The 85,156-nt window shown below is 39.3% G+C and carries 76 protein-coding genes; 41 read left to right on the top strand and 35 right to left on the bottom strand.

Translation table 11 applies throughout. From position 1 onward, the window contains the following. Positions 1–219 precede the first annotated feature (219 nt). On the top strand, positions 220–1,059 hold the full coding sequence (locus R3X28_RS16745) for a type II CAAX endopeptidase family protein (RefSeq protein WP_317665872.1): 840 nt from the start codon (positions 220–222) through the stop codon (positions 1,057–1,059). A 210-nt stretch (positions 1,060–1,269) separates the two neighbouring features. Here R3X28_RS16745 and R3X28_RS16740 read toward each other — a convergent pair whose 3' ends face one another. Then, the gene (locus tag R3X28_RS16740) at positions 1,270–2,694 is read right to left on the bottom strand and encodes an L-serine ammonia-lyase (protein ID WP_317665874.1); all 1,425 of its coding nucleotides are present in this window, start codon (positions 2,692–2,694) and stop codon (positions 1,270–1,272) included. Positions 2,695–3,126: 432 nt separating this feature from the next. On the opposite strand from R3X28_RS16740, the gene dnaK reads away from it, so the two are divergent. Further along, complete coding sequence (gene dnaK, locus R3X28_RS16735) at positions 3,127–5,037, top strand: molecular chaperone DnaK (protein ID WP_317665870.1); 1,911 nt, start codon at positions 3,127–3,129, stop codon at positions 5,035–5,037. Between the two features lie 114 nt (positions 5,038–5,151). Here dnaK and R3X28_RS16730 read toward each other — a convergent pair whose 3' ends face one another. Beyond that, positions 5,152–6,054, bottom strand: a complete 903-nt coding sequence (locus R3X28_RS16730) for a metallophosphoesterase (RefSeq protein ID WP_317665868.1) — start codon at positions 6,052–6,054, stop codon at positions 5,152–5,154. 159 nt (positions 6,055–6,213) lie between these two features. Here R3X28_RS16730 and R3X28_RS16725 point away from each other — a divergent pair, with 159 nt between their 5' ends. Beyond that, positions 6,214–7,161: a hypothetical protein gene (locus tag R3X28_RS16725; RefSeq protein ID WP_317665867.1), complete on the top strand. Its 948-nt coding sequence runs from the start codon at positions 6,214–6,216 to the stop codon at positions 7,159–7,161. Here R3X28_RS16725 and R3X28_RS16720 read toward each other — a convergent pair whose 3' ends face one another. From R3X28_RS16720 to R3X28_RS16705, 4 genes are read right to left on the bottom strand one after another with little or no spacing between them, the layout of a single operon-like run. Further along, positions 7,162–7,554: a VOC family protein gene (locus R3X28_RS16720; protein ID WP_154366622.1), complete on the bottom strand. Its 393-nt coding sequence runs from the start codon at positions 7,552–7,554 to the stop codon at positions 7,162–7,164. A 14-nt stretch (positions 7,555–7,568) separates the two neighbouring features. Continuing rightward, the gene (locus R3X28_RS16715) at positions 7,569–8,129 is read right to left on the bottom strand and encodes a GNAT family N-acetyltransferase (RefSeq protein ID WP_317665865.1); all 561 of its coding nucleotides are present in this window, start codon (positions 8,127–8,129) and stop codon (positions 7,569–7,571) included. Positions 8,130–8,141: 12 nt separating this feature from the next. Next, on the bottom strand, positions 8,142–8,708 hold the full coding sequence (locus R3X28_RS16710) for a GNAT family N-acetyltransferase (protein WP_317665863.1): 567 nt from the start codon (positions 8,706–8,708) through the stop codon (positions 8,142–8,144). Between the two features lies 1 nt (position 8,709). Further along, positions 8,710–9,354, bottom strand: coding sequence for an esterase (locus R3X28_RS16705; RefSeq protein WP_317665861.1), 645 nt, complete (start codon positions 9,352–9,354; stop codon positions 8,710–8,712). 66 nt (positions 9,355–9,420) lie between these two features. Between R3X28_RS16705 and R3X28_RS16700 the strand changes: the two genes are divergently transcribed. The 10 genes from R3X28_RS16700 (at position 9,421) to R3X28_RS16655 (ending at position 19,942) form a co-directional block, all read left to right on the top strand. After that, positions 9,421–9,843, top strand: a complete 423-nt coding sequence (locus R3X28_RS16700; protein WP_154366629.1) for a PaaI family thioesterase — start codon at positions 9,421–9,423, stop codon at positions 9,841–9,843. Position 9,844: 1 nt separating this feature from the next. After that, the gene (locus R3X28_RS16695) at positions 9,845–10,951 is read left to right on the top strand and encodes a chorismate-binding protein (RefSeq protein WP_317665858.1); all 1,107 of its coding nucleotides are present in this window, start codon (positions 9,845–9,847) and stop codon (positions 10,949–10,951) included. Positions 10,952–11,005: 54 nt separating this feature from the next. After that, the gene (gene menD / locus R3X28_RS16690) at positions 11,006–12,778 is read left to right on the top strand and encodes a 2-succinyl-5-enolpyruvyl-6-hydroxy-3-cyclohexene-1-carboxylic-acid synthase (RefSeq protein WP_317665856.1); all 1,773 of its coding nucleotides are present in this window, start codon (positions 11,006–11,008) and stop codon (positions 12,776–12,778) included. 14 nt (positions 12,779–12,792) lie between these two features. After that, positions 12,793–13,131, top strand: coding sequence for a DUF2853 family protein (locus R3X28_RS16685; protein WP_154366635.1), 339 nt, complete (start codon positions 12,793–12,795; stop codon positions 13,129–13,131). Between the two features lie 86 nt (positions 13,132–13,217). Beyond that, entirely contained in the window at positions 13,218–14,054 is an 837-nt protein-coding gene (locus R3X28_RS16680; RefSeq protein ID WP_282056086.1) for a S1 RNA-binding domain-containing protein, read from the top strand. Positions 14,055–14,244: 190 nt separating this feature from the next. After that, a complete protein-coding gene (locus R3X28_RS16675; RefSeq protein ID WP_154366639.1) occupies positions 14,245–14,844 on the top strand; it encodes an SPOR domain-containing protein in 600 nt (199 codons plus the stop codon). 1 nt (position 14,845) lies between these two features. After that, the gene (gene menA, locus R3X28_RS16670; protein ID WP_317665851.1) at positions 14,846–15,763 is read left to right on the top strand and encodes a 1,4-dihydroxy-2-naphthoate octaprenyltransferase; all 918 of its coding nucleotides are present in this window, start codon (positions 14,846–14,848) and stop codon (positions 15,761–15,763) included. Between the two features lie 23 nt (positions 15,764–15,786). Further along, entirely contained in the window at positions 15,787–16,542 is a 756-nt protein-coding gene (locus R3X28_RS16665) for a LytR/AlgR family response regulator transcription factor (protein WP_154366643.1), read from the top strand. Positions 16,543–17,257: 715 nt separating this feature from the next. Next, complete coding sequence (locus R3X28_RS16660; RefSeq protein WP_154366645.1) at positions 17,258–19,225, top strand: sensor histidine kinase; 1,968 nt, start codon at positions 17,258–17,260, stop codon at positions 19,223–19,225. 36 nt (positions 19,226–19,261) lie between these two features. Further along, positions 19,262–19,942, top strand: a complete 681-nt coding sequence (locus R3X28_RS16655) for a metal-dependent hydrolase (protein WP_317665848.1) — start codon at positions 19,262–19,264, stop codon at positions 19,940–19,942. Here R3X28_RS16655 and R3X28_RS16650 read toward each other — a convergent pair. Next, positions 19,935–20,729, bottom strand: coding sequence for an SDR family oxidoreductase (locus R3X28_RS16650; protein WP_317665846.1), 795 nt, complete (start codon positions 20,727–20,729; stop codon positions 19,935–19,937). The two genes, R3X28_RS16655 and R3X28_RS16650, sit on opposite strands and share 8 nt — an antisense overlap. 47 nt (positions 20,730–20,776) lie before the next feature. Here R3X28_RS16650 and R3X28_RS16645 point away from each other — a divergent pair, with 47 nt between their 5' ends. Genes R3X28_RS16645 through R3X28_RS16630 form a run of 4 tightly spaced genes read left to right on the top strand, consistent with a single transcriptional unit; the run spans position 20,777 to position 25,207 of the window. Then, positions 20,777–21,829, top strand: a complete 1,053-nt coding sequence (locus R3X28_RS16645; RefSeq protein ID WP_317665845.1) for an o-succinylbenzoate synthase — start codon at positions 20,777–20,779, stop codon at positions 21,827–21,829. Next, complete coding sequence (locus tag R3X28_RS16640) at positions 21,820–22,755, top strand: CPBP family intramembrane glutamic endopeptidase (RefSeq protein WP_317665844.1); 936 nt, start codon at positions 21,820–21,822, stop codon at positions 22,753–22,755. The genes R3X28_RS16645 and R3X28_RS16640 overlap by 10 nt, the downstream gene beginning before the upstream one ends. Beyond that, positions 22,748–23,809 (top strand): AMP-binding protein, encoded by a 1,062-nt coding sequence (locus R3X28_RS16635; RefSeq protein WP_317665842.1) that lies wholly within the window; start codon positions 22,748–22,750, stop codon positions 23,807–23,809. Before R3X28_RS16640 ends, R3X28_RS16635 begins: the two co-directional genes overlap by 8 nt. A gap of 51 nt (positions 23,810–23,860) precedes the next feature. Beyond that, the gene (locus R3X28_RS16630; RefSeq protein ID WP_317665841.1) at positions 23,861–25,207 is read left to right on the top strand and encodes a M24 family metallopeptidase; all 1,347 of its coding nucleotides are present in this window, start codon (positions 23,861–23,863) and stop codon (positions 25,205–25,207) included. Here R3X28_RS16630 and R3X28_RS16625 read toward each other — a convergent pair. Then, complete coding sequence (locus R3X28_RS16625; protein ID WP_317665840.1) at positions 25,204–26,832, bottom strand: acyl-CoA carboxylase subunit beta; 1,629 nt, start codon at positions 26,830–26,832, stop codon at positions 25,204–25,206. The genes R3X28_RS16630 and R3X28_RS16625 overlap by 4 nt on opposite strands. A gap of 78 nt (positions 26,833–26,910) precedes the next feature. Here R3X28_RS16625 and R3X28_RS16620 point away from each other — a divergent pair, with 78 nt between their 5' ends. From R3X28_RS16620 to ettA, 3 genes are all read left to right on the top strand, one after another. Then, positions 26,911–27,894 carry a Gfo/Idh/MocA family oxidoreductase gene (locus tag R3X28_RS16620; protein ID WP_317665839.1) on the top strand — a complete coding sequence of 328 codons (984 nt, stop codon included), beginning with the start codon at positions 26,911–26,913 and terminating at the stop codon, positions 27,892–27,894. 73 nt (positions 27,895–27,967) lie between these two features. Continuing rightward, entirely contained in the window at positions 27,968–28,150 is a 183-nt protein-coding gene (locus R3X28_RS16615) for a CAL67264 family membrane protein (RefSeq protein WP_154366663.1), read from the top strand. Positions 28,151–28,187: 37 nt separating this feature from the next. After that, positions 28,188–29,879, top strand: a complete 1,692-nt coding sequence (gene ettA, locus R3X28_RS16610; protein WP_154366665.1) for an energy-dependent translational throttle protein EttA — start codon at positions 28,188–28,190, stop codon at positions 29,877–29,879. 58 nt (positions 29,880–29,937) lie between these two features. Here ettA and R3X28_RS16605 read toward each other — a convergent pair whose 3' ends face one another. The 4 genes from R3X28_RS16605 to R3X28_RS16590 all read right to left on the bottom strand — a co-directional run bounded on the left by R3X28_RS16605 (position 29,938) and on the right by R3X28_RS16590 (position 34,081). After that, complete coding sequence (locus R3X28_RS16605) at positions 29,938–31,323, bottom strand: pitrilysin family protein (RefSeq protein ID WP_317665834.1); 1,386 nt, start codon at positions 31,321–31,323, stop codon at positions 29,938–29,940. Further along, positions 31,320–32,720 (bottom strand): pitrilysin family protein, encoded by a 1,401-nt coding sequence (locus tag R3X28_RS16600; protein ID WP_317665832.1) that lies wholly within the window; start codon positions 32,718–32,720, stop codon positions 31,320–31,322. Before R3X28_RS16600 ends, R3X28_RS16605 begins: the two co-directional genes overlap by 4 nt. 61 nt (positions 32,721–32,781) lie before the next feature. After that, on the bottom strand, positions 32,782–33,606 hold the full coding sequence (locus R3X28_RS16595; protein WP_317665830.1) for an MBL fold metallo-hydrolase: 825 nt from the start codon (positions 33,604–33,606) through the stop codon (positions 32,782–32,784). A gap of 10 nt (positions 33,607–33,616) precedes the next feature. Then, on the bottom strand, positions 33,617–34,081 hold the full coding sequence (locus R3X28_RS16590; protein ID WP_317665828.1) for a GNAT family N-acetyltransferase: 465 nt from the start codon (positions 34,079–34,081) through the stop codon (positions 33,617–33,619). A 168-nt stretch (positions 34,082–34,249) separates the two neighbouring features. Between R3X28_RS16590 and R3X28_RS16585 the strand changes: the two genes are divergently transcribed. Beyond that, positions 34,250–35,137 (top strand): hypothetical protein, encoded by an 888-nt coding sequence (locus R3X28_RS16585; RefSeq protein ID WP_154366675.1) that lies wholly within the window; start codon positions 34,250–34,252, stop codon positions 35,135–35,137. A 76-nt stretch (positions 35,138–35,213) separates the two neighbouring features. On the opposite strand, the gene fumC is transcribed toward R3X28_RS16585, so the two are convergent. Continuing rightward, entirely contained in the window at positions 35,214–36,611 is a 1,398-nt protein-coding gene (gene fumC, locus R3X28_RS16580) for a class II fumarate hydratase (protein WP_154366677.1), read from the bottom strand. Positions 36,612–36,768: 157 nt separating this feature from the next. Here fumC and R3X28_RS16575 point away from each other — a divergent pair, with 157 nt between their 5' ends. Then, positions 36,769–36,945, top strand: a complete 177-nt coding sequence (locus R3X28_RS16575) for a hypothetical protein (RefSeq protein WP_179955092.1) — start codon at positions 36,769–36,771, stop codon at positions 36,943–36,945. A 49-nt stretch (positions 36,946–36,994) separates the two neighbouring features. Here R3X28_RS16575 and R3X28_RS16570 read toward each other — a convergent pair whose 3' ends face one another. The 8 genes from R3X28_RS16570 to R3X28_RS16535 all read right to left on the bottom strand — a co-directional run bounded on the left by R3X28_RS16570 (position 36,995) and on the right by R3X28_RS16535 (position 45,658). Continuing rightward, on the bottom strand, positions 36,995–39,508 hold the full coding sequence (locus R3X28_RS16570) for a TonB-dependent receptor domain-containing protein (RefSeq protein ID WP_317665826.1): 2,514 nt from the start codon (positions 39,506–39,508) through the stop codon (positions 36,995–36,997). A 13-nt stretch (positions 39,509–39,521) separates the two neighbouring features. Then, positions 39,522–40,034 carry a hypothetical protein gene (locus tag R3X28_RS16565; protein ID WP_154366682.1) on the bottom strand — a complete coding sequence of 171 codons (513 nt, stop codon included), beginning with the start codon at positions 40,032–40,034 and terminating at the stop codon, positions 39,522–39,524. Positions 40,035–40,178: 144 nt separating this feature from the next. After that, positions 40,179–40,526, bottom strand: a complete 348-nt coding sequence (gene arsC / locus R3X28_RS16560) for an arsenate reductase (glutaredoxin) (protein ID WP_154366684.1) — start codon at positions 40,524–40,526, stop codon at positions 40,179–40,181. Positions 40,527–40,545: 19 nt separating this feature from the next. Further along, complete coding sequence (locus R3X28_RS16555) at positions 40,546–41,163, bottom strand: HAD family phosphatase (protein ID WP_317665824.1); 618 nt, start codon at positions 41,161–41,163, stop codon at positions 40,546–40,548. A 17-nt stretch (positions 41,164–41,180) separates the two neighbouring features. Continuing rightward, positions 41,181–42,279, bottom strand: a protein-coding gene (gene prfB / locus R3X28_RS16550; protein ID WP_154366688.1) for a peptide chain release factor 2 whose coding sequence is annotated in 2 segments (ribosomal slippage) — positions 41,181–42,215 and positions 42,217–42,279 — 1,098 coding nt in all. Because the reading frame shifts where the segments join, the coding sequence is not laid out codon by codon here. A 64-nt stretch (positions 42,280–42,343) separates the two neighbouring features. Continuing rightward, entirely contained in the window at positions 42,344–43,201 is an 858-nt protein-coding gene (locus R3X28_RS16545; RefSeq protein ID WP_317665821.1) for a transglutaminase family protein, read from the bottom strand. A gap of 42 nt (positions 43,202–43,243) precedes the next feature. Next, complete coding sequence (locus R3X28_RS16540) at positions 43,244–44,191, bottom strand: alpha-E domain-containing protein (protein ID WP_154366691.1); 948 nt, start codon at positions 44,189–44,191, stop codon at positions 43,244–43,246. A 3-nt stretch (positions 44,192–44,194) separates the two neighbouring features. Beyond that, positions 44,195–45,658 carry a circularly permuted type 2 ATP-grasp protein gene (locus R3X28_RS16535; RefSeq protein ID WP_282056068.1) on the bottom strand — a complete coding sequence of 488 codons (1,464 nt, stop codon included), beginning with the start codon at positions 45,656–45,658 and terminating at the stop codon, positions 44,195–44,197. A 194-nt stretch (positions 45,659–45,852) separates the two neighbouring features. Here R3X28_RS16535 and R3X28_RS16530 point away from each other — a divergent pair, with 194 nt between their 5' ends. Both R3X28_RS16530 and R3X28_RS16525 read left to right on the top strand, forming a co-directional pair. Continuing rightward, positions 45,853–48,270, top strand: a complete 2,418-nt coding sequence (locus R3X28_RS16530) for a zinc-dependent metalloprotease (protein ID WP_317665818.1) — start codon at positions 45,853–45,855, stop codon at positions 48,268–48,270. Between the two features lie 35 nt (positions 48,271–48,305). Continuing rightward, complete coding sequence (locus tag R3X28_RS16525) at positions 48,306–49,328, top strand: GntG family PLP-dependent aldolase (protein WP_317665816.1); 1,023 nt, start codon at positions 48,306–48,308, stop codon at positions 49,326–49,328. A gap of 3 nt (positions 49,329–49,331) precedes the next feature. Here R3X28_RS16525 and R3X28_RS16520 read toward each other — a convergent pair whose 3' ends face one another. Continuing rightward, positions 49,332–49,646: a YegP family protein gene (locus tag R3X28_RS16520; RefSeq protein ID WP_154366698.1), complete on the bottom strand. Its 315-nt coding sequence runs from the start codon at positions 49,644–49,646 to the stop codon at positions 49,332–49,334. A 227-nt stretch (positions 49,647–49,873) separates the two neighbouring features. Here R3X28_RS16520 and R3X28_RS16515 point away from each other — a divergent pair, with 227 nt between their 5' ends. Continuing rightward, positions 49,874–50,974 carry an OmpA family protein gene (locus R3X28_RS16515; RefSeq protein ID WP_317665814.1) on the top strand — a complete coding sequence of 367 codons (1,101 nt, stop codon included), beginning with the start codon at positions 49,874–49,876 and terminating at the stop codon, positions 50,972–50,974. A 337-nt stretch (positions 50,975–51,311) separates the two neighbouring features. Here R3X28_RS16515 and R3X28_RS16510 read toward each other — a convergent pair whose 3' ends face one another. Together R3X28_RS16510 and R3X28_RS16505 are read right to left on the bottom strand one after the other, a co-directional pair. After that, positions 51,312–51,764, bottom strand: a complete 453-nt coding sequence (locus tag R3X28_RS16510) for a thioredoxin family protein (RefSeq protein ID WP_317665812.1) — start codon at positions 51,762–51,764, stop codon at positions 51,312–51,314. 41 nt (positions 51,765–51,805) lie between these two features. After that, the gene (locus tag R3X28_RS16505; protein ID WP_317665810.1) at positions 51,806–52,132 is read right to left on the bottom strand and encodes a YbaB/EbfC family nucleoid-associated protein; all 327 of its coding nucleotides are present in this window, start codon (positions 52,130–52,132) and stop codon (positions 51,806–51,808) included. 142 nt (positions 52,133–52,274) lie between these two features. Between R3X28_RS16505 and R3X28_RS16500 the strand changes: the two genes are divergently transcribed. The 3 genes from R3X28_RS16500 to R3X28_RS16490 all read left to right on the top strand — a co-directional run bounded on the left by R3X28_RS16500 (position 52,275) and on the right by R3X28_RS16490 (position 56,842). After that, on the top strand, positions 52,275–54,335 hold the full coding sequence (locus tag R3X28_RS16500) for a S9 family peptidase (RefSeq protein WP_317665808.1): 2,061 nt from the start codon (positions 52,275–52,277) through the stop codon (positions 54,333–54,335). A 79-nt stretch (positions 54,336–54,414) separates the two neighbouring features. Further along, a complete protein-coding gene (locus R3X28_RS16495) occupies positions 54,415–55,458 on the top strand; it encodes a cysteine synthase family protein (RefSeq protein WP_317665806.1) in 1,044 nt (347 codons plus the stop codon). Positions 55,459–55,582: 124 nt separating this feature from the next. Next, complete coding sequence (locus tag R3X28_RS16490) at positions 55,583–56,842, top strand: aminotransferase class I/II-fold pyridoxal phosphate-dependent enzyme (RefSeq protein ID WP_154366709.1); 1,260 nt, start codon at positions 55,583–55,585, stop codon at positions 56,840–56,842. 60 nt (positions 56,843–56,902) lie between these two features. On the opposite strand, the gene R3X28_RS16485 is transcribed toward R3X28_RS16490, so the two are convergent. Next, positions 56,903–58,021: a GTP cyclohydrolase gene (locus R3X28_RS16485; RefSeq protein ID WP_154366711.1), complete on the bottom strand. Its 1,119-nt coding sequence runs from the start codon at positions 58,019–58,021 to the stop codon at positions 56,903–56,905. A 104-nt stretch (positions 58,022–58,125) separates the two neighbouring features. After that, positions 58,126–59,184 (bottom strand): transporter, encoded by a 1,059-nt coding sequence (locus tag R3X28_RS16480; RefSeq protein WP_317665803.1) that lies wholly within the window; start codon positions 59,182–59,184, stop codon positions 58,126–58,128. Between the two features lie 87 nt (positions 59,185–59,271). On the opposite strand from R3X28_RS16480, the gene R3X28_RS16475 reads away from it, so the two are divergent. The 4 genes from R3X28_RS16475 to R3X28_RS16460 are packed head-to-tail and all read left to right on the top strand — an operon-like array spanning position 59,272 to position 64,733. Continuing rightward, complete coding sequence (locus R3X28_RS16475) at positions 59,272–59,535, top strand: DUF4834 family protein (protein ID WP_154366714.1); 264 nt, start codon at positions 59,272–59,274, stop codon at positions 59,533–59,535. Positions 59,536–59,569: 34 nt separating this feature from the next. Next, positions 59,570–62,011, top strand: a complete 2,442-nt coding sequence (locus tag R3X28_RS16470) for a YfhO family protein (RefSeq protein ID WP_317665800.1) — start codon at positions 59,570–59,572, stop codon at positions 62,009–62,011. After that, a complete protein-coding gene (locus tag R3X28_RS16465) occupies positions 62,008–63,279 on the top strand; it encodes a glycosyltransferase (RefSeq protein WP_317665798.1) in 1,272 nt (423 codons plus the stop codon). Before R3X28_RS16470 ends, R3X28_RS16465 begins: the two co-directional genes overlap by 4 nt. Next, entirely contained in the window at positions 63,279–64,733 is a 1,455-nt protein-coding gene (locus R3X28_RS16460) for a lipopolysaccharide biosynthesis protein (protein WP_317665796.1), read from the top strand. The genes R3X28_RS16465 and R3X28_RS16460 overlap by 1 nt, the downstream gene beginning before the upstream one ends. A 119-nt stretch (positions 64,734–64,852) precedes the next feature. On the opposite strand, the gene R3X28_RS16455 is transcribed toward R3X28_RS16460, so the two are convergent. After that, entirely contained in the window at positions 64,853–66,073 is a 1,221-nt protein-coding gene (locus R3X28_RS16455; protein ID WP_317665794.1) for a hypothetical protein, read from the bottom strand. A 232-nt stretch (positions 66,074–66,305) separates the two neighbouring features. Further along, positions 66,306–69,089 carry an excinuclease ABC subunit UvrA gene (gene uvrA, locus R3X28_RS16450; protein WP_317665792.1) on the bottom strand — a complete coding sequence of 928 codons (2,784 nt, stop codon included), beginning with the start codon at positions 69,087–69,089 and terminating at the stop codon, positions 66,306–66,308. Between the two features lie 383 nt (positions 69,090–69,472). On the opposite strand from uvrA, the gene R3X28_RS16445 reads away from it, so the two are divergent. The 3 genes from R3X28_RS16445 (at position 69,473) to R3X28_RS16435 (ending at position 71,270) form a co-directional block, all read left to right on the top strand. After that, positions 69,473–70,054, top strand: coding sequence for a sigma-70 family RNA polymerase sigma factor (locus R3X28_RS16445; RefSeq protein WP_317665790.1), 582 nt, complete (start codon positions 69,473–69,475; stop codon positions 70,052–70,054). 115 nt (positions 70,055–70,169) lie between these two features. Then, positions 70,170–70,313, top strand: a complete 144-nt coding sequence (locus tag R3X28_RS16440) for a hypothetical protein (protein WP_179955095.1) — start codon at positions 70,170–70,172, stop codon at positions 70,311–70,313. A 372-nt stretch (positions 70,314–70,685) separates the two neighbouring features. Then, on the top strand, positions 70,686–71,270 hold the full coding sequence (locus R3X28_RS16435; protein WP_154366728.1) for a sigma-70 family RNA polymerase sigma factor: 585 nt from the start codon (positions 70,686–70,688) through the stop codon (positions 71,268–71,270). Between the two features lie 225 nt (positions 71,271–71,495). Here R3X28_RS16435 and R3X28_RS16430 read toward each other — a convergent pair whose 3' ends face one another. Beyond that, positions 71,496–72,161: an endonuclease III gene (locus R3X28_RS16430; protein WP_317665787.1), complete on the bottom strand. Its 666-nt coding sequence runs from the start codon at positions 72,159–72,161 to the stop codon at positions 71,496–71,498. Between the two features lie 53 nt (positions 72,162–72,214). Between R3X28_RS16430 and bcp the strand changes: the two genes are divergently transcribed. Next, positions 72,215–72,667 (top strand): thioredoxin-dependent thiol peroxidase, encoded by a 453-nt coding sequence (bcp, locus tag R3X28_RS16425; RefSeq protein WP_282056045.1) that lies wholly within the window; start codon positions 72,215–72,217, stop codon positions 72,665–72,667. Positions 72,668–72,742: 75 nt separating this feature from the next. Here bcp and R3X28_RS16420 read toward each other — a convergent pair whose 3' ends face one another. Continuing rightward, positions 72,743–74,194 (bottom strand): TonB-dependent receptor, encoded by a 1,452-nt coding sequence (locus tag R3X28_RS16420; RefSeq protein WP_154366734.1) that lies wholly within the window; start codon positions 74,192–74,194, stop codon positions 72,743–72,745. Positions 74,195–74,283: 89 nt separating this feature from the next. Here R3X28_RS16420 and R3X28_RS16415 point away from each other — a divergent pair, with 89 nt between their 5' ends. Next, positions 74,284–75,048 carry an MBL fold metallo-hydrolase gene (locus tag R3X28_RS16415; protein ID WP_154366736.1) on the top strand — a complete coding sequence of 255 codons (765 nt, stop codon included), beginning with the start codon at positions 74,284–74,286 and terminating at the stop codon, positions 75,046–75,048. Positions 75,049–75,058: 10 nt separating this feature from the next. Further along, complete coding sequence (locus tag R3X28_RS16410; protein WP_154366738.1) at positions 75,059–75,553, top strand: hydrolase; 495 nt, start codon at positions 75,059–75,061, stop codon at positions 75,551–75,553. On the opposite strand, the gene R3X28_RS16405 is transcribed toward R3X28_RS16410, so the two are convergent. The 5 genes from R3X28_RS16405 to R3X28_RS16385 form a co-directional block, all read right to left on the bottom strand. After that, positions 75,550–76,209 (bottom strand): alpha/beta hydrolase, encoded by a 660-nt coding sequence (locus R3X28_RS16405; protein WP_154366740.1) that lies wholly within the window; start codon positions 76,207–76,209, stop codon positions 75,550–75,552. The two genes, R3X28_RS16410 and R3X28_RS16405, sit on opposite strands and share 4 nt — an antisense overlap. 1 nt (position 76,210) lies before the next feature. Further along, complete coding sequence (locus R3X28_RS16400; protein ID WP_154366741.1) at positions 76,211–76,552, bottom strand: hypothetical protein; 342 nt, start codon at positions 76,550–76,552, stop codon at positions 76,211–76,213. Positions 76,553–76,573: 21 nt separating this feature from the next. Further along, complete coding sequence (locus R3X28_RS16395; RefSeq protein WP_317665780.1) at positions 76,574–77,830, bottom strand: dihydroorotase; 1,257 nt, start codon at positions 77,828–77,830, stop codon at positions 76,574–76,576. 31 nt (positions 77,831–77,861) lie between these two features. Beyond that, complete coding sequence (locus tag R3X28_RS16390; RefSeq protein ID WP_317665778.1) at positions 77,862–79,781, bottom strand: BatA domain-containing protein; 1,920 nt, start codon at positions 79,779–79,781, stop codon at positions 77,862–77,864. Between the two features lie 66 nt (positions 79,782–79,847). Beyond that, positions 79,848–80,855: a glycosyltransferase family 2 protein gene (locus tag R3X28_RS16385; RefSeq protein WP_317665776.1), complete on the bottom strand. Its 1,008-nt coding sequence runs from the start codon at positions 80,853–80,855 to the stop codon at positions 79,848–79,850. A 219-nt stretch (positions 80,856–81,074) separates the two neighbouring features. Between R3X28_RS16385 and R3X28_RS16380 the strand changes: the two genes are divergently transcribed. The 3 genes from R3X28_RS16380 (at position 81,075) to R3X28_RS16370 (ending at position 84,500) form a co-directional block, all read left to right on the top strand. Then, complete coding sequence (locus R3X28_RS16380; RefSeq protein WP_317665774.1) at positions 81,075–83,093, top strand: LruC domain-containing protein; 2,019 nt, start codon at positions 81,075–81,077, stop codon at positions 83,091–83,093. 186 nt (positions 83,094–83,279) lie between these two features. Beyond that, complete coding sequence (locus R3X28_RS16375; protein ID WP_154366751.1) at positions 83,280–83,507, top strand: hypothetical protein; 228 nt, start codon at positions 83,280–83,282, stop codon at positions 83,505–83,507. A 156-nt stretch (positions 83,508–83,663) separates the two neighbouring features. Further along, the gene (locus R3X28_RS16370) at positions 83,664–84,500 is read left to right on the top strand and encodes a sialate O-acetylesterase (protein WP_317665772.1); all 837 of its coding nucleotides are present in this window, start codon (positions 83,664–83,666) and stop codon (positions 84,498–84,500) included. Positions 84,501–85,156: the final 656 nt, after the last annotated feature.

Raw genomic sequence — 85,156 nt, 5'->3', positions numbered from 1 at the left:
CTACATCATCACATAAATATGTGCATGTTTTTATTTGCACCACCAATTTACACATTTTTCACTTAGACCTGTCATTATAGGGGATAACAATTTTTATGGTATTATTCATTTTGTATATCAATTAAGTAAAGCGTTGTTGTTAGGCGCAATGTAACAAAACTACGAGCTCTTCGTCTTCCTTTAATAAACCAATCAGAAGTTCAAATACAAGAAAATTTAATGGAACGAAAAAAAACTTGGAATACAATCTTTATTTTCCTCGCTATTGTTACAATTTTAAGCTCGTTATTTCATTATGCGATAGTTAATTTATATCCATCACGAATATATATTGGAGGACTAATGTGGTGTCCTGCCATAGCTACATTAATTACGTTAAAACTAATAAAACGCCCTATTTCTTCACTAAATTGGAATTGGGGAAATTGGAAATATATTCGACTTTCTTATTTTATTCCTGCTTTATATGGCTTAATCACTTATATACTAATTTGGGTTTTTGGCTTTGGAAGTTTGACAAATGGCGAAGCAATAACAGATTGGGGAAAAGAACTTGGTTTGATTGGAATAGGAACTTTAAATCCAACATCGATTGCAATCATAGCTATTATCTTATTAGGAACTATTGAAGTTATAAGAGCATCAGCAACAACTTTAGGGGAAGAAATTGGATGGCGAGGTTTTTTCATTTATGAATTAAGAAAAGTTCTTTCGTTTACTGGTGTTTCCATTTTTAGTGGAATTATTTGGGCAACTTGGCATTGGCCACTAATTGTATATTATGGCGAAAATGTAATCTTGGAATTGGCGACATTTTATGTTGTTATAGTTTCAATGTCTTTCATTTTGACTTACTACACTTTCAAATCTAAAAGCCTATGGCCAGCAGTAATTTTTCACGCAGTAAGCAATGTATATATTCAAAAAATATTACCTGAATTAACAATAAAAAATGAAGGAACGGAACATTGGCTTGGCGAAAACGGAATTATGTTTGCTATCGTGACTTGTGTCTTTGGAATTTATTTTTGGAGAAAAGCAATTAAAGACAAATTGTAAGGGAAAAACACAGCGCCTAACACCGTGTATAATTAATTGCTTTGGCAAGTGCTTATTTGGAAAATTCCTTCGGAATTTTCTCGCGTTCGTTTTTGTTTACTAAATTAGTTGCTGAAACACGCAACTAACCATACACCAACCGATATATATTTTTGTGATATACAAAATGCGCAATAGTTGCCGAAGTAATTATAAAAAAAAATATAGGCCTTAACAATCAGTCAAATATACCCCAACGGCGAGTCCGCCTTCCGAGGTTTCTTTGTATTTGGTGTTCATATCCTTGGCGGTTTCCCACATGGTACGTACCACCTTGTCCAATGGTACCTTGGCTTCCTTGGGGTCAGAATCCAATGCAAGTTCAGCGGCATTAATGGCCTTTATGGCACCCATTGAGTTTCGCTCTATACACGGCACTTGTACCAAACCGCCAATAGGATCACAGGTAAGGCCCAAATGGTGCTCCATGGCTATTTCGGCGGCCATTAAAACCTGTTCGGGGCTTCCGCCCAAAAGTTCGGTCAGGGCACCTGCGGCCATGGCCGATGATACGCCGATCTCTGCTTGGCAACCTCCCATGGCCGCGGAAATCGTTGCTCCTTTTTTAAAGATACTCCCGATCTCACCGGCTACAGATAAAAACCGTTTTATCTCCCCGAAACCTGCATCATGGTTTTCAATGACCAAGTAATACATGAGTACGGCGGGGATTACCCCGGCACTCCCATTGGTCGGGGCAGTGACCACACGGCCCAACGAGGCATTTACCTCATTGACCGCCAAGGCAAAGCAACTTACCCACTTTAGGATCTGTCGAAATTTGACCTCGGTCTGTCGAATGGTCTGTAACCATTCTTCGGGATTGGAGTAGGGCAACCCGCCCTTTAGGTTTTGGTGCATGCCAAAGGCCCGTCTCCGCACTTGGAGTCCGCCTGGGAGTATACCTTCGGTATGGCAACCTATATACATGCATTCTAGCATGGTATCCCAAATGCGATGCAGTTCACGGTCTATTTCAGCATCCGTGCGCAGGGATCGTTCGTTGAGCAGTACAATTTCAGAAATACATTTATTTTCCTGTTCGCAATAGGCCAATAGTTCATTACCCGTGGTAATGGGCAAGGGAAAGGTTTTAAGGGTCTCTATATTACGCTTGGCATTCTTGCGCTCTTTTACGACCACGAAACCACCTCCAATAGAATAATAGGTTTTCGATTTCTTATCGCCGTTGGCAAGGGTAGCAACGAATTTCAATCCATTGGCATGAAAAGGGAGGAATTCCCTATTGAAAACAATATCGGTGGCCGGATCAAAGGGAAGCGATACTTCGTTGTTCAGGATCAAGGTTTTAGTGTCCTTTATATGTTGAACAATAGCATGTATGTCGGCAATAGGTACATATTCGGGATCGGCGCCCGAAAGGCCGAGCATAACGGCATAATCGGTGGCATGGCCTTTTCCCGTCAAGGATAGGGAACCGTACATATGAACCTGTATTTTTATTACTTGGGAAAAATGTCCTTGGTATTTGAGCCTGGCAATATAACGTTCAGCGGCACGCCAGGGTCCTAAGGTATGGGAGCTAGACGGACCGATACCTATTTTCAACATATCAAAAATACTGATACACTCTATCTTTGTTTCCGTTTGCTTCACGATGTAAAGATAAAATTATTGTTGAATGAAATGTTGTATCCGAAATTTCTTGGGCACTAAAATTTCAATTTCGTTTCAGTATTTTCCATATGGCGAATATTGCCGGGCGAAAAACATTTTTTTTTGGTATAAGACGACGTTGTGGGAAAATATTGGAAGGGCGTTCAATTTAAAAGATACTGAAATATAAATGGTTTACACCGTAATCGATTAAAAGAAGTCGGTTTGTCCTTCCAATAAAACAGGAAAGTCAATGAATAGGAAAACCTTCAAGTGCCCATTAAATGGAGGTTTTACCCGGATATGACAATATTCTGAATGACATCATGTCAGTTCACCGGCAATTGGCATATTGTTTGTCATTCCCTTACCGACGAATAAAAACAAGCACTAATATTTAAAACATAAATAATGAGCAAGATCATAGGTATAGATTTGGGTACGACCAACTCCTGCGTTTCAGTAATGGAAGGTAACGAGCCCGTTGTAATCCCCAATGCCGAAGGTAAACGAACTACACCATCAGTAATCGCATTTGTAGAAGGTGGTGAAATTAAAGTGGGCGACCCTGCAAAAAGACAGGCAGTTACCAACCCGCATAAAACCGTTTACTCGATAAAACGTTTTATGGGCAACAAGTTCTCTGAATCTAAAAAAGAGGCAGACCGTGTTCCTTATAAAGTAGTAAAAGGGGATAACGATACCCCAAGGGTAGATATAGACGGTCGTTTATATACACCACAAGAACTTTCAGCCATGATTCTTCAGAAAATGAAGAAAACCGCTGAGGATTATTTGGGCCAAGATGTGACCAGGGCGGTAATTACCGTACCTGCATACTTTAACGATGCCCAAAGACAGGCCACCAAAGAGGCCGGTGAGATTGCCGGACTTAAAGTGGAACGAATCATTAACGAACCTACCGCCGCTTCTTTGGCATACGGAATGGATAAAAAGGATACCGACCAAAAAATAGTCGTTTTTGACTTTGGTGGTGGTACCCATGATGTTTCCATTTTGGAGCTGGGTGATGGTGTGTTCGAGGTATTGTCTACCGATGGAGATACCCACTTAGGTGGTGATGATGTTGATCAAAAGATCATTGATTGGTTGGCCGAAGAGTTCAAGAAAGATGAAAGTATGGACCTTCGTGAAGATGCCATGGCATTGCAACGTTTGCGTGAAGCTGCCGAAAAAGCCAAAATCGAGTTATCTTCTTCTGCACAGACAGAGATCAACTTACCTTACGTTACAGCAACGGCTTCAGGACCAAAACACTTGGTACGTACGTTGACAAGATCAAAATTTGAGCAATTGATCGCTGATCTTGTAAAAAGAACAATCGATCCTTGTGAGTCGGCCTTAAAAGCAGCCGGACTTTCAAAAAGTGATATTGATGAGATCATATTGGTTGGTGGATCAACACGTATTCCAGCAGTACAGGAAGCAGTTGAGAAATTCTTTGGTAAAAAACCTTCTAAAGGGGTTAACCCGGATGAAGTTGTTGCCGTAGGTGCCGCCATTCAAGGGGGTGTATTGACCGGTGATGTTAAAGATGTATTGTTGTTGGATGTTACCCCTCTTTCCTTAGGTATAGAGACCATGGGTAGCGTAATGACGAAACTGATCGATGCGAATACAACGATCCCTACCAAGAAATCACAAGTGTTCTCTACTGCAGCTGACAACCAGCCATCTGTTGAGATCCATGTGTTGCAAGGGGAAAGGCCAATGGCAGCGGATAACAAAACGATAGGACGTTTCCATTTAGACGGTATTCCACCTGCTCAAAGGGGAACACCACAGATCGAAGTTACTTTCGATATAGATGCCAACGGTATCATCAAGGTTTCCGCGACCGATAAGGCCACAGGAAAATCCCAGGATATCCGTATCGAGGCTTCTTCAGGTTTAACCGAAGAGGAAATCAAAAAAATGAAAGCAGAAGCGGAAGCAAATGCCGAAACCGATAAAAAAGCGAAGGAAACTGCCGATAAATTGAATGAGGCCGACGGAATGATCTTCCAGACCGAAAAACAATTGGCAGAGTTCGGGGACAAACTTTCAGATGATAAGAAAAAGCCTATCGAAGAAGCTTTGGAAGAATTGAAGAAAGCACATGAAAGTAAAGACCTTGCGGTAATTACTCCAGCTTTGGATAAAATCAACGAAGCATGGAAAGTAGCTTCTGAGGAAATGTACAAAGCCCAGGCAGAGGCCCAAGCAGGAGGAGCTGCACCAAATGGTGAGGATACTGCCGGCACTGCCGATGCGGGTGAAGGCGATAATGTTGAAGACGTAGACTTCGAAGAAGTCAAGTAGCCTGTCCTGAGCGCAGACGAAGGGTAGACTTCGAAGAAGTCAAGTAATCTTCATAACATTTATACAAAAAAAACATCCTGACGGAAACGTCAGGATGTTTTTTATTTTATATACTTAACGAATAAGCAAGCCGCGATCTGGCTCACGGCCATATCCCTTTACGATAAGGGAATCATTATGAAATGCGACCCTTGCAAAGGAGGTGCTGTCCCGAGTATCTAACATTCCCTTGAAATTTAGGTAGTGTACGCCATCTTTTTGTACATAACTGCCATCGTGGTGGTGACCATTGAAATAGAACTTTACACAATCGTATTTATCGATTATAGAGAGTAATTGTTCATAATTCCAGAGGTTAAGGTCATTGGTTTCCCCGAGAACGGGAAAATGGCAATAAAAACCTACACGCTCCTTGTTCTGTGTGGCGAGTTTCAGCTCATCTTCGATCCATTGTAATTGTTCTTTTCCCAATCCGCCGTTCCAAGGCTTCAAATTGGGCAGCTCTTTACTTGATAGTTGTTGAAAGAGCGAGTCGGTCTGTTGCTTTTTGGCTTCCGTAAGGGCACCATGTACACTCAGGTCATTTCCATCCAAAATAATGAACCGCCATTTATTCTTAACGATGCTGTAATACCGGTCTTTAAGGTCCATTTTTTCAAATACCAAAGGTTTAAGCGAGTCGGCAACACTAAAATCATGGTTGCCCAAAACATGGTACCTGTCCGATTTTAATCCGCCCCAAATAGAGATAAGGGTATCGAAACTATTAAAATCCCTGTCAATAAAATCCCCCAAATGTATGGTATAGTCCAAGGTATGGGTATTCAGTTCGGTTACTGCTTGCTTTAAACGAGCCGGTGCTTTCTTATAAAAACGTACGTCGGTCGGTTCACAATCACAGTATTGGCAGTCGGCAATGACCCCGATTTCAAAATCGGGATATTCGGGAACGGGCTTTTCTTTGGTGTTGCACGCCATGATCAAAAGTAGCGGTACAAGGGCATAAAAAAGTTTCATATCGTTGGTTTACGGGTTACATTAATTTCAATGGGGCTAAAGATACAGGTCTATTCGATTAAAAATACATGTACGGTCAACGAATTTATACTGCAAAGGGCAATATTAATGGTACGGAATTTGTTTTATTGTTGCAGTATTATAAAGTACATTTGGTATATGGTAAAAAATTACGCGTCTACTTTTTTACATTCTTGGATAATCGTTGCCCTTTTTGGCTTTGTCGCTATAGGGCAAGGACAAGAACCCAGGATTTTCACAATTTCCGATTTTGACCTAAAAGGTCCCGTAAAATCGTGCTTAGTAAGTACCAAGTATGGCAAGGAGGCTTATGATTTTGATAAACAGGGAAAATTAACGAAATCGGTTACCCGATATAACGAAAGTGATTACGATGTTACCTATTATAAATACAAGGGAGGGGAGCTTGCGGAAAAGCGTTTTGAGAATTATAGGAACAATGTTTTTGAGCGCAGTACCTCCTACGCGAATTTCTATGAGGTAGATACGGTTCCTGAACGTAGGGTCACTGAAAAGATAATCTCTTACGATAAGGAGTTTTTGGATCGTTATGAATATATCTATAATGCGGATACCATTCTGACAAAAATAATACGTACCAATAATGATGGTAACGACGAAACATTGATAGATTATTCGGAATACCGTGGGGAGCAGACCCAGATCCATGAATTGAACGGATCCGTTATCAAATCTATTCGCAAATCGGTCAAAGTAGGTAAAAACAAGCAAAAACAAAGGGTAATATTGACCAAGAAGTTTTTGGAAGGGGAACCACAAAGCGCTCTGGAAGAGGTGTTCGATGAACAAGGGAAATTACTATCGGAAACCCATTTTGTAAACGATCCCAATAAAAATCAATTTGCCCCCAAAGAGGTCATTACCTATGAGTACGATGCAAAAGGAATGCTCTTGAAATCAGTTACCAAAAGAGGGAAGTCGGTAGCCGTAAAAGAATACATATACCAATTCGATAATGGGGAAGAAGGTAACTGGATCAAAGAGATCATTACTCCTGAAAATTCCTATACTACCCGAAAAATAAAGTACTACGAAGACGAAGTTACCGAGAAGAAAGAAGAGTAACTAGGATTTAGGTTCTATAAGGTCCCATAGGTTGCCATAAAGGTCCTTGAACACCGCTACCGTGCCATAGGCTTCCTGTCTTGGTTCTTCCTTGAAGACCACCCCGTTCTCGCTCATGTGCTTATGGTCTCTCCAAAAATCATCGGTATGCAGAAACAGGAATACGCGGCCCCCGGCTTGGTTGCCGATACACCGTATTTCTTCTTGGGTTGTGGCCTTGGCCAAAAGTAAGGTGGCACCATCAGATTTGGGAGGAGTGATCAGTACCCATCTTTTATCCGGACCTAAAGTGGTATCCTCCAGAACCTTGAAACCTAATTTTTGGGTATAAAATGAGATAGCCTCATCATAATCTTTTACGATCAAGGCAATAGTGGCGATTTTCTGTTTCATGGTTCAACTGCTTTTTATGATCCTTGGTTAAATTCTTCCTTTAAAATACCATAACAGCAGGTATTTCGCTTAAATCTGTCTAAGAGGTATACATTTTTGCGCAACACCCCTTCAAGTATTCCGCCTAATTTTTCAACCGCCTTTCGTGAGCGCATATTACGTTCGTCTATCCTGAATTCGATTTTTTCGAATCCCATTTTCTCAAAGGCATGCCCGAGCATTAGGGCTTTCATTTGGGAGTTGAGTCCCGTACCATGGAATTCCCTGCCGATCCAAGTAGACCCGATATGAAGCACCTTGTTTTTCCAATCTATGTTCATGAATCGGGTACAACCGGCATAGTGTTGGTTTTTCTTGTCAAACACGATAAAAGGGATACTGGTCTTTTCCTTTTTTTGCTGCAAGGCAGTTTCCACATATTTTTTCAAGGCCTCGGGAGTTTCAATATCAGAGGGGGAATATTGTACCAACTTTTTTTGGCAAGCAATGGGGATAAGGTGCTTATAATTGTCCAAGGTCAACGGTTCAAGTCTTACCATTTCATTTTCCAGGGTAAAGGAAAGGTTGTTTTGCATAGGGTCCATGGGTTAGAGGGATTCATATTCACTTTTTGTCATTCTATATTGAATCAAGGAAACATAGATGCCGTCTTCAATAGTATGACCTCTTTTGATATCATGGTCCTTGAATACCGCTTCTTTGACCATTCCGTTTTTGACCATTACCCTGCCCGATGCTTCATTGGTGGTTAAATAAACGGCAATGATTTTGTTGAGTTTCAGTTTATCGAATCCGAAGGTAAGTATGGCCTTTGCCGCTTCGGTGGTTATACCTTGGTTCCAAAAGTCCTCAGCCAACCAATAACCTAATTCCGCTCGGTTGTTTTCCTTGTTGATGTCAAGTCCGATCGCACCTATCAATCCGGGAGAATCTTTTAATCGTATGCCAAACATATAATTGTCTTTTTCCTTAAAACCGGAATTGGTCATTTGGATCCATGCGATGGCATTTTCTTCAAGGTAAGGATGAGGAATACTTCGGGTGTTTTCGGCGATTTTAATATTACCCGCATATGCAATTATATTGGGAATGTCGGAAGTTTTGACTTGATCAAGGGTCAAACGTTCGGTCGTAAGCGTAGGAAACTGTTCCATATTAAATAAATTGCTGAAGGAGTTCTTTTTTTACTTCATGTTTGCCTTCGAAAATCTTGAATTTTGCCTTCCCGCTGAAAAGTGATTTTATCCGCTCCTTTTCCTTTTGTAGTCGTTCGGCATTGATGTATTCATCTTGGTCGCCTACCAAGGCCGTGACTTTGGTGTTGTTTTCGATCAGGAAATCAAAGTCGCCCGGGCGCAGTTCATTGGGAATTCCTCCGGCATATAAAACCAATTGATGGCACTTTATTTTGCTGTGTTTTACCCAACGTGTGGCAATGGAAACACCTTGGGAATATCCGAAAACTATCAAATTACAGGAAGGTGGAAGATTTTCACTATCGAAAACCGCATCTAAATAATTCAGTACGTTTATGGTTTCCAAGGCTGTATTTTCTTTGGTCAACCAGCTGGCACCTACATGGCGATATTCATTGTTCAGATAATATTTTGAAGGAGCTTGTGGGGCAATGATGTAATTTTCATCGCATGGCAGGTCCTTGAAATATTTAAGGAAATATCTGCTTAGATATCCTATACCATGAAAAACGAGCCAAACATTCTTCGTTTTGTCCGAGAGCGAATTTAGCGTTGTATATGAATTCGTTGTTTGGAATGTCACCAGTTTTTCAACCTGCTTCATGTAAATATGATTATTCAGCGAGATGTTGTTGCCTAAGTTATGCTTAATTTTACAAAAAATCTTTAGATGAACGAATACAAAGATAAGATCCTAAAGGTTTGCAACGAGTCTTCGAAGAACACTTTAATGCAAACATTGGAAATTGAGTATGTTGAAATAGGGGAAAATTTTTTAGTGGGTAAAATGCCGGTAACCCCCAAGGTGCACCAACCCGATGGTGTGTTGCATGGTGGGGCCATGGTCGCCTTGGCTGAAAGTGTGGGTAGTATGGCTTCCTACATTTTCCTGGATGCCCAGAAATTCTTTGTACGTGGTATTGAAATTTCGGCCAACCATGTCAAAAGTGTAAAATCCGGTGATGTTTTCGCCAAAGCCACGATTTTACATAAGGGTAGAACCACGCAATTGTGGGATATAAAGATTACCGATGCCGATGATCAGTTGATATCTATCTGTAAATTGACAACGATCGCATTACCCAAAGAATAGAATGTTGAAAGATGTTTTGAATAGGGTAGAGGGGCAGTTATCCCTAGAATTACCTTTTGTAATCTACCGAAAACCGAATGCACAGGAGGTACATGCCATTTTGCAAAAGGATGCCGAGCTGCACCATGTGCGGGATTTTAGTGAAAAAGGATTTGTTTTTGCGCCTTTCAATGTTGAAAGTCCCACTATATTATTGCCTTTGCACGAGCAATTGAAGGCCGATTTTGTAAAAGAAAAACTGCCGAAGGGATTAAGTGTTAATGAGCAAAAGGAGGCAGGGGAGGAAAAAGCACATCACGTACAGATAGTAAGGCAAGGTATCCTGGAAATAGGAAAGGGTACGTTTGATAAGGTCGTGCTATCCAGAAAACAGGAGGTAGCTTGTGCCAATTCGCCTTTAGCTATTTTTCAACGATTATTGAACACCTACGATAGGGCATTTTGCTATTTATGGTACCATCCTAAAGTTGGTATGTGGTTGGGGGCCACCCCAGAGATATTGCTACGAACCTCCAATAACAGTTTAACGACCATGTCATTGGCCGGTACAAAGGCTTTTATTGAGGGGGAACAGCCGGTTTGGGGGCAAAAAGAATTGGAAGAACAGCGAATGGTCACCGAATACATAAACAAGGCCCTACAGGATAAGGTTACGGGAATAAGGCAATCGGAAGTAGAATCGTCCAAAGCTGGTAACCTATGGCATTTACGTACCAAAATAACTGCTGTGTTCCAAAATAACCTTTCGAGCATCATTAGGGCGCTTCATCCTACCCCGGCCGTATGTGGCATGCCTTTATTACCTGCAAAAAACTTCATTGGGGAATTTGAACAGTATGATCGGGAATATTATACAGGGTTTTTGGGTGAATTGAATTTTAAGCAGGAAGTTTCAAGGGTAAGAAGTCAACGTAACCAGGAAAATAAGTCGTACAAAACGATAAAGACGGCTACAGAACTGTTTGTGAACCTGCGTTGTATGAAATTTACCGACGCAAAGGCCACCGTTTTTGTTGGTGGTGGAATCACCAAAGATTCCGACCCTCTGAAAGAATGGCAAGAAACGGTCGCCAAAAGCAATACCATTTTACAAGTAATTACCGACTAACAGTATTTAATTGAACATTGGGTTAAGAACAACGGAGGTTGTATTTTTGTTTTAATGAACTATTCGAGCATACCTGTGGCCCAAACTGTGGTCATGCATTGTAAGGCCAAAGGCATAAAGGATATTGTTATATCCCCTGGATCCAGAAACGCCCCTTTGACCATAGGATTTACTGAAGATCCCTATTTTGATTGTTATAGCATTGTTGATGAACGCAGTGCCGCTTTCTTTGCATTGGGTATGGCCCAACAATGGCAAAGGCCCGTAGCTGTCCTATGTACCTCTGGGAGTGCTTTACTTAATTATTATCCTGCAGTTGCAGAAGCTTTTTATAGTACAGTGCCCTTGGTGCTCATATCTGCAGACCGTCCTTTTTATAAGATCGATGTGGGGGACGGACAAACCATTCGTCAAGATCATGTTTTTGATCGCCATATCGGGTATTCGGCCAATTTGAAACAAGATGTCTCCCATGCTACCGGGAAAGTAAGGAAATATGCACCTGAAACTATGGATGGTGAGGTTGAAAAGCTTCAGATGGGCATACAGGAGTATAACGATGAGCTTTTGAACAAGGCCATGAACTTGGCTATTGATCGCCGATTGCCCGTGCATATCAACGTGCCATTGGAAGAGCCCTTGTATGATAAGGTGACCAAGCCCACTGTATATCCGAATTGTGAGGTTAGCCATGAAAAAGATGCAATACTTGAGAATCTAGAGGAATTTTCAAAGCAATGGAATTCGGCCAAGCGTAAAATGGTCTTGGTAGGGGTCAATTATCCGAATTCCATAGAAGAAAAGTTCTTGGATAGTTTGGGAACCGATCCTTCTGTCATTGTTTTGACCGAAACTACTTCGAACCTGCACCACCCCAATTTTTTTCCAAGTATCGATAGTATTATCGCCCCTATTGAAAAATCGGGACATTCCGAAGAAATGTTCAAAGCGCTACAACCAGATATCCTACTTACTTTCGGCGGCTTGGTCGTATCTAAAAAAATCAAGGCATTTTTAAGAAAATATAAACCTACGCAGCATTGGCATATAGATCCATTAAGGGCAAATGATACTTTTTTCGCCCTAAACCACCATTTTAAAGAGTATGCCAACGGTTTTTTTAATCGATTCATGCCCAAATCAGTTCATGTCGATAGTGAGTATTTTGAGTTTTGGGATCGGTTTAAATCGGCTTATGAGGCTAAAAGGGAGTCGTATATAAAGAATATCCCATTTTCTGATTTTCTGGTTTTCAAAAACATTTTTGGGAAAATGCCCGAAGGGGTGCAATTGCAAATGGCGAACAGTTCTACCATAAGGTATGCCCAATTATTTGATTTAAAACCTTCCCTTGAGGTTTTTTGCAACCGAGGCACTAGTGGTATAGATGGGAGTGTATCCACGGCAGTGGGGGCAGCAATGGCCAATGGTAAACAAACCGTGTTGATTACCGGGGACCTGAGTTTTTTCTATGATAGTAATGGATTATGGAACAAGTACTTAAGGCCCGATTTTAGGATTATCGTAATCAATAATGAGGGAGGGGGGATTTTCAGGATCCTTCCCGGAAAGGAAGAAACTGAAACCTACGCCACCTATTTTGAAACCACACATGGTTTGGATGCGGCACATTTATGTAAAATGTACGGTCTGGATTATTGCTCGGTGAAAGATGAAGTCGCCTTGAACGATCAACTGGATGATTTCTTCGAATCTTCAACAATACCCAAGCTTTTGGAGATTAAGACCCCTAGAACATTGAACAATAAAATTTTGATGGAATACTTTGATTTTATATCTTCGGGTATTATTAATCATATTCTATAAGAACACTAACTATTATGAGTAAAAGAGACGATTTGATCAAGAAGTATGCCGAAGACATTAAAGATAAATTCGGTGAAGCTGCAGACATGGACCTTTTGACCAAAGTAACTATTGGTTTGGGCCCATCTATTTACAATATCGATGCTTCTAAAGTTTCAGGTTCCGATGAAAAGGAATTGGAAACCGTTAAGAAAAACTATTTGATGAAAAAATTAGGGATGAGCGATAGCCCGGAACTAATGGAAGGTATCAAAACCGTTATGGACAAATATGGTTCATCCAATAGAAACAAGCATAGAGCTGTGGTTTACTATATGCTTTGTAAGCATTTCAAAAAACAATCTGTTTACTAGTAGGCAATACGATTAAAGATAAATGAAACCGCTCTTTTTAAGGGCGGTTTTTTTATGCCAACACTTTTAAACCTTACTTTTGCAATATGATAGCATTGGGAACATATAATACACTTGAAATCTTGCGGGATACCAGTGTGGGACTTTTTTTAGGGGATGGTGAAGGCAATGATATTCTATTGCCCAACAAATACGTTCCCGAGGATTATGCAATAGGGGATTCATTGACCGTATTCTGTTATCTTGATCATTCTGAAAGGCCCGTGGCCACTAACTTGGAGCCTGAAATACTCGTAAATGAATTTCAGTTGTTGAAAGTCGTTGAGGTCAATGAATATGGAGCCTTTTTGGACTGGGGACTTGAAAAGCATCTTTTGGTGCCATTTAGGGAACAGCGAGATAAAATGCAAGAAGGCCATTGGTATGTGGTCTATTGTTATTTGGATCAACAGAGCAATAGATTGGTGGGTTCTAACAAAATAGACAGGTTCTTGAGTAACGATACCTTATCGGTCAAAGAAGGTGATGTGGTAGATTTGGTGGTTGCCAGGAAAACCGAATTAGGATACGAGGTGATCATTAACAACCTGCACAAAGGCTTGGTATATCTCAATGAGATTTTCAAGACCATATCCATAGGGGACAATACAAAAGGTGTTATTAAGAGAATACGTCCCGATAATAAAATAGATGTTTCGTTGCAGCCCTTGGGGGAAAAGATCTTGGAACCTGCAGCAAACAAGATTTACGAGCAGCTAATGGCCCATGGAGGGTATTTGGGTCTTCACGACAAGTCCGATCCCGAATTGATCAAGGAAGAGCTGCAAATGAGTAAAAAAGTCTTTAAAAAAGGAATAGGTACACTTTATAAGGCAAGAAAGATCGAGATAAAGAGTGACGGTATTTATGCCATAGGTACCTGAAGGGGGCAAAACCTACTTGTATAATGGCCTAAGGTAATGAATATCAGTTCTGTACTAAGAAATTTGTTGCAAAGTATGGATATAATGGGCAAAAATTTTAATTTTATTGCTTGATATTTTTTAAATGTTAAAATCATTAATTTTTTTTGGTTACCTTTAACCGATCAGACCCCTAAAAACATAACATTACATGCCATTTATAGAAGAAAGCGATTTATTGGAATTGCATAAGGATATAGACAAGGCGCAGATCATAAACGAACGTCTTCTAGATCAAATTAAAATAAAGAACAAGGAACTGAAAAGAAGTAAGGTACAACGGAATGTACTGGCGGTGATCACCGGACTGTTTCTAGTTGGTACATTTGGAATAACCACCTATACCGCAGGGCTTAGTACTTCGAATAGTTTGGAGAACCGAAATAACCTTTTGGTTTCCATAGATAGTTTAGAGGCGCATAAGGCCCGTATCGACAATCTTAGGAAACAAAATGAGGAATTGAGCTTGGTGAAGGAATTTTACTTGGCCAAGAGTTTTTTGGATAAGGAAACCATCTATTCAGTTCAGGTAAAATCATTTGTCGATAATAATGTTACTTTGGCCTCCGAGGCTTTGACCAACACACTTTTTGTTAAGACCAATCCGTTTTACTCATACTCGTTAGGCAATTTCGAAACGCTTCAAGAAGCGCAGAAATTTCGTAAGCAGTTGGTTAACTTAGGATTCAACGACGCATTCGTTGCCTCCTACAAAGATGGGAAACGACTACAAATAGAAGACCCTTACTAGGTTGCCTAAATTATCTACTTGGATAAACGCTGCGCGATTACGTACACTTCCTCTTTCCGTATCCGGGATTTTGGTAGGTACTGCTTTGGCCGGTTTTCAGGGCAGTAGCGACATAACCATTTTTATCTTGGCACTATGTACGGCCATCGGTTTTCAGATAACATCTAATTTTGCCAATGATTATGGAGACGGGGTCAAAGGTACCGATAATGAAGACCGTATTGGCCCGAAACGGGTTTTACAAAGCGGGTTATTGACCAGGAAAGTGCTGAAACGAGGTATTGTCATTTCGATAATCATCAATATAATTTTTGTGGTCGCCGTGGTCTATCTAGCTTTCGGACCTGAAAACCTAGGATATATTTTCTTGTTCATGGCTTTAGGGGCTTTTAGTATTTGGGCAGCGATTAAATATACCGTTGGGGCTTCGGCCTATGGATATCGAGGTTTGGGAGATGTTTTTGTTTTTCTCTTCTTCGGATTGTTGGCTGTTCTGGGAACCATGTTCCTATTTACCAAGAGTATTTCATTAACGGCGATATTACCGGCTATGTCCATAGGGGCCTTGAGTACAGCGGTACTTAACCTCAATAACCTTAGGGACCACGAATCGGACAAGGCATCGAACAAAAATACCTTGGTGGTAAAAATGGGTTTTGAAAAAGGTAAGGTCTATCATACCTTCTTGATTGCGATAGGCCTGATAAGTTTATTGGTCTATTTGATTTTGGAGTACCAATGTTATTTTCAGCTTCTTCCTTTAATTGTTTTTATTCCGATAGTATTACAGCTTAAAAGGGTTGTTAAAACTGGTGATCCATCTTTATTGGACCCCGAATTGAAGGTGTTGGCGATTAGTATATTTTTCCTTTCCCTCTTGTTTTATTTGGGTAATAATATTTTTTGTAATTTTGGGTAATAACTTACTAAACCATAAATGTCTTGGAAAAACCTATTAGAATATTGATCGTTGAGGATAATGTGATTATTGCCGACGATATGCAATCGATGCTTGAAGAAATCGGCTATGAGATTGTAGACAATGTCATAGTGTATGAACAAGCTGAAAAAGTTTTGAAAACGGAGCAAGTGGATCTTGTTCTGATAGACATTATTTTGGCATCTGATAAAACTGGGATAGATCTGGGCAAGCATATTCGTGAGAATTATGATATACCTTTTATCTTTGTTACTTCCAATTCGGACAGGGCCACTGTTGAAAATGCGAAGACGGTAAAACCCAATGGTTATTTGGTAAAACCTTTTGAGCAACAAGATCTTTATACTTCCATAGAAATAGCCCTTTCGAACTTTACATACGGCACCAACAAGAGCGCTGCACCAGAAAATGTTGCGAACGATGATGTGCCCATGTCCAATTCCGTACTTAAGGATTCTATTTTTGTTAAGAAACAACATTTATATTATCGAATTCAGTTCGGGGATATCCAATTTATCAAGGCGGATAATGTATACTTGGAAGTAAACACGGTCGACAAGAAATTTTTGGTACGTTCTCCCTTAAAGGATTATTTGGAGAAATTGCCCAAGAACAAATTCTATAGGGCACATAAATCCTATATCGTGAATGTGGATCATATTGATGCCATCAATTCAAAGGATATAATGATCAACAATAACCTTATCCCTATTTCAAAAGATTTTAAAGAATTCATCATATCAGCAATGAATTCTTAACGAAAAGCTTTATCTATTGAAAAAGAGGTGCACAAAGCACCTCTTTTTTATTACAACATTTTTTAAAGGGCCTCACCACATAAATCACCTACTTCACAACAATAAGTTTCAGGAACTCGAACTTGGGCATATATTAGCCATGTGATTCAAAACAAGGAATTGCATTTAAAAAGTAAATAATTTTTTCATTTTCATATAGTGTTCTCGTAAAAGAGCTTTGTTGTAAAACAGGGCTCTTTTTAGTTTAAAAAAACCATGCGTTTGCAGAATATGCTATAATCGATATAAAATCAATTTTCTTTCCTACAAGCATTCTGTGAAATGCATGAAAAACACGATGAAATGCATAGTGGTTTTCGGTTTTGCCTTTTCGCAACAGAAAACGGGGGTTTCACAACATTGTTCTAGCGACACGGGCAATGAAATCATATTTTTGTTTCTCTTTATAAGTTCCCAAAACTTACCGTATTACTTACCTAAAAGCACTATCCCATAAGGATTGTGTCTTGTGGGTTTAAAAACAAGGGAATCCAGTTGTTTTTTAGTATACAGCAGGGTTTTCTATGTAATTATGGTAGAAATTATTGAAACGAGGACAATCACTATTGTAAAATTTCGTTCTATCGATACACGTATGTTATCTTATGAACGGGCGTTTACAACTAAAATCTAATGAAACCGATTTATCACGAGTAAGTTCGGTTTTATATTACGTATGAAAAAGCTGCTTGGCAAATCTTTGATCATAAGCATATTTTGCTTATTTATAGCTCCCGGAATTCATTCACAGGACTCTGTGCCATTGGTCGATGATGTGTATCTTAATTTTAAGAATCAGGACCAGCACGCCCAACGCTTTTCATATTTTTTCGGTTCACCTAACCGATATAAGCAGAATTCTGCCTATGATTGGTTAGATTCGGTAAACCAGTATCTGAACGAAGCCATAAAAGATAAGGATTCTATGGCCATTAAGCATTATATGCTTATGCAATCCCAAGTTTATTATGATCTAGGTGATTACGATAAAAGTTTGGCCATTTCCAGCGAACTGTATGATGAAAAGGATCAGTTGGAACTTGATTTCAAGGCCAAGTTATTGGGGTTGATGGATAGTACATATTCGCAATTGGCCCTTTATGCGGAACAAATTGATATCCGAAAAGAAAAAAAAGACCTTGGCTTAACAGAGGATATCGCTTTTTATGATATCTATTCTAATTTGGGGTTACACCGAAAGGCCATGAAAGACTATATTATCGAAGTTAGGAAGACTTTTCCCGACGATGATGAATTCAGTCAGGCCAAATACCACAACAATATCGGTAATTATTTACGTTTGGATAATTCCCCTTCCGTTGCCCTTAATAAGTATAAGGAGGCCAAGGGGCATTTAACCGTGTATTTAAACAATATAACAGTCGTTAAATCCGAAAGTGAGCTTATTAGTGCAAATAGCCTTATGGGGGTCATTGACGGTAATATCGGAAAATGTTATTCCCAACTTGGCCAGTATGAGGTGGCCATTCCTTTTTTGGAATCAAGTATTCAACAGATTTCAGAGAATAGCAAAGGGAAATACTCTTCCGATATCGTTGAGAACACCCTTGAAATTGCGAATTGCTATCTTCGATTGGAGAATTATGAAAAGGCAGTGGAGTATTTGAGTTCGGATTTGAGCTTAACGAAGACGGCCCATATCTTAAAAAGAAATCGCCTTTTGTCTTCTTATTATGATAAAACAGGAGACTATCAAAATTCAGCCGCGTATTTAAAGCGTAATATGAGGATCAGGGATTCTATAGACGTAAATGAATCTGAATTACGTACACAACAATTGGCCACCGTTATGGGTAGGGATCTGGCCAATACCCAGGCCATGTTCGAAGAACAGAAAAAGAACTTGGAACTACAAAGGCTGGAAATGACCGCTCAGGATGAAAAAATAAACCTTGTTTTCATTTCACTGGTATTTACCTTAATGGGATTTGCCGGACTTGTGTATGCCTATTTAAAAAGTATCAAAAACCAACGATTGATCGCCGAGCAGAAATATATCATCGAGAATTCGTTAAAAGAGAAAGATTCCCTATTAAAAGAGATTCACCATAGGGTTAAGAATAACCTACAAATGGTTTCAAGTTTATTGAGCCTACAAACCAAAAATACGCGTAGTAAGGCAGCCATCGTTGCATTGGAAGAAGGTAAGAGCAGGGTAAAGGCCATGGCGCTTATACACCAGAAACTTTATCAAAACGATGACCTTTCGGTAATTGAAATGCAAGGATATATTGAAAGTTTGATCAATAGCGTTCAATCGGTCTATAAAAAAGGCGGTCATAATATCAATATCACCATAGATGCCGAGGGGGTTGAGTTAGATATTGATAGGGCCATTCCTTTTGGGTTGATTTTGAACGAATTGGTATCCAATACCTTTAAATATGCATTTCCACATGACGAGGAAAATGGTAAGATCTATATCCATATCAGAAAACAAAACGGTCAAGAAGGCTTTTTTGAATATACCGATAATGGGGTTGGTTTGCCCGATGATACCGATGAACGCGCTCAAGCTTCCATGGGTATTCGTTTAATGAATAGACTGGCGAATCAGTTACAGACTAATTTAAATGTAGATAAAACATCGGAAGGTGTGCGCTACTGGTTTAATTTTAAGTAAGAGTTCTGTAACTTTGAAGTACCAAAAACTTCAAAAATGAAAATAACGTTCTTAGGCCATGCTTCACTTTTGATTGAAGCTGAAAAAGCATCCATTTTAGTAGATCCCTTTATTTCAGGAAACGAAAAGGCTTCCGGAAAAATCAATATTACCGATCTTAAGCCCGATTATATTCTTGTAACCCACGCACATCAAGATCATATTTTAGACGTAGAGGAAATTGCCAAGGCCTCTGGTGCGATCGTTGTAAGTAATTTTGAGATCGCCACACATTATGAGACAAAGGGAATAAAAGTACACCCGATGAACCATGGTGGTCAGTGGCAGTTCAATTTTGGAAAACTCAAATATGTTCATGCCATTCATACTTCATCTTTTCCTGATGGGTCATATGGTGGCCAACCCGGTGGATTCATTCTTTCTACTGAAGGGAAAAACATCTATATTGCCGGCGACACCGCTTTGACAATGGATATGAAACTGATTCCATTGAGTACGAAATTGGATCTTGCCGTTTTACCGATTGGGGACAATTTCACCATGGGTATCAATGATGCGATTTTAGCTTCTGATTTTGTGGAATGCGATAATATCCTAGGGTATCATTACGATACTTTCGGTTATATTGAAATTGATAATGCCGTGGCCATTGATGAATTCAAGAAAACCGGAAAAAAATTACATTTACTGGAGATAGGTGGTTCTATGATTATCTGACCTGGCTTCTTAGGACCATTTTGTGCAATAGTCTTGGAAAAAACCTTTTTAGGTAAACGCCTTTGGTTTCTCCTTTTCCGATGTATACCTCGAACTTTTTCTGCTCAATGGCTTTTATCATTTTTTTCGAGAAAGTTGTAGCCGAAAGTCCGTTTTGAGTGGGGACATCATCATTTTTCTGAGCGCTACCATCTCCTGTGAGGGCATTTTTCGCAATATTGGTCTGTACAAAACCAGGGCAAACCAAGGTAACGGAGACCCCATCCTTTTCATGCTCCATTCGCAAAACATCAAAAAAACCATGAAGCGCATGTTTGGCCCCACAATAACCAGACCTATAGGGTGATCCAAACTTACCCATTAAACTGGTAACGGTAACAAAATGTCCTTTTTTTGTTTGGATGAAATAGGGTAGAAGGGCCTTGGTCAATGCAATGGTCCCGAGGTAATTGATGTCCATCAATTTTTTATAAACTTCGAACCCGGTATCGATAATCAATGAGCGCTGGCTAATTCCCGCGTTATTAATGAGAATGTCCACGGAGCTATAAAAGGAAAGGGCTTGTTCCACAGTTTGCCCCATGTTTTCAAAATTCCCTAAATCCAATGGTAAGATCTTTACTAGGTCTTTTTTTGCGCAATTGTTCCTAACGCGCTGTAATGCTTCTTCGTTTCTAGCGGAAATGATCAGTTTACAGTTTTTTTCGCTTAATGCATAGGTTAGTGCTTCACCTATACCGGAGGACGCTCCCGTAATCCATACCACTTTACCTTCGATACTTTGCATTTCTTTGTTTTTTAGACCTAAAATATAGTTAAATTTGACAGCAACGAATGCAGGCCTCAGTAAAAAAATATACGTTAGATTTTAAAAGACCCAGTGGTACTTCGCGCGGAATCCTTACACAAAAGGAAACTTGGTTCCTAATAATAAGGAAAGATGGTAACTATGGGATTGGGGAATGCGGTATGTTCAAAGGCCTTAGTTTTGACGATGTACCCGGATTTGAGGAAAAACTTGAATGGACATGCAGGCATATACAAAAGGGTTTACCATATCTTTTAGACGAATTACGAGACTTTCCTAGTATTCAATTTGCTGTGGAACAGGCTTTTTTGTCTTTAAATTCTGAGGATTTCCTTGATTTGTTTCCATCGGCATTTACAAAAAGCGAAGCCCGAATACCTATAAACGGACTCATTTGGATGGGTGATGAATCTTATATGCTGGAACAGATACAACAAAAATTGGAAGAGGGCTTCCGTTGTTTAAAACTAAAGATAGGGGCCATCGATTTTAGGGCCGAAATTTCCCTCTTAGAGGCAATACGTAAAGAGTATTCACAAGAACAGATAGAACTGCGCGTCGATGCCAATGGGGCTTTTAAACCCATTGAAGCTTTAGATAAACTCAATGAATTGGCTAATTTTGGATTACATTCCATTGAACAACCCATACGTCAAGGCAATATTCTGTTAATGAAGGACCTATGTGCAAAAACACCCTTACCCATAGCCTTGGATGAAGAATTGATCGGTGTGGTCGATATTAAAAAGAAAGAAAAGTTGTTGGAAACTGTTAAACCCCAGTATATTATATTAAAACCAACATTGGTCGGGGGTTTCAGGGGAAGTGGTGAGTGGATTGAAATTGCGGAACGTTTGGGTATTGGTTGGTGGGTCACCAGCGCGTTGGAAAGTAATATCGGTTTGAATGCCATTGCCCAATGGACGTACACCTTAAATAATACAATGCCTCAAGGTCTGGGTACAGGCGGGTTGTATACCAATAATTTTGAAGGCCCGCTACAGGTGGAAAAAGGATATATTTATAGCCGAAAGAATAAAGGTTGGCAACCGAATTTAATAGAGAATTTATGTTTATAGAACAAGGTTACAAAGGTAATTTAGGAATGTGGAAATATTGGGTTCCTATCTTGGGCTTTTCAGCGATGATGGTGGCCAATTACATTATGACCATTAATTCCCCGGTAGATACCGATGTGATGATGAAGAATATCATTGATAAAATAGGGCTCAATGCATTTTTCATCTTGGCCATAGGACCTTTGGTTGCTGGGTTTTTCATTATTCTTGGATGGGTATATTTGGTGCATGGGCAGTCGATTACCTCTTTGACCACATCCCGTAAAAAGGTAGATTGGAAAAGGATAATATTCGCTTTTTCATTGTGGGGAGGTATTACAGCCGTTATGATGTTGGCCGATATTATGTTATCGCCCGAGGATTATGTCTTCAATTTTAAGCCCATTCCTTTTTTGGTACTATTTGTCATGGCCGTGGTCCTGGTGCCTTTACAGACCAGTTTTGAAGAATATATGTTCCGGGGACATTTGATGCAGGGCTTAGGTATCCTTGCCAAGAATAGATGGGTGCCCTTGATTGTCACCTCTGTACTCTTTGGGGTTATGCATGCCGCGAATCCGGAAGTAGGTAAAATAGGATACGGTATCATGGTTTTTTATATTGGAACAGGTTTCTTTTTAGGGATTTTGACCTTGATGGATGAAGGACTTGAACTGGCTATCGGTTTCCATGCAGCGAACAACCTTACGGCAGCATTACTGGTAACCGCCGATTGGACCGCTTTTCAGACCAACTCAATTTATAAAGACGTATCACAACCCACTTTAGGATGGGATATTTTTATTCCGGTACTGGTAATCTATCCGATCCTGTTGTTGATTTTCTCTAAAAAATATGGGTGGACCAATTGGAAGGAAAGACTTACTGGAAAAGTGATGGATAAGGAAATTTTTTTAGCACAAAACACAGAAGAAGCACATGTATAGGGATATTCACTATAAGTTCAAATGGAATGGGGCATCCATTGAATACAAAGATCTAGGGGAAATAAGCTATAGCTTGATCAAAGAGGGGGAGCCCTACCAAAAGGCCATGGGGGAATTTTTATTGGATTGGATCGATAAGAACGATTTTATCCCCGTAAAAACATCAGGGTCAACTGGCGAACCCAAGGTGATTTATTTAAAAAAACAGCATATGGTCAATTCGGCCAAAATCACAGGGGCTTATTTTGATCTTTGGCCGGGGCAGTCTGCCTTATTATGCCTGCCTGGGGATTATATTGCAGGTAAAATGATGTTTATAAGGTCAATGGTACTTGGTTTGGAATTGGATTGGGTGCCACCTTCCTCGACTCCATTGAAAGATCTGGAACGTTGTTATCACTTCTGTGCCATGGTTCCCCTGCAATTGGAAAACTCTTTGGATCAGATCAACCATATCAAAACGTTGATCGTCGGTGGTGCTCCGGTATCAGTGGCCCTAAAAACAAAGATCCAGGATAAAATGACGGATATATACGAGACCTATGGAATGACGGAGACCATAACCCATGTCGCCGTAAAGAAAATAAACAATGGGGTCAAGGACTGTTTTGAGACATTGCCCAACATCTCCATCGAAAAGGATGAAAGAAATTGTCTTGTTATTAATGCACCTAACTTGAATAATGAGCGAATCGTTACAAATGATATCGTGGAACTTGTCTCTGACAAAGAATTCAAATGGTTGGGTAGGTATGATAATGTGATAAACTCAGGAGGGATCAAATTATTACCTGAACAGATTGAAAGAAAACTTAGTTCCGTATTAGATCAAAGATATTTTGTTACAGGTGTACCAGATGACCTATTAGGGCAAAAATTGATTCTTTTGATTGAAGGGAAAAACGAAGATACCGATCTTTCGGAAAGGATAAAGACTTTGGCGACATTGGAAAAACACGAAGTTCCCAAGGATATCTTTTTTGTTGAAAAATTCGTGGAAACTGTCAATGGTAAGGTGTCTAGACAAAAGACCCTTCAGGAAATTTTAAAGTGACCCGATTTTAATTGCAAGATTAATTTGTATTTTCATAGCTAAAACCAACCTATGAAAAAAATCGCATACTTTTTATTCACCATCTTTTCCATTACTGCATATTCCCAACAGGTTCTTCCCGAGAATGAACGGGCCAGAATAGTTGATGAAATATTGGCGGACAGATTCAACAACCTATTGCCTGGTCTTATGGATGAAAGCGATATTGATCTGTGGGTGGTTATTTCACGGGAATACAATGAAGATCCGGTTTTACGAACCATGTTGCCGGCAACATGGTTAAACGCGCGAAGAAGAACCATCTTGCTTTTTTACAGGGATAAGACGAAGAATAACATAGAAAAGTTGGCAGTTGCCCGTTATAATGTGGGAGAGAATATTGTTTCTGCCTGGGATAAGGAAAAAGAACCTGATCAATGGAAACGATTGATGCAATTGATCTCGGAAAGGAATCCGTCTAAAATAGGGCTTAATTTTTCTAAAGACCACAATATTGCCGATGGATTGGATAAGACCGATTATGATGCATTCATGGACAATTTACCTAAGGCATATCATAAAAAAGTGGTTTCAGCGGAACAGTTGGCGGTTCGTTGGATCGAGACTCGTACGGAACGGGAGATGGTCATCTATAATCAATTGGTAGACATTACACATGATATCATTGCAGAGGCATTTTCTGAAAAAGTAATTACACCCGGAGTTACCACTACAACTGAGGTTGAGTGGTGGATGCGGCAAAAAGTGACCGATATGGGGTTGGAAACATGGTTCCACCCTACAGTCGATGTACAACGAACGAGTGAGGAACTTGTTGATCATTTGTATTCCTTTTCAGGTAGGCCCGATGATATGGTAATCCGTCCAGGGGATTTGTTGCATTGTGATTTTGGTATTACTTATTTGCGCCTGAATACCGATTGCCAGGAATTGGCATATGTATTGAAACCAGAGGAGAAAAAAGCTCCTAAATTTCTTGTTGACGGATTGATGGCCGGAAACAAAGTACAGGATTTCTTAACAACCAATATGGTCAAAGGCAGAACGGGAAATGAAATTTTGGCCAAAGCATTGCAAGATGCCAAGGCAGAAGGACTTCGTCCGGCCATTTATACCCATCCTTTGGGGTTATATGGGCATTCGGCAGGTACAACAATTGGTATGTGGGATGCGCAAGGAGGGGTAATGAAAGATGATGGGGAAAACTATCCTTTAAATCCCAATACGGTGTATGCCATTGAATTGAATACGACCATCACTATTCCCGAATGGAAACGTGACATTCGTATTATGCTCGAAGAAGCGGGGTTCTATGGTGAAAATGGCTTTCGCTATGTAAATGGTAGGCAGACGGAACTATTGCTGATACCCAGAGTAAAATCGCATCAGGGGAATTAAACCTGTAAAACCCCCATATTAAATTGCTTTTCAATAGGCGCATGGTTAGCGGCTTCTATTCCCATTGATATCCATTTACGGGTATCCAATGGGTCTATGATAGCATCTGTCCATAAACGGGCAGCGGCATAATAGGGCGAAACCTGATCATCATAACGTTCCTTTATTTTACTGAAAAGGGCCTCTTCTTTTTCTTTGGTAATCGTCTCTCCCTTTTTCTTTAAAGAGGCTTTTTCTATCTGTAATAGAACCTTTGCGGCAGAATTACCGCTCATAACCGCAAGTTCGGCACTTGGCCATGCTACGATCAGTCTAGGATCATACGCTTTACCGCACATGGCATAATTACCGGCACCATAACTGTTTCCGATCACAACCGTAAATTTTGGTACCACCGAGTTACTAACGGCATTTACCATTTTAGCCCCGTCCTTTATGATTCCGCCTTGTTCGCTTTTACTACCTACCATGAACCCGGTGACATCCTGTAAAAATACCAATGGGATTTTCTTTTGGTTACAGTTGGCAATGAAGCGTGTGGCCTTATCCGCGGAATCGGAATATATAACTCCCCCGAATTGCATTTCCCCTTTAGCTGTTTTCACCACTTTTCGTTGATTGGCCACGATGCCAACGGCCCACCCATCAATCCTGGCATAACCGGTGAGAATGGTTTTTCCGTAGCCTTCTTTATATTCCTCAAACTCGGAATTATCGACCAATCTTTCGATAATATCATGCATATCGTAAGGGTCTGTCCTGGAGCCGGGAAGAATTCCGTAAATATCATCAGCATTTTCTTTGGGATTTTGGGCCTCCTTCCGATTGAATCCAGCCTTGTCAAAATCCCCGATTTTATCTACGATGTTTTTGATTTTGGTTAAGGCGTCTTTGTCATCAAGCGCTTTGTAATCCGTAACTCCACTTATTTCACTGTGGGTGGTTGCACCACCGAGCGATTCATTATCAATTTGTTCGCCAATAGCTGCTTTTACCAAATAACTACCGGCAAGGAATATGCTTCCTGTTTTGTCCACGATCAAAGCTTCATCGCTCATTATGGGTAAATAAGCACCCCCTGCCACACAACTTCCCATGACAGCGGCAATTTGGGTAATTCCCATACTGCTCATGATGGCATTATTCCTAAAGATGCGTCCAAAATGTTCTTTGTCCGGGAAGATTTCATCCTGTAAGGGAAGATACACTCCGGCACTATCGACCAAATAAATAATGGGTAATCTATTTTCAATGGCAATTTCCTGGGCGCGAAGGTTTTTCTTTCCGGTAATGGGAAACCAAGCTCCCGCTTTTACAGTGGCATCATTGGCCACTACAATGCATTGTTTTCCTTGTACATGTCCTATTTTCACAATTACCCCACCAGAAGGGCATCCCCCATGTTCCGCGTACATTCCCTCTCCGGCGAAAGCACCTATTTCCAGGCTGTTCCCGTCATCATCCAACAAAAAGGCAATACGTTCCCGAGCGGTCATTTTTCCTTGTTTGTGCTGCTTTTCAATACGGGTTTTCCCACCACCTAATTTCACTTGGGCCAGTCGCTTGCGTAACTCGGATAATTGCAATTTATTTTGATCTTCGTTTTTGTTGAACTTTATGTCCATATACTATCGGATTTGTAAAATATTCGGTTAAAGATAAGGAGTAAAATTGATTACTTTTGGGTATAATTTAAAATGAATATGGGACAAAAGATACGATGGGGAATTATAGGTTTGGGCGGAATAGCCCAAAAATTCGCCAATGACCTTAATTTGGTAGATGATGCTGAAATTATCGCAGTTGCATCAAGAAGTATGGATAAAGCGGATGCTTTCGCCAAACAACATCAAGCAAAACATGCTTTTGGGTCGTACCAAGCATTATTTGAATGTGATGAGGTAGATGTTGTTTATATCGCCACACCGCATACGGGACATAAAGAATGGAGTATTAAGGCCATGAACCATGGCAAAAGTGTGCTTTGTGAGAAACCGATGGGCATGGATCGTTCGGATGTGGAAGAAATGATTTCGGTAGCAGAAAAGAACAAGGTTTTTCTTATGGAAGCGCTTTGGTCACGTTTTAATCCTTCAATAAGAAAAGCAAAAGCCTTGGTTGAGGCCGGTGAAATTGGGGAATTAGGTTATTTACATGCCGATTTTGCATTTTATGCCTTGGATAGACCAGAGGAAGGAAGGTTATTGAATCCCGAATTAGGTGGAGGCTCTTTGTTGGATATTGGTATATATCCTATTTTTCTTTCTTATTTGTTTTTGGGTATGCCCGAACATATAAAAACATCTTCCAAATTTTATAAAACAGGGGTAGAGGTACAAACCTCGATGATATTCGAATACCCTAAGGCACAAGCGATTTTATACAGTGGCCTTACTTCCGGTTCAAAAATGGAAGCAGAAATATCGGGTAGCGAAGGGGCTTTGTTCCTTAGTCCCCAATGGCACATTGCCCAGGGTTATACATTTAAAAAAGGGGATGATGCAGATTATGTTGAATTACCTACGCCCGGTTTTGGTTATACCTATGAAGTGGAGGAAGTACATTCTTGTTTAAAACAAGGGAAGTTACAAAGTGATCTTTGGAGTCATAAAAACAGTTTGGACCTAGCAGAATTATTGGAAACCATACGGGTCAAAAATGGCATCAAGTTCCCTTTTGAACAATAAAATCAAGGCTTACACGATATTTTCACCTAAAATTTACGATATTTACAGTTACCTAAAACCTAACTAACAAGATATGGGAATGAATAAGAACACGGTATTGGCCTGGGCTACTTTTATAATGATTTTCGTAGGTCTTGCCTTGATCGCGCTGGGAGCTTTTAGATATGATGAAATTGCAGGCTGGGGCTTTGCTTCGGTAGGTATTGGTTTTTTTGCCATTGCCTGGGTTTTCAATGCGCTCAAAGGAAGGGTCTAACCAAAAGAATATCCAATAATTTAATACAGAATAATCAATGTCTGACGATAAGAAAGTCATTTTCTCCATGTCCGGAGTTACGAAAACGTATAAAAATGCGAATACTCCGGTACTGAAAGATATATACCTGAGCTTCTTTTATGGTGCCAAAATCGGCATTTTAGGACTTAATGGTTCGGGAAAATCAACCTTGTTACGCATTATAGCAGGGGTAGATAAGAATTTTCAAGGCGATGTGGTTTTTTCGCCTGGTTACAAAGTAGGGTACTTGGAGCAGGAACCCAAGTTAGATGAAGAAAAGACAGTGCTCGAAGTGGTCAAGGAAGGTGCGGCGGAAACCGTTGCTATTTTGGATGAGTACAACAAGATCAATGATATGTTCGGCCTGCCGGAAGTGTATGAGGATGCTGATAAAATGCAGAAACTCATGGATCGGCAAGCAGCCCTTCAGGATCAAATAGACGCTACGAACGCATGGGAGCTCGATACTAAATTGGAGATTGCCATGGATGCCCTGCGTACACCGGAACCCGATAAAAAAATAGGGGTATTGTCAGGTGGGGAAAGAAGAAGGGTGGCCCTATGTCGGTTGTTGTTGCAAGAACCGGAGATTTTACTCTTGGATGAGCCTACGAACCATTTGGATGCCGAATCGGTACATTGGTTAGAACATCATTTGGCACAATATAAGGGTACGGTAATTGCCGTGACGCATGACCGTTATTTCTTGGATAATGTTGCTGGTTGGATTTTGGAACTCGACCGTGGGGAAGGAATTCCTTGGAAAGGGAACTATTCCAGTTGGCTGGATCAAAAATCCAAACGAATGGCCCAAGAAAGCAAAACGGCCTCGAAACGCCAAAAGACGTTGGAGCGCGAATTGGACTGGGTACGGCAAGGTGTTAAAGGACGCCAAACCAAACAGAAGGCGCGTTTAAAGAATTATGACAAATTAATGAGCCAAGACCAAAAACAGCTCGATGAGAAACTGGAAATCTATATTCCTAATGGCCCCCGTTTAGGGACCAATGTTATCGAAGCGATTGGGGTTAGTAAGGCTTATGGGGATAAACTGTTATATGAGGATTTGAACTTTAAACTTCCCCAAGCAGGTATTGTTGGGGTTATAGGGCCTAATGGCGCTGGTAAAACCACTATTTTCCGAATGATCATGGGAGAAGAAACCCCGGATAAAGGAGAGTTCATTGTTGGGGATACAGCTAAAATAGCCTATGTTGACCAAAGTCATTCCAATATTGATCCGGAAAAGACCATTTGGCAGAATTTCAGTGATGAGCAAGAGTTGATCATGATGGGAGGAAGACAGGTGAATTCCAGGGCCTATTTGAGTCGATTCAATTTTTCAGGCAGTGAGCAGAACAAAAAAGTGAACATGCTTTCCGGTGGGGAACGTAACCGTTTACACTTGGCAATGACCTTAAAGGAAGAAGGGAACGTACTTCTTTTAGATGAGCCAACAAACGATTTGGATGTGAATACATTAAGGGCCTTGGAAGAAGGTTTGGAAAACTTTGCAGGTTGTGCAGTGGTTATTTCCCACGACAGATGGTTCCTAGATCGTATCTGTACGCATATTCTTTCTTTCGAGGGGGATTCCCAAGTTTATTTCTTCGAAGGTTCATTCTCGGATTATGAAGAGAACAAGAAAAAACGTTTAGGCGGTGACCTGATACCGAAACGAATTAAATACAAGAAATTGATACGCTGATAAAAAAAAGCCCCTTCAAAATTTTTGAAGGGGCTTTTTTAATAGACTGTTTTTCGTATTACTGTTTTAAGGATTGCTTCACCGGCTTCGGAATTTGATTTTCAATCTTTTCCCGATCACCAACCACGATCAAGGTCATATTTTCCGGCTTAATATATTTTTTTGTCATTTCTTGAACTTTTTCAGGAGTTACTTCATGCATTTTTGCCACTTTATTGGTCAAGAACGACTCGTCAAGATCATGTGTGTCCAAAAATATCATCTGACCAATGATTCCACTTGGAGTGGAGTTTTGGAGGACATAGATTCCTGATTCGTAATTGATGATACCTTCCATTTCCTCTTTGGAAGGTGGTTCGTTCTGAAGCTTCTCGATTTCCTTTTTTATTTCGGTCAATGAAGCCCCGGTATGTTCGGTGGTGACATCTGCGGATTCATACCACACACCACTCTTATACCTAGTATCTAAACTACTGTATGGTGAATAGGTATATCCTTTGTCCTCCCTAATATTACTTGTGATTCTTGAAGCAAAAGAACCTCCCAATATTGAATTGGTGATGTCCAAAGCAATGTAATCCTCATGTGAAGGCCCTATAACGGGGAGACCATAATAAATGGTAGACTGTGGAGCTCCTGGTCTATCAATGATCTTAACTTCATTTGAAGCTACAGGTTTGGCGATGTTGTATTTCGAAGGTGTTCCTTCACGCCAATCCAAGAAAGCCTTTTCAACCGTTTCCTGTACTTCATCCCGATTAAATTTGCCCGCTACATAAACTGTAGTTCGTACTGCTCCAAAATGTTCCTCGTAGAATTGTTTTATATCGTCCACGGTATAGGATTCTATCATTTCATCAGACGGATAAACCCTGCCATAAGGATGATCTGGGTATAACTGTGCATAAAAATCGCGACGCGCTTGTGAACCTGGTCTGGACAGTCGAACCGATAGGTCACGCTTCATATCGGCTTTGAGTCTATCTAACTCTTCAGCAGGAAATTTCGGATTTTTCAGAACATCGGCCATGAGCATAATCGCTTCTGGGGCAAATTCATACAAAACAGAGCTATTCATTGAAGAAGTATGAAGGCCAACACTTATGTTCAGGTTACCACCCATACCGGCCATTTCATCGGCAATTTGTTTTGATGATTTTGTTGTACTGCCTTCTTCCAACAAATCGGCCAGTAGATCGCTTAACCATACTTGGTTTTCATTCTCATCAATATTTCCGGTTTTAATGCTGAACCTTATAGTGGCCTTTGGGATAGAGCCATAAGGCACCATGACCAAGGTTAGGCCATTGTCCAATTTAACGGTTTCTTTTTTAGGTAAGGAGAAATTTTTTGGCTCCCCACCTTTTGGAGGTTGCTCTTTTTCTTGGGCAATCAATGAAAATGAAAAGAAAAAGATCAATATGTATGTAATACTAGTTTTCATTTGGATTGTGTTTTTTCGTTATCAGCTAAAAGAGGATTCACCGTAAGAATGGTACGGTTCGTATTGATCAAATACTCGTCTATGGTTTTTTTGACGATATCCGGGGTTATTTTTTTGAATTCGTCTTCTAGGGTATTTATACGTTCCGGATTGTCATCAAAAAGTGCAAAACTGCATAATAGGTCTGCACGCCCTAAACCAAAGGTTCCTCCTATGTCGTCGTAAAGTTGCGAACGAAGCTTAACGAGGGCTTGATCTACCGTCTTTTGGGTAATATTCTCTTTTAAATTGTTCATGACCTCGTCTATGGCTGTTAAAACTTCTTCTCGAGAGGTTTCGTTATCGTAAGTAAGGTCATACATCCAGATCATGGGGCCTTTATAGTTGAACATATTTCCCAGATAATTAATACCTCCACCAACATCAGATGAATATCCTTTGTCTTTTTCTAGTTTCTGGGCCAATAAACTATTGTCGCCTTGGACCAAAATTTGATCTAGTAGTCCCATGGCATAATATTCTTTGGTGTTTCGTTCTGGCATGTGGTAGGCCAATGCAATAGCAGGTTTGTTGGCCAACGAATCGTTTTTCACGAACTCTTTTTGTTCAACTTGCTTTGGTTCGCTTATATCCGGTTGTTCAGGAATTTCGGCAGAAGGGATGTTGGAAAAGTACTTGTTTATCCATGTTTTTGCTTCATCCATATCAAAATCACCTACTACTGATATGGCCGCATTATTTGGGGCATAGTAAGTTTTGAAGAAACTTTGGACATCTTCTAGGTTCGCGGCATCCAAATCTTCAAGATCCCCATAAAAGTTATGGGCATTGTACCAATTTGTATTTGCATATTGGGGCATATCCAACCACGGAAATCCACCGTAAGGCTGGTTCAGGACATTTACCTTGACTTCATTTTTTACAACTCCCTGTTGATTGGTCAAATTTTCCTGGGTAATATCCAATCCCCGCATTCTGTCAGCTTCTGCCCATAGCATGGTCTCCAATTTATGCGATGGTACGATTTCAAAATAATTCGTGAAATCAAATCGGGTAGACCCATTAAGCACGCCACCGTTCTGCTGAATCAATTTTATGAACTCCATTTTGCCAAGGTTTTGGGACCCTTGGAACATCATATGTTCAAAAAGGTGGGCAAAACCGGTACGGTCTTTGGGTTCAATTCGAAAACCAATATTGTAATAAACGGCAACAATCGCTGTAGGCGAAGTAGTGTCTTTGGATAAAATAACCTTTAGGCCATTGTCCAATTTGTAATATTCCACGGGAACTTTAAATTGGGCCGTCTCCTTTTGTTGTTCTTCCTTTTCCTCGGCACAACTCGATATTAGTAATGCAAAGAGCATAAGGACAAACCATTTTGATTTGATTTTCATACAGTTGTTTTTAGATTAATGATATAGTTGGTATTTTATTTTTTACTCTTATTTGCTTTGATCAATAGTCCTGATTCGGATACCAATCCAGTTGTATAACCTCAATGTTTGGGTCGGTCTTTTCAACTAAAGCCTTGAATTTAGCTACGTCACTCACGTCAGGTTTTCCCCTGTAATGATAAGGGTACACCTGTTTGGGTTTAAATTCCAATACGGCATCTGCAGCACTTTCCACGGTCATTGTGTAAGGTAGGTTCATACATACAAATGCTATGTCAATGTCTTTTAGGGCACGCATCTCAGGAATATCCTCGGTATCTCCGGAAAAATAGATACGTTGATCGCCCATATTCAATATATAACCATTCCCACGCCCGATTTCATGGAAGTTTTTAGCTTCTTCCCGTAAGTTATACATGGGAACGGCCTCGATTTTTATGCCATAGCGTTCTTTGCTTTCGCCGTTATTGAGTACATCGATCTGAGGATTGAATTCCTCCGGTAACCCATCGGCAACAGCTTGCGGAACGATTATTTTTGCTTTTTCAGTATTTAGGGCCTGTAAGGTTTCTACATTTAGGTGATCCCCATGAATATCGGTAATCAAAATCAAATCAGGTTCTTTTTGTCCTTTAAAGGCATCAGCACCGCCGACAGGATCTATATAAATCGTAATGTCATTCCAATCCAAAACGGCGGTCGCATGTTCTATTGGGGTAATTTTTAAGGTTTTGGAAGTAGGGTTCCCTTCTGGGGTTAGAAGCATATCTTCCATGGTTGCTTTTGCTTCCGGGCTCGAAGCATTATTTTCCAGCGATTTCTTTTCGTCCTTGCAGGAAACCATAATCATACAAATGGCAGTCATTAGAATTACGAATCTTTTCATGGTGCTTTTTTTAGTTTAATTTCAATTCCATCTTAACATCACTTCTCGTATAGGGGAGGTCTTTTTCCAAAGGAACTTCTTTGAACCCTAATTTGCGATAGATATGTAATGCGGTATCCAATTTTGTACTTGAATATAAGATAATTTTTTCCCATAGTTGGTCTTCGGCAAATCCAATCGCGAATTGCAGGAGGTTCTGACCAATTTTCAAACCATGGAATTTTGGTGCTACGGCCATTTTGCCCAGCTCATAAACCGTATCGTTTAAGTTGATAAAGGCAAAGCATCCGGCTATTTGCCCATCATATTCAGCGAAAAAGATATGGCCGCCTTTGTCGATTATCGATTTTTTACAATTTTCCAGAATTTCTTTGTCCTTGGCTTCCAAATGAAAGTATTCTTTTATCCATGTCGAGTTCAAATCACGGAAGTGGTTGATATACTTGTCTTTAAATGGGATTATTTTGGTCTTCATGTCTAAATCTAAAAACATAATACCCCCTAAAATACAGGATTACGAAGGTATATTTTAATATAAATGTTAAATATTTTCAACTATAAAAAATCCAATCAGAAAATTGAACCGTATATAAATCACGAACAAACACTTTTAAAAAGGTAAAAGTTAATTAATTTTTAGATTATGACTGAAACGAAGAATAACAATGGATTAAAAGTATTGGCAGGTTTGCTAGGTGTTGTACTTTTAGGTGTGATCATTTACACAGTGAGCCTTTATCAGGACAAGAAAAAAACCGAGTCTGTACTTACCCAAGAGAAAGAATTGGTTGTTGAGGATCTAAACAGCTTAAAGTCTGAATATGACAAAGCTATTTTGGAAAGCAACGCTACCAATGAAGAGTTGGTAACTGCTAGGGACAATATTGCGAAGTATCTTGATTCTGTAAAAACAATGAAAGCTGATATCGCTTCTTTGTCAAGATACAGAAGACAGGTTAGTGTCTTAAAAGCTGAAAGGGAACAATTGCTTAAGCAAGTGGATTCTTTGACAAGATCGAACACATTGATTGCCATGCAACGTGACAGCACGTATGTTGAGTTGGAAAAACAAACTGTATTCAACGATTCATTAGTAGTACAAAACACTCAATTGGCCGATGTTGTTGAAAAAGGTTCTGCTTTGAATCTTTCCAAATTCAATGTAGATGCCGTTAAAGAACGTACCAGTGGTAAATTGGTTTCTACCTCTAGGGCAGGAAGAACGGATAAGTTCAAAATCTGTTTCACTGTGGCCGACAATATCATCGCTGAAGCAGGGGATAGGGAATTTTACGTAGAGGTTCTTGATCCTCAAGGAAACGTTCTTGGTGAGAGCTTCTCAAAAACGAACGATGGCGGAGCTTCTGTAACATACAGTAAAGCAACCAACTTCTACTACGAAAACAAGTCATTGGACGTATGTGATTATATAAGTAAGCCAGCTGGTGATTTCCAAAAAGGAAATTATATGGTAAATGTATATGATGACAAATTGAAATTGTTGGGAACTTCAAAGTTCACTTTAAAATAAAACACACTATCCATTCATACAAAAAGGGGCAATCTTAATTGATTGCCCCTTTTTATTTTTAATTGGTTTTGGTAATTTATTTTAAACTACCCACCATGTCCTCAGGTTTTACCCATTCATCATACTCCTCAGCAGTAACGTAACCTAGATTAACGGCTTCCTCTTTTAGGGTAGTACCGTTCTTATGTGCCGTATTTGCAATTTCAGCAGATTTATAATATCCTATTTTAGGATTAAGGGCGGTAACCAACATTAAGGAATTGTTCAATAATTGTTTGATCACTTCATGGTTTGGTTCAATACCTACCACACAATTGGTTTCGAAACTTAAACAAGCATCGCCCAATAATTCGGCAGATTGCAAAAAGTTCGCTGCCATTACGGGCTTAAAGACATTCAACTCATAGTGTCCTTGTGTACCACCTACGGTAATCGCAACGTCGTTGCCCATCACCTGTGCACATACCATGGTAAGGGCCTCACATTGGGTAGGGTTTACCTTTCCGGGCATAATTGAACTTCCTGGCTCGTTGGCAGGAATAATGATTTCCCCGATTCCTGAACGAGGACCGGAAGCCATCATACGAACATCATTGGCAATTTTATTCAATGATACGGCCAATTGTTTTAAAGCACCGTGGCTTTCGACCATAGCATCATGTGCTGCTAATGCCTCGAATTTATTTTCAGCCGTTTTAAAAGGTAACCCGGTAAATTTGGCAATATATTCAGCTACTAGTACATCATATCCCTGTGGAGTGTTTAAACCGGTTCCTACAGCTGTTCCCCCAAGGGCAAGTTCACTTAGGTGGTCTAAAGAATTGTTCAAGGCTTTTAAGCCGTGTTCCAATTGAGAGGCATAACCGGAAAACTCTTGCCCTAGGGTTAGGGGAGTGGCATCCATTAAATGCGTACGTCCTATTTTGACCACATTTTTAAATTCCTTCGATTTTTTCTCCAAGGTCTCCTTAAGCTTGGTGACACCAGGAATGGTTACTTCTACGATTTTCTTGTAGGCTGCGATATGCATGCCGGTAGGGAAAGTATCGTTGGAAGATTGTGATTTATTCACATCATCGTTTGGTTGAATGGTCTTTTCCCCTTCACCAATAACATTACCTGCAATTTCGTGTGCGCGGTTCGCAATGACCTCGTTTACGTTCATATTGCTTTGTGTACCTGATCCGGTTTGCCAAATTACCAAAGGAAACTGGTCATCGTGTTTGCCGTCAAGGATTTCATCACAAACATTGGCGATCAAATCTCTTTTCTTCTCATCAAGTACGCCCAATTCATGGTTGGCATATGCCGCTGCCTTTTTTAAATATGCAAAGCCGTAAACGATGTCCAAGGGCATGGATGCCGCTGGTCCGATCTTAAAATTATTCCTAGAACGTTCAGTCTGTGCACCCCAGTATTTATCGGAGGGCACCTCGACTTTTCCCATCGTGTCTTTTTCTATTCTAAAACTCATATGTAAGGTGTTTTTTATTTCTTGCAAAGGTACTTCATTGCGAGATTTTAAGAGACTCCGGGAAACCTTAATTTTAGAAAAATCATCATTTTTTTTGAATTTGATTTGTTCTTTTGAATCTTTTCAAAGTATATTTGTTTTTAATAAACAAGTACAGATGTTCGATTTTGACCAATATTTAGGATTTTTAGCGTTTTTAACCATTTTTACCATTGGCTTTTGGCTGATGATCTTCTTAATTACATTTGTAGTGCCTTATTGGTTATTCGGTAATATCAGGGAGTTGATAAAGGAAAAACGAAAAGCCAAAGAGGCTGCTCGCTTACAAGAATAAAAAAAAGAAGCCATTTGGCTTCTTTTTTGTTTTATGCTGTTTTGGTATTTTATCCTTCAAAATCCATATCATCGTCCCCGCCACCATTTCTCTGGCCGTTTCTTTCACCTTTTTGGTTCTGGGGTTGATTGAACCTGTAAAGGAAAGATAAAGTCACTTGCCTTTCCCTACGTTGAAATTCACTATAAGTAAATACATTGTCGGTTCTGGTTTCACTTCTACGTTTACGGGTATTGAACAAATCGCTCACATTCAATGAAACCGTGGCTTTTTCCTTAACTACATCCTTACTAAAGGCTAGATTGGTGCTCAACATGCTTTTGTATTTTGATTGTGCACTCTCCGAAGGTCCCATATAAAAAAGGTTGGATTGGAAATCTATTGCTCCGGGCAACGGTAATTTAGCACTGAATCTAGTGAAGTAGGTAAAATTGTCCACATCAAAATTTTGGACAATTACTTCATTCTGATAATTGGTGTATTCATAATCCCCGGTTAATTTTTGTTGGAAAAGGTTCAGATTCCAACTTAACCTCCAATTCCTTTTCGGAACGAATGATGTGGTAAACTCCATACCGAACCTACTTTCGTCAGCTAAATTAATGGGTGTACGAACTTGAACGGGTACTATTACCGGATTGGAAGGGTCTTCTGAATTTTCAATTTCAACGAAATCCCCGGTTTCTTGGGTAATGAATTGAAAAACCCCGGTCGAGTAATTATAATAAGCAGAGGTATTGAATGTAAATTTATCCCACCTTCTTAAATATCCTAGGTCAAAAGCATTGGTATAAGTAGGATCTAAGTCGGGATTACCTTGAAAAAGGTTAGTGTTACTGGATCTTGAAGGGAAAGGGTTGATGAACCTTGAACGTGGCCTTCGCAACCTTCGGCTATAACTGATGGTAAGCTGTTCCTTTTCGGAAAATTCATATCCTAAAAATAGGGAAGGAAACCAATCTACATAGGTTTTATTGCTTACTTCGTTCGTATTTACCAATTCTATACCTATATCCGATGCTTCCATTCGCAAACCGCCCAATATATTGAATTTATCGATCTTAGTTCCTAATTGGGTGTAGGCAGAGTTCACATATTCCTTATAATTAAGTTCATTGCTATAATCAGGGTCACTGGCAAGAACCCCGTTTGAGAGAATACCGTAATTAAAATCGGTATTGAAATTATTGAAGGTTCCCCTATAACCTAATTCAAACTGGGATTTGCTGTCCTTTCCAAATGGCAGAACATAATCCATTTGAACCAATTGGCTAACCTGGCTTTCGTCGTTTATGGTCTGTTCTGTAGGTAGCTCATCAGTTTCACCGACAATGGTCTCTTCTATTATTGAATTTTCAAGTTCGCTTCCCGAAGAATATTGATAATCGATTGTAAGTTCATGCCCGTCCCTTTCAAAGTTTTTCTTGTAATTCACGGAATATTGTACATCTTCGTCGTCATCACTTTCGGTAGAGAACCGGTTTCTTTGGATCGTAGGGTTCATTACGGCATCGTAATTGAAAAAATCGATATCCGTATTGTCATCCCCACCGGATGTCCTATAAACAAAGGAATTAGTGATGCTACTCGATTCATCGATAAAATATTCGAAACCAATGTTCGTATTAAAGCCATCACTTTGCCTTTGATAATCCCTTATTTCATCTTGAAAACTTGCGGTAGATCCATCCTCATTGAAATTTTCTTGCTCAAAAAGTGCATTTCCAGGACTATTACGGTATCTATAGGATGTATTCGTGAATATATTGAACTTATCCCTTCTTAGATTGAGGCTGACATTAGCTCCGTAAGATTCAGGGGTGCCAACGTTTAAACTTACAGATCCATTAACACCTGCTGTTTTACTTTGTTTTAAAATGATATTCAGGATTCCTGCGGTGCCCTCGGCATCATAACGGGCAGACGGGTTGGTAATGACTTCAACCTTTTCGATGGCCTCGGCAGGTAGTTGCTGTAAAGCATCGGTACTAAGGCCTGATAGTGCAGAGGGTTTGCCGTTCACCAATATTCGTACACTTTCATTACCACGCAGGCTTATGGTGCCTTCCACATCAACTGTAACCGATGGCACATTGTCCAAGACATCGGTTACCGAACCACCTTTAACGGTAAGATCCGATCCTACATTGTAAATTTTCTTATCTAACCGAAGCTCAACGGTCGTGCGTTCGGCAGTTACTTCAACTTCTTGGAGTTGTTCAACGTCCAAAATCAATTTAATGGTTCCTAAATCTGTGGAAGTTTTGAATGTTTGGGCTTCGAAGTTGTAGGTTTTATAGGACATATATTCTATCCTTGCATTATACCTTCCCGGCATTGTCTCTACTGAGAACTTACCGGATGCATCCGTTATACCCCCGGTTACCTTATTTGGGTCTCTAATGCTCTGTAAAATCAAGGTGGCATATTCCAAAGGTTGCCCTGTATCCTGATCTATGACTATTCCTGTTATTGTAATGGGTTCGGGTCGCTGTCCTTGTGGTCTTTGGGCTATTGTGGTAAACGTTGCGAATAATAGAACTAACGGGAATAGATGCTTCATTTATTTGTTTGGTTTAATCCTTATCGGACTTTTTTTTCTTTTTTTCCTTTTTCTTCTTTTTCTTTTTCTCCTTGTTGGTCTTGGCCACTCCTTTCTTTTGGAGTTCTACAAAAGCCTCATACTTTTCCAATGGCAGTCCCGCTTTCAATTCTTCGGTTTGTCGCTCGGTAATCTTTTCCATTTGTGCTCGCATCTGGTCTGGCTCTAACTTAAGTATCTGCATTTCAATACGTTCTTGAACATATTTTTTTAAGATACTGCTTAAAACAGCGGTTTCGAACTCATTCAATTCGAGTGCCGATGCTATTGCCGGCATTTCATTTTCGACGATTTGATCGGCAGTTAGAGGTTCCGGCTCTTTTTCAGGAGTTTGGACTTGGGGTATTGAACTACGGCTTCTGCCATAACTACCTCTGTTATATCCGCCATAGCCATAACCGTTACCATAACCGTATTGGGCATGTAACTCTATACCTGACAACAATAAGATAAAAAGAACGAGAAAGAATGCGCTATTGAATTTCATTACGTGAGTATTAGATTATAAAAATAATTGAAGGTTTAACCCGCAAAGGTTAAAACTTTGTTAATTCAAAAATAGTGTTTCTTAAGAATAACAAGAAGGATGCCACGTTTGGTTTTCATCCTTGAGGGCATCAAAAACAGTATACTATTTTTGTAGGAGATCTAAAATATTCTCGACAGGTCTTCCGATAACCGCTTTTTGGCCTTTAATTACTATGGGCCGTTCTATCAGTTTGGGGTAGTCGACCATGGCGGTAATGATCTCATCGTCGGTAAGGTCTTTTCCTCGAAATTTTTCTTTCCAAATGGTTTCGTTCTTACGAACCAACTTCTCAGCGGGAATGTTCAAATAGTCCAACACCTTTTTCAATTCCTCTTTAGAAGGAATATCCTCCAAATATTTGATGGTCTTAAATTGAACCCCGGAATCTTCCAACGCCTTTAGACCTTGACGGGATTTCGAACATCTAGGGTTATGGTAAATCGTAATCATGTTCAATTATTTTATCTATTTATAATTTGACGTTCAAGGCCAGTAACTCTTCTTGTAATTGATCTGCGTTTTTAAAATGGATTCCTTTAATCCCCAATTTGTCGGCGGTTACGATATTGTCATGGTTGTCATCTATAAAAACGGCCTTCTCTGGAGAAATTTTATATCGATCTAAAATAATCCCATAGATTTCAGGGTAAGGTTTTCTGGTCTTTTCATCACCGGAAACCACTATACCCTCAAAATCATTCAAAAAACCATATCGCTCTTTGGCTATGGGGAAGGTCTCGTTACTCCAATTGGTCAAAGCAAATAGGCTATAGGTGTTCATTTGCTTCAACCGCTTTAAGATTTTTACCGTGTCCGAAATTGGGCCTCCCAACATTTTTGGCCATTGATCGTAGTACAATCGAATCCATGATTCATATTCAGGATAATCGTTTATCAAGAGCTCGGTACCTTCTTTTATAGGTCTTCCGGCATCATGCTCCATATTCCATTCATAAGTGCAGATGGTATTAAGGAACCATTCCATCTTTTCCTCATCTCCATTAAAAACCTCACGATAAAGGTATTTGGGGTTCCAGTCTATCAAGACACCTCCAAGATCAAATATTACCGTATCTATTACTTTCATTGAAGTTACATTTCAGTTTATTCATCCTCTTTTTGCCCCATCATCATTAAAAAGGCCTTTAAGAATTGATCTATACTACCGTCCATCACGGCATCGACATTACCGGTTTCTTCCCCGGTCCTTACATCTTTTACCAATTTATAAGGATGCATTACATAATTTCTGATTTGGGACCCCCATTCGATCTTCATTTTGGAGGATTCGATTTCTTCCCTGGCTTCCATTTTTTTACGGAGTTCGATTTCATACAGTTGGGATTTCAACATTTTCATTGCCGTTGCCCTGTTGTCGTGCTGTGATCGGGAATCCGAACATTGGATCTGTATGCCCGTGGGTTTATGTACTAATTGAACTTTTGTTTCTACTTTGTTCACGTTCTGCCCACCCGCACCGCTGGATCTTGCCGTGGTTATCTCAATATCGGCAGGGTTCACTTCGATTTCGATACTATCATCTACTAAGGGGTACACATATACTGACGCAAAGGAGGTGTGCCTCTTTGCATTGCTGTCAAAAGGGGAGATACGAACCAAACGATGTACGCCATTTTCCCCTTTCAGCCACCCAAAGGCATATTCACCTTCAATCTCTAAGGTAACTGTTTTGATACCGGCAACATCCCCTTCTTGGTAATTGAGTTCCTTAACTTTATATCCGTTTTTTTCGCTCCACATCATATACATCCGCATAAGCATGGAGGCCCAGTCACAACTTTCTGTACCACCGGCACCAGCGGTAATCTGTAAAACGGCCGTTAATTCATCACCTTCTTCCGAAAGCATGTTCTTGAACTCTAATTTTTCAATAAGATCAGTGGCTTTTTCATATTGTGCGGTAACCTCTGACTCGGGCACTTCACCTTCTTTTTGAAACTCGATCAAAACTTCGAGGTCACTGACCAAAGTGTTGGCCGTATTATAATCATCTACCCAATGTTTTTTGGATTGGATGAATTTCATTTGCTCCTGTGCTTTTTTGGGGTCATCCCAAAAATCGGGGGCAAGTGTTTTTTCCTCTTCGTTCTCTATCTCTATAAGCTTGGCATCTATGTCAAAGATACCTCCTTAACGCACCAAGGCGCTCAATAAGATCTTTAGATTGATCTACGGTTATCATATATTCTGATTTTTGCACAAAAGTATATACTTTAGTTGTACTTACTGATGCATTTTAAAAAGTTTTATTGTTGTTCTTGGCTCAGCACTTCAACAGAATGCGTAGTTTCATTGTCTCCACTGGCATAAACAACTCCTTTTAAAGGGGCGCAATCATCATAGTCCTTGCCGTGGGCTACTTTTATATGGTTGTCACTTACCAAGATATTGTTCGTAGGGTCGAAACCTACCCAGTCCATATTCGGGATATATGCTTCTACCCATGCATGCATTTGCGCATCCCCGAAATAGCCGTTTCCTTGATGAAGGTACCCTGATACATATCTGGTCGGAATATTGTTTTTACGGGATAGGGCACAGAACAAATGGGCAAAATCTTGACAAACTCCTTGTCGATGTTCAATAATTTGTTCCAGTGTTGTCTGAACATCGGTAACTTCAGAGGAGTATTTGATGGCCTTGAATATCCATGTATTCAATGCTTGAAGGTTTTCGAAAATGGAAATGTCTCTTTTAAACTTGAATAAGTCCTGACTGTTATCCGGTAAGGATGTGAAATGGGTAAATCGTAAAAATGGTTCAAAATCCACCTTAAAATCAAGAGAGTTTATTTTTTCATATTCTTCGGAGGGGGTTAAACCTGAATGTAACTCGAAAGGATTGGTTTGGTGCTTTACAAGTTTAAAGGAAGCTTCGAAGCGGATTTGGTCAAATTCTTTTTTTGGCCGTATACGTATGGATCTAAAACCAAAACCATTAACTGATCGCTCATCATAGGCATTTATGGAGTTCTTAAAATCGATACTGACCAAATCTTGGGTGGTATTTTGCTCGGGGATAATCAGAAACTGCCAATGTGCTTTATGAACTGGACCCTCATAGAGGTTTTCAGCTTTATAGGTAATTACATATTCTGTCGACATAGTTCAAGTATAGGAGTGCTAAAATAAAGCAATACAATAGAATTAATAGTTAAAAAACTCTTTTTCCATTTTTATACTTATCTGGCTTAAACTTTCGAGTATGCTCTCTATAAATGATTTTATGTTTCCCTCGATTTCCTCTATATGTTTATACTGATATTCAGACTTTACTTTTCCTACAAGGAAGGCCGTTGAACTTTTATTGTAATATCTATTGGTGTCTAAAAGTAGTATATGTTGATATACCTGGTTTAAACTGTTCATGACCGACCTTGGGCAATTAGGGTTCAATACCAAAAATTCCAACGTTGAAATACTTGTAGGTGTTTTTTTGTAAAAACGACGCATCATATCGTAAGATTCGGTGCATTTCAATAAGGTCGTCCATTCAAAACTCTTGCTCAAAGGCTCTCCACAATTCAGTTGCGCTTTTAAGGCATCATTATATTTAGAGTTGATTATTCGTGTTATCTGCGTTGCCCTTTCAATGTTCATGCCCATCATGATAATTGCATATACTTCATTATGCAATAAGGTACCCCTGATTTTTCCCCTTAAGACGGAAGTGATCTCGGTAATATTCGTGGTAAAGTCGTAAAGACCGTTTTTTACAAAGGTTGCCACGGGATAATTGACACTAAAGTGATAGAATTTATTCAATGATTCGTATAATTCTGTCGAAATAAGATCTCTTGCGCTATTGGCGTTTTCCCTAGCGTACTTAATATTGTTCAGGATCGAATTCGGTGAATCTGGATCTAAACCTATCTTAAATAATACATCTTCTTCAATTAGTACCTTCGTAGGGTCCTCTTCTTTTTCACCTACCATAAAAAGCATGGAATGAAGTACAAATTGCCTCGATTGTGATAATGAATTGGGGGCATCCAATGAGGAAAAATAATTCACGTTCAGGTATCGGGCAATATGTTCGGACCTTTCAATATAACGGCCCATCCAAAATAAGTTATTCGCTACTCTTGCAAGCATTCATTAATTTTTTAAAACCCAAGTGTCTTTTGATCCGCCACCTTGGGATGAGTTAACAATAAGATTTCCTTTTTCCAAGGCGACTCTGGTCAATCCTCCTTTTAGGACATACTCCTTATCTTTTCCCAGTATCGTAAAGGTTCTTAGGTCTATATGACGTTGTTCAAAAGATTCGCTTTTATCTATGTACGTAGGATGTACGGAGAGCGACATTATAGGTTGGGCTACATATTTTCGAGGGGATTCCTTTATTTGTTTTTTAACATTTTCGATTTCAGCTTTGGTAAGTTTGTTGCCTATTGATATACCATATCCACCGGCTTCATCAACTGGTTTTATGACAAGCTCATGAACATGTTCCAAAACATATTTAAGTTCATCCGGTCTACTACAATGGTAAGTGTGGACATTGTTCAATATGGGTTCTTCATCAAGATAATACTTGATAATTTGTGGCATATAGGTATATACGGCTTTGTCATCAGCAACTCCTGTACCTGGGGCATTGGCAAGGGTTACATTACCTTTTTTATAGGCGGCGAAGAGTCCGGGAACACCTAATGCCGAATCGGGTTTGAACTCTAATGGGTCTAAAAAAAGATCGTCGATTCGTCTATAAATGACATCTACTTTAATAGGGCCGCGAATGGTCTTCATGTATACAAAATCATTTTCAACGAACAGATCGCTGCCTTGTACCAATTCTATACCCATGGTTTTTGCGAGGTAAGAATGTTCGTAAAAGGCCGAATTGTACATGCCGGGTGTAATGACCACACAAACTGGACTATCCACACCTTTGGGTTTTACAGACTCTAAAAGATCCAATAGGTTTTCCCCATAATCGGTAACCGTATGGGTTTTATAATGGTTGAACACCCCAAAAAGTGCTCTTTTAAGGGCAGTACGGTTGCAAATTACGTAACTCACCCCTGAAGGACAACGTATATTGTCCTCCAAAACATAAAAGTTGCCATCTGAATGCTTTATGATATCCGTGCCAGAAATATGGTTGTAAATGCCACCAGGTGGATCTAAGTTCATCATTTGATGAAGATAGTTGTTGGAAGAACTGATAAGTTCCAATGGTACTATACCATCTTTGATTATTTTCTTTTCGTGATAAATATCCCATAGAAACAGATTCAATGCCTTGCTACGTTGAATAGATCCTTTTTCTATAATTTCCCATTCGTTGGAATCTATAATCCTAGGGAATAGATCAAACGGAAAAATTTTTTCCTGCGTTTCGTTTTTACCGTAAACCTGGAATGTAATGCCCTGATTAAAAAAAGAAGCTTTTGCCTTATCGTTAAGATTTACATAATCTTTGATGGAATGGGCCCCATAAAGATCGAATAGCTCTTGATAAACTGATTTTATAGAACCATTTTCATCAAATAATTCATCGAAAAGATCGGTGTTTCGTTTATATGAAGAAAATATACCGCTATCAATATTTGCCATATTCCTGATTATTTACTAACAAATTACAATTTTTAACTAAGCAGTACCTAATTCATATTTGCTCACCCTTGTCTTTTTATGTTCTTCTTAAATTATAAACCTGATTTTTATGAATCCTATTTTTTTGAAGCCTTTATTATGAGGGTTTTCAAGTCAAATCTTTTATCTAAATTTAGATTTCCAAAATTAACCTTATGAGAAACTCCTTGACTACTTTTATTTTAATCTTGATTACATCAAATTTTAGCCACGCCCAGTTTTCTGATCAAAAAAAGGATTTTCAAAAATTCACAGGCCTGTTCGATTTTTATTATGATGATGCCGATGATAAAATGTATATGGAGGTTAAAGATCTTGAAAAAGAATTTCTCTATGTCTATTCATTAAGTAGTGGTATAGGAAGTAATGATATAGGGCTGGATCGCGGCCAACTTGGAAATGAACAGGTCGTGTATTTTAAAAAGGCAGGGAATAAATTGTTGTTGGTGCAGCCCAATTTAAAGTTCAGGGCCTTGACCGATAACGCTTTGGAGAAGAAATCGGTAGAACAGGCCTTTGCGAAATCGGTTTTGTTCGGTTTTAAGATAAAGGAAAAAAAGAATGGCACGTATATCATAGATATCACTGATTTTTTAATGCAAGACACCCATGGGGTAACGGCAAGATTAAAGAAAACAAAACAAGGGTCTTATAAATTAGATACCTCTAGAAGTGCTTTTGCCATGGATCGGACGAAGGCTTTTCCAAAGAATATCGAGTTTGATGTAACCCTGACTTTTAAGGGCGAGGCTACTGGGGGTTATATTAAATCAGTATCGCCGAATGCAAACTTGGTAACGGTTGCCCAACATCATTCTTTTATTGAATTACCAGATGACAAATTTGGGAAAAGGACTTTCGACCCTCGATCGGGATCCTATCCTTTCAGTTATTATGACTATTCCACACCGGTCCAGGAGCCTATTGTAAAAAGGTTCATTACTAGGCATCGTTTAGAGAAAAAGGACCCGAATGCAAAAGTAAGTGAGGCTGTGGAGCCTATAATCTATTATTTGGATAATGGTACACCAGAACCTATCCGTTCTGCACTATTGGATGGTGGAAGATGGTGGAACCAGGCCTTTGAGGCCATAGGATATAAAAATGCATTTCAGTTGGTAATGCTCCCCGATGATGCCGATCCTATGGATGTTCGCTATAATGTGATCCAATGGGTTCATAGGTCTACTAGAGGGTGGAGTTACGGCAGTAGTATTACCGACCCACGAACAGGTGAAATCATTAAGGGTCATGTAAGTCTCGGGAGTTTACGTATTCGTCAGGATTTCTTGATAGCCCAAGCTTTAATGAACAAGCCGTTTGCAGAACGCGATGATAATTACCAACCCATGTTGGATATGGCTTTGGCTCGGATCAGGCAACTTTCCGCCCATGAGATCGGCCATACTCTTGGTTTTGCACATAATTATGCGTCTTCTACCAATAATAGGGCATCGGTGATGGATTATCCGCATCCCCAATTTAAATTGAACAATGGGGAAATTGATTTTTCAAGTGCCTATGCGACGGGAATCGGGGAGTGGGATAAGGTCACCGTTGCTTATTCATATTCCGATATTCCTGAAAATACCGATGAAAAAAAAGCACTTTCGGCAATCCTCGATAGTGCCACTGATAAAGGTCTTCGTTATATAACGGACCAAGATGCCCGTCCACAGGGTAGTGCCCATGTTTTGGCACATCTTTGGGATAACGGAAAGGACGTAGCAAAAGAGTTGGAGGACATGTTGAAATTAAGGGCCAAGGCCATTGATAATTTTTCCATTGATAATATCAAAACAGGGGAGCCCAATACGGTTTTGGAAGATGTTTTCGTGCCTTTGTATTTCTTTCACCGCTACCAAACTGAAGCGGTAGCTAAGGTCGTAGGTGGTATGGATTATAATTATGCGGTAAAAGGAGACGGACAATCAGTCGTTATAATAGCTGATAAAGAAACGCAAAACCAAGCACTTATGGCCACCCTTAAAACGTTGGATGCTAAATGGATCGCCATTCCACAGGAAAAATTAAAGCTTTTTCCTCCAAGGGCATTTGGTTATCGAAAGAGCAGGGAGTCATTTAAAGGGAAAACAGGGGTGTCTTTTGATGCCTTATCCGCATCGGGAACAGCTGCAGATATGACATTGACATTTATTTTGCATCCTGAAAAAGCCTCGAGGCTGATTCAGCAAAAGGCATTGGAACCAGATAATTTTGGGCTATCCGAAGTGTTGGACAGCTTGATTGAAAATACGCTGTACAAGCAGCAAAAAGATACTTATCTTAATGAAGTACAATGGAGTATCAACTTTAGGGTTTTGTACCACCTTATGAATCTTTCTGCCCAAGATAGCGTTCATCCCCAAGTAAATGCAATCGCCCATCAGAAACTTAAGGAATTAAAAAAGAAATTACTTTCAAGTAGTAATGCATATGCACAAGAATTTGTCAGGAAGATCGATGGTTTTGAAAAAGCTCCGGAAAAATTCAAATTGATCCCAGCTCCAAAGATTCCGGATGGCTCTCCGATCGGAATGGATTGTATGCATTGGGAACAGCAAATAGATTAGAACCTGTTTTAGAATTCTTAAAATAAAATAACAAAGTGAATATCAATTTAATTAGTGATACGGTGACCCAACCCTCCAAGGGAATGTTGGATGCCATGATGAATGCACAGGTTGGTGATGATGTTTTCAAGACCGATGCTTCTGTAAATGAACTTGAAGCCAAAACTGCGGCATTATTCGGAAAGGAGGCCGCCTTGTTTTTCCCAAGTGGAACTATGGCGAACCAGACAGCGATTAAACTGCATACCCAGCCAGGAGAACAGTTGATTTGTGATAAATATGCCCATATTTATAATTATGAGGGAGGGGGAGTCAGTTTTAACAGTGGTGTTTCCTGTAAGTTAATCGATGGTCATCGGGGAATGATGACAGCCGAACAGGTCGAGGCAGCGATCAATCCACCAGATTTTTATCACAGTCCGTTGACCACATTGGTATGTATTGAAAATACGACCAATAAGGGTGGTGGTGCTTGTTGGGATATTGAAGAGCTGAAAAAAATAAAGAAGGTTTGTAAAAACCATAACCTTGCCTATCATTTGGATGGTGCCAGGATTTGGAACGCCATGGTCGCCAAAAATGAAAAGCCCGAGCAGTTCGGTGAGCTTTTCGATACCATAAGTGTTTGTTTTAGTAAAGGGTTAGGTTGTCCCGTAGGTTCTGTTTTGGTCGGAAGTAAGGCCATGATGGATAAGGCTTTGAGGATACGGAAGATTTTAGGTGGTGGAATGCGACAAGCAGGTTATTTGGCTGCTGCTGCCCTTTATGCTCTGGACCATAATAGAAGTAGATTGGCAGATGACCATAAAAAAGCATTTGAGATAGGTGTTGCCCTCCAGAATTTGCCCTTCATTAAAAAAGTGGAGCCCATAGAGACTAATATCGTGATTTTTGAAATAGAGGAGGGTAGTATTACAGAAGCTGTTTTTCTGGATAAGTTGCTTGAACAGGGAATATCGATAATAGGAATGGGCCAAGGCAAGCTTCGTATGGTTACCCATTTGGATTATACCGATGAAATGCATGCCGTTTTTTTAAAGACCTTGAAAAAACTCTAGGTATTATTGGTCTAATAGGGATTCCATATTGTTGATTAGATTCTTTATGCCATTTTCCATACCGGCTTCAGAAGTATAGTTTTGGCTGTGGCCTATAAGCTGACCGTTTGAATTTTTTATATCGAATAAAAAGAATCCTTCATTATTGGTTCGGCGCTCGAACCTTAACGTATTGTTTTCAATTGGCCGCAGGTTTGCCACGGTCCGTTCTATTATTTCTTTGTTTGGGTATTCTACGCTTTTCAATAAAGTGTGCCCACTTTCGGTTTTAAGTTTAAAACTAAAGCTGTTCGCCCCCTTTTTGTTTATTTCGATCATAGTTATATATCCTATTCTTAAAAATAACACTTTTTAAGCATATTTGAAAGCGCTACAAATTCAAATATATGTAAGAATAAACTGATAAAAGTGTATTTCATCGATAAAATAATACGATTTATCGATGAAAATTAAAACCCGTTTCGTTCTTTATATTTCAAATAGGGTTGGCCACTATTTTCGCAGCAAGTGAACAAATACAATATAACAAACACTAAATTTTAATTATGAAAAAAGTTCTTTTACTTTTCGCAGTTATGACTGCATCCATTACCATGGCACAAGATTTGCCATCTAATCCTGAACCGGGAAAATGTTACGTTCGTTGTACAACTCCAGATGTTTATGTTAACGAAACAGTTACATTGACCGTAAAACCTGCTTATAAGGTTTTAAAAACCGTACCTGCAACATTCAAGACTATTACTGAAAGGGTTGAGGTTAAAGCTGCTGGAAAAAGATTGACAGTTATTCCAGAGAAATGGGGAACAGAGACTATTACTTATGTTTCTAAAGAAGGAGGAAATACATTACGTGTATCCCCTGCTACTTTTAGGGCAAGTTCAGAAACTATTGAGGTTAAGCCTGCCTATGCCAATTGGGAATTGGGAGCTGCTGCACCTGATTGTGCTTCTGGAAATCCTGATGATTGTAGATACTGGTGTTACAAAGGGTATCCTGCTGAGTTTACCACTATTTCTACGGAAATTCTTGGAACAGATGCTTCTGTATCCAAAACTCCGTTAGGTTCCCAAAACGCGACTTACACGAAAAGGGTTTTGTTAGAGCCAGCAAAAGTTGTTGAAGAGGTTATCCCTGCTCAATACGATGAAATTACGAAAACCGTTTTGGATAAAGATGCTTACACAGTTGAGGAAACGATTCCTGCAGTAACAAAAACTATCTCTAAAGAGGTGTTGAAGCAAAAAGGTGGTTTAACTACTTGGACAGAAGTTGAGTGTTCTTTAGTTGAATACCAAGCTTTACCGATCAACTGGAACTTAGGAAGTGCAACATTGACTTCTGAGGCCAAAAGAATTATCGATACAAGATTAATGCCTGTATTACAGCAAAACCCTGGTGTTAAATTAGAGATCGCTTCCCATACCGATGTTAGGGGTAATGCTTCTTCTAACCAAGATCTTTCTGAAAGAAGAGCTAAGGCGGTTGCTGATTATTTGATCACTAAAGGAATCAACTCTAGCTTGTTGGTAGCCAATGGTTACGGTGAGAACAAAGTTAAGAACAGATGTAGAGAGGGCGTTTCTTGTACAGAAAGAGAGCATGCTGTTAACAGAAGAACCGAATTCCGATTGATTAACAACTAGTCAAAAAGAAAACACTAACCTATGAAAAGGGCGTCCCGAAAGGGAGGCCCTTTTTTATTTCCGTCATTTTTGTTGGCTCATACAGTTAAGATGTTCTCAAGCTTTTAAAGATGGTCTAGGTTAGGAATACAAAAAGGTTGGACTAGGTCAAGCTTCATTTTCTTTAGCAGCTTCCTGTATTTGACTCTACTTAATAAAACAAGCTTTCAGTCGTCCAATTTAACTAAAGATGTATTGCCCTTACAGTTGTGTTGCGATAGAACCCATCTTAAAAGCCTTGGGCCCATAAAAAAAGCTTCCAAAAATGGAAGCTTTCCTTTGTATTTGAATTGTTCAATTATTTATATTTGTTCAACAGTTGTAAATGATAGCGTATCTCACCATTCATGCTATAACCGGAATATTCATCCAAAGCATTGCCTTTTTCATTTACTATCGTCAACAGTGGAAAAACCCCTTTCTTGTTATACTTTTTCAATAGCTCTTTGTTGTGTTTCAGTTGATCGTGGGTCAGAAGGTCCTTATTACGTGGCATATCTATATACAACAGGACATAATCCTCCGCGAGTGCTTTGAACTCTGCCGATTCGAATAGATCGGTTTTCAGCATCTTACAAGGAGGGCACCAGTCACTACCGGTGAAAAAGACCAAAACGTTCTTATCTTCTTTTTTCGCTCTTTTTATGGCCTTTTCATAATCGGTCAGCCACTTCGTGTCTTTTTCAGCCTCAAGATAATTCTGGGTGCTAATGAAAAAGGGAACTATTAATAGTAGTAATATACTTTTCATCGTGTCGTTTTTTAAAACTTTTCAAAAACCTTGCCAAGGGTTCATTTAAATAACGAATCCATTCCCGGAATATTGGGCATGCCTTCTTTGGCAACTGCCGCAAGTTCGGTTTCATTGACTTTGGTGGCGTTTTCAATGGCCTTATTTAAAGTTAAGATGAGGTAGTCTTCCAACTGTTCCTTATCCTGTAATAAACTATCGTCAATTTTTATTTCCTTGATGGCCCTATTGGCCGAAATGGAAACCGATAATAATCCATCTGCAGATTTCTCATCTATGTAAACGGTATCCAATCTTTTTTTAGTCGCTTCAACTTTTTGTTGGGTTTCTTTGAGTTTTCCCATCATACCCATCATATCTCCAAACATGGTGTCTTTTTTATAAGGTTACGGAGCCAAAATTAATAAATTGTACCGATACGTCAATTTTAGGATACACTTGGCCAAAAGAATGATAGTTTCTATGTTAAGTCTTACTTTTGCATTCGCTCTCCATAATGAATAGAATAGCATGACAAATAATGTAGCCCCCGTTGCTAAGAAGATTAGAAAGGAATTAGTAATACATAATGATATAAGGGTCGATGAATACTATTGGATGAACGATAGGGAAGATCCTGAAGTTATAGCCCATCTTGAGAAAGAGAACAGTTATTATGAAGCATTGACTTCACATACGAAGGATTTTCAGAATCTTTTGTTTGAGGAGATGAAGGGACGAATAAAAGAGGATGATTCTTCGGTACCTTATAAAAAGAACGGATATTGGTATGTTACCCGTTATGAAAAGGGAAAGGAGTATCCCATTTACAGTAGGCATAAAGGTACATTGGAGGCGCCAGAGGAAATAATGTTCGATTGTAATGTACTGGCAGAAGGCCATGATTTCTTTAATTTAGGGGGAATAGCGATAAGTCCGGATAATAAATTGGCCGTTTTTGGTATAGACACGGTCTCTAGAAGGCAATATACCGTTCAAATCAAGAATTTGGAAACCGGGGAAGTTTATTCCGATAAAATTGAGAATACTACGGGTGGTGCCGTTTGGGCCAATGATAATAAAACGATGTTCTACAGTAAAAAAGATCCCGTTACGCTGCGTTCCGATAAAATTTATCGGCACATATTAGGGACTAAAACGGAGGAGGATCAATTGGTCTTTCATGAGGAAGATGAAACCTTTGGTACTTTTGTATATAGAACAAAATCAAAGAAATTCTTAGTTATCGGGAGTTATAGTACCTTAACTTCCGAATATAGGATTTTAAACGCCGATACCCCTTACGCCGATTTCGAGGTTTTCTCTCCCAGAAAAAGAGGCTTGGAGTACTCTATCGCCCATTATGAGGAATCATTTTATGTTTTGACCAATAAGGATAAGGCGAGGAACTTTAAGTTGATGAAAGTAGGGGAGAAGAACACTTCTTCTGAAAATTGGAAAGAGTTTATACCCCATCGGGAAGATGTTCTTCTGGAGGACATAGATATTTTTAAGGATTATTATGTGCTCTCTGAGCGAGAAAACGGTTTAAATAACCTGAAAATCACACGATGGGACACAGCTGAGAGTTATTATTTGCCTTTTGATAATGAGACCTATACGGCCTATGTGAGTACCAATCCCGAGTTCGATACTGAAATCTTACGTTATGGTTACAATTCCATGACCACCCCAAGTTCGGTAATAGATTTTAATATGCGAACCAAGGAAAAGGTCGTTATGAAAGAACAAGAAGTGCTTGGGGGTGCTTTCAAAAAAGAAAATTATACATCTGAACGTATTTGGGCCACAGCCCGTGATGGGGTTAAAATACCCATGTCCATCGTTTATCATAAAGATACCGAAATCAATGGCCAAACTCCCATACTGCAGTATGCCTACGGCTCTTATGGTTCAACCATTGACCCATATTTCTCGACCATTCGGTTAAGTTTGCTCGACCGTGGTTTTGTATATGCCCTTGCGCACATTCGCGGAGGTCAGTATTTGGGAAGACAGTGGTATGATGATGGTAAGCTACTTAAAAAGAAGAATACCTTTACAGATTTTGTCGATTGTTCAAAGTACTTGATAGACAATAACTATACCAGTGCCCAACATTTATATGCCATGGGAGGGTCTGCTGGCGGCCTTTTAATGGGGGCAATAGTGAATATGGCCCCGGAACTTTATCATGGGGTCATAGCGGCCGTACCTTTTGTCGATGTTGTAACCACGATGCTAGACGACTCCATACCATTGACAACGGGAGAATATGATGAATGGGGCAATCCTAATGAAAAGGAGTATTATGATTATATGAAATCGTATTCGCCCTACGATAACGTTAAAGTTCAGGATTATCCTAATATGTTGGTGACCACTGGTTTGCACGATTCCCAAGTGCAATATTTTGAGCCTGCCAAATGGGTCGCTAAACTAAGGGATTTAAAAACGGACGATAATTTGTTGTTGTTCGACATTAATATGGATGCTGGTCATGGAGGTGCTTCAGGTCGTTTCGAATCCCTTAAGGAAGTTGCTAAGGAATATGCCTTTATATTAGATTTGGAAGGAAAAATCAATCGATAATAAAAAAAAATAGTAGTTTTGTAGACAAATTTTGACATTTTATCGATGGTTGTCAGAATTTAAAATATAGATTGCCTTTATGGAACAAACGATAAATGCCTACGATAGTGTCCTTGACTTAATAGGAAATACCCCCCTGGTCAAACTGACAAAATCAACAGCAAATCTTCAAGGTAACTTTTACGCTAAAGTTGAGGCCTTTAATCCGGGACATTCTACAAAAGATAGAATAGCGTCCTTTATTATAGACCAAGCGGAAAGGAAAGGTATATTGAAAAAAGGCAGTACGATCATAGAAACTACATCCGGTAATACGGGATTTAGCCTTGCCATGGTGAGTATCATTAAAGGATACGATTGTATTTTGGCCGTTAGTTCCAAATCTTCAAAAGATAAGATCGATATGCTTAGGACCATGGGCGCAAAGGTTTATGTTTGCCCTGCCCATGTTAGCGCCGATGACCCAAGATCATATTACGAGGTTGCAAAACGATTACATAAAGAAACAAAAGGTTCGGTATATATAAATCAATATTTCAATGAATTGAATATTGATGCACACTACCATTCTACGGGCCCTGAAATTTGGGAGCAGACCAATGGTCATATTACACATTTGGTAGCATGCAGTGGTACAGGAGGAACAATTTCAGGAATTGCTAGATATTTAAAAGAGAAAAATTCGGATATCAAAGTTTTGGGTGTCGATGCTTTTGGCTCGGTGCTTAAGAAATATCATGAGACCATGGAATTTGATGAGAATGAAATCTATCCATACAGGATCGAAGGTCTTGGTAAAAATCTGATTCCGGATTCCACTGATTTTAAGGTTATTGATGAGTTCATAAAAGTAACTGATGAGGAAAGTGCCCATGCGGCAAGGGAGTTGGCCCGTACCGAAGGTATTTTTGCAGGGTATACCAGTGGAGCGGCCATGCAGGCCATAAAACAGTTTAATGAGTTAGGTAAATTTGATAAAGATAGTAATGTAGTTGTCATATTCCCAGACCACGGTTCTAGGTATATGAGTAAGATCTACAGCGATGAGTGGATGGAAGCGCAAGGGTTTAATGAATCTGCCGAAGTCAAAGAAGAAATACAAAGTGTACAGTTTATAAAATAAGGTTTTGATATAATCTTGGCCAGATATAAGCAATGATGTCAAGATCGTTGCTTTTTTTGCATGAGAATGAGTTATGAATGCTGCGTAAAAATCAATATTTTTGCAGATAAATCAAAGAGGTAAAATGAGAGATATATTTGAAAGGATAATCGAGAACAAAGGTCCGTTGGGAAAATGGGCTTCTCAGGCAGAAGGATATTTTGTTTTTCCAAAACTAGAGGGACCTATATCGAATAGGATGAAATTTCAGGGAAAAGAAGTGATCACTTGGAGTATCAATGATTACTTGGGACTCTCAAATTTACCCGAAATCAAGAAAGTAGATGCCGAAGCTGCGGCAGAACATGGTTCTGCTTACCCTATGGGGGCAAGAATGATGAGTGGCCATACCGATTTTCATGAGCAATTGGAAAGGGAACTGGCTGAATTCGTAAGTAAGGAGTCCGCTTATTTATTGAATTTCGGATACCAAGGAATGGTCTCGGCCATAGATGCTTTGGTAGCCAAAGATGATATTATCGTTTATGATGTAGATGCCCATGCATGCATTATCGACGGTGTTCGTTTACATATGGGTAAGCGTTTTACTTTTAAGCACAACGATATTGAAAGCCTTGAGAAAAACTTGGAACGTGCCAAGAAAATGGCCGAACAGACCGGTGGCGGTATCTTGGTTATTTCCGAAGGTGTTTTCGGTATGCGCGGGGAACAAGGAAAGCTAAAGGAAATAGTTGCCTTAAAGGAAAAATATAATTTCAGATTGTTCGTAGACGATGCCCATGGCTTTGGTACCTTAGGGGAAAAAGGTGGTGGAGCAGGTCAGGAGCAAGGTGTTCAGGACGATATTGATGTATATTTCGCTACGTTTGCAAAATCCATGGCGGGTATCGGTGCCTTCTTGGCCGCCGATAAGGAAATCATAGATTATTTAAAATACAATCTACGTTCCCAGATGTTCGCTAAATCGTTACCCATGATTTATGTAAAAGGAGCCTTAAAACGTTTGGACATGCTACGTACCATGCCTGAACTTAAGGCCAAGCTTTGGGAAAATGTAAATGCCTTGCAAAACGGACTTAAAGAAAGAGGTTTTGATATCGGTACCACAACAAGTTGTGTAACCCCGGTATATTTAAGTGGTAGTATTCCAGAGGCCATGGCTTTGGTTAAGGACCTTAGGGAGAATTACGGAATTTTCTGTTCAATTGTGGTTTATCCTGTAATTCCAAAAGGGATGATTCTATTGCGTTTAATCCCTACAGCTACCCATACTATGGCTGATATTAATGAAACATTGGACGCTTTCTCAGCAATACGGGAAAGGCTGGAAAACGGTACTTACAAAAGATTATCGGCTGCTGTTGCTGCCGCAATGGGAGAGTAAGTAGTTTAAAATAAAATAAAAAGACCCCATATTCATTGAATATGGGGTCTTTTTTATTGATTATAAGTTTTTACGGTACGTTCTCCTACGTTTGTATATTTCCGGATTAAAATGTTTCCATAGTTGTTTTATGGCGATATTATCCGCCAATTCCGGTGTACGAATACAATTCACGATTTTCTTAGCAGTGAATGTTTTATAGTATTCTTGGAACATTACAGCCGTTACCCCTTTGTTTTGGTAATCGGGATGTACGCCTATCAAATAGAAAATAACGTCCTTACTATGTTTTTTGGCGTGTAACATATGAAAAAGTCCAAATGGGAAAAGTTTTCCTTTGGCCTTTTGAAGGGCATGTGAAAAAGAAGGCATAACGATACCAAAGGCAATGAGATTATCCTCTTTATCAAGAATGAACTTGATATATTCGGGATTGATGAAGCTTATGTATTTCTTTTTAAAATAGGCTTTTTGAATTTCGGTAATCGGTACAAAAGAGGATAAGGAAGAATAGGTTTCGTTGAAGAGGTCGAACATTGTATCGGCCATGGCCATTACATCTTTTGTTTTTGTATAACTTAATGCTTTTACACCATACCTTCTTTTTACCAATTCACCGGCCTTATCATAAAATTTGGGATGGGCATTTGAAAAAGGAAACCTGTTTTCTACATATTCCTTTTCTTTTACAAATCCCAAACGCTCGTAATGTTCAGGATAGTATGCATGATTGTACCACGTGATCATGGTGCCCATTTCATCAAAACCTTCAACAAGTACCCCAACTTTGTCTAAATTGGAAAAACCTACGGGACCTTCCATATATTCCAGTTGGTGTTCTTTGCCAATTTCTTCGACTTTCTTCAATAAGGTTTCCGAAACTTCGGTATCATTGACGAAATCAAACCAACCAAAACGCATTTTTTTAACCTTTTGGTCATTGATTTCTATCCAATTGATGATAGCGGCTATCCGCCCAACGATTTCATTGTTTTTATAAGCTAGGAAAAAACGGGCTTCGGCATTTTTAAAAGCAGGATTTTTGGTTTTATCAAACGACTCCAGTTCATCGTTGATAATGGGAGGTATCCAATATGGGGAATCCTTATAGATCGAAAAAGGAAACTTTACGAACTTCTTTAAATCTGTTTTGGTTGTGGCTTCTTTCAGGGTGACCATACGTGTATTTTGTAAGGTCAATATTAGGAATATTAATCAATATCAGGAAATTAAGCCACTTTTTTTTAATACCAAAAGTCAAGGTTTTGAACGTTTCTTTTGGCTTACAGTCCGTTATCTTTTTTCTGTTCTTTTTTTAGCTTGCGGAGTTGTTTTTTTGTGGGCCCTAAATCAATGTCTTCAGCGCCACTTCCTTTATTTTTTTTCTTTTTTTCTTTCTTTTTCATGGAACCTTTCTTGATCTCGCCTCCGTTTTCATCTGCATTTTGGTCCTCAATGGCTTTTGGGGTATCCTTATGAAAATCAAACCGATAAGAAACTCCGGCACTAATGAAGATTCTTGATGGGGTGTTTTTAAAACTCGCACCCATATGTAAATCGGTCTGTAAATCCTCATTGAATAAATAAGCTATACCACTTCGTAAAAGAATATCGGAATAGCGATCACTCTTAAAGCCTTGGTTTTCTGCAAATACACTCCATTTAGGATTTCGGAATGCATGTGAAAGTGAAACGGTATAACCCATTTCAGGAAAGTCCGTTCCAATGCGATCATAAGATAAATTGGTGATCAATACGAACCTGGGCGATAACCTACTCTGTGTCGCGACCATTACCCTTGGGGATATGGTGGGTTCATCAATGTAAAAAGGGTTGTCCCCAAGTACAAAATTCGCACCTGCATATAATGATACGGAGGGTATCAGGTTTTTTAACTGGAAAATATTATTGGCCCTCCAACTGTAAAGATTCGGTTTATCTTCTTTATATCTGTCATAGATCAAGAACTTAAGTCCGATCCTATTTCTATAGAAATCAGTTCTTGAATCGCTGGTATCAAAACTGTTGAAAGTGATGTTTTGGTTTTGAAAGGTACCTTCCCAGTTTAATTCCAGTCGTTCAAATAGAAGTCCATATCGCAACGAGATATCGGTACCGATGATATTACTTTGGGTATTCAACAGATTATGGTCTTGTTGTTCGTAAAACAGACCGGATTCCAATTGCAATACGTTTTTACCTATGGCATAAGCACTTACAGACAGGCCTGGTCTATTTGAATTAATGACATCTGTATATTGGGATATTCCGAAAAATGGAATTATAAAGGCTAAAAAAAGTGTTGCGAACACTGGTTTTTTCAACTCAAAACAACCGCTCATAGTTTGATTTTATTATTATTTTAAGACTTTTGCGCTACTATTACAACGTTAGAATTGTATTTTTGATATAAATTACCGAAAATTAATATGGCTTTTCTTAAAACGATTTTAATAATCTTATTGGTGTATTATCTGCTGAAAATTTTAGCAAGATGGTTTGCTCCGAAGATCTTCAGCTATGCGGCAAAGAAGACCGAAGAGCGATTTCGTGAGAACTTTGGAGGATTTTCCCAACAAACCCAAACCAATGAGGAAAAAGTCGGGGATGTAATTATAGACAAGAAACCATCAAAAAAACCTTCATCCTCTAAAAAAGTTGGTGAATACATCGAGTTTGAGGAATTAGATTGATTATTTTAGCATTACCAACCACATTAATAAACCAATGAAGTCAGGTTTAAAAGCTTTTTATACCCATTCTTTCGTACTTGTTTTTTTTGTAATCGTCGCCTTGGCGTACTTTAGTCCTGTACTACAGGGTAAGGTCATTGAACAATCCGATATACGCCAGTATACGGGTATGGCCAAAGAGCAAAACGATTTTCGAAAAAAGAACGACGGACAAGAACCTTATTGGACGAACAGTGCCTTTGGAGGCATGCCTACATATCAACTTGGGGCTTACTATCCGCATGACTATGTGAAGAAATTGGATCGTTTGATCCGCTTTTTGCCAAGGCCTGCCGATTATCTGTTCATTTATTTTTTGGGCTTTTATATTCTGCTATGCTGCTTAAAAGTCGATTATAGATTGGCCGCTATGGGGGCACTCGCATTCGGATTTTCAACGTATTTAATCATTATCCTAGGAGTGGGCCACAATGCAAAGGCCCATGCTTTGGCTTATATGCCGATGCTCTTAGGGGGAATAGTACTGACATTTCGGGGTAAGTATTTATGGGGATTTGTTTTGACTGCATTTGCCATGGCTTTGGAAGTAGGGGCCAACCATTACCAAATGACGTATTATTTTATGCTTTTGGTACTCATCTTAGGTGTCGTATATCTCATTTACGCCATTCGTAAGCATACTTTGCGTAATTTCTTCATATCCTTAGGGCTGCTCATCTTTGCCGTTGTACTGGGTATTGCTGCAAATACGACCAGTTTAATGGCAACAAAGGAGTATGCCGATTGGAGTACACGTGGTAAATCCGAATTGACCATTAATCCTGACGGGTCGGAGAAAACCAAAACGCAAGGACTCACCAATGAATATATTACCCAATACAGTTATGGTATCGTTGAATCCTTGAACTTATTCGTGCCTCGTTTATTCGGGGGGTCCAATGCGGAGGATTTAGGTGGAAACTCCAAAACCTATGATTTTCTCATTGATCAAGGAATTTCGAGGAGTCAGGCTTTGGACTTCTCTAAAAATCTTCCGCTTTATTGGGGAGACCAACCCATAGTCGCTGGCCCGGCCTATATTGGTGCCATTATCCTTTTTCTGTTTTTATTAGGATTGCTTTTGGTGAAAGGAAAGGCCAAATGGTGGCTTTTGGGCGGTGTTATTATGGCCTTGTTATTATCTTGGGGCAAGAATTTTGGACCCTTGACCGATTTTATGATCGATTACTTCCCCCTATACAACAAGTTCAGGGCCGTATCATCCATTCAGGTTATTGTTGAACTATGTGCTCCGGTTCTAGGCGTTTTGGCAGTGAAGGAACTCCTTGATCCTGATGTGGATAAAAAAGAAAAATTAAGGGCATTGAAGATTTCTTTTTTCATAATGTTGGGAATTGGGGTGGCCTTATTCTTAATGAAGGGGGCTTTCAACTTTGTTGGTGCATCGGATGAAACGCTACAACGCTATTACGGTGATGAGATCCTTTCGTTGATCAGGTTGGACAGGGAGGCTGTTTATACCAATGATCTTTTACGTTCCATAATATTCGTTTTGTTGGCAGCTCTATTTATTTGGTTGTATTTAAAAGAAAAAATAAAGAAGAATCTGTTAGTGTTGGTTTTGGCACTTTTGATTGTTGTTGATTTAGTCGGTGTTGATCTGCGTTATGTAAATAAGGATGATTTTGTTTCAAAACGAAAAATGGCCGAACCTTTCCCGGAAACAATGGCCGATAAGCAGATTTCCCAGGATAAAGGAATTTATAGGGTATACAACACACAAGAAGGGATAAATGGTGCTAGGACCTCCTACTATCATAAATCAATAGGAGGGTACCATGCAGCTAAACCGGCAAGGTTACAGGATCTATTCGATTTTTATATCTATAAGGGAAAAATTGAAATCCTGGATATGTTGAATGTCAAATATGTAATTCAACAAAACGAAGAAGGTAACAGTGTTCCGACAATGAACCCCAATGCCAACGGCAATGCATGGTTCGTTGACAAGTTGATAGCGGTTAATTCCGCCAATGAGGAAATAACGGCTTTGGAGCATCTTGATTCAAAGCATGAGGCAGTGGTGAATACCTCTGAGTTTTCAAACATAAACCGATTTGATTATCAGACCGATTCATTGGCTACAGTGGTCTTAACGGATTATGAACCCAATCAATTAATATATCGATCATCAAACCCGAATGCAGGGGTTTTGGTATTTTCAGAAATGTATTATAAAAATGGGTGGAACGCTTATATCGATGGTGAATTAAAAGACCATTTTAGGGTCGATTATGTATTACGTTCCTTGAAAGTGCCAGAAGGGGAACATGAAATTGTCTTTAAGTTTGAACCGGAAATCGTTAAAACTGGAAGTGCGATAACCTTGGCAAGTTCAATTTTACTAGGGTTAATCGTAATCGGAGGTATAGTGTACTCTGCAAGGGGTTCTTCGAAAAAAGAAGGGGATCAATGAAAAAAGTCTTGATCATTACGTACTATTGGCCACCGGCGGGTGGGCCTGGGGTACAACGATGGTTGAAATTCGTAAAATATTTACCTCATTTCGGAATAACCCCGATAGTCTATATTCCGGAGAATCCCAATTACCCTATTTTAGATAATTCTTTTGTCAAAGAGGTACCTAAAGATGTCGTTATTTATAAGCATCCCATTCGAGAGCCCTACAAGTTGGCAGGACTTTTCTCCAAAAAAGATGCTAAGCGAATAAGTTCCGGTATTATAACGACAAAGAATCAATCGATTATAGAAAAGGCCATGCTGTGGGTAAGGGGCAATTTCTTTATTCCCGATGCCCGTAAAAACTGGGTTGGGCCTTCGGTAAAGTTTTTGGATGCAATAATTGATAAAGAACGGATTGATACTGTGGTAACGACCGGTCCGCCACATAGCATCCATTTGATAGGCAATCGTTTAAAGGAGTTAAAAGATATTCGTTGGTTGACAGACTTTAGAGATCCATGGACGTCTATTGGGTATCACAAAAAACTGAAACTGACCCGAAAATCCCAACTTGAGCATAAGCGTTTGGAGCATCAGGTGTTGAACAATGCCGATGGTATTATCGTAACCAGTTATACGACCAAAAAAGAATTTGAAACGATTACCGATAAGCCCATTTCCGTAATTACGAATGGTTTTGACTCAGATGACCAAGGGCATGCACCTTTGACCAAAGATTTCACCATTTCTCATATAGGGTCCCTGCTTTCAGGTAGGAACCCTTTGGTATTATGGAAGGTTTTGGGGGAATTGGTGAATGAAAATGAAGGTTTTAAAACCAGTTTCAAACTACGTTTGGCTGGAGTCATAAGTGAGGATGTTCTTCAAACTATAAAAGATTCTGGCTTAGAAAACCATACCGAAATATTGGGCTATATATCCCATGAAGAAGCAATTACACTACAACAGCAATCCCAAGTGCTATTATTGGTAGAAATCGATTCTAAAGAAACTAGGGGGATATTGCCGGGCAAGTTGTATGAATATATGGCTGCTGAACGACCTATTTTGGCAATTGGGCCGGAAAAGTGGGATGCCGCCCAAATCATTGCCGACACCCATTCGGGTTTCAGCTTTGGATATTCGGATGAGAACGAATTAAAAGATGTAATTTTAAAGTGGTTTTCGGCCTATAAGAATGAAGGATTGGTAATGAAATCCGTAGGCTTGGAAAAATTTAGTAGAAGGGAGCTCACCAAGGAATTAGCCAAACACATTTAATGGGAATAGTCAGTAAACAAGCATTGAACAATACCATAATCACTTATTTGGGATTTGGGGTTGCGGCTATAAATACACTTTTTCTCTATACCAATTTTTTGACCGATGCCTATTATGGCCTGGTAACGGTTATCTTGTCCACTTCTGCGGTTTTGATGCCTTTATTGGCATTTGGGGTGCCCAATACTTTTATTAAGTTTTACAGCAGTTTTAAGAAAGAGGGAAGCAAAGAGGCCTTTGAGACCCTTATGTTGTTATTACCCTTACTTCTTATTCTTCCCCTTACTTTGTTGACTTTTTTATTTACAGATGCTATTGGAAGTTTTATCGCGAAGGAAAACAGTATCGTAAAGGACTATGTATGGTATATTTTCCTCATTGGTATGGCCATGGCATATTTTGAGGTCTTCTACGCTTGGGCGAAAGTTCAAATGAAATCCGTGTTTGGTAATTTCATGAAAGAGGTCTTTAATCGGGTAGGGGTCATGTTACTTTTGTTTTTGGTGTATTTTGATGTTATTTCGGTGGATTTTTTCTTGAAAGCCCTAGTAGGTTTGTATCTTCTAAGAACCGTGATCATTAAAATTTATGCCTATGGTCTAAAAATGCCGAAATTGAATTTCGATTTTCCTGCCAATACACGGGCAATCATTGGCTATAGTGCTTTGATAATCCTGGGAGGGTCCGCTGCGGTGATCATTTTAGAGATCGATAAGGTAATGATCAATCAATATAAAGTAATTGAAAATGTAGCTTATTATGGAGTGGCCATTTATATTGCAACAACGATCATTGTGCCATCCAGGGCGATGCATCAAATCACATATCCGTTAACGGCCGAACTTTTGAACGATAAAGATCATGACGGACTGGAATCACTTTACAAAAAATCATCATTGACCTTGTTCATAGCTTCGGGAATATTGTTCGTTTTGATCATTACCAATTTGAATGATCTTTTTCTTATTCTTCCAGAGGAGTATAGAGGTGGGTTCGTTATCGTATTTCTTATCGGATTGGTAAAGGTTTATGATTCGCTTTTAGGAAACAATAATGCGATCATGTATAATTCCGACTATTATAAAACGCTATTGGTTATGGGGGTGTTCCTGGCGTTACTGGTTATTTTGCTCAATATGTTCTTTATTCCGGTATATGGACTTAATGGTGCGGCATTGGCCAGTTTTATGGCTATTTCAATCTATAATACCATCAAATTGTTCTTTGTTAAGGCTAAGTTCAATATTATGCCATTTAGTTTGGAAACCCTGAAAGTGTTCGTGATCTTGTTAGTTATGGGAGGTGTTTTTTATATGGTAAGCCTGCCGTTCCATCCCATAATAAACATTGGTTTAAAAAGTGTTGTGACCATTGTTTTTTATGTAGGGATACTTTATCGGTTCAAGATATCTGAAGATGTACATAGATTGCTTACCAAGTATATAAAAAAATAAACCCTGACGGAAATATCGCATCAGGGTTTAAACAACTAACCAACCTAAAAACTATCTTAATGTGACCGGGATTTCAAAAGCCCTATGCTAATTGTAATGCTTTGGTCAACTATTGTTTTTTAATATCTTCTAGAATTACTTCTGGTACTGCTACTTCTAGTTGCAACCTTTGTACTTCTAGATGGTGACTTTCTTACCGTGCTTTTACTGGTGCTACGGGTTGTTGAAGGTCTTTTGGCAACCGATCTCTGTGTTCTAGTAGTCGTACTACGTACCGATTTTGTCTGTGTTCTATTTACAGGCTTCTTATAAGTTGTTGTACTTCTGGTTACCGTAGTACTTCTTGGCGTTTTGGTTACAGATCTCTTGGTAACCGTATTTCGCTGTGGAGACCTTGTTGTTGTTGATCTTTTGGTAACGTTTCGATTGGCTGTAGACCTGGTGTTGGTTGTACGGGCCGACCTCGTTTGTACATTTTTTGATCTATCAACTGCTGTTCTACCAGCTACCTTTGTATTTGATCTACTTGTACGTGTTCCAGAATTCCGAACAACATCGCCTCTATTATTATTTGATTTATAGTTTTTATAAGAATCATTGTTTCTAGCTACAGATCTATTGCTACGCACGTCACTGTTTCTTCTTACATTGTTAGAACGTTGAGCGACCCTTTTATCATTTCTGTAAATTGTAGCTCTCTCTCTACGGACTTTATTGTATCTATGTTCCCTACCGATCTTTGCATAAGCCCTTCGCTCATTAAAACGATATGGTCTGTAATAAGTATATCTATAAGGCGTATAATACCTTCTGTATGGTCTGTTCAATACCAATGAAAATCCGATGGAAGGTCTTAAGAAAAACCTATGGAAAGGTCTGTATACATAATGTCTGTTATAAACATTGATGTATCCTGTATGGTAATCATAAAAACCATTTCGGTTGTAATAAACATACATGCCACCCATTCTGAACACTCTATTGTTCCTATAACGGATATCAACATCCCCAATTTGGGTAACGCGACCATAATAGTCATAATATACGGGTACGTTCTCAACTTGAATTACTGCTCCGTAATCATCATATTGGGTATACGGACTATAGTCATATCCTGAGTTCATGGTTATCCCGTTCTTACGGCCGGATACATAATTCTCTATATAAAAATCAAATTCACCATCGGGATATACGGAAAACGTAATGCCTTGTTCAACGAAAATGAACGAGTTGTTGTTTGTATAAGCATTGCGTGTTGCAACCTTATCTTCAGTTGTACTAGCCATGGTACCTGCAGTACCTAATAAAAGGGCTGTAAAAAGGAGTACTAATTTTTTCATGATATAAGGTTTAAATTCCTGAATGCAACTATTTACATTCGAATAGTATATACCAAACAGCGTGCCAAAAAATAATTTAATACGTTAAGTTATTGAACATCAATTACTTAAATATATTTTTGACGTTCGAAAATTGTGAGGATTTATTTTAAACCTTTAATCGAATCAGAAATAATTCAATTTATTCCAAAGAGAAAGTGTACCTAATTTAGGCTTTTATATGTATCAATTATTATTTCGTTAGTTTGTCTTTTAGGTAATTTGCGGTGAAAGATGATTTACTTTTGATTATTTCCTCCGGAGTACCTTCCGCCAATATCATTCCGCCATTTTCACCACCTTCTGGACCAAGGTCGATAATATGGTCGGCACATTTAATAAGTTCTATATTATGTTCAATTACCACTACGGAGTGTCCTTTTGAGATAAGCGCATCAAAGGATTTCAATAATTTTTTAATATCGTGGAAATGTAATCCGGTGGTAGGTTCGTCAAAAATGAACAAAGCCTTATCCTTTGTACTTCCTTTAACAAGAAATGAAGCAAGTTTGATCCGCTGGGCCTCTCCGCCGGAGAGGGTCGAGGAAGATTGTCCTAAGGTAACATACCCAAGGCCAACATCACGGAGTGGGTTCAATTTCCCTACGATTTTGGTCTGCCCGTGTTTTTCAAAAAAGTCGATCGCATCATCCAAGGTCATATCAAGGACATCGGCAATGCTGGCACCTTCGAAGGTAACCTCCAAAACCTCTTTCTTAAAACGTTTGCCTCCGCAAGTGTCACATTCCAAATGCACATCGGCCATGAACTGCATCTCCACGGTAATCTCACCTTCCCCTTTACATTTTTCACATCGACCACCGTCTACGTTGAATGAAAAGTGTTTAGGTTGATAACCTCTGATCTTACTGAGTTTTTGGGCAGCAAAGAGGGCCCGGATATCATCATAGGCCTTAATATAGGTTACCGGGTTGGAGCGCGATGATCTTCCTATCGGATTTTGGTCAACGAACTCTACATGTTTTATAGATTGATATTTGCCTTCGACAGAAGTAAACTGTCCGGCTTTTTCCCCATAACCACCTATTTCCTTTAAGATAATGGGATAGAGTAGTTTTTTTACCAAAGTACTTTTACCACTGCCGGAAACTCCTGTTATCACCGTTAGCATATTAAGTGGAAAGCGGGTGTTGATGTTTTTCAGGTTATTTTCCCTGGCCCCTTTAATTTCAATATAATTTTTAGAGGTACGTCTTTTCTTCGGTACGGCTATTTCCAAGGTGCCATTTAAATAACTTGCGGTCAAGGATGAAGATTTCAGTATTTCAGACAGCGTACCATGTGCAACGACCTCACCACCATGGGTACCTGCTTCGGGCCCAATGTCTATGACTTCATCTGCAGCGTTCATGATATCCTCATCATGTTCAACGACAATGACCGTATTGCCTAGATCGCGCAACGATTTCAGTACATCGATTAAATTCTCCGTATCCTTGGGATGCAGGCCTATACTGGGTTCGTCCAGAATATACATGGATCCAACTAGACTACTTCCTAAAGAGGTAGCTAGGTTTATACGTTGGCTTTCCCCTCCCGAAAGGGAGTTTGATTTACGGTTGAGGGTAAGGTAGTTGAGTCCTACTTTTTGCAAGAAACCCAACCTGGTATTTATTTCTTTCAGTAATCTGTCCGCGATTTGGGCATCATGTTCATTAAGGGAAAGCTCATTGAAAAATTTGGCCAACTTTCTAATGGGCAGCTCTACCAGGTCGGTAATCGATTTGTTATCGATCTTTACATAATCGGTCTCTTTACGTAACCGTTTTCCTTTACATTCACTACATTTTGTTTTGCCACGGTATCTAGAGAGCATCACCCTGTTTTGGATTTTATAACTCTTCTCTTCCAGCAGACCAAAAAATTTATGTAATCCCGTAAAATGCGAATTCCCGTCCCATACCAATTGTTTTTGTTCTTCAGTAAGCTCAAACCATGGTTTATGTATGGGGAAACCGAACTTATAGGCATGGTTTACCAACTCGTCCCGGTACCACCCCATGCTTTCGCCCCTCCAAGGAAAGATCGCATTTTCATATACGGATAAGGCAGTGTTCGGTATGACCAAATCTTCATCTATACCTATAACATCCCCATACCCCTCGCATTTAGGACAGGCCCCGTACGGATTGTTGAAACTGAAGAGATGAACGTTGGGTTCTAAGAAAGACATTCCGTCTTTCTCAAATTTATTATTGAAAATCGTCTGTTTTTCCGTTGCCAATTCTTCAATGATACATTCGCCTTTTCCTTCAAAAAATGTGGAATCAATGGCGTTGGCCAAACGATTGTAGAAATCTTCATCGTTCTTGGTTATGATCCGATCTATGACCAGGCTAAATTTATGGCCAATGTCTTCAGGAGCGGCGTCGATTCGAATGACTTTTCCGTTATGCTTGATCCTTGCGTACCCTTGTTTTGAAAACAACTGTAATGACTTTATAGGGTCTCTATCTTTCTTTATTACTATAGGGGCAAGAAGCAAGAGTTTTTCTCCTTCCTTGAATTCTTTAATGAATTTGACTACATCGGTAACCGTATGTTTTTTTACCTCTTCACCGGAAATAGGGGAGTAGGTCTTACCGATCCGGGCAAATAACAATTTAAGGTAATCATAGATTTCGGTAGTGGTGCCAACCGTTGAACGGGGATTGGTGGAATTCACTTTTTGTTCAATGGCTATGGCAGGGGCTATACCTTTTATATAATCTACTTTTGGTTTATTCAGTTTGCCCAAAAACTGGCGGGCGTATGAGGATAGGCTTTCTACGTACCTCCGTTGCCCCTCCGCATATAAGGTGTCAAAGGCCAAACTAGATTTGCCCGATCCTGATAGTCCTGTTATCACTACCAGTTTGTTTCTTGGTATTACAACATCGATATTCTTAAGATTGTGCAGTTTGGCACCTTTGATGATAATATTATCCTTTGGATTAACGTCTTGTATTTTGGGCATATGTTTCATTAGGATTGCAAAGATACAATGTACGTATCTAAACTTTTATAATTGACCTTAAATTTGACTTGTCAACCTATGGCTTTTAATACGGGACAATAGAATTGGTGGGCGTATCATAGTATCGGATATTGGGCCGGACGAACTTCAAAAGACAAAAAAGTACAGGTCCATGGACTTGTTTTGCGGTTTCTTATATAGTTATAAATTGATGATTATTAGGGTGCTATTTTTTTATAACCTATAATTTTGTCTATATTTGAACTAAATAAAATGTTAATACGCCTATAGAAGAACAATTACTTTTTAAAATTAGTGTAACCCCAAAAAGGCTTTTCCCTAAAGGACTGGCCCCTAGTTTTAACTTTAAAAAAGTAATTGACATGGAACTTCAAATAGCCGATTCCCTACTTATACAAAATTATATCAACGGAGACGAAAGAGCTCTGGAAACCTTGATCAGAAGGCACAATCAACGATTGAGCAGTTTTATTTATTCAAAGGTAAATGATCGGGAGATTACCGAAGATATTTTTCAGGATACATTTATAAAGGTCATTAGAACCCTAAAGAAGGGTAGATATAATGAAGAGGGTAAATTTTTGCCTTGGGTAATGCGTATAGCCCATAACCTTATTATAGACCATTTTAGGAAGAATCGCAGATTACCTTATTTCGAAGGATCCAATACTTTCGATATTTTCTCTGTTATTCATGATGAGAAATTGAATATTGAGAAACAACTTATAAAGGAACAGATTGATGAGGATTTGGTTCTCTTGATCGAAGAACTGCCCAAAGACCAACGGGATGTACTGGTGATGCGTATGTACAAGGATATGAGTTTCAAGGAAATTTCGGAAAATACGGGTGTCAGTATCAATACGGCACTGGGGCGTATGCGGTATGCACTTATAAATCTTCGTAAGATCATAGAGGATAACAATATTGTTTTAACGAACTAATCGTAACTTAGGTCGACCTTCTTGTGCTTTGGTCGAATATAAATGACGTAGGTCGAACGGTTTTATTATATTTATCCTTATAGCGTTTTAGTAATGAAACAATACTGAAATAGATATGGGGAAATTTTACGTAGAGGATAAAAACAAGATTAAAAAGGTCGAGGCCAAAAAAGAAACTATTGATTTTTTGTTGAACTACTCAAAATCATTGAAAATAGATAAGATTAATGGTGTCGCCTATGAAAGTAATTTGAATTGAATATTATTGTACCGCTTATAAAGCCCTTATTGCAAACGCAATAAGGGCTTTTTTAATTTTCTGCCTTTTTGAGTTGGTTCCTTTTTACGTTTATCCCCTGAAAGTATGCCGAAAAGTATAGTATGGATGTAGTTCGTCAAAACAACTAACAATTTTCCGGATTATTGTACAGAAAATCAAAAATGATTGTTTCACATCATAAAAAGGGTATTTGACAACATAGTTTTTTTCTCACCCCCCCTTTTATCTAGTTTAGAGTCATAATTAAAGAATAGCACCTTTTTTAACCGAAAGATGTTTAACTCAAAGTAAAGACCGAATAACTTAAATCAAGCTTTTTTAAAGAAGCCCTAAACTTAAAAAGTACTTTGTATGGAACTACAAATTGAAGACTCAATATTAGTAAGAGATTATATCAGTGGAGACGAAAAAGCTTTAGAGATATTGATCCATAGACACAACCAACGTATTTCTAGTTTTATTTATTCCAAAGTATTGGATAGGGATATCACAGAAGATATTTTTCAGGATACCTTTATTAAAGTAATCAAAACCTTAAAGAAAGGTACGTACAGTGAAGAAGGTAAGTTCTTGCCATGGGTAATGCGAATAGCACACAACCTTATTATAGATCATTTCAGAAAGAATAAGAGAATGCCTATGTTCGAGGGGAATGATGATTTCAATATTTTCTCTGTAATAGGTGACGATAAGTTGAATGCCGAAAAGCAATTAATCAAGGAACAGATCAATGTAGATCTTAGATATCTTGTAGATGAGTTACCGGATGATCAAAGAGAAGTGCTTTTAATGCGCATTTATAAGGATATGAGTTTCAAGGAAATTTCCGAAAATACGGGAGTAAGCATAAACACAGCTTTAGGTAGAATGCGTTATGCCCTTATTAACCTTAGAAAGATCATTGATAAGAATAACATCGTACTTACAAATTCATAAGCAAAATTCGGTTAAAACAATATTTTGATTTTAGTTGCGTTATTGTAACATAACAATACTATAATCACTATGGAAAAAATTTACTTTGAGAACGAAAAGAAGAGCCATCCGGTAATGGCATGTAGTGAGACAATCCAATTTTTGACAAGTTTTTCCAAGTCACTTTGTATCGTCCGTCCAAACAAAATGCAGTTCGAATTGAATTTGAACTAATAAAAAGACCCGCTAACTGCGGGTCTTTTTATTTTTAAGGTAATCGTTCAGCACCGATTTTCTTCCTATCGTGCTGGTTATAATGTCTTTATTAAGGTCCCAACCTCTAGCCGGCGAGTATTCCCGACCATACCATATTATCTGTAAATGTAGGTCGTTCCATGCTTCCTTCGGGAAAATACGTTTTGCATCTTTTTCCGTTTGGGTTACATTTTTTCCGTTCGATAGTCCCCATCGGTACATTAATCGATGAATATGGGTGTCCACTGGGAAAGCTGGAGTACCAAAGGCCTGGGATACCACAACGCTAGCGGTTTTGTGGCCTACGGCCGGAAATTCTTCCAAAAGTTCAATATCATTGGGGACCACTCCTTCATATTTATCTATCAATATTTGGGATAAGCCATGAATACCCTTAGCTTTCATTGGTGATAATCCAACGGGTTTTATGATTTCGCGAATTTCATCCACCGATAATTTCACCATGTCATAAGGATTATCGGCCCGGGCAAAGAGTAGGGGGGTAATTTGGTTCACCCTTACATCAGTGCTTTGTGCGGACATTAGTACGGCGATCAATAGGGTGTAGGGGTCTTTATGGTCTAAAGGTACAGGTATCGTAGGGTATAGTTCCTGTAATTTTCTTAAGACAAAATCTACCTTTTCTTTTTTCGTCATTTAAAGCTTAATTTAGCTATGGATAAAGAATTGCTAATTTATAAAAATCAACTATGAAAACACTACAAGTAGGGGATAAAGTCCCTGATTTTGAGGCCAAGGACCAAGATGGGAATACCCTTAAATTATCTGATTTCCTGGGAAAAAAGCTGATCGTATTTTTCTATCCCAAGGCCAGTACGCCCGGGTGTACGGCTGAGGCCTGCAACCTAAGGGATAATTATGGCGAACTGCAAGCCCAAGGTTTCCACCTACTGGGTGTTAGTGCCGATTCGGAAAAAAGACAGGCCAATTTCAGGAATAAGAATGAATTTCCATTCCCACTTTTGGCAGATGAAGATCATACCGTTATCAATACTTTCGGAGTTTGGGGCCCCAAAAAATTCATGGGTAGGGAGTATGATGGTATACATAGAAAAACTTTCGTGATCAATGAGGAAGGTAAGGTAGCCAAGGTCATTGATAAGGTGAAGACCAAGGATCATGCCGCTCAACTTCTTGATTAAAGGCTAAGGGAAATAATCAAAAAAAAAAACGTCCCAATGTTAGATTGGGACGTTTTTGTTTATTGAATAATATTCCTATTTCATATCGATATCCCTTTCTCGGGTAAAGAGTTTTTTCTCTTTGATAATATCGGCAATACCTTCTGGAAGCGAATCTTCCCAACCTTCTTCATTGTTAACGATTTTCTTGAAGACATCCCTGGAGAAAATATCCATGATCTCAGTATCATAGTCGATGATATCCATGACCTTTCCATTATATTTAAAGAACTTGTAGAGTTCCTTCATCCTAGGATGTACCTTGATATTGTTACTGGTCATGATCTGGCCGGTTTCAGGATTTTTCATCGGATAGAGGTAAACCTGAAGTTCTTTAAAGAACAATTTACCGAAGGCTTCCAAAATACCACCACTTAAATGGCGATAGTACTTTTCATCGAAAATGTCCACTAGGTTATTTACACCCATGGTAAGCCCGATTTTGGCCTTCGTATAATTATTGAAATATTCTACCAATTTATAATACTCCTGAAAATTGGATATCATTACCGTATGCCCCATTGAACAAAGCAATTCGGCCCTATCCATAAAATCCCTTTCATCAATTTCCCCATCGGCTTTAAGGTTGGATAAGGTAATCTCAAAAATCACAATGGCCTTACTTTCATCTACAGCCCGGTCACGTACAAATATATTGTAAGATTTCTTGAGCATATCCATATTAACCTTGGTAACGGGCCTGAAACTACCCCTTAAGGCCAAAATGTTCTTTTTGTAAAGCTTGGCGGCAGGTAAAAGGTTGTTGCCGTCGGGACCGAACATTACGGCATCGGTCATTCCGTTACGGATTAACTGAAGGCTCATCAATCTGTTATCGACCCCCTTGAAATTAGGGCCTGAGAAATTGACCATGTCAATTTCTATGGTATCCTTATCGATATGGTCGTAAAGATATTTTAATAATTTTCTTGGCTTGTGGTATTTGTAGAAGGCCCCGTAAATGAGATTTACCCCAATAATACCCAAAGTTTCCTGTTGTAAACGGGCTTCGGTCTGTTTAAAGCGGACGTGAAGAATTATTTCATCAAATTCTTTTTGATCGGGCTCTAATTGAAATCGGATACCTAACCAACCATGACCTTTATACCTTTTTGAAAAATCTATGGTCGCTACGGTGTTGGCATATGAAAAGAAAAGACGATCAGGATGCTTATCCCTGGTAATACGTTCTTCCATAAGACGCATTTCGTGGGAAAGCATTGTTTTCAATCTAGGTTGGGTAACATAACGTCCATCAGCTTCTACGCCGTAGATAGCATCACTGAATTCCTTATCGTACGCACTCATGGCCTTGGCGATCGTACCCGATGCGCCCCCCGCCCTAAAGAAATGTCTGGCTGTTTCTTGACCTGCACCAATTTCCGCAAAAGTTCCGTAAATATCAGGGTTTAAGTTTATCCTCAAGGTTTTTGCCTTGATAGAAGGTATGTTCTCAAATGCTGTGTCCCTTTTTAGAACTAAAGACATATAATGGTTTTTCGTTTGTCGCAAAGTTAGCAAGATCGGGTAATCTATTAAATAAATATGTTATAAATTTGAAATAAACTGTTGAAGCGTTGAAAATTACATTTTTGGGAACAGGCACATCACAGGGTATCCCTGTTATCGGGAGTTCACATCCGGTCTGTTTAAGTAAGGACCCTAAGGACAAACGACTTCGTGTTTCGGTATTACTTTCTTGGGGAGATTATACTTATGTGATCGATTGCGGGCCCGACTTTAGACAGCAGATGTTGACCAACGGGGTTACTAAATTACATGGTATTCTTTTTACCCATGAACATTCTGATCATACTGCCGGTATCGATGATATTCGACCGTTTTTCTTTCGGCAGGGCGATATACCCATATATGCCCATAAAAGGGTGGTTGAATCCTTGAAAAAGAGATTCGATTATATTTTTGCCGATGCAGACCGATACCCGGGTGCTCCGGCCGTTGAAATAAATCAAATAGAGAACAACGAACCTTTTACTATTGGGGGAAGGCAGGTGGTACCCATTAATGCAAAGCACAATAGGCTTCAGGTATTCGGTTTTCGGATAAACGATTTTACATATTTGACCGATGTAAAAACAATCGATGATTCAGAGATCGAAAAAATAAAAGGTACAAAGGTGCTGGTGGTAAATGCCCTGAGGGAAGAGCCCCACCATTCACATTTTAATTTAAGCGAGGCCTTGGCCTTTATTGAACGGGTTAAACCGCAAAAAGCCTACTTGACCCATTTAAGCCATTTGTTGGGTTTTCATCGGGAAGTAGAAAAAAAATTGCCAAAAGATGTACATTTGGCTTACGATAATCTTCAAATAACCCTTTAGGTAGTCAACCATGAAAAATAAACTCTTTTTATACCTTTTTGTCTTTACGGCCTTGATCTGTCTCTTTTTGTTCGTAAGTAACGGTAATATGCAAAAATCTAAGGACGCTAAGTTGGAAAAATTGGGGAATAAGGTAACAGCATTGACAGATTCCCTTCAGGATGCTCGACTAAAGGTGTTGGATATGCAATACTTTTCATTGGAGAACAATGAGGATGCCTTAGCATATTATGATCATTTGGAAATCGAGGACCCTAGCCGTTATATAGCAGATAAATTATTGGAAACCAATGAGTCCAAAGGTGATAACCCTTTAATCCCTTATGAAGGGATGGAGAGTGATTTTAAATTGAACAAAATCAAGATCTTGAACCATAAATGGATCGTGGCCGATTTTTCCGATGGAAAATATTGGGGCGAATTATTGATCAAATACGAATTGAAAGACGATTTGGGGGTTGATTTTACCCTTCTAGATCATTTGTTGTATACCCGTAGTAATTAGAATTTATCTTGCAGCCATTTCTTGAACGAATAAAAGTTCTGGGGTGCCACACCATGGCCTACAGGAAATTCCTCATAAACGTGCTCAACTCCTAAACCACTTAGTATTCCGGGTATTTTTTGTGCCCAGTCCGGAGGAATTACTTGATCAACCTGTCCGTGGGAAGCATAAATTTTAAGTTTGCCAAAATCTTTTTTGGTAGGGTCTCCGGCAATAAGCTTTTTGTTTATATATCCACTAAGGGCAACAACGTTCTTGATTTTCTCAGGATAGGAAAGTGCAACGGCATAACTAAGGATAGTACCTTGGCTGAAACCCAATAAGGATATCCGATCCGTATCAAGTCCGTAGGTATTGCAAGCTTCGTCTATAAAGGATACTATTTTTTCCCTGGATTCCACAGCTTGTTCATCATCGCTCCATTTTCCTTGGTCGGCATCAAAATTTATGGCATACCAAGCATGTCCATACGGTTCTAGGTCGTAAGGGGCACGCACGGCGATAATACAAAGTTCCGATGGTAGTTCCGGTGCGAATGAAAATAGGTCTTCTTCATTGCTGCCATAACCATGGAACATGAATAGAACTGGGGCTTTGCCTTCTTTTAAGGAGGAAGGCCTGATCAAATGGGTCAAAGAAAGTTGGGCAGTTGTCATATCAAGAAATAAATGTAAACCATTTTTGAAAATAAGGTCCTAGGGCTGGGACCAATTGTTTTTTATTGCCCAAGACTCCTAAAAAGCCATAGATCCAGAGGATGAAATAGCAAAGATAGAGTCCAAAAAGAGCATATTGATTGTACCAAACACTGGAAAACAGGGCAAAACCGTGAAACATAAGGTGTAGACCAAAAGCCTGACGCGTATGAAAACGGGCGAATTCATTTTTAGGTTCCGAGTTCATGAAAATGGCTATGATGGCACCAACAATGGTGAGGTAGGCCACAATTGCGGTTGTTTTTCCTTTAGCAATGGTATCATCTGAAGAATTCGGAGTCATGCGAAACGTACTTTAAAAGGGCTAATTTAAAACCAATTGATCGTTATTGAAAATTCCATAGACTTTTCCTTTCAAGGATTCACCTATGGTCATACTGTTTTTGGATGTGGAATGAATATTATCCTTTTCAAATGTATATTCTTTATCAGGGTCAAAAAGGGTAAGACAAGCTTTGTTGCCCTCTGCCAAAACGGTTTCCGTTAGGCCATATCGTTCTTTTCCATGTGTCAAGAGTTCTATGCACTTCTCGGTATCGAAAATCTTATGTAAAAGTCCAAAAGCGGATTCCAAACCAATGGAGCCATAGGTGGCATTATCGAATTCCACTGCCTTCAATTCAATATTCAGTGGGGTGTGGTCGGTGGTTACAAAATCAATGATGCCGTCATTTAGTCCCTTGATCAGTGCTTTGGCATCTTTTTTATCCCGTAATGGCGGATTTACTTTAAATGCCGTATCAAATTCTTCAAGAACTTGATCTGTATAGTATAGGTTATGTATGGCAACACTACAGGTCACATCCAATCCTTTTTTCTTGGCATCAGCAATGAGTTTAACCGAATTGGCCGTGGAAATGGTTGGTATATGTAATTTTCCCCCTGTGTATTCCAGGATAAAAAGATCGCGTACGATCTGTAGCTCCTCGGCCATTGAAGGAATCCCTTTTAATCCTAATTTGGTAGATGTAGTGCCTTCGTGTACCAAGCCTTTACCGGCTATTTTGGTATCCAGCGGTTCTGAATATATGAGTCCATTGAAATTTTGCACGTATTGCAAGGCTATTTTAAGCAGGTTCGAATTTTCTATGGGCGATTTAAAGTCGTAAAAACCTACGGCCCCCGCGTTGCTCATATCATATAATTCAGCTAAGTCGATACCCTCTGCACCCATCGTCATTGTTCCTAAGGGAAAAAGATCGGTAGCCGAATCCCGGGAGGCATTTTTCAAAAAGACAATATCGGAACTACTGTCCGCAATAGGGTGCGTATTGGGGTTCAATACAATATCGGTGAACCCACTTAATGAGGCCGTCCTAAGGCCGTTCAGTATGGTTTCCCTTTCCTCATAACCAGGCTCGCCAAAACAAACACTACTATCGAACCATCCTAGGGACACGTGTAGGTTTTTCAATTCCACGATTTTCGTTCCTTTTGGGGCATCTATTTTACTTGCGATTTTGGCCAAGGTGCCGTTTTGGATTAAAATATCCCTTTTTTTTAAGTGCAGATCCTTGCTTTGTGCATTTACGATTTTGGCAGATTTTAGGAGTACGTTCATTTCCACAGGGTTTATCTATTGTTTTTATGGATCATTTAAAAAATTTGATAATAAGCACTTCGATCAAAAGAAAAAATAGTGCTAAAATAACAAACCATTTCCAAAGCTCGGTTATACGATTATCGTCTTTCAGTTCTTGGAAAAGGGTCGTTATCGAATTATGTATGCTCGCGGGATCGACCTGGTTCAAATCCATAAAACCAAGGTCACTTTCATCCCGAGGGTAATTGAAACTTATTTTTTTCAAAGGAGTCATATTTTCTGAAATAGTATAGACACCATCTTCGGTGGGGTTATCTATAAAGCTTAAGGAAACCTTATTCGCCAACGTCTTTTGTTGGGGTATGAACTCTTGGTCGCCTTTGGAAACTTTAAGAATATGGTCTTTTGCCATTTTTCTTGAAACATCCATATTTACAGAGCCGTTCATGACAAAATACAATGGAGGGGGTTGTAGGCTGTTGGTCCCCATTTTCAAGAAAGTGGGAACGATCAATGGGGATTGTTGAAAGTTGGAATTTTCGATTGTAAGTGCGGCCGTAAACAGATAAACCCCATTAGAGCCCACTAGGAATGCCTCTCCGTTTTGATAGGTCAATGCTTGTTGGGTGTTCGACTTTAACTTATAAAATTGGTTTACTTTCGGATATTGGAAATTATCGATGCTCTTTTCAAACACCCCTTCATAAAGTGGGTGGCCGAAAGTTATTTGTGTAATCAGGTTTTCTGATTTTACCCCTTCCGTGATAGTACCCAAGGATAAGGGGCCTAATAATTGGTTGTATGAGTTGATATCGGCATTAATGGCAGGGATAATGGTTAGGCTACCTCCATCCGCAACAAAAGATTGAATACTCGAGATAAGGGAGTTGGGAATGTTCTGTAATTCATTCAGTATAATCAAGTTTTGATTTTCAATATCCCTGTAATTCAAATTTTTCAGGGAATAGGAAGAAAAAACGAACTCGTCTTCGGAGTAAATACGCTGTAAATAGTTTGATGGTGTTTTTTCAATGGCCAAAACCTTTGGCCTGTCCTTTTCATCAATGTTAAAATAAAGGTGATTATCATAGGGGAGTCCCTTATCGGTAATCACCAATTTTCCCGAAACCACTTCAGAAGCCGGCAGGGTAAAGGTAGCTTCACTTTTTCCGTTATTGAAAAGGGCAGCGGTTTTAGCGATCAATTTATCATTGTTATACAAAGAAACCGGGGTCCTTTCTACATCTGGTGATGCTGAAAATAAAGCAGTTATATCAATAATGTCAATTCCGGATTTGCTAACGTAGCAGCTGTCTATGGTTATGTTTTCTAAATCCGTGACCGGTATTTTCACAAGGTGTTTCTGCAAGGTACTGTCCGTTGTGTAGGATTTTAGGGAAATACGGTTCTGAAAATCGGAAACGATGATCAGGTTTTTGATGGTGCCTCTATTTTTTGAAAAGAACGTGCCGGCCTTTAACTCAATTTCTTCCAAACTTAATTGATTGGGTGTAGGGATAATCCTTAAGAGTTCGTTCTGAACGTCGACTAAACGAATGTCCTTATATTCATTGGTATTGGTAAATAGGCTGAAAGTGCTTTCCGGGGGTACGGATTTCAGGATATCCTGCACCGCATTGTTCATCAGGGTCTCATCCAGATGCTTTGCCCACATGCTGAATGAATTGTCCAAATAAATGACCGTTTCCTTGGTCAACAATGCTTTTGTATTGGCCAGAAAAGGTCGGGCAAAAGCTAGGATCAGTGCTGCATAGAGTAAAAGACGTGTACAAAGCAACAACCATTTTTTGAGGGAATTGCTCTTACGGGACTCGGAAACGATTTTTTGTAACAGCTTTACATTCGTAAAAGGTGTCTTTTTGAATCTTCGAAGTTGAAAAAGATGAATGAATATAGGAATCAGTAGAAGAAAAAAGGCCCAAAGAAGTTCTGGATATTTAAACTGCATTCCCGATTTTGGTTTGACAAATATATGAAGTATTCAGAAATTGATCGTACTTATTCATATTTAAATTCAACAAAAGAAAAAATAGTCGTTCATCGGTGTTCGGTCCAGGCCCTTAAAGAAGGTTTTAATCGCTTCCTGTTCCTTTTCATTGGCCACAGTAATGATGTTCTGTGGATTTTCAAGTTGGTTCAGAACTTGAAAATGTTGCAGTTTTTTTCCGTAGATATCCTTATTGATCTTTTTAGGATTATCGCAGATCCATTCGAAAGAAATATTTTTGGCCAATAGCCTTTTGGCAATGGTCTTTCCTTTGTTCCCGGCACCCCAGACAACTAAAGGCCTGTTCGCTTCATAATCGAGCTTTAGGAAATAATGCAATTTGATATCCAGAAAATAATTGGCCGCATAGTGTTCACTGATGCGGGAAGTGCGGTCATCGTAGTCGCGCCAATGGTGCAAAACCTTGCTGCATGGAATACATTCGAGTTTATTTTCATAAAATCGGAAGGTTAGGTCATAATCCTCGGGATAACGATCGGGTTCAAAGGCCCCACAACGATTTAAATCTTCCCTAAAAGCCATCCAACAGGGCGAAGGGATTACACATTCTTTATATATTTCGGTGTAATTGCTTCCCTTTGCTGTGAGTTCGTTCAACCATTTTTCATATCGGGCATACCCGTTACTGATGCCCCGATGGCTAAAATAGGCGACTTGTCCTACAGCCAAATGCCCCATGCCTTTTTGAAGCAATAGGTTGACCATGGTACCGATCTTATCTAGGGTCATGATATCATCGGAATCCATTCGTGTAATCAGTTCACCGTGGCAATTGTCATATGCTGTTCGCAAAGCGGCAATGATTCCCGAACCTTGGTTTTTAAGTAAACGTATTCTGGAATCTTTCAAAGCGAAACGATGTACGAGATCGTAACTGTCATCTGAAGAAGCATCATCAATCGCCAAAACCTCCCAAAAAGGATAATCTTGTTGCAGAATCGATTCTATACATTCCGGCAGGTAGGCTTCGGTATCCTTAAAAGGAATCAAGATACTTACAAGGGGTTTTTGCATGTCCGCAATTTATGAAAAAACCCTCATTGAAACATTCATTTTGTATTCACCGTACGATAAATTCCATTGGTCTATAGCAAAGGGCGACTTACCACTTACAAGCAAATTTAATAACGATACGTCTCTAGTTTTGTGGGTAATAACATCCATCTTAAAATAAAAAGTAGGAAAATACGTTATAAAAATTCATATTTATCTGATGATCTTAAAACTGTAAAAATGACAACCAAAAATACACTGTATCTTTTCATATTCCTTTTATCGATTCTAACGGCTTCTTGCTCAAAAAATGAATTTGAGGAACCGCAAACAGAAGCTGTGGAACCGGAAGAGGAAACGACCGAATTACAGATTACCCAATTGGTGATTCCGACCGACTTTGATTTTGCTACCCAACAAAATATTACGGTAACGATCAATGATGCGAGTCCGTATGTGCGTTATGACCTCTATGCCTATAACGATACGGATGAGGAAAGTGAAGAAGTAACCTTTGAAAATGAAATTGGGGAAACCGTTACAGGCACTGAGTGGCAATTTGATTTATTGAACAGATTGGTGTTCTCAGCTGTTCCCTATAATGGGAAAATAGAGAAACAAATAGTACTTCCTACCTATTATACCAAGGTTTATATTCGTAGAAAGGAACAAAATAAATATTCATCCGAAGTATTATCCGTGGTCAATAACCGTATAGATTACACCCATGTTAATTCATCAGGGAAGACCGCGAAAGCTGGGGTTACCGATTTTCTATATTGTGTGAACGGAGGAGGGGAGTTGTTCCAGGTAGATCCCTTGGATGGTTCTTATACGCCACTTTCAACCATGCCGATGGGAAGTTATACCGCGGCAATAGATCAAGAGAACAAGGTATTGTACAGCATAGGTAAAAGTTCCCCTTTCCCTTTAATGAAGTATGACATCGTTACCGAGGAATGGAGCACTGTTAACGACCTTGGGTATGGAGGTCCACGATTGGCCTATAATGATGAGGATAGGTTACTTTATTTCTCGGATAACAGTGGTATCCTAAAGATAATAGACCCAATAGAGGGAGTTACACTTTCCTCATGGGAAATAACAGGTTTGGATAATACTGGTGGAGGGGATTTGGCTTTTGATCCCGAAGGAACCATTTTCATGTGTACTTTTTCAGGATTGTATGAGTTGGCGCTTACTGATGATAGTTTTTACAGTGCCACCCGTATAAGTGCCGATAATCTACCGTTCAACCCTACTTCCATGACTTTTGATTCCAATGATGAGTTGTGGTTGGCCACATCCAGTTCCGATTCCGATCTGATCATTATGGATACACAGACCGGCGGATGGGAATATAGATATGGGGTAAACGCGACTGGATCGGAACCCATTGGGCGGGCCATAAACGACTTAGCCACTTTCAGGGTATTTTCCGAAGACGATAAGTTGATTGATACCGATGGGGACGGAATCGTTGACGGTGATGATGAATTTCCGGATGATGCGGATAAAGCATTTGAATCTTACACACCAAGTAAATATGGTAATGGAACCTTGGCTTTCGAAGACTTATGGCCGTTTCAAGGGGATTATGATTTTAATGACGTGGCAGTCAATTATAAGGTAATCGCTGTTGAAAATGCGGCAAATGAAGTGGTTCAGGTCGATTTTGAAATAACCTCAAAAGCCAATGGGGCAGGTTTCACCAATGCATTCGGTATAGAATTCGAGAACTTATCCCCATCGATTATCGCTTCGGTTACGGGGCAGGTACTCAATGAAGGTTATATAGATCTGAATGACAATGGTACAGAGGCCGATCAAGAAAATGCCGTGGTTATATTTTATGATAATAACTATTCCGTCCTTAAACAAGATCTGGTTATTTCAATTAAATTCACGGAACCCATAGAATCGGGTAAATTAGGTACGGCGCCTTTCAACCCCTTTATAATCGTAGATAAGGATAGGGAGGTTGAGGTTCATTTACCCTATGCGAAACCTACATCCTTGGCCAATAATTCTGGAGTGATCGAAGGGAATAATAAGGATACCGATAAAAATTATGTTACCGATACCGGTTTACCATGGGCAATTAATGTGGTACACGATTTTAAGGTGCCAACGGAAAAAACAGCGGTCAATAAGGCTTATAACCATTTTGATACCTGGGCCACATCGGGCGGAGTGGACAAAGCGGATTGGTATAAAGACAGTGCGGGGTATAGGAATGCCTCAAAGCTGGCCGATTAAAAAACAATCATTTACTATCATTACCAATAAACATACCCTGACATTTTAGTCGGGGTTTGTTCTTTTTAATGGTAAGGTATTATTAAAAAAGAAACGAAATTTTAAGGAAATAAACAGATTCTATGTTTTTATTTGGGAGATATCCAATATATCTATATATTGCTATATTAGTTAAAAAGAATGTAAATGGACATATTAAAGGAGGCGGCAGAATTTGAGAATGCCAAGATGAGTAACATGTCTACTAGTGATAGGGTAGAGGCTTCGAGGGAAGCAAAACGGTTGATTTTGGGTATAAACGAAATATATAAGGAAACCAAGGACCCGGAGCTTATGGAAATCATGAAACGATTGACCGCAAAAAAGAAAAAAATAGAAATACGATTGAAGGGAAGACCCGATCAAGTTATTTGATTCGTGATGTTCCCTATCTGGGAAACAGGGGGTGCGCAATTCCCGAATGAACGCACACATAAAATACGGTAAATTCTTATTCACTTTTGACGAAATACCATTAATCTAATGGGTGGTTATTGTATATTTTTATAATCCAATTATAAAACCAATATCATGTTTTCACCTATTCAGAGAATAATAGTCTGGGTCATACTTTTCTGTGTTTCCCAAATGTTTTCACAAGACCCTGATTTTCAGATTTATATTTGTTTTGGACAATCCAATATGGAAGGTTCGGCCACGATAGCGGAACAGGATAAAGCGGTGGACGACCGTTTTGTTATGATGCCTTCGATGGACTGTGAGGAACAGGGGAGGACCATGGGTAATTGGTACCCTGCAGTACCCCCCTTGAGTCAATGTTATGTTGGTCTTTCCCCTGCCGATTATTTTGGGCGTACCATGGTCGAAAAACTTCCCGAGAACAAAAAAGTAGGCGTGATCAGTGTAGCCGTTGGCGGTTGTGATATACGTTTGTTCGATAAGGACATCTATAAAGAATTTACCCAGACCTACCCCGAAGATTGGTTTCAGGGAAAGATTGCCGGTTATGGGGGCAATCCATACGATCGTTTGATCACTTTGGCCAAGAAAGCCCAAAAAGAAGGAGTGATCAAAGGTATATTGCTTCATCAAGGAGAAACCAATACCGATGATGAAAAATGGCCGGTTTACGTACAACAGGTATATACGAATATGTTGAACGACCTAGGATTAGAGGCCAGTGAGGTTCCTCTTTTGGCCGGGGAGGTAGTACATGAGGAACAAGGCGGCAAATGTGGCAGAATGAACGCCATAATAGATAAACTGCCCGAAACGGTGCCAACGGCCTACGTTATTCATTCTAAAGGATGTGCCGTTCGGGAAGACGATATACATTTTAACTCAGAAGGTGTTCGCGAAATGGGAAGGCGCTACGCAGCGCAAATGTTGCAGTTAGAGGGCTATTGATCCCAATCCATTTTTGCTAAAAAAATTCAAAACTCCCACAACAAGTTGTTTGTGGGGTTTTTTTTGCTTTTTCTTGAAGTATGCCCAAAGAAATGGGTTTACTTGCCAAGCTACTTTTTGATGATAACTAGGCCTCCAAAGGTTGGCAAATGTTTAAGAACCAGTTTTCATGAAATCTTGATTTGGACTACTTTAGAGTAACTGTGTTATAGCGCGTTTTGATGAAGAAAAGTGCACGTTTAGGCTCAAGATATTCAATACTTTTTTAGTACAACCTGATTGGTGTACGGAATCAATGGTGATATATGGATTTAAAATAGAGAATGGCAATTTGGTTGACTTTTGGAGACAAGAAGCAGGTTGATCTCAGTATATTAAGAATAATAGGGTCAAAACCAGGTACAGTCCTTCCAGTGTTCTGAACATTATTGTCAATGTGGCATAAAAGCGGGGATAAACAGAAGGGTTACACCTCATATGCTAAGGTATGGTTTCGCAACCCATTTGCTTTAAAAAGGCACTAATACTAGGCATATTCAATTAGTACTGGGTCACGGGTCTACAAGAACGACCGAAAGATATACCCATGTGGTGGATAGGTCATTTATGAAATAGAAGATTTGTTATCTTAGGCGTATAATGTATATATGATCAAT

It is taken from the genome of Maribacter sp. TH_r10 (assembly GCF_033101095.1).
Taxonomy (GTDB): domain Bacteria; phylum Bacteroidota; class Bacteroidia; order Flavobacteriales; family Flavobacteriaceae; genus Maribacter_A; species Maribacter_A luteus.
This window is presented reverse-complemented; position numbering and strand designations above follow the sequence as displayed.

Coding starts and splice junctions, on each gene's coding strand:
- R3X28_RS16390 (WP_317665778.1), bottom strand. CDS start 79,781: ATGCAGTTTAAATATCCAGAACTTCTTTGGGCCTTTTTTCTTCTACTG.
- R3X28_RS16545 (WP_317665821.1), bottom strand. CDS start 43,201: ATGTCGACAGAATATGTAATTACCTATAAAGCTGAAAACCTCTATGAG.
- R3X28_RS16380 (WP_317665774.1), top strand. CDS start 81,075: ATGACAACCAAAAATACACTGTATCTTTTCATATTCCTTTTATCGATT.
- menD (WP_317665856.1), top strand. CDS start 11,006: ATGAACTATTCGAGCATACCTGTGGCCCAAACTGTGGTCATGCATTGT.
- R3X28_RS16490 (WP_154366709.1), top strand. CDS start 55,583: ATGAGAGATATATTTGAAAGGATAATCGAGAACAAAGGTCCGTTGGGA.
- R3X28_RS16455 (WP_317665794.1), bottom strand. CDS start 66,073: ATGAAAAAATTAGTACTCCTTTTTACAGCCCTTTTATTAGGTACTGCA.
- R3X28_RS16395 (WP_317665780.1), bottom strand. CDS start 77,830: ATGAACGTACTCCTAAAATCTGCCAAAATCGTAAATGCACAAAGCAAG.
- R3X28_RS16465 (WP_317665798.1), top strand. CDS start 62,008: ATGAAAAAAGTCTTGATCATTACGTACTATTGGCCACCGGCGGGTGGG.
- R3X28_RS16565 (WP_154366682.1), bottom strand. CDS start 40,034: ATGAAATTCAATAGCGCATTCTTTCTCGTTCTTTTTATCTTATTGTTG.
- R3X28_RS16440 (WP_179955095.1), top strand. CDS start 70,170: ATGGGGAAATTTTACGTAGAGGATAAAAACAAGATTAAAAAGGTCGAG.
- R3X28_RS16420 (WP_154366734.1), bottom strand. CDS start 74,194: ATGTCTTTAGTTCTAAAAAGGGACACAGCATTTGAGAACATACCTTCT.
- R3X28_RS16590 (WP_317665828.1), bottom strand. CDS start 34,081: ATGAAGACCAAAATAATCCCATTTAAAGACAAGTATATCAACCACTTC.
- R3X28_RS16720 (WP_154366622.1), bottom strand. CDS start 7,554: ATGAAACAGAAAATCGCCACTATTGCCTTGATCGTAAAAGATTATGAT.
- R3X28_RS16460 (WP_317665796.1), top strand. CDS start 63,279: ATGGGAATAGTCAGTAAACAAGCATTGAACAATACCATAATCACTTAT.
- R3X28_RS16650 (WP_317665846.1), bottom strand. CDS start 20,729: ATGCAAAGTATCGAAGGTAAAGTGGTATGGATTACGGGAGCGTCCTCC.
- R3X28_RS16600 (WP_317665832.1), bottom strand. CDS start 32,720: ATGAAAATCAAATCAAAATGGTTTGTCCTTATGCTCTTTGCATTACTA.
- R3X28_RS16700 (WP_154366629.1), top strand. CDS start 9,421: ATGAACGAATACAAAGATAAGATCCTAAAGGTTTGCAACGAGTCTTCG.
- R3X28_RS16645 (WP_317665845.1), top strand. CDS start 20,777: ATGCAGGCCTCAGTAAAAAAATATACGTTAGATTTTAAAAGACCCAGT.
- R3X28_RS16370 (WP_317665772.1), top strand. CDS start 83,664: ATGTTTTCACCTATTCAGAGAATAATAGTCTGGGTCATACTTTTCTGT.
- R3X28_RS16540 (WP_154366691.1), bottom strand. CDS start 44,191: ATGCTTGCAAGAGTAGCGAATAACTTATTTTGGATGGGCCGTTATATT.
- R3X28_RS16375 (WP_154366751.1), top strand. CDS start 83,280: ATGGACATATTAAAGGAGGCGGCAGAATTTGAGAATGCCAAGATGAGT.
- R3X28_RS16430 (WP_317665787.1), bottom strand. CDS start 72,161: ATGACGAAAAAAGAAAAGGTAGATTTTGTCTTAAGAAAATTACAGGAA.
- dnaK (WP_317665870.1), top strand. CDS start 3,127: ATGAGCAAGATCATAGGTATAGATTTGGGTACGACCAACTCCTGCGTT.
- uvrA (WP_317665792.1), bottom strand. CDS start 69,089: ATGCCCAAAATACAAGACGTTAATCCAAAGGATAATATTATCATCAAA.
- bcp (WP_282056045.1), top strand. CDS start 72,215: ATGAAAACACTACAAGTAGGGGATAAAGTCCCTGATTTTGAGGCCAAG.
- R3X28_RS16470 (WP_317665800.1), top strand. CDS start 59,570: ATGAAGTCAGGTTTAAAAGCTTTTTATACCCATTCTTTCGTACTTGTT.
- R3X28_RS16400 (WP_154366741.1), bottom strand. CDS start 76,552: ATGACTCCGAATTCTTCAGATGATACCATTGCTAAAGGAAAAACAACC.
- R3X28_RS16530 (WP_317665818.1), top strand. CDS start 45,853: ATGAGAAACTCCTTGACTACTTTTATTTTAATCTTGATTACATCAAAT.
- ettA (WP_154366665.1), top strand. CDS start 28,188: ATGTCTGACGATAAGAAAGTCATTTTCTCCATGTCCGGAGTTACGAAA.
- R3X28_RS16710 (WP_317665863.1), bottom strand. CDS start 8,708: ATGGAACAGTTTCCTACGCTTACGACCGAACGTTTGACCCTTGATCAA.
- R3X28_RS16475 (WP_154366714.1), top strand. CDS start 59,272: ATGGCTTTTCTTAAAACGATTTTAATAATCTTATTGGTGTATTATCTG.
- R3X28_RS16705 (WP_317665861.1), bottom strand. CDS start 9,354: ATGAAGCAGGTTGAAAAACTGGTGACATTCCAAACAACGAATTCATAT.
- R3X28_RS16625 (WP_317665840.1), bottom strand. CDS start 26,832: ATGGACATAAAGTTCAACAAAAACGAAGATCAAAATAAATTGCAATTA.
- R3X28_RS16385 (WP_317665776.1), bottom strand. CDS start 80,855: ATGCAAAAACCCCTTGTAAGTATCTTGATTCCTTTTAAGGATACCGAA.
- R3X28_RS16630 (WP_317665841.1), top strand. CDS start 23,861: ATGAAAAAAATCGCATACTTTTTATTCACCATCTTTTCCATTACTGCA.
- fumC (WP_154366677.1), bottom strand. CDS start 36,611: ATGAGTTTTAGAATAGAAAAAGACACGATGGGAAAAGTCGAGGTGCCC.
- R3X28_RS16405 (WP_154366740.1), bottom strand. CDS start 76,209: ATGACAACTGCCCAACTTTCTTTGACCCATTTGATCAGGCCTTCCTCC.
- R3X28_RS16640 (WP_317665844.1), top strand. CDS start 21,820: ATGTTTATAGAACAAGGTTACAAAGGTAATTTAGGAATGTGGAAATAT.
- R3X28_RS16615 (WP_154366663.1), top strand. CDS start 27,968: ATGGGAATGAATAAGAACACGGTATTGGCCTGGGCTACTTTTATAATG.
- R3X28_RS16675 (WP_154366639.1), top strand. CDS start 14,245: ATGCCATTTATAGAAGAAAGCGATTTATTGGAATTGCATAAGGATATA.
- R3X28_RS16695 (WP_317665858.1), top strand. CDS start 9,845: ATGTTGAAAGATGTTTTGAATAGGGTAGAGGGGCAGTTATCCCTAGAA.
- R3X28_RS16515 (WP_317665814.1), top strand. CDS start 49,874: ATGAAAAAAGTTCTTTTACTTTTCGCAGTTATGACTGCATCCATTACC.
- R3X28_RS16730 (WP_317665868.1), bottom strand. CDS start 6,054: ATGAAACTTTTTTATGCCCTTGTACCGCTACTTTTGATCATGGCGTGC.
- R3X28_RS16585 (WP_154366675.1), top strand. CDS start 34,250: ATGACTGAAACGAAGAATAACAATGGATTAAAAGTATTGGCAGGTTTG.
- arsC (WP_154366684.1), bottom strand. CDS start 40,526: ATGATTACGATTTACCATAACCCTAGATGTTCGAAATCCCGTCAAGGT.
- R3X28_RS16655 (WP_317665848.1), top strand. CDS start 19,262: ATGAAAATAACGTTCTTAGGCCATGCTTCACTTTTGATTGAAGCTGAA.
- R3X28_RS16570 (WP_317665826.1), bottom strand. CDS start 39,508: ATGAAGCATCTATTCCCGTTAGTTCTATTATTCGCAACGTTTACCACA.
- R3X28_RS16595 (WP_317665830.1), bottom strand. CDS start 33,606: ATGAAAAGATTCGTAATTCTAATGACTGCCATTTGTATGATTATGGTT.
- R3X28_RS16445 (WP_317665790.1), top strand. CDS start 69,473: ATGGAACTTCAAATAGCCGATTCCCTACTTATACAAAATTATATCAAC.
- R3X28_RS16555 (WP_317665824.1), bottom strand. CDS start 41,163: ATGAAAGTAATAGATACGGTAATATTTGATCTTGGAGGTGTCTTGATA.
- R3X28_RS16535 (WP_282056068.1), bottom strand. CDS start 45,658: ATGGCAAATATTGATAGCGGTATATTTTCTTCATATAAACGAAACACC.
- R3X28_RS16620 (WP_317665839.1), top strand. CDS start 26,911: ATGGGACAAAAGATACGATGGGGAATTATAGGTTTGGGCGGAATAGCC.
- R3X28_RS16635 (WP_317665842.1), top strand. CDS start 22,748: ATGTATAGGGATATTCACTATAAGTTCAAATGGAATGGGGCATCCATT.
- R3X28_RS16485 (WP_154366711.1), bottom strand. CDS start 58,021: ATGGTCACCCTGAAAGAAGCCACAACCAAAACAGATTTAAAGAAGTTC.
- R3X28_RS16575 (WP_179955092.1), top strand. CDS start 36,769: ATGTTCGATTTTGACCAATATTTAGGATTTTTAGCGTTTTTAACCATT.
- R3X28_RS16410 (WP_154366738.1), top strand. CDS start 75,059: ATGAAAAATAAACTCTTTTTATACCTTTTTGTCTTTACGGCCTTGATC.
- R3X28_RS16680 (WP_282056086.1), top strand. CDS start 13,218: ATGATAGCATTGGGAACATATAATACACTTGAAATCTTGCGGGATACC.
- R3X28_RS16685 (WP_154366635.1), top strand. CDS start 12,793: ATGAGTAAAAGAGACGATTTGATCAAGAAGTATGCCGAAGACATTAAA.
- R3X28_RS16745 (WP_317665872.1), top strand. CDS start 220: ATGGAACGAAAAAAAACTTGGAATACAATCTTTATTTTCCTCGCTATT.
- R3X28_RS16520 (WP_154366698.1), bottom strand. CDS start 49,646: ATGATCGAAATAAACAAAAAGGGGGCGAACAGCTTTAGTTTTAAACTT.
- R3X28_RS16660 (WP_154366645.1), top strand. CDS start 17,258: ATGAAAAAGCTGCTTGGCAAATCTTTGATCATAAGCATATTTTGCTTA.
- R3X28_RS16480 (WP_317665803.1), bottom strand. CDS start 59,184: ATGAGCGGTTGTTTTGAGTTGAAAAAACCAGTGTTCGCAACACTTTTT.
- R3X28_RS16725 (WP_317665867.1), top strand. CDS start 6,214: ATGGTAAAAAATTACGCGTCTACTTTTTTACATTCTTGGATAATCGTT.
- R3X28_RS16605 (WP_317665834.1), bottom strand. CDS start 31,323: ATGAAAACTAGTATTACATACATATTGATCTTTTTCTTTTCATTTTCA.
- R3X28_RS16495 (WP_317665806.1), top strand. CDS start 54,415: ATGGAACAAACGATAAATGCCTACGATAGTGTCCTTGACTTAATAGGA.
- R3X28_RS16505 (WP_317665810.1), bottom strand. CDS start 52,132: ATGTTTGGAGATATGATGGGTATGATGGGAAAACTCAAAGAAACCCAA.
- R3X28_RS16435 (WP_154366728.1), top strand. CDS start 70,686: ATGGAACTACAAATTGAAGACTCAATATTAGTAAGAGATTATATCAGT.
- R3X28_RS16510 (WP_317665812.1), bottom strand. CDS start 51,764: ATGAAAAGTATATTACTACTATTAATAGTTCCCTTTTTCATTAGCACC.
- R3X28_RS16715 (WP_317665865.1), bottom strand. CDS start 8,129: ATGCAAAACAACCTTTCCTTTACCCTGGAAAATGAAATGGTAAGACTT.
- R3X28_RS16500 (WP_317665808.1), top strand. CDS start 52,275: ATGACAAATAATGTAGCCCCCGTTGCTAAGAAGATTAGAAAGGAATTA.